We start from the raw sequence: 115,343 nt of genomic DNA on the forward strand, positions 1-115,343 counted from the left end.
TGCCTACCAGTTCGAGTTCGACCGCATGGCAGGTGGCATGCCGGCCACCGACGGCGGCAAGGCGCTGCGCGAGATGGTGCCGGTGGTGCGCAAGCTGTGGGAAGGCGACTACGCCCACGACGGTGAAGTCTACAAGTTCCCGACCTCCACCAGCGTACCGAAGCCGTTCAACGCCACGCCGCCCATGTGGATCGCCGCCCGCGACCCGGACTCGCACAACTTCGCCGTTGCCAATGGTTGCAATGTCATGGTCACCCCGCTGATGAAGGGTGACGAAGAAGTGCTGGACCTGAAGAACAAGTTCCAGGCCGCCCTGGACAACAACCCGGACGTGCCGCGCCCGCAACTGATGGTGCTGCGCCACACCCACGTGCACAGCCCGTCCGACCCGGAAGGCTGGAAGGTCGGTGCCCAGGCGATCTCGCGCTTCTACCGCACCTTCGATGCCTGGTTCGGCAACAAGACGACCCCGGTGAATGGCTTCCTGGAGCCGAGCCCGGAGTCGAAGTTCGCCGAAGTGCCGGCGTTCCAGCTGGAGAACATCCGCAAGAACACCATGATCGGCACGCCGGAAGAGATCATCGCACGCATCAAGTACTACCAGGAACTGGGCGTCGACGAGTTCAGCTTCTGGTGCGACAACAGCTTGCCCCACGCCGAGAAGAAGAAGTCGCTCGAGCTGTTCATCAAGGAAGTGGTGCCGGCGTTCGCCTGAATTCCCATTGCCTGAATCATTGCGGGACGCGCCCGCTCCCGTGGGCCCCTTCGGCCTGCGTGAGCGGGCTTTTTTTTGAAACCTGTGCAGTCCTTGTGGGAGCGGGCAAGCCCGCGAAGAGGCCAGTACAGACAACAGAGAAATCAAGGCATCAGGGCACCTTTCGTCCCCCGGCAAGAGAAATTTCCTGACACCTCTTGCACAACAAATATTATGGTATACCATCAGACAACAAGAGCTGATAACCCTCACCAGGAGCCATCCATGAGTTTCGAAATCCGCAAGATCGTCACCTACTCCGAAGAGACCCGCATCGAAGGCGGCAAGGCCACTGACAAGCCGGTGACCATGGTCGGCCTGGCCGTCGTGATCAAGAACCCATGGGCCGGTCGCGGTTTCGTTGAAGATCTGAAGCCGGAAATTCGCGCCAACTGCTCGGAGCTGGGTGCCCTGATGGTCGAGCGCCTGACTGCTGCCATTGGCGGCGCCGACAAGATCGAGGCCTACGGTAAAGCCGCCGTCGTCGGTGCTGATGGCGAAATCGAGCACGCCTCGGCCGTGATCCATACCCTGCGCTTCGGCAACCACTACCGCGAGGCAGTTCAGGCCAAGAGCTACCTGAGCTTCACCAACAAGCGCGGCGGCCCAGGCACTTCGATCCAGATCCCGATGATGCAGAAGGACGACGAAGGCCTGCGTTCGCACTACATCACCCTGGAAATGCAGATCGAAGACGCCCCGCGTGCCGATGAAATCGTCGTGGTCCTGGGCGCAGCCGATGGCGGCCGCCTGCACCCGCGCATCGGCAACCGTTACATCGACCTGGAAGAACTGGCTGCCGAAAAAGCCAACGCTCAATAACAACAACCAAGACGGGCCGGGGCGTGGCGTGCTTACCCGCCGCGCCCGACCTTCAAGGAGCGCCCTCCATGATTCAGCCTGTCGCTGAACGCACACCTGCCGGCACCAGCTATCTGGATGTCGGCCAAGGCCAACCCGTGGTACTGATCCACGGCGTGGGCCTGAACAAGGAAATGTGGGGCGGTCAGTTCGTTGGCCTGGCCAACGACTACCGCGTCATCGCCTACGACATGCTCGGCCACGGTCAAAGCCGCGTACCGGCTGCCGACACACCGCTGGAAGGCTATGCCGACCAGCTCGCCGAACTGCTTGACCACCTGCAAATTGCACAAGCCACCGTAATCGGCTTCTCCATGGGCGGCCTGGTTGCTCGTGCATTCGCCCTCAATTACCCGCAGTGCCTGGCTGCACTGGTTGTGCTCAACAGCGTGTTCAACCGCACCCCCGAGCAGAGTGCCGGGGTGATCGCGCGTGCCGCCCAGGCGGCGGAGCTGGGCCCCGACGCCAACGTCGATGCTGCCCTGGACCGCTGGTTCAGCCGTGAATACAAGGCTGCCAACCCTGCGCAGGTCGCCGCAATTCGCCAGGTGCTGGCGAGCAACGACCCGCAGGGCTACCACACCACTTATTCGCTGTTCGCCACTCAGGACATGTACCGCGCCGACGACTTGGGCAGTATCCAGGTGCCGACGCTGATCGCCACCGGCGAACTCGACTCGGGCTCCACCCCGGCCATGACCCGCCAGCTCGCCGCCTGCATTCCTGGCGCACGCAGTGTGGTCCTCGCCGAGCAACGGCATATGATGCCGGTGGAAGCACCGCGTGAAGTCAACAAGATGCTGCTGGACTTCCTCACCCAAGCCCGCACCCTCACCGAATCCGCCAAGGGGATTGTTGCATGACCCTCGTTCGTTTCCAGATGTGCATCGACGGCCAATGGCGCGATGCCCAGAGCGGCAAGACCTTCGACAGCCTCAACCCGGCCACCGCCCAGGCCTGGGCGCAACTGCCCGACGCCGATGAAGCCGATGTGGAGCTGGCCGTTCAGGCCGCCCAGCGTGCTTTCGACAGCAAGGCGTGGCGCAGCATCACCGCCACCGCCCGCGGCAAGCTGCTGCGTCGCCTGGGTGACCTGATTGCCGAGAACAAGGAGCACCTGGCCCAGCTGGAAAGCCGTGACAACGGCAAGCTGATCCGCGAAACCCGCGGCCAGGTCGGCTATCTGCCGGAGTTCTTCCACTACACTGCGGGCCTGGCCGACAAGCTCGAAGGCGGTACCCTGCCGCTGGACAAACCCGACCTGTTCGCCTACACCGTGCACGAGCCGATCGGCGTGGTTGCCGGGATCATCCCGTGGAACAGCCCGCTGTACCTCACCGCGATCAAGCTGGCCCCTGCCCTGGCTGCCGGCAACACCATCGTGCTCAAACCGTCCGAGCACGCCTCGGCGACCATCCTCGAGCTGGCCCGACTGGCCCTTGAGGCCGGCTTCCCGGCCGGTGTGGTCAACGTGGTCACCGGCTACGGCCCCAGCACCGGCGCGGCGCTGACCCGCCACCCGCTGGTGCGCAAGATCGCCTTCACCGGCGGTGCCGCCACCGCCCGCCACGTGGTGCGCAGCAGTGCCGAAAACTTCGCCAAGCTGTCGCTGGAACTGGGCGGCAAGTCGCCGAACATCATCTTCGCCGACGCCGACCTGGACAGCGCCATCAATGGCGCCGTGGCCGGCATCTATGCCGCGTCCGGGCAAAGCTGCGTGGCCGGTTCGCGCCTGCTGGTGCAGGATGAAATCTTCGACGTGTTCGTCGAGCGCCTGATTGCCCGCGCCAAGCGCATCCGCATCGGCAACCCGCAGGACGACGCCAGCGAAATGGGCCCGATGGCCACCGCGCAACAGCTGGCAGTCGTCGAAGGCCTGGTGGCTGCGGCCAAGGCCGAAGGCGCCAAACTGCACATGGGCGGAAAGCGTGCCGACGTTGAAGGTGACGGCTGGTTCTACGAGCCGACCCTGTTCGAGTGCGACAGCAACGCGATGACCATCATGCAGGAAGAAGTGTTCGGCCCGGTCGCCGCAGTAATTCGCTTCAAGACCGAAGAAGAAGCCCTGGCCATGGCCAACGACTCGCAATTCGGTCTGGCTGCCGGCATCTGGACGCGCGATCTGGGCCGTGCCCACCGCCTGGCCCGCGACGTGCGTTCGGGGATCATCTGGGTCAACACCTACCGCGCCGTGTCGGCCATGGCACCGATAGGTGGTTTCAAGAACAGCGGCTACGGCCGTGAGAGCGGCATCGATTCGGTGCTGGCCTATACCGAGCTGAAGACCGTGTGGATCAACTTGTCCACCGCGCCGATGCCCGACCCGTTCGTGATGCGCTAGGAGGAACACGAGATGATCGAACCCGGCATCTACAAAGACGTGATGGGCTCCTTCCCGTCAGGCGTCACGGTAGTGACCACCCTGGACGCCGACGGCGGCATCGTCGGCATTACCGCCAGTGCGTTCAGCGCGCTGTCGATCGACCCGGCGCTGGTGCTGTTCTGCCCCAACTATGCCTCCGACACCTACCCGATCCTGCGCGACAGCAAGCAGTTCGCCATCCACCTGCTGTCCGCCGACCAGACCGCCGAAGCCTATGCCTTCGCAGGCAAGGGCAAGGACAAGGCCAAGGGCGTCGAATGGCACCTGAGCGAGCTGGGCAACCCTCTGCTGGCCAAGGCCACGGCGATCATCGAGTGCGAATTGTGGCGCGAGTACGACGGCGGTGACCACGCGATCATTGTCGGCGCGGTGAAGAACCTGGTGTTGCCTGAGCAGCCGATGACCCCGATGGTGTACCACAAGGGCAAGCTCGGCGCCCTGCCGCCGCTTGGCTGATACATCCTGAAGTCGGTGTTGGCCTCTTCGCGGGCTCGCCCGCTCCCACAGCTTGCGGAATCTGTGCGATACCTGTGGGAGCGGGCAAGCCCGCGAAGAAGCCAACACCGATGCCCCTGTTTTCAGGGGTCGCGCTAATCGTCTCACCCTCGGTTGCGGCCCCTTTTTTATGCCGGAGTACTGCACATGAGCAATGAAAAGTACGAAAAGGGCCTGAAAATCCGCACCCAGGTACTGGGCGAGGACTACGTCAACCGCTCGATCCAGAACGCAGATGAATTCACCAAACCGTTGCAGGAGCTGGTCACCGAGTATTGCTGGGGTCACGTCTGGGGCCGCGAAGGCTTGTCGCTGAAAGAGCGCAGCATGATAAACTTGGCCATGATTTCCGCGCTCAACAGGCCCCACGAGCTCAAGTTGCACATTCGCGGTGCCCTGCGCAATGGGCTGAGCCGTGAACAGATTCGCGAAATCCTGCTCCAGGTCGGCATTTATTGCGGCGTACCCGCGGCGGTGGACAGTTTCCGCCTGGCCCGTGAAGCGTTTGCCGAAGCCGATGCGGAGCCAACCCGTTAACAACGGGCTGTTCGAACCACTGCATGGAAAGCCTCGGTTCGGGGCATTCCGCAATGTTGGCGCAACAGCCTCATAAAGAGCGCACCTGATGAAACGCCAGCCACTCGACGACAGCTTCAAGGTCAACCGCAACCCCGTTACTCTGCGCGAAATCGTGCTCGACAAGCTGCGCACCGCAATCATGAACTTTCACCTGTTGCCCGGCGACCGCCTGGTCGAGCGCGACCTGTGCGACCGCCTCGGCGTCAGCCGCACTTCGGTACGTGAAGCGCTGCGTCACCTGGAGTCCGAAGGCCTGGTCGAGTTCGCCGACGCCAAAGGCCCGCGCGTGGCCATCATCACCCTGGAAGATGCACGTGACATCTATGAGCTGCGCTGTGTGCTCGAAGGCCTGATCGTGCAACTGTTCACCCTCAACGCCAAGGCCAAGGACATCCGTGCGCTGGAACGCGCGCTGGAAGTGAACCGCGAAGCACTGGAAGAAGGCGAGTTGCAACAGGTGCTGGACTCGGTACAAGGTTTCTACGATGTGCTGCTGGAAGGCTCTGGCAACCAGGTGGCGGCCCAGCAGTTGCGCCAGTTGCAAGCACGCATCAGCTACCTGCGCGCCACCTCGGTATCGCAGGAAAACCGCCGCGGCGCCAGCAACCGCGAAATGGAAAAGATCGTCGAGGCCATCAAGGGCGGCGACCCGCTGGTGGCCCACCAGGCCTCGGTCGACCACGTCCGCGCCGCAGCCAAGGTGGCCCTGGACTACCTGCGCCAGAAGCAGGATGACAACGCCAAGGTGCGCGACATTGTCGAACCCTTGGCCCTGAAGGAACCCCGCATAGGTCGCTGATCATGCCCAATGCCCCGCGCTACTGCCCGCACTGCACCAAGGAACTGGCCCGGGGCGTTCCCACAGGCGATACCCACGAACGCCTGCATTGCACCGGCTGCGGCTACATCCATTACATCAACCCCAAGATCATCGCCGGCTGCATCATCGAGCGCGATGGAAAGTACCTGCTGTGCCAGCGCGCCATCCCCCCTCGCCCCGGCACCTGGACCTTGCCTGCCGGGTTCATGGAGGCTGGCGAAACCACCGAACAGGCGGCGCTGCGCGAGGTATGGGAAGAAAGCGGCGTACGTGCGGACATCGTCTCGCCGTATTCGATCTTCAGCGTGCCAAAGATCAGCGAGGTGTACATCATCTTCCGTGCCATCGTTACCGAAGAGACCGGGCAGTACGGGCCGGAGACGCTGGCTTACAAGTTCTTCGAACCGGATGAAATCCCCTGGGATGAGATCTACTACCCGGCTATCCGGCAAATTCTCGAGCGCTACATCCTCGAGCGGCAGGCCGGGGTGTATGGCATTTACATGGGCAATGATGACACCGGCAAAGTGCACTTCATGCGCTAGCCTGTCCGGCCTCTTCGCGGGTGAATCTGCACTCCCCCGGATCGCGCAGTGGCAGAGGCTCGTGCAGTGGCACAGCCCCTCACAAAACCCTCGCCAACGGTCTATTCTCGGTGCACCCTAAGGGCCTTGAGAAAGAGGACCGGCAAAGCACATGGCTAGATGGCTAGACGGCGGCGGGCAAATGGCCGAACGCATCCGCAACCACGACTGGGCCAGCACTCCCCTGGGCCCGCTGGAACATTGGCCCGACGCCCTGAAAACCACGATGTCTCTGTGCCTGGCCTCGCGCTTTCCGCAGGCCGTGCTGTGGGGCCCGGACTTGATCACCCTGTACAACGATGCGTTCACGCCGATTCTCGGTCGCAAGCCCCTGGCCTTGGGCATCCCCTTCCGCGACGTGTGGCACGAAGCCTGGGATGAAATCAGCAGCATGGCGGACCGTGCGTTGGCCGGTGAAGCGGTGTACATCGAAGACTTCCCGCTGATGATCGACCGCAACGGAGGTTTGGAGCGGGCCTATTTCACCTTCTGCTACAGCCCGATTCGCGGCCATGATGGCGAGATTCTGGGCATGCTCGACACGGTCACCGAAACCACCGCCAGCGTGGTCACCAACCAACGCCTGAACTTTCTCGATGCCCTCGGGCGAGCCGTGACCGAGGCAACCGACCCGGACCAGATCATGGCCATCACCACCCGCATGCTGGTCGAGCACCTTGGCCTGTCCAGCTGCGCCTATGCGGTGATGGACCCCGACGAGGACGGTTTCACCATTTGCGGCGATGCGGTGACCCCCGGTTCACCACGCCTGGTGGGCCACTATCACCTGCATGACTTCGGCCGCCTGGCTGTCAGCCGCCTGCGCAGCGGCCTGGCCCTGGTGATCAATGACAACCTGCGCGAACTGGCCGCTGACGAGGCGGCGACTTTTCAGGCCATCGGCATTACGGCCACCATCTGCATGCCACTGATCAAGGGTGGCAGGCTGACCGCGCTGATGGCGATTCACGACCGCGTACCCCGGGCATGGACCGACTACGAGCAAACACTGATCAGCGAAGTGACCGAGCGATGCTGGGCACATATACAACGGGCCCAGGCCCATGCCGAAGTGCGCGAAGCGATGGCGGCCCTGGAAGCGCTCAACACCACCTTGGAACATCGCGTCGAAGAACGCACCACTCAGTTGCTGCACACCGAGGCCGTACTGCGCCAAGCCCAGAAGCTGGAAGCCATTGGCCAGCTGACCGGCGGCGTAGCCCACGACTTCAATAACCTGCTGACCATCATCCGCTCGTCGCTGCACTTCCTGCAGCGCCCCAACCTGGCCGAGGAGCGCCGCGAGCGCTACCTCAAGACCATGTCCGACACGGTCGACCGTGGTGCCAAACTGACCGGCCAGCTACTGGCCTTCGCCCGCCGCCAGGCCCTCAGCCCACAGGTGTTCGAGGCCGGGCCTCGGCTGGAGGCCATGGCCGACATGCTCGACACCGTCACTGGCGCGCGCATCCGGGTCGAGCTGCAGTTACCGCAAGCGCCCTGCCACATCCGCGCCGACCTCAGCCAGTTGGAGACCGCGGTGATCAACCTGATGCTCAATGGCCGCGATGCCATGGCAGGCGAAGGTGCCTTGCAGCTGCGCCTGCAGGCCGACCAGTGCCTGCCTGCCTTGCGCGGTCAGCCTTCGCTGCCTGGCCCGTTCGCGGCGATATCGGTGAGCGACAGCGGAGTCGGTATTGCCAGCGAGTTGCTGGAGCGCATCTTCGACCCGTTCTTCACCACCAAGGCCCCGGGTGAAGGTACCGGGCTCGGGTTGTCGCAGGTGTTCGGTTTCGCCAAGCAATCCGGGGGCGATGTACAGGTGAACAGCATCCCCGGCCAGGGCACCACCTTTACCCTGTACCTGCCGCAGGAGGACTCACCTGCGGCCTTGCCCGAAGACGCCTCGGCCGGCAGCCAGCCGCAGGTACAGGGCGAGCGGCGACGAATACTGGTGGTAGAAGACAACCCCGACCTGGGCAGCTTCACGGCTCAGTTCCTCGAGGACCACGGCTACCAAATCAGCTATGCGCGTTCGGCAGAAGAAGCGCTGGCGCAGTTGACTGGCCCGGCAGGTGATTTTGATGCGGTGTTTTCCGATGTGGTCATGCCCGGCATGGGTGGCTTGGCACTGGCCCGCGAACTTCGCCGCCAGCGCCCGCAGTTGCCGGTGATCCTTACTTCGGGCTTTAGCGATGCGATTGCCGAAGGCGGGCACCAAGGGTTCACCTTCCTGGCCAAACCCTACTCGGCAGAACAGGTGTGCCAGATGCTCGGGCAAGTACTCGGCCACTGATACTTGTCGCAATGGACGATCAACGGCGCCCTTCTGCCAGCATGCGCACCGCCAGCCCCGCCAGCACCGTTCCCATCAACCAACGCTGAACCTGTTGCCACAGTGGCCTGCCAGCCAGGAACACGGCGATGGAGCCGGCCATTATCGCAATCAGCGCGTTGAACGTAACGCTGATGGCGATCTGCGTCGAACCCAGCACCAGCGACTGCAACAGCACGCTGCCGTGGCCCGGTTCGATGAATTGCGGCATAAGCGACAGGTACATGACGGCAATCTTGGGGTTGAGCAGGCTGGTGGCAAACCCCATGGTGAATAGCCGCCGCGGGCTGTCGGCGGGCAGTTCACGGAGCTGGAACGGCGATTGGCCACCCGGCCGCAGCGCCTGCCAGGCCAGGTACAACAGGTACAGCGCGCCACCGATGCGCAGCGCGTCGTAGGCAAAGGGTACTGCCATCACCAGCGCCGTAATGCCCATTGCCGCGCAGAACATGTAGATGACGAAGCCCAGAGCCACACCGCCAAGCGAAATCAACCCGGCTTGACGGCCCTGGCAGATCGAGCGGGAAATCAGGTAGATCATGTTCGGCCCTGGGGTCAGGACCATGCCGAGGCAAATCAGGGCGAACGTGAGCAGTTGCGTGGTTTCGGGCATGGGGCACTTCCTGGTTGTGCATGAGGGTGCAGCGAGTGTATCTGAAGTCATTCTGAACCGATAAATTCAGGTCATTTGCCCGGCTATCAAGCCCAGGGCGACGGTAATCATCGCCATCCCCGACACCCGCCCGACCAGCTTTGCCGCCCCCGGCCGGGTGCTCAGCACCGCTTTGGCGCCATAGCCGACCAGCGTGTAGATCACCAGCGAACTGCACAGGTGGACCAGCCCCAGCAACAAGATCTGCAACGGTACGGGCCAGCTCGACTGCGGGTCGGTGAACTGCGGCAGCAGGGCCAGGAACAGCAGGAATACCTTGGGGTTCAGGCCGCTGACGCAAAAACCCTTCAACGCCCAGCGCGAGCCCGACTCCCCCGCGCCGCCCTGCCCGGCCGCCGGCAAGGATGGGCTGAGCAACAGGTTACCGCCCAGCCACAGCAAATAGGTGCACCCCGCCAGGGTCAGCAAGGTCAGCGCCAACGGGTGACCAGCCAGCAGGCTGCCAACCCCGGCCGCCACCACCAGCGTGGCCAGGAAATGCCCCGACAACATTCCCGCCACCGCTGGCATCACCCAGCGACCGCGCATGCCTGCAGAGATGGCATACGCCCAATCTGCACCCGGGGTAATCACGAACAGCATCGACACAGCCCAGAACGCCGTCAGCACACTGATAGCCACTTGAATCTTCCTTATCTACTGCATTGGGATGTCGAAAGATTACGGATTTCGCTCGGGGATATTCTTTCGTATATTTCCCCTTGGCATTCATGAATTGGAAGATTCTTCCCAATGGATAGAACTGATCGAAAGATCCTTGCCGAGCTGCAAAAAGACGGGCGCCTGTCGGTAACCGAGCTGGCCGACCGTGTGGGGCTCAGCCTGTCACCCTGTCATCGGCGCTTAAAGGCACTGGAAGAGTCCGGAGCCATTCTGGGCTATCACGCACGGCTGGCACCGAGCGCCCTTGGGCTGAACTTTGCCGCGCTGGTATTCGTGACGCTACGCGAGGTAACCCGCCAGCCGGTGGCGGACTTTGAAACGGCACTGGCGCAGATCCCGCAGATTGTCGAAGCGCAGCGGCTGTTCGGCGACCCGGATTACCTGCTGCATGTGGTAGCCAAGGACCTGCCGGCGTTTCAGAAGCTGTATGACGAGCACCTGACCAGTATTCCCAATGTGAAACGCTTGAGCTCGACCTTGGTGATGAAGGAAGTGATTCAGGATCGGTTGCTACCCATGTAGCTGTTTCCTCTTGTGCCGGCCCCCTCGCGGGTAAACCCGCTCCTGCAAAGGTGACGTAGCCCGTTGTAGGAGCGGGTTTACCCGCGAAGAGGCCGGCCCAGGCAACCTTTCATCTGCCCTGAAAACGCGCACATCGCACCAACCCAGCCCACCGTGATCCGCTTGCCACCCCCGCCGTCCCTCTACCCCAAGGCCTTCAGCCAGCTGGCACTCTCCTTGCTACCGTCACCCGCTTAAGCTTTTGTCAGCCTTAGTTTTTTTAACGCTTATGGGCACATATTTACTAATTTCTCGTTATCCCCGCGCCCCTCATCATCGCTCCAACAAGAACGCGTCGCCCACCGCCGGCACGCCCCCGGGCAGTTCCCAATGCCCTACCTTGCCTTGGAGTCAGTCATGACCAGTGCAGCCAATTCGGCACCCCTGATAGAAAAACACACGATCGGCTACGTGCCCCCGCAAGACCGCCATGGAAAGGTAAGGGATCTGTTCACACTCTGGTTCGGCGGCAACATCGCGCCGTTGCCCATCGTCACCGGCGCGCTGGGTGTGCAACTGTTCCACCTGAACCTGGTATGGGGCATCGTCGCCATCCTTGTCGGCCACCTGGTCGGCGGGGTGCTGATGGCCCTGCACTCGGCCCAGGGCCCGCAAATGGGCATTCCGCAGATGATCCAGAGCCGCGCCCAGTTCGGCACCCTCGGTGCGCTGTTGGTGGTGGTGATCGCCGGTGTCATGTACATCGGCTTCTTCGCATCCAACATCGTCCTTGCCGGCAAGTCACTGCATGGCGTGGTGGACGCCGTTCCGGTACCGGTGGGCATCGTCATCGGGGCGCTGGGTTCAGGCATCATCGGCATTATCGGCTACCGCTTCATCCACGTGCTCAATCGCATTGGCACCTGGGTACTGGGTATCGGTATCGTGGTCGGCTTCGGCTACATCTTCACCCATGTACAAAGCGACGATTTCCTCACCCGTGGCAGCTTCAACCTGGCCGGCTGGCTGGCCACCGTGTCGCTGGCGGCGTTGTGGCAAATCGCCTTTGCGCCCTATGTGTCGGACTACTCGCGCTACCTGCCGGCAGATGTCAAAGTCAGCTCGACCTTCTGGACCACTTACCTGGGTTCGGCCCTGGGCTCAAGCCTGTCGTTCATCTTCGGCGCCGTGGCCGTGCTGGCGATCCCAGCCGGCATGGACACCATGGACGCGGTCAAGCTGGCCACCGGTACGCTCGGCCCGATCATGCTGGTGCTGTTCCTGCTCAGCGTGATCAGCCATAACGCTCTCAACCTGTATGGCGCGGTGCTGTCGATCATCACCCTGGTGCAAACGTTCGCCTACCGCTGGATCCCCACCGCCAAAAGCCGGGCAGTGCTGTCGCTGATCGTGCTGTCGGCCTGCTGCGTGGTAGCGGTGTTCGCTTCGGCAGACTTCATCGGCCACTTCGTTGACATGGTGCTGGTACTGCTGGTGGTGCTGGTGCCGTGGACGGCGATCAACCTGATCGACTTCTACGCCATTCACAAAGGTGACTACGACATCCAGTCGATCTTCCAGGTCGATGGTGGGATCTATGGGCGCTACAACCCGCAGGCACTGATCGCCTACGCTGTGGGTATCGTGGTGCAGATACCGTTCATGAACACCCCGCTGTACGTCGGGCCGATTTCCGAGCACATCAACGGGGCTGACCTGTCGTGGCTGGTAGGGTTGGCGATCACCTCGCCGCTGTACTGGTGGCTGGCGAGCCGAGACAGTGCCTACCGTCGTCGGCAGACCAGCGCCAAACTGGCAGCAGTGGCTTAATCGGTACTGGCCTTTCGTAGCAAAAGATGAAACGGCTGGGTGCAGGCGTCCGAACGCCTGGTGCAATTCAGGCGGAAAACAGCGAACCCTTCGATTGGGAATAAATGGCGAAAAATGGGCCGGCTTCAGAAGGCCGGCCCGTTTCGCTATTTAGAAGTTGAAGGTGTAGCGCATGATCAGGCGATTTTCATTAGCGCTGTCAGCGTAGGTCGAGCGGTTCGTGGAGTTACGCCACTGGAACGAAACACCCTTCGCCGGACCACTCTGAATAACATAAGAGATATCAGTGACCCGCTCCCATTCTTTGCCATCCTCCCCGTTGAGGCGGAGTGAAGCAGCTTGGCGGCTGGTCAGCAGATCAGGATTGACATCATCACCTTTCATGTACCGAGTGGTGAACAGCAAGCCCGGTACACCCAACGCGGCGAAATCAAAGTCGTACCTTGCGAACCACACTCGCTCCTCAGGGGCAGTGAATGTACTGACCAGCGATTCGCCGAACAGATAGGTATCCGTGCCGTTCACGAACGCAAACGAGGTGTCGCCCCAGGCCTTCTGGTAACCGCCACCGATGGTGTGTCCCTTGATGCTGTAGGCGAAGTAGCTACTCAGCGTTCTGTTGTCCACCTCACCCAGTTTTTTGGAGCCCGTCTCGCTGGCATCGAACACGCGAACATCCGCGATCACATTGCCTTCCCACAGCGGCTTGATGACTTTAATGCCGGCGAAGTAGGATTTATAGAGATCTTCAAGTTCGGCGGCGTGCAAACTGAAGGTCATGTCCTTCGCAGGCTTGAAGTCAAATGCCAGGTAGTTGTAGTGGTCCGCCTCAACCGGGGCATAGCCAGTGGCTGTGAGTGATTCGAAATCGGTGGAATTACGCTGCTTCACTGCGTTGACTCTTGTAGCCGTTACCGTCAATTTATCGATATCGTTGACGGTCAGCGAACCACCGCGAAAGACCTGAGGCAGCAAGCGGCTGTTATTACTCCAGAGTAGAGGCATCAGAGGGTTTACCCCCCCTATCCTCAACTCCGTCTTACCCATCCTCGCTTTGGCGGTGGCCACGAACTTACCGTATTCATCCTCAACCTGCCTGTCGGAATCGTAGGCCAGCAGCCCTGATCCCGTTCTGTCCGGGCTGGAATCAAGCTTCACCCCCAGCAAGCCCATCGCATCAATACCGAAGCCCACTGGCCCTTCTGTAAAACCGGATTGCAGGTTCAAGATAAAACCTTGCGCCCACTCATCGCGCTTGGACTGAGTGGCGCCATCATTGCGAAAATCCCGATTATAGTAAAAGTTCCGGAGCTCAAGGCTGCCTTTGAAGTCTTCCACGAACGCGGCAGAAGCATAAGGCGCGACTAGCAGTGTTGCTGAACAAGCCAACGTTTTTTTAAAAGCAATAGACATCACAGGCACCTTGTTCTTGTTGTGTGCTTGAGCATGGTCCGCCGCTAAGCGCCCCATGCAATGCCAGTTCTACAAATGGGTTAAGGCCCGCTTTAGCGGAATGATCGAAACAGTATCACCCTGCCCGACGCCAAACTTGGACAGGGCGCACGCCAGTTATTTATTCTGAGTGAAAGGTAGTGAATGCACGCACGGGCTCACGGCCAGTAACCAACGTGTTCTCAATGCTGCCATCATCGGCATAACCCAAGCTCATCCCACAGACGAGCATTTGGCTCTTCGGTATTTCCAGCATTTCAGTGATGATGCTGTGATATTTAAGGAATGCTGCCTGTGGGCAGGTGTGCAAGCCTCTTCCCCGTGCGGCAATCATGAGGCTTTGCAGGAACATGCCATAGTCCAGCAGGCTCCCTTCCTGAAGCACGCGGTCAATCGTGAAGAACAGGCCTACAGGCGCCCCGAAGAAGCGATAATTCCGGCCGTGTTGCTCGTGCATCCTTTGTTTATCGCTTCGACTGATGCCCAACAAGCTATAGAGCCCCCACCCTACCTCCCTGCGCCGCTCGATGTAGGGAGACGTCCACTCCCTGGGGTAATACGCGTAGGGATCAGAAAAGCGTTGGTCATCAGCCGGATGGTCATCAACCTCAGCAAGTGCTGCGGACAACCGTGCCTTCATATCACCGGTAACAACATGCACATTCCAGGGCTGCAGGTTGACGCCTGTTGCGCTAAAGCGAGCAACGTTCAGCATCGCTTCGATTTCCTCTAGCGGAACTGGGGTTGGGAGGAACGACCTGATGCTCCGACGTGAGACAATTGCCCAGTCGATCAAACGGGTTGCTTCGTCCGAACCTACCGGTGATTCGCGCAAGCGATCAATAAGCATACTTGGCACCTGTCTCTCAGAATTACGGTCAGGTCAACTCGTGGGCAACCGTGGCCTTCTTCCTCACTACAGCCGAGTCCGAGCGAGATTGGTTGATCATGGTCACTGCAACAGCCCCTACCAGGCCGGCGAGCGCGATTGCCATGAAGTTCTGCTCCAGCGGCAACGCCATCGACACCAAGGCACCAATCAAAACAGGTGCGACAATCGCCCCGACGCGACCAACCCCCGATGCAAAACCGACGCCAGTCGAGCGGATGGTGGAGGGATAGAAATCGCCGGCGTATGCATAGGCCAGAAGCTGGGTGCCAAGGGTCGAGGCCCCCACGATGAACACGACGACAAAGAGCAGTTCGGTGGAGCGGGTATATCCCAGCAACGTGAGTGCGACCGCGCCCACTACATAGAACACCACCAAGACGTGCTTGATGCTGAATTTGTCGCTAAGCCATCCACCCAGAATTGCACCGAAGATCGAACCGAGGTTGAACACGATGACGAAATTCAGGGCTGAACCGAGGCTGAAACCCGCCATGGCCATCAACTTGGTGAGCCACGAATTGAGCGCATACACCATGAACAGCCCGGTCATGAATGCCATCCAGATCATGACCGTGCTGTATCCACGGCCTTCCAGGAAAAGGCTTCGTACCGGCTTGTCTTGAGCAGAGATTATCTGCGGATTGCCAACGAACTGCGTGTCATCCTTGATCACAAGGTCGGGACGAAGGCGACGCGCGATGACTTTCAACTCGTCTTGTCGCCCCTGCTTCAACATAAAGCCAATAGAGTCGGGCATTGTCTTGAGAATGAAAGGAATCAATACCACTGGCAGGACTGCCACGTAAAACACGTATTGCCAACCGTAGCTTTCGATCAGTTGTTTACCCGTCAGCGCTACCAGAATTCCGCCCACCGAATAGCCTGCGAAAACGATGGTCACCAGCCGGGTGCGAACTTTCAAGGGCGAGAACTCACCCATCTGCGCCGTACAGATGGGCAACACACCGCCGATTCCCAAGCCGGCGATAAAGCGCATGATACTGAAGGTCAGCGGGCTGTCAGTGAACCCTGCCGCAGCGGTGAAAACGCTGAACAGCGCGACACACATCGCGATCATTTTCGGCCGGCCAATTCGATCTGCCAATGTGCCTAAAAAAATGGCGCCCAGCATTGTCCCGAACAATGCTGAGCCAGCCATTACCCCGGCGCTGGTTGCGTCAATTTGCATATCGGCCATGATGGCTGGCAGGGCAGCCCCCACCACTGCCAAGTCGTAACCATCAATAATCAGAATCAACACGCACCAGAATAGAATAAGTCCATGAAAGCGGTTGAATTTCGACTCTTCGGTCAACGTGTACATATTCAAAGAACTCATACCGTGTCTCCTTCAATCTTATTGTTGTGTTTTTGAAGTCCACATACGTATAGCGATCTGGCACAACTCGACCACACGCACAGGTACGCATGGTTCCGCGTGTGAGTCGGGAGAGTTGAGAGGCACCAGCTAGACGGCGCCCGAGAAAAATCGTAGGCCTTATGGCAAGCGCCAACCATGCCCAATGGCATCATTCTGCTTGACCGGAACGGGCAGTTTTGGAAAACCAGATGGCTTCAATCAGCGGGTGATCAGCCCAAGCGCAGAGGACTAGTCCCCTCGAGGGCTACGCAACGAGCGTCGGTAAGCACCAGGGGTGATACCCGTCCATTTTTTGAATGCCCTGTGGAACGCACTGGTCTCAATGAAGCCAACCTCTGACGCAACGCCATCCACCGTCATACCTGCCCGGCAGAGCAGACTGATGGAAATATCCCGCCTTAGATTATCTTTGAGCCGTTGGTAGGTGAAACCCTCAGCGTAGAGCCTTCGCTGTAGGGTGGAACTGGACATGCTCAAGTCGCGTGCGAGTTCATCGAGTTCAGGCCATGTGTGTGGAGAGAGCAGTTTTAGTCGCCGCCGGATCGTAATGCTCGTGCTGTCGTCGTTACGGTATTTCACAAGGAAGTTACTTGGCGTTCCCTTCAAAAACAAAGGCAGTGTGCTGAGCGTTTGGCAAACCTTGTACTCCAGAACATTCTTCTCGAAAACAGCGGAGGTTCTCTCGGCCCGCCACTCGATTTCCTCACAAAAACGCATTCGATAGTCGCTGTCGTCCTCTGGCTGAGGAGGACGCATCGATAACTTCAAAACAGGGATGCGCCTGTCGCACAGCCAACAAAGCAGACCGTGCACGAGGACCAGCCAGGCACCATAACAAAACGCCCTTCGCGACTCACCATGATCATGGATGACAATTGCAGCATACTCTCCATCGCACTCCACCGACCCATAGATGTCATCAAGGGCAGTCCTGAGAAACGCCAGAATCCGCTTGAGCGCCTGTCCAATGGTGTCGCAGCCGAGGGCCAACTGCGCCATCAGCTTGAAGCTACCTCTGCGAAGAGGGTGACTGTCTGCCGCAAAAAACTCATCGTCGAGCAAATCCGCTAACGCAATCCACAATCTGGAGAACGTACCAGCAGGTACCCTGGCATAGCGCTGGTCCAGCAGGCGTGGATCAATATGCGCGTGGCTGAGCACAGTAGCAACATCCAGGCCACGCAGTTCTGCTCCTTGAAGTGCGTCCCGCACGAGGCTGATCGACGTAGTGCCTTTGTGGGCAGAAAACTCCATCTGGGGCTCCGTTGCTAACTCGATACCAAAGGCTGCCTTGCAAAGCAGACACACCCGTAGAAGATCTACCGTACCAATATCACTGTGCCAGGTGTCAACGCCCCTTGTTTTTTATTGCAACACGTTTTGGATTACCGCCCAGAGAGGTCACAACACCTGAGGTAAGCGGGCATTGCTTCATTCTCGCCCCTGCATACAGGATAGTCACCCCACCTGTTTAAGGCCCTTTCCATGAGTGCCAGCGAGATGTTCTGGGAGCAGTTTTCTGTCGGCCAGGCGTGGACGCACCATCGAGATGAAGCGTTGGCGCAAGACGAAATCATCGCCTTCGCAAAGCAATACGATCCGCTATACATGCACACTGATCCTGTTCAGGCGCTTTCCAGCCCCCTGGGCGTACATTGTGCAAGCGGCGTGCATACCTTCGCACTGGCTCAGCGAATGCTGTGTGATGCGCTGTTTTCGGTGACGCATGTCGTGGCCGGGCACCGCATTGAAAACTTCATCATGCATCGACCTGTGAAGCCGAGAGATAGGCTCAGCCTGGCGGCAAAGGTGATGAATGTCTCACAGCACGCTCGTCGAGACGATTGCGGCTGGGTCACGCTCGCGATTGCTGTGCAGGTAGCCGGCACCGGTTCGGTGTTGACTTACGACCTGACCGTGCTAATCGCACGAGCAAAATGACCCCGACGCCGATCCATTTGGCCAATCCTCATTGCTCAGAAGCCCCCAAACATCTCTCTCAAGTACCGCCGTCAGAGGGTCGCAATTGCGCGAAGCGGCTGAGCAAGCGCAGCGCGCAGGCTTTCAAATTTTGGCGGGCAGTCCAGGTACAGCACAGTCTTCAACATCTGTGCTGTAACCTGTGGGACCGGGCACGCCCGCGAAGAGGCCAGCACAGTCAACCCACCTCTTGCATGGCAACACACAATTCAAGAAACCGCGAGGCAGCCCGCGAAGGCGTAGCCCCATGCGGCAACAGAATGGAAAAACGCCGCACCAGCGCCTGCGGCGCAACCTGCAGCCGGTGCAGCGCCCCATCTTCATGACGAATGGACATCGCCGACACAAAGCCAACCCCCATCCCGGCCCGGACCGCCTCTTTTACCCCTTCAACGCCAGCGATCTCCAGCGCCACTCGCATTGCCACGCCATCACGGGCAAACGCCCGCTCGACGATCTGCCGCACACCCGAGCCGCTTTCACGCAGTACCAAGGGGTAGGTGCCGAGCGCCGCCAGTGTCTGCTGGTCACTGCTTGCCAGGGGATGCCCACGGGGCACAATCGCCACGATCTCGTCCTCGCGCCACGGCGTCACTTGCGTACCCAACGGCAACTCCTGCCCGGGCGGCCCCTCGATCAGGGCAATATCAACACTGTCCAGGGCGGCGACGATCTCCGCCGTGTTGCCATGCGAGGTGCTGACCAGCACATCCGGATGACGCCCGTGAAAATCGGCGATCAGGTAAGGCAGCAGGTAACTGGCGGGCGTGGTACTGGCGCCGATACGCAAGGTGCCGCGCTCCAGCCCGCGCATGGCCTCGCGCAATGCTTGCGCCTGTCGGAAGGTTTCGCGCAGGCGCTCGGCATGCGCCAGCAACTGCTCACCGGCCGCTGTCAGCCGCACGCCGCGGCCGGCACGTTGGTAAAGGGGTTCGCCAAACGCCTCCTGCAAGAGCTTGAGCTGGCCGGACACCGCCGGCTGCGACAGGTGCAGGGCTTGAGCGGCATGGCTGATGTTGCCGTGTTCGGCAACCGTGGCGAATGTTATCAGCTGTTCTGGGGTCATTTTTGAAAATTATCAGATTTTCGGATATTTGCCATCCTAAATTACGATTTTTTATAAGCTTATAACCAGATTAACGTAGGCCTTGTCGAAACACCTTTTCCGGAGGACTCACATGGCCACGGTTCCGTCCAACCCTGCCTTTGCCCCTACCCTCTCCACCCGAGGGCGGCTCAATGGCATTCTTTTCGTCGCGCTGTTCGCGGTCGCAGTCACTCAACTGGCGGCCCTGCCCGCTATCGCCAACCTGGGCATCAGCCCGCTGATCGTGGGTATCGTCGCAGGTGCCTTGTATGGCAACGCGCTGCGTGACGGCGTACCGGCAAGCTGGGCAGCAGGCATCAATTTTTCCGCTCGCGGCCTGTTACGCATTGCTGTGGCATTTTTTGGCCTGCGGGTAAGCCTGCAGGAAATTGCCGAAGTCGGCTGGTCGGGGCTGGTCGTGTCGGTGCTGGTAGTCACCAGTACCCTGCTGATCGGCCTGTGGTGTGGCATGAAAGTGTTCAAGCTCGACCGCGATACCGCCTTGCTGACCGCCGCCGGCAGCGCCATCTGCGGCGCCGCCGCCGTGCTGGCATTCGAATCGGCGCTGCGCAGCGCTCCCCATAAAAGCGCCATGGCAGTCGGAAGCGTAGTGCTGTTCGGTACCTTGTCGATGTTCCTTTACCCACTGGCGATCAATGCCGGCTGGCTGCATCTGGATACCATGGGCGCCGGGCTGCTGCTGGGCGGCACTGTCCACGAAGTGGCGCAGGTGGTAGGCGCGGCCAGCAATGTCTGCCCCGAAGCCACGCATGTCGCCACCATCGTCAAGATGACCCGGGTCATGCTGCTGGTGCCGGTACTGCTGGTGGTGGGCCTGTGGATCAGCCGTTCGCGCAAGGCCGGCCAGGCGCAGGGCAACGGGCGCATTGCCATGCCCTGGTTCGCTTTCGGCTTCCTGGCCCTGGTCCTGGTTAATTCGCTGCAAATGCTGCCTGGCAGCGTGACCCAGGCAGTGAACAGCCTGGACACCTTTGCCTTGACCATGGCCATGACGGCGTTGGGCATGGAGACCCGCTTCAGCCAGATTCGCCAGGCCGGGCCACGGGCGCTGGCCACCGGGGCGATCCTCAACCTGTGGCTGGTTGGCGGGGGGCTGGCGATTACCCTGGGGGTGCAGAAGCTGTTGGGCTGACTGGAGACCGAGTCGGCTGCTTCGCGGGTAAACCCGCTCCTACAGGTGCTGCCCTGAAGATGGCAAGGCCCCAGTAGGAGCGGGTTCACCCGCGAAGCAGGCAGCTCGGTCTCAAGGTTTTTCACAGCCCCCCTCGTTGCCGTCCACATTTCTCGGTATGGTGGTGTCAAAGAAGGATGTTTTACCCGCACAGGAAAGACTTAGATGCCTCAACGCCATGTCATCAATGCATCCGTCAGCCCCAAAGGCAGCCTGGAGACGCTGTCACAACGTGAAGTGCAGCAACTGAGTGAAGTCGGTACCGGTAGCCTCTACACACTGTTCCGCCAGTGCGCCCTGGCAATCCTCAACACTGGCGCCCATGTCGACAATGCCAAGACTATCCTTGAGGCCTACAAAGACTTCGAGGTGCGTATCCACCAACAGGACCGCGGCGTGCGCCTGGAGCTGCTGAACGCCCCGGCCGACGCCTTCGTCGATGGCGAAATGATCGCCAGCACCCGTGAAATGCTGTTCAGCGCCTTGCGCGACATCGTCTACACCGAAAGCGAGCTGGCCAGCCAGCGCATCGACCTGGAAAGCTCCCAGGGCATCACCGACTACGTTTTCCACCTGCTGCGCAACGCGCGCACCCTGCGCCCAGGCGTGGAGCCGAAGATGGTGGTGTGTTGGGGCGGCCACTCGATCAGCACCGAGGAATACCAGTACACCAAGAAGGTCGGCCATGAACTGGGCCTGCGCAAGCTGGATGTCTGCACCGGCTGCGGCCCGGGCGTGATGAAAGGTCCGATGAAGGGCGCCACCATCGCCCACGCCAAGCAACGCATGCATGGCAGCCGCTACCTGGGCCTGACCGAGCCCGGCATCATCGCCGCCGAGGCGCCCAACCCGATCGTCAACGAACTGGTGATCCTGCCAGACATCGAGAAGCGCCTGGAGGCCTTCGTGCGTGTCGGCCACGGCATCATCATCTTCCCGGGCGGAGCCGGCACGGCGGAGGAGTTCCTGTACCTGCTGGGCATCCTCATGCACCCGGACAACCACGACCTGCCGTTCCCGGTGGTGCTCACCGGCCCGCGCAGCGCCGAGCCTTATCTGCAACAGTTGCACGCTTTCGTCGGCGCCACGCTGGGTGAAGCGGCCCATCGCCTGTACGAAATCATCATTGATGACCCGGCGGAAGTCGCCCGGCACATGGTCGAAGGCCTCAAGGCGGTCAAGCAGTTCCGCCGCGAGCGCAACGATGCCTTCCACTTCAACTGGCTGCTGAAGATCGAGGAGAGCTTCCAGCGACCGTTCGACCCGACCCACCAGGCCATGGCCGACCTGGACTTGCGCCGCGAGCTGCCCCCCCATGAACTGGCGGCCAACCTGCGCCGGGCGTTTTCCGGGATTGTCGCAGGCAACGTCAAGGACAAAGGCATCCGCCTGATCGAGGAACACGGGCCGTATCAGATCCACGGTGACAGCGCCGTACTGGACCCGCTTGGCCGGCTGTTGCAGGCATTCGTCGACCAGCACCGGATGAAGCTGCCCGGCGGCGCGGAGTATGTACCGTGCTATCAGGTAGCGACCTGACCACGCTGTTTTGCTGATGACGGGCATGGATGCCCGTCAAACGCGGGGGCCGGGTGTCGGGAGCGCCTGTTCGGATCCCCAACATGGGTTACATGAAAGCTCACCCACCTAGGTGATTCGCTCATTGCCGGAGTTCAACCACCGCCCGCTCGAAAAACCGAATGCTGTCGCGCCCCCCACGTTTGGACTGGTACAACGCCACATCCCCCTGCTCGATCAACGCCGCCAGGCTCGCCGGCGGCTGATCGAACACGTTGGCACCAATGCTCAAGGTAACCGCCTGGGTCGTAGGCACGGTCTTGTCGGCGTACTGCTGGAACTGCTCACGCAGCCCACTCCCCAGTTCCATGACCCGTTCACTGCTCGCGCCACTGAGCAAGATGACGAACTCATCCCCGCCCAACCGCGCCGCCAGCGAGCGCTCGGGCAGCGCCGTACGAATCATCTCGCTCAAGGCAATCAGCAAACGGTCGCCGGCGATATGCCCGTGCAGGTCGTTGACCAGTTTGAAGTTGTCGATGTCGATCAACAGCAATGCCCCGGGTTGCGCCGGGCTCACGTCCTTGAAGAAATGCCCCGCCCGCACCTCCAGTGCACGCCGGTTGTACAGCGCAGTCAGCGGGTCACGGGCTGCCAGCCGGGCAATCCGCTCTTCACGCCGGTAACGTACAGTGCCGGTCATCGACAAGGCAATCAGCATGATCGCCATCGCGCCTTCCACCAGCGAAACCTGAATGATCAGCCCGCCAAAGGTCGCCAGGTCAATCAGCGTGCCTGGCGTGATCGCGATGGCCGCCTTGGCCACATAGAACAGCCCATGGATCAGCAACACATAGCGCAGTTGCACGGCCCCGACACTCAGCGATTTGCCATGTGGCCGCAGCAGGAAACTGGCCTTGAGCGTCAGCGAGGCCACCAACAACGAGTTGACCATCAGCATCACCTTCGACCACTGCGGGCCCACGGGCAGCAGCAGCAAGGCAAACCAGACCACCACAACCATCATCCAGGCGCGTGACAAGCGCTCCTGGGTGAAGCGCAGCACGCCGATCAGGAAAAAAACGTGGGCCACCACCAGCAAGCCATTGGCGAACCAGATGCCGATGAACAGAAAGCCGACCCCGCGCAACAATGCCAGGGTGCTACCAACCGTAATCGTGGCGAAACCCGCACTCCAGTACAGCAACGAGGTTTCGCGCACACTGCGCCATTCAATCGCCAGGTACAAGGCGGCCGCAGCGGCCAAAGCGACTGAAATAGTCAGCATCGTGGGTGGGTCTAACGCCATATACGCATTGGCCTGTCTGGTTAACGGGAAAAGGCCCGACTGTATGCGATCGTGATCACGTTCAGAGGGGCCTTGCAAGGTTGCCTGCACATTGTAAACCAGCCCCTGACAAAGGGCCGTGGGCAGCAATATCATAATGACATCAATGCGCAGTGCGTACCACTCTGGCCCTTCGCTGGCTTGCCGGCGACAGGGCCATTGCAGGCGACGTCAGAGCACCCGTTTGATCAACGGTTCCAGCCGGCTATAGCGCAGCCGACGCAGAAACTTGCGCACTTGCTTGGGATGTTCGGCCTTCGCCCCCAGCGCCTCTGCCGAGCCGATTCTCGGCGCAAAGCGCCGCAGCTCGCTCAACTCCGCTTCCCGTGGCGCCAGCCATTGACCCTGCGGGTCGTCGATCAGCAGGCCGTTCTCCAGGTCCAGGTTGAACCCGCGCGGGTTGAGGTTGTTGCCGGTCAGCAGCGAATAACGCTGGTCGATCCAAACGCCCTTGGCATGGAAGGTATGCCCGGGATCGTTCCAGATGCGTACTTGCAGCTGGCCAGTGGCAATCGCAGCGTGGCGGCGGCGGGCGAAGGCGCGCAGGTTGTCCTCGTACAGATAGGGCAATGCACCACTGGCACTGAACGGTTCGCCAGGGGCGATGTAGAAGTCGTTGGCGGTGCGGTCACCGACAATCAGCTCCACCCCAACCCCCCGCGCCAGGGCATGGTCAAGTTCGCGCATCACGACCTGCGGCGGGTTGAAATACGGCGTACTGATGATGATCTGCGTGCGCGCCACTGCCAGCAATGCGCACAGCGCCCGGTTCAGCGGATTGCCACGGCCCACACCCAGCAGCGGGATCACCTGCAGGCCCTGCCCCGTCACGCTGGCCGGTACCTCGTAGGCCATGCGCCGCAGCCGTGCGCGCAAACGCCGAATGTCACCGCGCAAGCTGCGGGTAGAAGGTGGCGCCGGCAGGTCGAGGCGCGGTGTGGCGGTATGGTGCAGCAAACGCTGAACCAGGCCGACCATGGCATCAGCCAGTGCCGGTGACTGGAACAGGTGGTAGCGATCCAGGCGATAGCGGTCGAAACGATGCAGGTAGACGTTGTTCAGACTGGCGCCGGTGTAGATCACGCAATCGTCGATGATGCTGCCTTTGAGGTGCAGCACCCCGAACAGTTCGCGGGTCTGCACTGGCACGCCATGGATCGCGATGTCCAGCCCGCGCAACTGGCGCTGGGCCTGATACCAGGCGGCATTGCCCGGCTGACGCCCGGCCCCCAGCAGCCCGCGCCTGGCGCGGAACCAGTCGACCACGATGGTGATCTCCAGGCCTGGCCGCGCGGCCTTGGCCTGGTACAAGGCATCCAGGACTTCCTGGCCGGCCTCGTCCTCCTGCAGGTACAGCGCGACGATAACGATGCGCCGAGTCGCCGTACGGATGCGCTCGAACAGGCAGGCGCGGTAAGCCCTGGCATCGGGCAGCACCTGGATCGCTTCGGGGGCCATGGCATAGCCTGGCAAGCCCGCCAGCATGGTTTCGGGGTTCACTGACGCTCACCTTCTCTGTGCAATCACTGTCGGCCCTGCCAGCCGGCGGGGCCATTCCTGGCCGCTGCATCGGGGGTGTATGATCGACCCGGCAACGACCCATAACAACAAGAACCACGCGAGGCTCTGCTTTCTCACTGCCCCTGACCAACCAGGCCTCAGCTTGCACAGGAACAGCGCAATGGTCCACCCCGCTTCTGCAAACCTATCGCCGTCTAGTGTAAAGAATTGTTCGGCAAAGACCTTTGGCTTCCTGATTTTGCCCAATTTCACCACCATCGGCCTTGCGTCGGCGGTGGAGACCCTGCGCATGGCCAACCTGGCCGCGCGCAAGCCACTGTATCGCAGTGTGCTGATCGCCGCAGACGACGCGCCGGTGGTGGCCAGCAACGGCATGCGCGTACTGCCCGACTACAACATCACCAACGCCCCCACGCTGGATGCCTTGCTGGTGGTCGGCGCCAACCCGATCGACCGAAGCCGTAGCAACCGCCCATTGATCGACTGGTTGCGCCAACTGGCCCGCCAGCGCTTGCCACTGGGCGGTATCTGCACCGGTAGCTACCTGCTGGCCAAGGCCGAATTGCTCAAGGGTTACCGCTGCACCATCCACTGGGAAGACCTGCCGACGTTGCAGGCGCACTTCCCCGGTATCGTGATCTCCAGCCAGCTGTTCGAACTGGACCGCGACCGTTACACCTGCTCAGGCGGCGTGGCGGCCATGGACATGATGCTGCAACTGGTGGCCCGGGACACGGGCGGCCAGGACATCGCGGCCAAGGCCGCCGAGCTGTTGCTGTGCGACCGCGTGCGCGGTGAGCGTGAGCGCCAGCGTGTACCGCTGCGCACCCTGCTCGGCAGCGCTCAGCCCAAACTGAGCCAGGTGGTGGCGATCATGGAGGCCAATCTGGAGGAACCGCTGGGGCTGGAGGAACTGGCCAGCCTCAACGACGTGACCGTGCGCCAATTGGAGCGGCTGTTCCACAAGTACCTGCAGCGCACGCCCAGCCAGTATTACCTGGAGCTGCGGCTGTCGCGGGCGCGGGAGTTACTGCTGCGCAGCGACGTGCAAGTGCGTGAGGTGGCGCTGGCCTGCGGCTTCAGTTCGCCTGCGCATTTCTCCAAGAGTTATAGCCGGTTCTTCGGGCTGTCGCCTTTAGGGGAGCGGCGGCAGGCCTCTCTCCACTGACTTGGGTCAGGTATTGGCATTGCTGGCCTCTTCGCGGGCAAGCCCGCTCCTACACGCGCATCGGTGGTCCGCCACAGGCCGTTGTAGGAGCGGGTTCACCCGCGAAAGGGCCGGGCCTGCTGGCCAATCTCCACCCGCCGCTCACCGTTGCCGCCGCCACCGTATTCGCGGGTAAACCCGCTCCTACACGCACATCGGTGGTCCGCCACAGGCCGTTGTAGGAGCGGGCTTGCCCGCGAAGAGGCCAGTGCAGGTCAACTAATCTTCAAGGGCCGCGTGCGCCGTCTCCCGACACATCAGCATGGCCACCAGCGCCACCAGTGCTGCCGCCAGCAAGTATCCTGCCGGGGCCAGCTTGCTGCCCGTCACCTGAATCAGCCAGGTGGCAATGAACGGCGCAGTCCCGCCAAACAGCGCATTGGCCACATTGAAGCTCAAGGCAAACCCGCTGAAGCGCACCCGGGTCGGAAAGATTTCGGCCAGCAGGCACGGCAAGGTCCCGTCGTTCATCGCCAGCATCGCACCGAAAAGGATCTGGATGGCCAGAATCACCAGCAGAGGCTGGCCGTCCAGCAGGCGAAACAACGGCACGGTCAACCCCAGGAACAACAGCGAGGCCACCACCAGCATGGTCTTGCGACCAAACTGGTCGGACAGCCGCCCCATCAGGAAGATCAAGCCGATATAGGTGGCCAGCGACACCGTCGAGGCGATGAACGAATCCCGCTCGCTCATGCCCATTTCACTGGACAGGTAGGTCGGCATGTAACTGAGCAACAGGTAGAACGCAACCGCATTCAGGCAGGTGACACCCATGCCGATCGCCAGACTGCGCCGGTGCTGGCCCAGCAGTTCGCGCAGCGGCGTCGTGGCCATGCCGGCCTTGGTTTCCAGGCGCTGCTCCATCTCCAGGAACTTGGGCGTGTCCTGCAGGCTCATGCGGATATAGCGCCCTACCAGGCCGAACGGCGCCGCCAGCAGGAACGGCAGGCGCCAGCCCCACTCATGCAGGGCTTCACTGCTGAGCAGCTCATGCAGCACCGCGACGAACGCCGCACCGAACAACAACCCCGCCGCCGTGCTGGCCGGCACGATGCTGGTGTACAAGCCACGCCGCCCAGGCGGCGCGTACTCGGCCAGGAACGCAGCGGCCCCGGCGTACTCACCCGAGGCGGAAAACCCCTGTACCAGGCGGATCAGCAACAGCAAGGCCGGTGCCCACAGCCCGATCTGCGCATAGCCTGGCAACAAGCCGATGCAGAAGGTGGATACCGACATGATCAGGATCGACCACGAGAGCGCGTTTCGCCGACCGTGTCGATCGCCGAAATGGCCCCAGACGATGCCACCCAGCGGGCGCACCAGGAACGACAGGGCGAATACCGCAAAGGTGGCCAGCAAACCGGTGGTCTTGTCAGTTTGCGGGAAGAAGGTGGCGGCGATGATGGTGGCCAGATAGCCGTAGGCGGCGTAGTCGAACCACTCGACGAAGTTGCCCATGAAGCTGGCCCGGGCGGCCTTGCGCAGCGCCTGGCGTTCGGCGTTGTGTGCGGGGCCGGTGATGGCGGATGGGTCTAGGGTGGTGCTGGACATGACGGGTACCCTCTGGTTCTTTTAATTGGAGGCAGGGTCTGGTGGTCATACGGGGATCTTGTTGTTGTCTGGGCCAGCCTTTTCGCGGGAAAACCCGCGCCTACGACAACGGTGAAATCCCCGTAGGAGCGGGCTTGCCCGCGAAGCAGCCGACGCCGATGCTTATTTGCGAATGATGTTGTGCTCCGGCCCATACGGGAACTTGGTGATGTTCTCGGCGCCGCTGTCGTTGACGATCAGGATGTCATGCTCGCGATAACCGCCCGCCCCCGGCCGCCCTTCAGGCAGCATGATCATCGGCTCGATCGACACCACCATGCCCGGTTCCAGTACGGTATCGATGTCCTCGCGCAGCTCCAGCCCCGCCTCGCGGCCGTAGTAATGGCTGAGCGTGCCGAACGAATGGCCATAGCCGAAGGTGCGGTACTGCAGCAGGTCGTGGCGCAGGAAGATCTCGTTCAGTTCGCGGGCGATATCGCTGCAGCGCATGCCTGGGCGCACCAGTTGCAGCCCGGCTTCGTGCACTTCGACGTTGGCCTGCCACAGGCGCAGGTACTCGTCCGGGCAGTGGTCAAGGAACAGGGTGCGCTCCAGCGCGGTGTAATAACCGGCGATCATGGGGAAACAGTTGAGGCTGAGGATCTCGCCCTTGCCCACACGGCGGCTGGTGACCGGGTTGTGTGCGCCATCGGTGTTGAGCCCGGACTGGAACCAGGTCCAGGTGTCCATCAGCTCGGCGTCCGGGAAGCGTTTGGCAATTTCGCGCACCATCGCCTGGGTGGCATGCAGTGCCACCTCGTACTCGGGCACCTGCTCACGCAGGGCCTCGACCACTGCCGCTCCGCCGATGTCGGCCACCTGTGCACCGTGACGGATAAGCGCCTGCTCCTCGGCCGACTTGATCATGCGCATACGCATGCACGGCGCAGCGATGTCCACCAGCTCGGCCTTGGGGTAGCAGGCGGCGAATTTGCCGTGGTTCTGCAGGTTCAGGTGGTCGTACTCCACGCCGATGCGCGAGGCCAGCGGCAACGCCTGCTGGATGGCGACGAAATAGTTGTCGCGCTGCCAGTCGGTGTAGACGATGTTGTCAGTGCCCACCGTGCGCCGCCAGGGTTGCCCGCCGTCGATATTGGCGCTGATCGAGACCACCTTGTCCTGGGTGATCACCAGCGCATAAGGGCGGCCGAACGAGCAGTAGAGGAAATCGCTGTAATAGTTGACGTTGTGATACGAGGTGAAGATTGCCGCCTCGATGTCCTGCTCGGCCATATAGGCCCGCAGCCGGGCGTGGCGAGCAGCGTATTCCTGAGCGGAGAAGGTTGGTTGTACCTTGTCGCCATTGCGGATTTTCAGGGTCTTGGGCATTTGCATGGTCGGGGTTCCTTGTCGTTGTGAGCACGCTGTTCAGGCCGGCCGCCTGAGAAGCATTGCAACAGAACCGACGAGGACACTTTTGTATCTATCCGACCTGGAATTGGCGGGATGACCACTGGCCAAGGGGGCGCTGAGCGCCCCCCCGCCAGGCAACGCTATTTCAGATCAAAGCGGTCCAGCTCCATGACCTTCTGCCAGGCGGCCACAAAGTCCCGGACAAACTTGTCACCGCCATCACTGCTGGCATACACCTCGCTCAACGCCCGCAACTGGGCATGCGAACCGAACACCAGATCGACCCGGCTACCGCTCCACTTCACCTGCCCGGTCTTGCGGTCGCGGCCTTCAAAGGTTTCGTTGTCCGCCGAGGTCGGTTTCCACTCCACGCTCATATCCAGCAAGTTGCGGAAGAAGTCGTTGCTCAGCGTCCCCGGCTTGTCGGTGAACACGCCGAGTTTGCTACCACCATGGTTGGCACCGAGCACCCGCAGGCCACCGATCAGCACGGTCAGCTCTGGCGCGGTCAAGGTCAGCAACTGCGCCTTGTCCAGCAACAGTTTCTCGGCCTTGACGCTGTAGCGTGCCTTGGTGAAGTTGCGGAAGCCATCGGCCAGCGGTTCCAGCACGGCGAACGACTCGACGTCGGTCTGCTCCTGGGACGCATCGACTCGGCCCGGACGGAACCCTACGCTGCCGCTGTAGCCCGCATCCTTGGCAGCTTTTTCGACTGCCGCGGTACCGGCCAGCACGATCAGGTCAGCCAGGGAAACCTTCTTGCCGCTGCTGTTGAACTCGCCCTGGATCTTCTCCAATGCCGCCAGCACCTTGTCCACGCCCTGGTTTGCAGCCCAGTCCTTCTGTGGCGCCAAGCGCAAACGCGCGCCGTTGGCACCACCGCGCTTGTCGGAGCCGCGGAAGGTCGACGCGGATGCCCAGGCGGTGGAGACCAGTTCGCCCACGCTCAAACCCGAGGCCAGGATCCTGGCCTTGAGGGTCGCGATGTCTTGCTCGCTGATCGTGGATGGGTCAGCTTTGGGCAACGGGTCTTGCCACAGCAACTCTTCATTGGGCATTTCCGGGCCCAGATAGCGCGCCAGCGGGCCCATGTCGCGGTGGATCAGCTTGTACCATGCACGGGCGAACGCATCCGCCAACTGGTCAGGGTTGTCTTTGAAACGGCGGGCGATCGGCTCGTAGATGGGGTCGAAGCGCAATGCCAGGTCGGAGGTCAACATCGACGGTGCATGCCTTTTACCGGGATCGTGTGCATCGGGCACCATGCCTGCGCCTTTGCCGTCTTTCGGCCGCCACTGGTGCGCGCCGGCCGGGCTTTTGGTCAACTCCCACTCAAAGTCGAACAGGTTATTCAGGTACTCGTTGCTCCACCGGGTCGGGGTGGAGGTCCAGGTCACTTCCAGGCCACTGGTGATGGTATCCCCGCCTTTGCCGGAGCCAAACGTGTTGTGCCAGCCCAGGCCCTGCATCTCCAGGCCTGCCGCTTCCGGCTCGGGGCCGACGTTGTCGGCGGGGCCGGCACCATGGGTCTTGCCGAACGCGTGGCCACCGGCGATCAAGGCCACGGTTTCTTCATCGTTCATGGCCATGCGGCCAAAGGTTTCACGGATGTCCTTGCCCGAGGCCACGGGGTCGGGGTTACCTTCCGGGCCTTCCGGGTTCACGTAGATCAGGCCCATCTGCACGGCGGCCAGCGGGTTTTCCAGGTTACGCTCGGCCGACAGGTCGCGATTCTGTTCTTCACCATGCTTGGCCGGCTCGGCCACCAGGTCACCCTGCCCCGGCGGCTGCGCCTTGACCTGATCCTTGCCGTAACGGGTATCGCCGCCCAGCCAGACCTTTTCCGACCCCCAGTACACGTCTTCGTCCGGCTCCCACACATCGGCACGCCCGCCGGAGAAGCCGAAGGTCTTGAAGCCCATGGATTCGAGGGCAACATTACCGGTGAGTACGATCAGGTCGGCCCAGGAAATCTTGTTGCCGTACTTCTGCTTGATCGGCCACAGCAGGCGCCGGGCCTTGTCCAGGCTGACGTTGTCCGGCCAGCTGTTGAGCGGGGCGAAGCGTTGCTGGCCAGAGCCCGCACCACCGCGGCCATCACCAATGCGGTAGGTGCCGGCGCTATGCCAGGCCATGCGGATGAACAGCGGGCCGTAGTGGCCGAAGTCGGCCGGCCACCAATCCTGCGAGTCGGTCATCAAGGCGGTGAGGTCTTTCTTCAGGGCCTGAAAGTCGAGGCTCTTGAACGCCTTGGCATAGTCGAAGTCCGGGTCGGGGCTGGACTTGGAGGAATGCTGGTGAAGAATTCTCAGGTTGAGCTGGTCAGGCCACCAGTCACGGTTGGTGGTGCCGCCACCTGCGGTTTGATGGAACGGGCATTTCGATTCGTTCGACATCTGCGGGTACCTTTGGGTCGGTTATCCAGATTTCCGGTCTATGCCAGTGTTCTTTCAGCCGAGCGGGTGGGCTCGTACTACCCCTCATCAGGTGTACACGGGGCTTGCGAAGCTGTCACGGCGGGGGGGCACGGTCTTGCACGCAGGTGCTGACGCGCTGCCCTGTCGCGGAATTCGCGGGGCCACGAGAAAGACTAGCCGAGCTTGGGCAGAGGTCTAATAGAGTGGCTGTTGGAGCCTGATAGGCTGGCTCTGTCAAGCGCAGGCCTGTATCGGCCTCATCGCGGTCAAGCCCGCGATGAGGCCGGCACATCCATACAAGGCACAAGGCCCCGCGCCATGCTTCAATACACAGCCATACCCTTTGCCCAGGACGCCGAGCCCTCATGAACCGCAACGACCTGCGCCGCGTCGACATGAACCTGCTGGTGCTGTTCGAAGCCCTGATGATCGAACGCAACCTGACCCGCGTGGGTGAAAAGCTGTTTATCACCCAATCCACCGTCAGCGCCGCCCTCGCCCGCCTGCGCGAGCTGTTCGACGACCCGCTGCTGATCCGCAGCGGCCGGGCCATGGAACCCACCCCACGGGCCATGCAGATCTTTGCTGAACTGGGCCCGGCCATGGACGTGATTTCCGCTGCCATCAGCCGCGCCCGCGAGTTCGACCCGGCCAACAGCTGCAACGTGTTCCGCCTGGGCCTTTCTGACGATGCCGAGTTCGGCCTGTTTCCGGCCCTGCTGCAGGCCCTGCGTGAAGAAGCCCCCGCCATTAGCGTGGTAGTGCGGCGGGCCAATTTCCTGCTGATGCCGGGCCTTCTGGCCAGCGGCGAGATCTCGGTAGGTGTGAGCTATACCACCGACCTGCCGGCCACCGCCAAACGCCGCAAACTGCGCGACATCGGTGTACGGGTGCTGCGCGCCGACGACCGCCCGGGGCCGCTGACCCTCGACGAATACTGCGCCCGCCCGCATGTGATGGTGTCGTTCTCCGGTGACATGAGCGGCAACATCGACCTCGACCTGGCACGCATCGGGCGTTGCCGCAAGGTGGTGCTGGCGGTGCCGCAGTTCGGTAGCCTGCGCGCCCTGCTGCGCAACACCGAGCTGATCGCCACGGTGCCGGACTATGCCGCTTGTGCCCTCGCCGACGACGGCAGCCTGCGCGCCGACCCGGCGCCGTTCGACATCACCGAGGCCGAGCTGTCGATGGTCTGGAGCGGCGCCCAGGACAACGACCCCGCCGAGCGCTGGCTGCGCGACCGCATCCTGCAGTTCATGGCCAGGCAGTGATGCCCTCTTCGCAGCACAACGCTGCGCCTATCGGTCGTACAGCCTGAAGCACGCGGCTGCTATTTGCCGCGCTGCATCCAGGCTGCGCCAAGCCCACTGAGGCAGATCACCAAAATCCCCACCAGGCTCAGGGTATCCGGCACCTGGCTGTACACCACGAAGCCAAGCAACCCGGCAAACACAATCTGGCAATAGCTGAACGGCGCCAGCAACGCCGGCGCTGCATGGCGGAAGGCCTGGGTCAACAGCAGGTGCGCAGTCATGCCAAAGCCGCCCAGTGCCAGCATCAACAGGGCGTGGTCCCAGCGCGGCACCTCCCAGAAGAACGGCACCAGCGCACTCATTGCCAAGGTGTTGCACAACCCCGCATAGAAGTTGCTGGTGGTCGGGCTGTCATGCGCCGCCAGAATGCGCGTCAGCAACTGATAGAAGCAGAAGCCCAATGCCGAACCGAACGGATACAGAATGGCCGGGGTAAACATCGCCCCGCCAGGGTGCACCACCACCAGCACGCCGATAAAGCCCATCACCACCGCCACCCACTGCCCCACTGTCACTCGCTCTTTGAGCAGCGGCGCCGACAGCGCGGTGACCAGCACCGGGGCAAGGAAGTTGACGGCCGTGGCCTCGGCCAGTGGCAGGTATTGCAAGCCGGTCGTGAACAGCAGGCTGGTGCTCAGCAGGCTCAGGGCCCGCAAGGTCTGCAATACCGGCCGGCGGGTGCGCAATACGTTGAGCCCAGACTTGGGCAGGAAGATGCCGGCCATCAGCAACGTGTGCACCACATAACGCGCCCACACCACCATGACTATCGGGTACAGGCCACCCAGGAATTTGGACAAGGCATCGTGGCTGGCGAACAGGAACGTCGCCACCACCACCAACGCGATGCCGCGCAGGGGTTGGTTGACGCCGGACAGCGGTGTGCTGGAACTCATGGCTCTCTCGATGACGGCGGGGCAACATGCCTCGCCCAAGGAAGGCCGCGCAGGCATTGCCTGGCGGATGTAACAGCTGGGATTCTAGAAGAGATGGCGCAGAATAAGGAAGTTCATTTGCCGCTTGCCCCGGCCAAGTGCAATTTCTGTTCGCTGATCGACCACTTTCCACCTTCTCTGCATGGCCCGTACACGGTTGATCGCCGACCATCGACCGACCATGCACACCCTACAAGGAATTTACATGCAAAGGCTCAGCACCCGCACCGGCCTGGACCTGCCCGCCATCGGCCTGGGCACCTGGCCAATGACCGGCAGTGAATGCACCCAGGCCGTGCGCCAGGCACTGGACGTGGGTTACCGGCACATCGATACCGCCACCGCCTACGAAAACGAAGCGGCCGTTGGCCAGGCGCTGCGCGACAGCGACGTGCCACGCGAGCAGATCCACCTGACCACCAAGGTCTGGTGGGACCGCCTGGAGCCCAACGCCATGCGTCAGTCGCTTGAAGACAGCCTGCGCGCGCTGGGTACCGAACAGGTCGACCTGTTCCACATCCACTGGCCAGGCAAAGACTGGGACCTGGCCCGCAGCATCGACACCTTGGTAGCCCTGCGTGACGAAGGCAAGGCGCGCCACATTGGCGTGGCCAACTTCCCGTTGGGGTTACTGCGCCAGGTGGTGGAAACCCTGGGCGCGCCGTTGTCGGCAATTCAGGTGGAATACCATGTTCTGCTCAGCCAGCAACCGCTACTCGACTTCGCCCGCAGCCATGATTTGTTGCTCACCGCCTATACCCCGCTGGCACGCGGCCAGGCAGCGGCGCAGCCGGTGATCCAGGCGATCGCCCGCAAGCATGGCGTGCTGCCCAGCCAGGTGGCGCTGAAATGGCTGCTGGACCAGGACGGCGTGGCGGCGATCCCCAAAGCCAGCAGCCGCGAAAACCAGCTGGCCAACCTGGCCGCGTTGACCGTGCAGCTGGATGACGAAGACCGCGCAGCCATTTCCGGGCTGCCGAAAGACCAGCGCGTGGTTAGCCCGCCGTTTGCCCCGGACTGGAACAGCTGAGGCCGCCGCGCAAGTCATTGTTCTTGGGTGATGACCTGCTTCAACCGCTCGCTCGCCGGTGCCGGCCGCCCGTAAAAGTAGCCCTGGAAGTGCGAACAGCCTTCCGCCGCGAGCCGGCGCATCTGCTCCTCCGACTCCACGCCTTCGGCCGTGGTCTTGATCATCAGGCTGTTGGACAGCTCGGTAATGGCGCGAATGATCGACATGGCCTCGCGGCTGTCGCACATGTCATGCACGAACGACTTGTCGATCTTGATCCGGTCGAACGGGAACGAACGCAGGTAGCCCAACGATGAGTAGCCAGTACCAAAGTCATCCAGTGAAATGGACACGCCCAGGTCTTTCAGTGCGCGCAAGGTGCGCACGTTTTCCTCGCTGTTGCCCAGCAGTACCGACTCGGTAATTTCCAGCTCCAGCCGCTGCGCCGGCAGGCCCGAGTCGGCCAGCGCGAGGGCGACGGTATGCACCAGATCGCCGTTCTTGAACTGCACCGCCGACAGGTTGACCGACACCGTCTGCTCACTGTCCCAACTGGCCGCCTCCTGGCAGGCCAGGTTCAGCGCACGGTTGCCCAGCTCGTGGATCAACCCGGTTTCTTCGGCAATGGGGATGAAGTCCATCGGCATGACCATGCCACGGGTCGGGTGTTCCCAGCGCAGCAGCGCCTCATAACCGGTAACGCTGCTGGTCTGATGATCGACTACCGGCTGGTAGTGCAACTGCAACTGCCCCAGGTGCAGCGCTGTGCGCAGGTCGGTTTCCACCAGGCGGCGCTGGCGGGCGGCAACGTCCAGTTCGACATCGAAGCATTCATAACGATTACGGCCGTTACGCTTGGCCTGGTACAGCGCCATGTCGGCGTAGCCCAGCAGTTGCTCTGCCTGGTCATGGTCATCAGGCGCGATGGCGATGCCGATGCTCACCCCCACCGCGAACTGATGCCCTTCGATCCGGAACGGCGGGCTGATGGCCTTGATCAGGCGCTGCGCGGTATTGCACGCGGCATCCCGCCCCTCCAGGCCCGTCAGCACCACGGCGAACTCGTCGCCACCCAGGCGGGCCAAGGTGTCGTGCTCACGCAGTTCGCGGCGCAGACGCTTGCCCAACTCGCGTAGCAGCTTGTCACCAAAGGCATGGCCAAGGGAGTCGTTGATGTTCTTGAAGTTGTCCAGGTCCAGGCACAGGGCAGCGGTCAGCTTGGTGTTTTCGCTGCCGCGCAACAGGGCCTGGCGCAGCCGTTCGTGGAACAGCGTACGGTTGGGCAACCCGGTGAGCGCGTCATGGTGCGCCATGTGGTGGATCTGCGCATGGGCGGCCAGCTCTTCGGTGGCGTCTTCAGCCACGAACAACACGTAATCGGCCTGCCCTTCGCGGTTTTGACTGAGCAGGGTTCGGCTACGCAGTGTGCGTGGGCCGCGGGCGGTATCGACGCGGGTTTCGGCGGCGTGCCCCTTGGTACTGCGGGCACCCCGCACGAATTGCTGCTCCAGATAGTCACCGGCAGCCGGTGCCAGGCATTCCCTGGGCAACTGGCCGATCATGCTGTGCTGAGGCCCGCCAAACAGGCGTTCGGCCTGCTGATTGGCCAACAGGATGCGCTGGCTTTCCAGGTCCTGGACGATGACGCTCGCGGGAATGTTGGCAATGACCGAATCGAGAAACTGCGACAGCTTGGCCATTTCCTGGCTGTACTGCTCGGCCAGCTCTTTGGCCTGCAGCAATTCGAGCTCCTGACGGTGGCGTTCGGAAATGTCGCGGGTGACCTTGGCGAAACCCACCAGTTGCCCGGCATCGTCGTACACCGCTTCGATGACCACATGGGCGTGGAAGGCCGTGCCGTCCTTGCGCAGGCGTGCACCCGTTTCTTCAAAGCGTCCGGTGCTGCGCGCCTGCTCCAGGTTGAATGCCGGCAACCCGGCTGCGCGCTCGGCATCGGTGTAGAACAGCGAGTAGTGCTGGCCGACGATTTCCTCGGCACGGTACCCCTTGGCGCGCTGGGCGCCGGGGTTCCAGTTGGCGACGATACCTTCAGGGGTGAGCAGGTAGATGGCATAGTCCACCACGCTCTGGATCAACAGCCGGTACATGATGTCGGGGTTTGCTGCGAGCGACATGAACTTTACCTGAACCTTCGAAGCGCATGAAAAGGGACCCCGGCAAGCGGCGGCCGGGTCTTGGAAATCGATGGTGGCATTATGCCGCTCGCGAGCATTTTGTGAAGCACATCACAAAAATGGCGCTATCCCTTATCTGGACGAACGAAAGCACCCCGCCCTCAATGGCGGGTGCCGGTCACCAGGAAGTTGAGCAAGTCCGGCTCATCCCCCAGGGCGATAGCCTGCGCCGGCCGCGGCAGGCTCGCCAGCACGGCATTGCAGAAAGCCACGGCGGGCAGATCCTGTGCGTAGCAACGCAGCAGCCAGTCACCCTCGCCCCCCAGCAACTGCAACGCCACCGCTTGGCCGATGCCCTGGCGACGGTACTTCTTCAAGATGAACAGGTCGGCAAGTTCCTGCGCATCAATGCCAGGCAGTTCGCTGCGCTCGACCAGGACGAAGCCGGCGATGAAGCCGTCCACCAGCACCAGATACGCGCCCCAGCCATCGTCCTGCCAGTAGCGTTGCAGGTGCTCCTCGTGGATGTAGAAACGGCCGTCCGCCTCGACGTCTTCCTGTTCCCAGTCGGAGGACTCGTAGCAATAGAACTGGTAGAGATTGCGGATCAGCGACACCTGGTCGATGGTGGTTGGCAGCAGCGCGATGGGGAGCATGGTGTGGGGGCCTGAACAAAAAGACGATTCTAGATCACCCGCCCCTGGCGACAAAAAGCCCGAGGCCTCCCCGCACGGAAAGCCCCAGGCAAAATCACAGTAACATAACCTCGAACTCAGCCCTCCTGCAACGCCCGCGGCCGATGGCTTCGCGCCTCGGCGTCAGGCGACTTGGCACCCTGCAAGCGGAAGTCGAATGACAGCTCGGCAAAGCGCTCGCCTTGCACGCCGCGGTCGCGCGCCGCCGCCGCATCCTCGACAAAACGCAGTTCGCCGATCAGCCCGTCGCGGGTGGCATAGGCAAAGTCGTCCCACAGGTACTTGTCGCCCGCAAAGTTGATCTGCGTGGTCAGGTGGCGGTGCCCCGGTGCCGAGATGAAGAAGTGCACGTGCGCCGGGCGCTGGCCGTGGCGGCCGAGCAGGTCCAGGCATTCCTGGGTTGGGCCCTGCGGGTCGCAGCCATACCCGGACGGCACGATCGAGCGCGCGCGGTAGCGGCCCTCGGCATCGGTGATGATACGCCGACGCAGGTTGAACTCGGACTGGGTCGAATCGAAGTACGAATAGGTGCCCTGGGTATTGGCGTGCCACAGGTCGACGGTGGCACCGGCCAACGGCTTGCCGTCGGCATCGAACACCTGGCCCTGAAGGAACATCACCACGCCTGGGTCAGTGCCGTCGTCCATGCGCGCTTCGCCCTGGGCCAGCGGCGCCCCGGCAACGTACAACGGGCCTTCGATGGTGCGCGGGGTGCCGCCGCCAAGGCCGGCTTCGGCATCCTTGGCATCCTGCAGCAGGTCGAGGAAGTGCTCGATACCCAGGCCAGCAGCCAGCAGGCCTGCCTCGTTACGGCCGCCCAGGCGGTTGAGGTAGTCGACGGCGTGCCAGAACTCGTCCTCGGTAATCTCCAGGTCTTCGACCAGGCGAGCGGTGTCTTGCAGCACACGCAGAATGATCTGCTTGAAGCGCGGGTTTCCTTCGGCATGGTCCAGGCCAGCCACCCGGTTGAAGAAGGCTTGAATATCGGCAGTGTGGGAAATTTTCACGGTCATCGTGCTTACCTCGTATTGTTCTTGTCAGGCATACAGGTGCGAATCAGCGATCGTCGCTGTGAATAGACGAGGGATGCCGACACAGGCCGTCGACCTCAATATCCATGTACGGGAACAGCGGCAGCTGCATCAGCGTGTCATGCAATGCCTCGACGCTGGGCACATCGAACACGCTGTAGTTGGCGTAATGCCCGGCAATGCGCCACAGGTGACGCCAGATGCCTTCGCGCTGCAGGCGCTGGGCCAGTTCCTTTTCGTCGGCCTTGAGCTGGGCGGCCTTGGCCGGGTCCATGTCGACCGGCAACTTCACGGTCATCTTCACGTGGAACAACATGATTATCTCCTTGCTTGCTGATCAGCGACGGGCGAAACGCGCCAGGCGCTGTTCGTCCAACGTCAGGCCCAGGCCTGGGGTGTGGGGGATGTGCAGCTGGAAGTCGCGGTATTGCGGCGGCTCGTTGACGATCTCCTCGGTCAGCAGCAGCGGCCCGAACAGCTCGGTACCCCAGGTGAGCTGGCGCAGGGTGAGGAATGCATGGGCCGAAGCCAGGGTGCCGATCGAACCTTCGAGCATGGTGCCGCCGTACAAGGCGATGCCAGCGGCCTCGGCGATCTGTGCAGTGCGCAGCACCGCGCGCGGGCCACCATTCTTGGCGATTTTCAGGGCGAAGATGCTGGCGGCGCCGTCGGCGGCCAGGCTGAAGGCGTCCTCGACGCTTTCGATCGACTCATCGGCCATGATTGGTGCCGGGCTGCGCTGGTTCAGGCGCACCTGGCCAGCGCGGTTGATGCGCGAAATCGGCTGCTCGATCAGGTCGATGCCGTTGTCGCCCAATACCTGGCAGGCGCGGAGGGCCTGGGACTCGTCCCAGTACTGGTTGACGTCGACCCGCACGCTGGCGCTGTCACCCAACTCGCGCTTGATCGCGACCACGTGCTTGAGGTCCTGCGCCACCGGGTTGGCGCCGATTTTCAGCTTGAACACGCGGTGCCGGCGAATGTCCAGCATGTGCTGGGCTTCTGCGATGTCGCGGGCGGTGTCGCCGCTGGCCAGGGTCCAGGCCACTTCCAGGCTGTCACGCACGCGGCCACCCAGCAGTTCGCTGACCGGCAGGCCCAGGCGTTTGCCCTGGGCGTCGAGCAAGGCGCTTTCGATGCCGGACTTGGCGAAGGTGTTGCCCTTGGCCAGCTTGTCCAGCTTGAGCATGGCGGCATTGATGTTGTCTGCCGGCAGGCCAATCAACGCCGGGGCGAGGTACGCGTCGATGTTGGCCTTGATCCCTTCGGGGCTTTCGTAGCCATACGCCAGGCCACCGATGGTGGTGGCTTCACCGATGCCTTCCACGCCATCGCTGCAGCGCAGTCGCAATACCACCAGGGTCTGCTGCTGCATGGTGTGCATCGCCAGCTTGTGCGGGCGAATGGTCGGGAGATCGACGATAATTGCATCTATGTGTTCAATCAGCACGCTTGTCATTGTTGCCAGGTCCCGTCAGGTCGGGCTTTCAGTTGCAGGCCCGAGTGATGCGTTTACTTGATTGCTGAAGGATTGCGCGAGACCCTGACGACCGTCCAATATCAAATGAATCTCCCACCATACCCTGGAGGTCTGATGGAGCTGCGCCACCTGCGTTACTTCAAAGTCTTGGCCGAGACCCTGAACTTCACCCGCGCCGCCGAGCTGCTGCACATCGCCCAGCCACCCCTGAGCCGGCAGATCAGCCAGCTGGAGGACCAGCTCGGCACCCTGCTGGTGGTGCGCGAACGTCCGCTGCGGCTGACCGAAGCCGGCCGCTTCTTCTACGAGCAGACCTGCACCGTGCTGCAGCAGTTGCAGAACATCAGCGACAACACCCGCCGCATCGGCGAGGGCCAGCGCCAGTGGCTGGGCATCGGCTTTGCGCCCTCTACCCTGTACACCGTGCTGCCGGAGCTGATCCGCGAACTGCGCCAGGACAGCGAGCTGGAACTGGGCCTGAACGAAATGACCACCTTGCAACAGGTGGAGGCGCTGAAAAGCGGGCGTATCGACATTGGCTTCGGGCGCATTCGCATCGACGACCCGGTGATTCACCAGCAGGTGCTGTGCGAGGACCCGCTGGTGGCCGTGCTGCCCAAGGGCCACCCCCTGGCGGGCAGCCCGCTCAGTCTGGCCCAGCTGGCTGGCGAAGCGTTCATCCTCTACCCGGCCAATCCCCGGCCCAGCTATGCCGACCACGTGCTGGCGCTGTTCGCCCACCACGGCATGAGCATTCGTGTCAGCCAGTGGGCCAACGAACTGCAGACCGCCATCGGCCTGGTAGCGGTTGGCGTCGGTGTGACCCTGGTACCGGCATCGGTACAGCAGCAGCACCGTCCCGACATCGAGTATGTCGGCCTGCTTGATAGCGGCGCCGTCAGCCCCATCATCCTCAGCCGGCGCAAGGGTGATGTAAGCCCGATCGTGAAGCGGTGCCTGGCGTTGATCGAGCAACAGGCAATATGAACACACCATGCACCTTGTGGGGAGCGGGCGCGCCGGCGAATACGGGCAAAGCCCGTGCTATGCACCGGTTCTCCTGCTTCGCGGGCAGGCCCCACAGGGACTCTATAGCCCTGCCCCATTGCCTATGCGTGCCCCGTATACCCATCGGTATATGGATGTTCCCGATGATCTGTTTCATGCTCCGGCACGCGAATCGCGAAACGCCCGGGCTCAAGACAGTCAATCAAAAATCATCGGGAGTCGAACATGGCTGGACGTCTTAACGGCAAGGTGGCGCTGATCACTGGCGGTGCGGGTGGCTGCGGGCTAGCCGCATCGGAGCTGTTCGCGGCAGAAGGGGCAAGGGTAGGCATTGTCGACCTGCCCGGCAGCAAGGGCGCCGAAGTTGCAAGGCGATTGCGTGATGCAGGTTACCAGGCCATCTTCGCCGCCGCCGATGTCTCGGACGCACAACAAGTGAAGGCCGCGGTGGCGGCCGTAGAAGAGGCCTTCGGCCACATCACCGTGCTGATGAACCACGCGGGCATCCTGTCGGCCATGCCCTTCCTGGAAACCAGTGAAGAAGAATGGGACCGGATCATGGCCGTGAACGTGAAGAGCATGTTCCTGGTCACCGGCGCGGTGTTGCCGGGCATGCTCGCGGCCGGCGGCGGCAGTATCGTCTGCACTTCATCCATCTCGGCAGTGGTGGGCACGCCGATGGAGGTGCTGTATTGCACCAGCAAGGGTGCCACCCATATGTTCGCCCGGGCTATCGCTGTGGAGTTTCGCGACCGAGGCATTCGCGCCAATGCCATCTGCCCGGGCTTCATCGCCACCGCCCACGGCCTGCGCGAGATCGATATGTTGCGCAAACATGGCGTGGACGTCAGCGAACAGGCCATCGCTGCCGCCCAGGGGCGCTTGTGCCAACCCTCGGAAGTCGCCAGCGCAGCCTTGTTCCTGGCCAGTGACGACGCCAGTTTCGTAAACGGTGCGCACCTGTTTGCCGACAATGGCTACACCGCCCTCTGATTACAAGAACAACCGGCAGGAGAACGATGTGAGCACCTCTTCCAACAACATGCATATCAACGAATTCGGCCTTGAACACGCGCACTGGCGCAACTGGGCCGGTAACCAGTCCTGCATCCGTACAGCACGCGGGGCACCGGCCAGCGAGGACGAACTGTGCTCAATGGTCAGCCAGGCCAGCAGCAATGGCATGAACGTGCGCGTGGCCGGCTCGGGGCATTCCTTCACCCCAGTGGCACTGACCAATGGCCTGCACCTGACCCTGGCCAACATGAGCGGCGTACGCCATATCGACCACGAGAGGAAGCGCGTCACCGCTGCCGCAGGCACCACCATCAATGCCTTGGGCAAGACATTGCGTGCCGCCGGGTTATCAATGGTCAACCAGGGCGACATCGACAGCCAGTCGATTGCAGGCGCATTGACTACCGGTACCCACGGCACCGGTCTGACCCTCGGCAACCTGGCCTCGTCGATTGTCGGCATGAAGCTGGTGCAACCCAATGGCGAAATACTCGTGGTCGACGAAAGCACCCCTGACCTGCTACAAGCGGGTCGGGTGTCGCTGGGCGTACTGGGCATTGTTTCCGAACTGACCTTGCAGGTGACCGACAGCTTCAACCTGCACGAGCGCATCTGGCGCGAAGACTTCGAAAGCGTGATGGAAAAGCACGACGAACTGGCACGCAAACACCGCCACTTCAGCTTCTTCTGGTGCCCCTACGAGCAAAGCCGGCATTGCTATTGCCTACCCGATACCGCCGCCACCTCTACAAGCGGGCGCACCACCGATGTCTGCGAAGTGAAGGTCATGGACATCACCGGCCACCCGATCTGGGAAAGCGAGTTCGAGAAAGTGGCCTACAGCTCGGATGTGTACCCGATCGAGTACCTGCCCAACTTTCACGAGCTGGAATACGCTGTGCCGTTGCGCCACAGCAAGGAAGCGTTGCGGGCCGTGCGCAAGCTGATGCTGGAGGACTTCCCCAAGGCCATCTACCCCATCGAGTACCGCTTTACTGCCGGTGACGGGGCGTGGATGAGCCCATTCTTCGAGCAGGACAGCGTGACCATTTCGGTGTCCGGCCAGCCGGGTACCGACTACTGGGACTATCTGCGGGCGGTGGATCAGATCCTACGTTCCTATGGCGCCAGACCGCACTGGGGCAAGCTGCATTTCCTGACGGGTGAAGATGTGAGTGCAATATACCCGCGTGCCGAGGACTTCCGTAAGCTGCGCCGCCAGCTCGATCCGCAAGGGATCTACCTCAGCGAGCACCTGAGTCCGCTGTTCAGGTGACCTGTACCTGATACACCAAGGGGCTGCTTTGCAGCCCCTTGCTGTATCAGCCCTTGGCCAGATAATCGATAAACAGGCGAAACAGTTCGGCGTTGGATGAAATTTCCAGGCGCTGATAGATGTTGTGCTTGTGCACCTTTACCGTCCCATCGGAAATATTCAGCTGCCGCGCAATCGACGCATTGCTGTGCCCCTGTAACAACAACTTGGCGATAAGGCGCTGGGTTTCAGTCAGTTGCCCTTGCAAGATCTCTACGAAGGCGTCCTCCAGCACCACCCCCTCTGGTGCTGCGCGCAGGATATCAGCGTAACGCAATCGACAGTGCTGACCAAAAACCGAAGCCAGCAGCGGCGACATTGCAGCCAACAGGTCCATTTCTCCTGCACCGAAATCCCCGCTGCCGTGGTTGCGCATCAGCGAATAGACGATCGCCAACCGGGGCCGAAGGGGAATGATGAAGCCCACCTCATCCACCGCCGTCCCATAGTCGGACGACACGCAGGGGTGGATGTCCTTGGAAATGGCAAACCCTGAAGAGAAGAAGCAGTCAGGTGCCAGTTCGCTCATGCGCCATAGCCCGGCTGGGTGCTCGTTGACGCAAGCAACGTAGAACGGGTCAAGCAGGTAGCCGCCGCGCACGTAGGCGTTCAACGTACGCTCCGTGACCGTACGGTTGTACCCGTTATGCACCAGCAGTGCTGGTTGATTGAACTGGAACAGGTAGGCGCAACTCATGTCGAACGTCAGCTTGCTGCGCAGCCACGCATCCAGCGCCGGTCCCAGCTGTTCGCTGCCGATCGCCTCGATCACCGCTGCCAACTCGTTTGCCTCATCTTTTGTCATTGTTCACCACACGCTCATGCACCGAAGGCCTGCATGACCTTACCGCCTTGATCGGTTAAAAACACAAAATCCGGAGCGCCCAGGACGCTCCGGATCATGCGCATGACGCTTTTGCTCAGGACGGCTCGGCCACCCCCTTGCAGACACCTGCGGCAGCGTCCTGACGCCCCAACTCCTGCGCCTTGGGCACCGCCAGCCAACTGGCCAGCAGCATGGCGATCAGGCCGCCACTGAGTTTGCCTATCATCAACGGCAGTATCAGCGAGGGCTGGAAGTTGGCGGAGAAGGCCATGTGGTCGCCAAAGGTGAACGCGGCGCACACAGAGAAAGCGATCACCAATACCTTGTCCTTGGGCGGCATTTCGCTGACCAAGCGAAACATGGCCAGGATATTCGCCGAGGCCGCCAATACCCCGGCCGCACCGACACCAGACATGCCAAAGCGCGAGGCCACCCGTTCGATTGGCCGCGCCAGGAAGCGCTTGAGCAAGTGCACCATGGGGAACGCCCCGCACAGCATCAGGCCGATGTAGCCAGCAATTTCCAAGGCGCGAAACTGATCATCGGCATCGGCGATGATCGGCGCAAAACCCCAGCTGCCGAACAGGTGGCTGAACAGGCCGGTGAAGTACTGCACGATGGACGCTACCAGCACCAGAACCACGGCGATGTACATGAACTGGCCGAGCTTGAGGAACAGGTACACCATCAGTGTGGGGAAGTAGCGCAATGCTGCTGCCAGGGCAATGCAAAACAGGATCAACGGCATCAGGTTGCGCAGCAGCATTGCCCAGGTGAAGTGCAGTGCCTGGGTAGCGCCGCCAGTGGTAGCGATGTCCGGACGCACGCTCAGGCCAAGCGCCTGCATGGTCATGGCAATGATCATGATGCTCAGCGGAATGGTCAGCAGCCCGGCCATGATCCCCAGTGCCATGTACTTGTGGTCGGCCTTGCGCAGCATGGCCAACCCGACCGGAATGACGAAGATGATGGTGGCGCCGCACTGAAAGCCGGTGATCAGGCCGAGGATCCAGCCTTCCTGGCTTTGCGCCAGCGCTTTGGCTAACTGGTAGCCGCCCATGTCCGAGGCGATGAAGATGGGACCGGCGATGCCAGGGTCGGCCCCGATGGCCTGGAACAGTGGCGCGATCACATGACTGATACCAGCTGAAATGTACGGGATCGCCGCCATGATGCCGGCTACCGGGATAAAGATGGGGCCGATGCTGTGCAGGCCGGCGATGAACTCCTGGCCCAGTTCGCCTTCGGGGTTGTAGATGGATGCCACGGCACCCAGTACCGCGCACACCATGATGACGTAGATGACATAGGTGCCGATGCTTTCCATTTGCCGCCTCATTTTTAGAGTTTTGGGTTGGCAGGACTGAAATGTAACGGGGCATCGTTGTTGTTATGGCTTGAGCATAGCGCGCCCCGTCGAGGGTTAAGCTATGCGGCGAGGTGCAGGGCTGTCCATATACCGGGAGGTATAGAAAATTGATCACCGCGTTACGCTATGGATTTCCAGCTGATCACCGCGTAACCAGTCGATAAACCGTGCAAACAACTCCGATTGCGAGTTGATCCCGAGCTTCATGTACAGGTTCTTGCGGTGCATGCGCACGGTCTCCGGCGAGATACCCAGCTCCTGCGCAGTAGATTTCACCGAGTGCCCGCGCAAGATCATGTGGGCCACTTCGCGCTCGCGGTCGGTCAGCACCTGGCAGCCAAAGCTGTCGAACGCTGCCTGCAGGCTGCCGCGTTCGGTTGATGCAGCGCCCGGTTCCAGGTTGTGCCGGGCATAGCGCCCAAGCAGTTCGCGCACCATCGGCTCCAGCGCACGCAACAGGTCGACCTGCCCGGCATTCAGGCGCGTGCCGCTGCAGCCCTGGAACAGGCTCAGCGACAGCTTGCGGCCTGCGCTGAGGTCGACGATGTAGTAGCTGTCTTCACTGCAACCTGTACCCAGGTAATAAGCCTTGTAGTAGTCGCTGTCGAAGAAGTTGTCGGGGGCGATTTCCTGCAGGTGGTAGAAGCCTTCGGCCAGGCCGCTTTGCACGGCAAGGCAGAAAGGGTCCAGCAGGTAGCCGGCGCTGAAATAGCGCTCCAGCACGGCAGCCCGGTGCAGTTCAGGAATGCCTTGCTGGTACAGCAACTGCGGTGCCCGCCCCTGGCACTCAAGGCTGATCATCATCGACTCCACCTGCACCAACTGGCCGATGGCAGCGGCCACATACTCCAGCGCCTCGGGGGTTTCGCCATGGGCCAGGGCGCGCTGCAACGCCACGTGCCACTGCTGCAGCGCGCCCATTGTGAGGGTAAGCGGGGTATCGGGGGAGGCCTGGGTCATGCCCGGCAGTCTAGCCTGCCAGGCACGCCCGCGCACAGCCCTTTGCGCCAGGTTCATCGGCCTTGGTACAAGCCAAGCGCCGTGAGTTCACGCGCGGTTTCGAGGATGCACTGGCGCAGGGTCTCGACGATCTCGTCCACCTGCGCATGGGTGATGATCAACGGTGGCGACATCACGTTCAGGTGCATGATTGGGCGCACCAGCAACCCTTTTTCCTGCGCCTTGCTGTGGATGCGTTCGCCGATGTTCACCTCATCGGCGAACAGTGCCTTGCTGGCCTTGTTGGCGACGAACTCGACACAGGCCATCAGCTTCATGCAGCGCACATCCCCCACCAGCGGCAGATCGTGCAGGCTCTGCAAGCGTTGCTCAAGGTAGCCACCCACGTCGTTGACATGATCGAGCAGTTGCTCGCGCTCGATGATCTCGATGTTCTTCAGCGCCGCCGTGCAACACACCGGGTGGCCGCTGTAGGTAAACCCGTGGGTAAAGCAACGACCCTTGCCTGGCTCGGCAATCACTTGCCAGATGCGCTCGGAAAAAATACACGCACCCAGCGGCAGGTACGCCGAGGTCAGGCCTTTGGCGGTGGTGATGATGTCAGGGATGACGCCAAACAGTTCCTCGCTGGCGAAGAAGGTGCCCAGGCGCCCGAACGAGGTCACCACTTCGTCGGCGACAAACAGGATGTCGTAGGTCTGGCACAGCTGCCACATGCGCTGGAAGTACCCCTCGGGCGGAATGATCACCCCGCCCGAGCCCATGATCGGCTCGGCGAAGAACGCCGCCACGTTGTCGGCACCCAGCGAAAGGATCTTGTCCTCGAACTCGGCCACCAGGTAGTCGAGGAATTCGGCCTCGTCCATGTCGTGCGGGGCACGGTACGGGTTGGGGTTGGAGACGTGGTGGATCAGGTCGTGGTGATAGTCGAACTCCGGCACCCGGTCGGCGGCCTTGTTGCCGATCGACATGGTCAGGGTGGTGGAGCCGTGGTAGGCGTTGTAGCGGGCGATGATGTGCTTCTTGTGTGGCTTGTCGCGGCAGTTCTGGTAGTACTGGATCAGCCGGTAGGCGGTGTCGACAGCGGTCGAGCCGCCGGTGGTGAGGAACACATGGTTCAAGTCGCCCGGCGCCAGCTGCGCAAGCTTCTGGCTCAGTTCGATGGCCACATCGTTGGCCATGTCGGAGAACGGGTTGGAATACGCCAGCTGGCGCACCTGGTCTGCGATGGCCAGGGCCATTTCCTCGCGGCCCAGGCCGATGTTGGTGCACCACATGCCGCCGACGGCATCGAGGAAGCGGTTGCCGTGGGTGTCGCGAATGTAAGCGCCTTCACCGGCGACGATGTTCAACGCACCTTGCTCGCGGTGCTCGTCGAACACATGGTAGCCGTGCATGTAGTGGGCCTTGTCGGCTTCCACCAGTGGGTCGTGGGCAATGGCGAATGCTTTGCTTGGGGTGGCCATGGGCAGCTCCTTGGCGAGAATTTTTGGGCAGTGTTCAGAAACCGGTCTTGACCGTGCTCCAGACCCGGGTGATGGCGCGCATGTCCTTGGGGCTCTGGGTTTTCTGCGCGAACAGGCGCTCACGGGTTTGTGCGTCGGGGTAGATGGCCGGGTCCTGGCGGATGTCGTCACGCACCAGCGCGGTGGCGGCGGCGTTGCTGTTGGCGTAGTGGATGTAGTCGGTGACCTTGGCCATGGTCTGCGGCTGCAGCAGAAACTCGATGAAGCGGTGGGCGTTGGCCGCGTGCGGCGCATCCTTGGGGATGTACAGGTTGTCGAACCAGATCAGCGAACCTTCCTGGGGGATGAAGAACGACAGTTTGATATCCTTCTTCGCTTCCACCGCGCGGGCCTGGGCGGTGGCGTAGTCACCGGACCAGGTCAGCGCCAGGCAGACATCGCCGTTGGGCAGGCTGGTGAGGTAGTTGACCGAGTCGAACTTGCGAATGTAGGGGCGGATGCCCAGCAGCAGTTGCTCGGCCGCCTTGAGGTCGGTAGGCGACGCGCTGCGCGGGTCCTTGCCCAGGTACTGCAGGGCCAGCGGAATGACCTCGGTGGGCGCGTCCATCAGGGTGACGCCGCAGTCGGCGAAGCGCGAGACGATCTTGGGGTCGAACAGCATGGCCAGCGAACCGATCGGCGCGTCGGGCATGCGCGCGGTGATCTTGTCGACGTTGTAGGTTACCCCCGAGCTGCCCCAGGTATAGGGCGCCGAGTACTTCAGGCCAGGGTCGTAGCCCTGCAGGTTGTTGACCACCTGCTGATCGAGGTTTTGCCAGCTAGGCAGTTGCTGCTTGTCCAGTGCCTGGAACACGCCGGCGCTGATCAGCGGGGGGACCAGCGAGGCGTTGAGCATGACCAGATCGTAGCCGGAACGGCCGGTGAGCAGTTTGGTCTGCACGGTTTCGTAGCCATCAAAGGTGTCGTAGATGACCTTGATGCCGGTGGCCTTCTCGAAGTCGGCCAGGGTGGTTTCACCGATGTAGTCGGTCCAGTTGTACAACCGTAACGTGTTACCACTGTCCACCTCTGCCGCTTGGGCCAGGCTGGCGCCAGACGCCAGCAGCAGACCGCCAATCACCTTCAGTACCTTGCGCATGGCAACTCCATCGTGTGAGTGCTCCGGATCGAGCCGATGGGTTCACTATCGGTGGATTCGTCCAGGGGTGACATACCCCGAATGTGTGGGTGGTCGTTTTTTGGCAGGTGGCGCTGGAAGGTTTGCAGAACATCGTATGCCGACAAAATGTTGGGGCTGCTTTGCAGCCCTTTCGCGACACAAGGCCGCTCCCACAAGGACGGCGCAGCCTTCGAAGCTGGTGGTAATCCTGTGGGAGGACGGCGCAGCCTTCGAAGCTGGTGGTAATCCTGTGGGAGGACGGCGCAGCTTTCGAAGCTGGTGGTAATCCTGTGGGAGGACGGCGCAGCTTTCGAAGCTAACGGTAATCCTGTGGGAGCGGCCTTGTGTCGCGAAAGGGCCGCAACGCGGCCCCAGTGTTCAGTACAGGAGAAAGGTCACATCAGCGGGTACAACGCTTCATCGAACTGCGCCAGGCGCGGGAACACCAGTGGCTGGTCGTCCGAGAGCTGCTCCAGACGCTGCCGGTATTGCTGCAGAAAGTCCTGCCGCGCATCAGCACTGATGTACGGCACATGCCACGCCACGAACGGCGGCAGCACCTCGAACCCGACATAGGCCAGCGTGCCACGCAGGATCGGCCGCAGCATGTCTTCCAGCGGCCCGTGAATCGCGCCGTCGCCAAACATGTGCTCGCGCCCGCCCAGGGTCACGGTCACCAGCGCCCTCTTGCCGGCCAAGCCGCCCTGGTCGTAGAAGCGCTTGCCGCCATAGCACACCCCCGACACCAGCACACGGTCGATCCAGCCCTTGAGCATGGCCGGGGCCGAGAACCAGAAGATCGGGAAGTTCAACACCAGCAGATCGGCCCACAACAGCTTGTCCAGCTCCTGCTGGATATCTGCGGCAATGGCACCGCGCTTGACGCCCTGACGCTGCTCCAGCGCATACACGAGGTACTCGGGGTTCTCGCGCTGGGTAAAGTCATCGGCACTGGCCACCGGGTTCCAGCCCATGGCGTACAAGTCACTGACCTGCACCTGATGGCCTTGGGCACGGAAGGTTTCCACAGCCTGGTCACGCAGGGCTGCCGTGAACGATTGCGGTTCGGGGTGAGCGTGGACGATCAGTACATTCACAAGCATTCTCCTCACACAAAACAGGTTATCTTGCCGCAGTGGTTCAGCACTGCACCGCTTTGACCTCGACGAACTCCGCCAGGCCCTCCTCGCCCCACTCACGGCCGTTGCCCGACTGCTTGTAGCCCCCGAACGGCGCCCGGTAGTTGAACCCGCCCCCGTTGATGAAGCACTGCCCGGCCCGTATCTGCCGCGCCAGCGCCAGGCCGTGCTCGCGGCTGCCCGCCCACACCGCGCTGGACAGGCCGAACGGCGAGTCATTGGCCCGCGCCAGCGCCTGGGCCTCGTCGGCGTAGGGGATCAGGCACAGCACCGGACCGAAGATTTCTTCCTGGGCAATGCGCATGCGGTTGTCGACGTCGGCGAACAACGTGGGCGCCACGTAGAACCCGCGCTCGAAGCCGCCGTGATCACCACCGCACAACAAGCGCGCGCCCTCCTCCTGTCCCTGGCGAATGTAGTCGAGCACCGTGCGCCGCTGTCCTGCCGAACACATCGGCCCTAGGAAATTGGCGGGGTCACGCGGGTCGCCCATGACCAGTGCGCGGGTTTCGGCCTCGGCGATTTCCAGCGCCTCGGCATAGCGGCTGGCCGGCAGCAGCATGCGGGTCAGTGCCGTGCAGGTCTGCCCCGAGTTGATCATCACGTCCTGCACGCCATAACGCACCGCAGCGTGCAGGTCGGCATCGGCGGTAATCAGCAACGGTGACTTGCCACCCAGTTCCAGGCATACCCGCTTCACCGTCGGCGCAGCCGCTTGTGCCACCCGCACCCCGGCACCGGTTGAGCCGGTGAACGACACCATGTCCACCTGCGGGTGCCGGGCCAGGGCTTCACCGACCTTGGCACCTGGGCCGCTGACCAGGTTGAACACCCCTGCCGGCAGGCCGATGGCGTCGATCATTTCGGCCAGCACAAATGCGTGTAGCGGCGTTTCCTGGCTGGGTTTGACCACCACCGTGCACCCGGCAGCCAGGGCCGGCGCCAGCTTGCCGATCATCTGGTGCAGCGGGTAGTTCCACGGGTTGATGAATGCGCACACGCCAACGGCCTCACGGTACACCAACGAGTTGCCGACTTCGCGCACCTCGTCCATCAGCCCGGCCAGTTCGGCGTATTGCTCCAACCCGGCAATCGGGCCTTCGACCTGCACCGCCTGGCACCACTGCACCGGCATGCCCAACTCGTCGGTGATGACCTCGGCCATTTGCGCCGCGCGGTTTTTCAGCTGTTCGACCAATGCCCGGATGTACCCGGCGCGCACGCTGGACGGTGTGCGCGACCAGCCATCGAAGGCCCGCCGCGCCGCCATCACCGCCCGCTCGACATCAGCCTCGGCGCCCAAGGGTACCCGGCCAATGGCCTGCTCGGTGGCCGGGTCGATCACCTCAGCCATGCCCTGCCCGCTCGGCACCTGCCAGGCGCCATCGATGTACAGCCGCGCATACTCACGCATGGCCGTACTCCCGTTTCAGTTCGTCGGCACAGCGGGCGATGCGCTGGCAGGCATCGACCAGCGCCGCATTGCCCAGCACCAGGCCCAGGCGGATATGCCCGGCAGCACTGGGGCCGAACGCTTCGCCGGCAAGCACCGACACGCCCTGGCTGTCCAGCAGGTAGTCGGCAAAGGCCTGGGCACTTACGCCGGTCTCACGAATATCGACCATCACGAACATGCCACCATCGGGCTTCAATGCCTTGAGGCCCGGGCAGCCGGCCAGCTGCTCGCACACTAGATCGCGCCGCTCGCGGTAGGCTTCGCGCATGGCGTCCAGCTCTGGCAACGGCTGCTCCAGCGCCACCACGGCGGCATCCTGGACGAAGTCCGGCAAGCCGTAGAGCATGCACAGGGCGAGGTTTTCCAGATGCGTGGCCAGTGCTGTCGAGCTGACCACCCACCCCATGCGCCAGCCGGTCATGGCATGCGACTTGGACAGGCTGTTCAACGTTGCAGTGCGCTCGGCCATGCCCGGCAGGCTGCCGGGGCTGACATGCTCGCCTTCATACAGCAGCTCGCTGTAGACCTCGTCAGAGATCAGCCACAGATCATGGGCAATGCACAGTTCGGCCAGCGCCTCCCAGGTGGCGCGCGGCAGGCTCGCCCCTGAAGGGTTGTGCGGGCTGTTCAGCGCCAAGGCGCGGGTGCGCGGGGTAATGCGCTCGGCGACGTCACGCGGGCACACGCGAAAGCCATTCTCGGGCTTGACCGGTACCGGCACCACCTTGGCGCCACAGGCGCCGAACACGGCCTCGTAGGTGACATACATGGGTTCGGCAACGATCACCTCATCGCCTGGGTCGAGTATGCACTGGGCCACGCAGAACAACGCGCACTGGGCCCCCGCCAGCACCGTCACCTGGTCGGCGCTCACCGCCTGGCCGCTGCGTTGCCGGTGACGGTTGGCGATGGCCTGGCGCAGCGCCAGCTTGCCGCGTACATCGGCGTAATGGGTATGGCCAGCGCGCAGGCTGTCGATGGCCGCCTCGACAATAGGCGCGGGAGTGTCGAAGTCCGGGTCACCCACCGACAGCAGCAGGATGTCCTTGCCCTCAGCCTGCAGCGCCAGGGCGCGGTAGTGGATGTCCCAGGCCGCAGCGCCGTCGCCGGCGATGCGTTGGGTGAGCTTGGCGTAGCGCATGGCAATCTCCTATCAATGGCAATTTCAGTCGACGAGTATCTTCGGGTTGGAATTGCCCCATACGGTGTACAAATCGGCGAGCAACGCGCCGTTGATTTCTTCCATCTCGGCCTGGGTGATTTCGCCCCCGGCCTGCTTGCCGAACAGCACCACTTCGTTACCCCCCTTCACATCAGGGAAGTCGGTGACATCGACCATCAGCGTGTTCATCGACACCTTGCCCACGACCGGCACACGGTGGCCGTTGATCAGCACATGGCCCTTGTTGGTGAATACCCGGCGGTAGCCATCGGAGTACCCGACCGTAATGTTGGCCAGCCGCGAATCACGGGCCAGGGTGAAGGTGCGGTCATAGCCCACGGTGTTGCCGGCCGGATAGCTGTGCACCGCCGCCACGTGCGATTTGAACTGCATCGCACGTTTGTACTCGGTGCGCCCCGGCACGGTGTCGCCGAACAGCGCGCCACCCGTTCGTACCATGTCCAGGCGCGCTTCCGGCACCTCCAGCGTAGCGAACGAGTTGGCGGCGTGCAGGGTGAGCTTGCTGCGGTCCAGCCTGGCGTGCTTGATCAACCAGTCGGTCTGCTCGTTGAATGCCGCCAGGCCCTTGCGTACATCGTCCTTGTCTTCCACGGCGAAGTGGGTCATCAGCGCGACCAGCTTGAGGTGCTTCTGGTCGGTGATCTGCAGCGCTTCGCCACGGCCGGACCAGGTGGCCATCTCCACCCCGTTGCGGCTCATGCCGCTGGAGTTGAGCGCCATGTGAATGCGCAGGGTCTTGCCATGGCGCGCGGCGATGGCATCGGCCTGGCGGGCAAATTCCGCGCTGCCCACCAGCTCTTCCATGTCGTACTGCAAGCCATCTTCCAGCTCGCTGAGGCTGGCCAGGCGTACCCGCACCAGTTGCCCGGTGAAGCCACTGGCGCGGACCACGCGGGCCTCCTCGTTGCTGGCCACCGCCACGCAGGGCACGCCTTGGGCGATGATCGACGGCATCACCAGACCGATACCATGGCCATAGGCATCGGCCTTGAGCACGGCGCACAGCCTGGACTTGCCGGCCAGCTCGGCCTGCAGGGTGCGGATATTGTGTTGCAGGGCGCTGGCACTGACCTCGACCCAGGCGTTGCTGTTCTGCACGGTCAGGGTGTTGGTGCCGTTGTCCGTCGACAACGGGGGTGCCGCATACAGGGGGGCCTGTCCGGTGATCAGAAGTGCCAGGGATGCAGCCAGAAGGGTACGGCGAAAGGGCATGGTGATTACTCGTGTTCTTGTCGTAGTGCGCGCCTTAACAGACGCAGGTGTGTTTGAGTTCGATGAACGTCACGCCGGGGGTGGCGAAGCCGCTGGCCAGGTCGGCCTGCAGCGCGTCCAGGTCGCGTGGCTGGTGCACGGCGCAACCGAAGGCCCGGGCCAGGCCGATGAAATCCGGGTTGCGCGGCAGCACGCCGACCGGCTCGATATCCAGGCCGAGCATATCGTCGCGGATCTGGCCGAGGGCGTCATTGTTCCAAAGCAACACCACCAGCGGCCGGTGCAGCTCCTCGACGGCAGTGGCCAGTTCCTGGGCGGTGTACAGGAAGCCGCCATCACCCACCAGTACCAGGCCGGGGCGGTGGTCGCTGGCGAACATGCCACCGATGCCGGCCGGCAGGCCGTAGCCGAGGGTGCCGTAACCGGTGGGGTGCAGCCAGCTACGTGGCGCCCGGCTGGCGAAGGCGTAGTTGCCGGTATAGGCCAGCTGGGTCATGTCGCTGCTGATGAAGGCATCGTCAGGCAGTACGGCGGCGATACGGTCCAGAATGGCCTGGTGCGTGGCCTGCAACGGGGCATGCCCATTGCGGATGGCCTGGCGCAGGGTGGCCACCGCCGCGCTGGCCTGGGCCGGGTCACGCTGAAGTGCGGGCAGGTGTTCGAGCAAACCGTCCAAGGTTTGCCGGGCATCGCCCTGCAGGGCAATGGCACAGGGGTAGAAATCGTTGAACTTGCGCGGGTCGATGTCGACGCGCAGCAGCTCGCCGCGGATCGGCAGGCGCTCACGCCAGAAGTCGGTGTCGGCCATTTCGGTGCCTACGGCAAGCACCACATCAGCCTGGCTGATCAGTTGCCAGCCGGGTTCGACGCACAGACTGGCGCCGGCATTGAGTGGCGCGTCTGGTGGCAGCAAGCCCTTGCCGGCCACGCTGGTGAACAGAGGCGCTGCCAGCCGTGTACTGAGTTGCTGCAACTGCTCAGCCGCGTGCAACGCGCCACCCCCGGCAATGAGCATCGGCCGCTGGGCGGCGGCAAGCTTCAGGGCAGCCTGCTCAAGGGTTTCGCGGCACGGCTGGCCACGCCCCGGCCGGCGTACCACCTCATCGCTCCAGTCCCGGCTGACCGATGCCGCCAGCACGTCCAGGGGCACCGAAATATGCACCGGGCGCGGTCGTTCGCTGTCGAACACTGCCCAGGCGCGAGCGATCAGCTCGGGCAAGTCGTCGCCCTGCAGGGCCACCGCAGAAAACGCCGTGATGGGCGCAGTCATGGCGCGCTGGTCCTGGGTTTCATGCAGGCAGCCCCAGCCCTTGCCCAGGCTGGCGGTGTGGTTGACGCTGGAAATCACCAGCATCGGCACCGAGTCGGCATAGGCTTGGCCGATGGGGGTGGCGACGTTGGTCACGCCTGGGCCGGTAATGACGAAACACACCCCAGGCTTGCCACTGACCCGCGCATAGCCGTCGGCCATGAAGCCGGCGCCCTGCTCGTGGCGGGTCAGTACATGGCGAATGCCACTGCCCGGCAGGCCACGGTACAGCTCCAGGGTGTGCACCCCAGGGATGCCGAACACGGTCTCCACACCGTAGTTGGCCAACAACCGCACCAGCGCCTGGCCGGCTGTCAGGGTAAGGTCATTCATGTCGTTCTCCTTGCGCCTGGCCGAGGCGGATCAGCGCGTCGACCGCGGTGGTGCCATGGGCACCGACCATCAATGGGTTCACATCCAGCTCCAACAGCTGCCCGGCGTTTTCGCAGGCGTAGTCGGCCACCGCACGGATAGCTGCGACCAAGGCGTCGAGGTCGGCAGCCGGGCGGCCACGGAAGCCTTGCAGCAGGCTGGCACTGCGCAGCTTCAGCAGTGCGGCGCGGATGGCGCTGTCGGTGGTGGGCAACAACAGGCTGACACTGTCCTTGAGCAGTTCGACCAGCACGCCGCCGGCACCGATCACCAAGGCCAGGGCAAAGTCGTGTTCACGTTTGATGCCCACTATCAGCTCGGCCAGCGGCGGCTCGGCCATGGGTTCGAGCAGTACCTGGTCGAACGCGACGTGCGGGGCGTAGGCAGCGATGCGCTGGCGCATCTGCAACAGTGCAGCTTCCAGGGCGGCGGCATCACGCAGGTTCAACGCCACAGCACCAGCTTCGGTCTTGTGCGGCAGCTGCGCGCTGACCGCCTTCAGTACCAAGGGGTAACCCACGCGGGCGGCGTCTGCCACGGCGCGTTCGGGCGTACTCAGCACGCCCGCAGGCACCGGCAGACCGAAGGCGCGCAGGGCTTGTTTGGATTGCCATTCATTCAGCAGTCGGCTTTCGCCCGTGAGGGCCTGCGGGCACAGCGGTACCCGCGCAGCCTCGCCCTGGTCCAGCAACCGCTGGCGGTTCCTTTGGTAAGCGACGATGCGCCCCCAGGCCGCCAGGCCATCTTCCACGCCCTGCAGGGCAGCGATACCCCGCGCATGCAGGCGCTCACGCGCACTGGCAGGCAACAGTTCCGGGAAAGCCGAAGTGACGAAGCCGATCTTGCCGTGGCGTTCAACGGCATCGCAGTACAGCCCCAGCAGCAGGTCGCATTCCTTGCGCTCGCCGGTGAAGGCCGCCGGGTAGTCCAGCACCAGCATCGCCGCGCCCGCGGCGCCGCTCAGGGTGTTGTCGAGCATGCGTTGCAGGGCGGCCTCGTCGCCCCAGATGGCAGTGGTGAAGTCCAGTGGGTTGACCAGGTTGGCATAGCCCGGCAACACCTCGGCCAGTGCCGCCACCTGCTCTTGCGCGAGCTTCGGCAGTTGCAACTGGTTGCGTTCGGCATAGTCGGCAATCAGCCCGGCATCGCCGCCTGAGCAGGCCAGCGCAATCAGCTCGCCATCTGCCGGCAAGCGTCCGCAGGCTGCGGCCTTGAGCGTTTCGACAAAGCTCACCGGGCCGCTGACGCGGATCACCCCCAGGCGCTGGAACAGGCTGTCGTACAACGCATCGGAGCCGGACAACGAGCTGGTGTGGCTGAGCGCCAGTTCAGCGCCGATCTGCGAAACGCCCGTCTTCAATGCAATGATCGGCGTGCCCTGCTGCAGCGCCTTGCAAGCGGCGCGGGCGAAGCCCGGCACGTTCTTCAGGCCTTCCAAATGCAGGCCGATGGCGGTTACCCGTTGGTCGTCGAGCAGCACATCCATCAGCTCGGCCACACCCAGTTGCGCCTGGTTGCCGACCGAGGCCATGTAGGCCACCGGCAGGGAGCGATCGCTCATGGACAGGTTGTAGGCGAAGTTGCCACTTTGCGTGAGGATCGCCACCCCCTTCTCCACTTGCTGGCCACCATGCGCCACCGGCCACAGGGCGGCACCGTGCAGGTAGTCGAGCAAGCCATAGCAGTTGGGGCCGAGCAAGGCCATGTTGCCGGCGACGTCGAGCAGGCGTTGCTGCAACTGGCAGCCCTCCTCGCCGCTTTCGGCAAAGCCCGAGGCGTAGCAGATGGCGCCACCGGCGCCACGTGCAGCCAGCTCGGCAACGCACTGCAAGGTCAGCTCACGGTTGGTGGCGATGAACACCGCGTCCGGGGCGTAGGGCAAGTCGGCCACCCGGGCCACGCAGGGGATTCCTTCGAGGCTTTCATGCTGCGGGTTGACCAGCCACAGCTCACCGGCAAAGCCACCTTCGGCGCAGCGCTTGAGCACCCGCGCCATACTGCGCCCGCCGACGAAGGCCAGGTGTCGGGGCGCCAGCAGGCGCTTGAGGTTGTCACGAATCGATTGCGACATGGGTGTTCTCCTGGCGCTCAGCGCAGCAGCGGGCGCAGCAGTTCGCGGGCGATGATATGCCGCTGGATTTCCGAAGTGCCCTCCCAGATGCGCTCGATACGCGCGTTGCGCCAGATGCGCTCAACCGGCCCTTCATCCATCAGGCCCATGCCACCGAAGATCTGCACGGCTTCGTCGGCGACCTTGCCCAGCACCTCGCTGGCAAACAGCTTGGCCATGCCGGCCTCACCGTCGGTCATGTTGCCCTGGTCCATCTTCCAGGCGGTGTGCAGGGTGAGCATCTCGGCCGCGCGGATCTGCGTGGCCATGTCGGCCAGCTTGAACGACACCCCCTGATAGCTGCCGATGGCCTGGCCGAACTGCTTGCGGTCGGCGGCCCATTGCAGCGACAGGTCGAGGGCGCGCTGGGCCTGGCCCACGCAGTTGGCGGCGACCATCACCCGGCCGGCGGTAAGCCAGGCGTTGGCCACTTCCCAGCCCTTGCCCACTTCGCCCAGCACCTTGCTGGCCGGCACTCGGCAGTCGTCGAAGAACAGCTCGTAGGTGTGATAACCACGGTTGCTCACGCACTTGGGACCACGGCGGATGGTCATGCCCGGCGTACCCCGGTCGACCAGCAAGGCGGTGACCGCATTGCGCTTGCGCCCGTTGTGCTCATAGGTGTCGGTGACCGCGAAGACAATGGCGAAATCGGCGTGACCGGCGTGGCTGATGAAGTGCTTGCTACCGTTGATGACAAAGTCATCGCCCTGGCGCAAGGCGCGGGTCTTGATGGCGTTGGCATCAGAGCCGGCGCCCGGTTCGGTGAGGGCGAAGCAGTCGACCTTCTCGCCCTGCACGCACGGCAGCAGGTAGTCGTTGATCTGTTCGTCCTTGCAGGCCATGAGGATTTTCGACGGCCGTGCAACGAAGACATGCAGCGCCCAGGACACCTTGGACAGCTCACGTTCGATCAGCGCCTGGGACAGGTAGTCCAGGCCGCCCCCTCCCACTTCCTCGGGCATGTTGAAGGCATAGAACCCGGCAGCGATGGCCTTGCCACGGATCTGCGCGGCCAGTTCGGGTGACACAGCGTCGGCGCGGTCCACCGCTTCCTCATGGGGCAGCAGCTCCTTGGCAACAAAGCTGCGTACCGCTTCCACCAACATTTCTTGTTCTTGGGTCAGTTGGAAATTCATCTGCGAAGGTCCTGATGAGGGTCGGGTATCGGATTACTGGCCGGTAAAACGGGGGGCGCGACGTTCCACCGAAGCTTGCAGGGCCTCGGCGCCATCCTGGCTGCGGCCACACAACAGGCCGGCGTGGCGCTCGGCTTCCAGCTGTTCAGCCAGCGTGCGCCGGGCACCGTCGCGTATCAGCCGCTTGGTCTGCGCATAGGCGAAGGTCGGGCCATTGGCCAGGCGCCCGGCCAGTTCGGCGGCAACGGCAGGCAACTGCTCGTCGGCGCAGACTTCGCTGACCAACCCGGCGGCCAGAGCGCGATCGGCGCCCCACAGCTCGTCGAGGAACAGCAGGCGCTTGGCCTGCTCGCTGCCGATCAGCCGTGGCAGGTGCCAGCTGGCGCCGGCATCGGGGCTGTAGCCCATGCTGGTGTAGCCGGCCTTGAAGCGCGCCGAGGCGGCGGCGATGCGCAGGTCGCAACACAGGCTGAGGTCCATGCCACCGCCCACGGCGGTGCCGTTGATGGCGGCGATGGTGGGTTTGTCGAGGCTGTGCAGGCGCAACATCAGGGCATGGGCAGTTTCGGTCCAGCCGTAGCTTTCCAGGGTGCCCGCCGCTTCGGCAGCAGCCCATTCGGCCAGGTCGGCGCCAGCGCAGAAGCTGCGGCCGCTGCCGGTCAGCACCACCACGCGTACGGCGGGGTCGTCGGCATGGCTGTCGAGCAAGGCGTGCAGTTGCTTGAGGGTAGGAATGTCCAGCGCGTTGCGCTGCTCGGGGCGGTTGAGGGTGATCCAGGCAACGCCAGCTTCGACCTTGCTCAACAGTGACGACGACGGGGTAGTCATGGGGGCCTCGGTGTTGTTGTGATGGTTTTGGAGGGCTTGACGAGGAAGATACTAAACGAGTGTTCAACAAGACGGGATGGGCTGTTACAACTTCGCACAACTCGGTGCTTGGCGTTACACAAGGGCGTTCGTCGTGACGGCTTTATGGCCTGTGAGATCGCGCGCCGCGCGGGCGGTGCTCGATCTCACAGGTGCTGAACATGCAGCGATTGACACCCGCCGGCGACGAGCTGCGGTGTCAAACCCCTGGTGCGCTGGGTGCGAAGGCCCCCTGCCGGCGGCGGTTGACGAAGAAGTACGCCGCGTAGCACAGGGCAATGAAGCCAAAGCCCCAGTACAGCGACGGTCGTTGGGTTTCATCCAGCGCCAGGAACACGAACAGCGAGCTGCACAGGGCGATGCACAGCAGCGGCACCAGCGGGTACAGCGGCGCCTTGTACTTCAGGTCCTGCAGTTGCCCGCCGTCGCGCAGCCAGGCCTTGCGGAAGCGGTACTGCGCCAGGGCGATGACGATCCAGGTCACGGTGCCGGACATACCGCTTACCGCCATCAGCACCATGAACAGCGTGTCAGCCGCAACGAAGCTGGTCATCAGCGAAATCAGCGCAAAGCACAGGGTGATGCTCAGCGCCCGCAGCGGCACGCCACGCTTGCTCAGCGGCGACAGGCTTTTCGGTGCCATGCCAGTCTTGGACATGGCCCAGAGGATGCGCGTGGAGGCATACAACCCAGAGTTACCCACCGAGAGGATGGCCGTGAGGATGACGAAGTTCATCAAGTCGGCGGCGTAAGGGATGCCGACCATGTCGAACACCTGCACGAACGGGCTTTCCATCAGCCCGGCCTGCTCGTGCGGCACAATGGCCGACAGCACGGCAATCGCCAGCACATAGAAGATCAGCACGCGGAACACCACATTGCGCACCGCCCGCGGGATGCTTTTTTCCGGGTGCTCGGTCTCACCAGCCGCCACCCCCATGATTTCGCAACCCTGGAAGGCATAGACCACGGTCATCATCACCGCGAACACTGCCGACAGGCCGTGGGGGAACAGCGACTCGCCCACCAGGTTGTTCAGCATCGGTGCGGGTGCCCCGCTGCTCAGGGGGATGGCACCGAAGATCACCAGCAGGCCAATGACGATGAAGCCGAGGATGGTTGCCACCTTGATGCCCGAGAACCAGTACTCGGCCTCGCCAAAGGCACGCGTGGCCAGGGCGTTGAGGCCGAACAGCACCACCACGAACAGCGCCGACCAGTACCAGATCGGCACCTCCGGGAACCAGCGGGTCATCAACATGCCGGCAGCGGTGAACTCCAGGCCTACGGTGGTGGCCCAGCTCATCCAGTACACCCAGCCGATCATGAAGCCGGTGGCCGGGCCAATGTACTTAGTGGCGTGGGCCTGGAACGAACCGGACACCGGCATCTGCACCGACAGCTCACCCAGGCAGACCATCACCAGGTACATCAGCAAGCCCGCCACCAGGTAAGCCAGGATCGCGCCCACCGGCCCACCCTGATTGATGGTTACGCCCGAGCCCATGAACAGGCCGGTTCCAATAACCCCACCCAGCGACAACATGAAGATGTGCCGGCTTTTCAGGGCGCGGGTGAGCTGGATCTTTTCAACGTTGTCAGTCATGGCACACCTCGCCTTTGCGGCCGGTGCGTGGGAGGGTTCGAATGAGGGGCTGAGCGCTACGGCATGTCATTATTCTTGTCTCCAATAAGCCTCATGGACCGTGTGCAACACGGTTGCCATGGATTATTGGAAACGGATGTAAGACGCCGTTGTACGAACGGATCGAAGATGTAAAAAGTCGTAAGTTTTTTGTACGTCAGCTCTGGATCAACTGTTCCAGGGTCGCACGGGCCTGGCCGAGCTGGCTTGCCAGTGGCTCGGCCAGTGCGTTCAGCGCCTGCCCATCATGCTGGCGGGCGGCGTCTTCCAGGCGTCGCAACAGCGCAGCCAGGCCAGAAAAACCCAGGGAGTCGCAACTGCCGGCCAGGCGATGGGCCAGGTGCAGCACCTCGGTAAAGTCCTGGGCCGGCAGCGCCTCGGCCAACGCCGTGGCGTGCTGCTCCAGTGACTGGCGCAACACATTCAGCAGGCCCTGCAGCTTCTGCTCGCCCAGCAGCGAGCGGTGGGTGGCCAGCAGCGACCAGTCCATGTTTGCGTCAATACCGGCCTCTTCAGTCGGCGTTGCGTCGGCCAGCGCCTGGCGCAGGTTGGCCAGCCGCAGGGGCTTGGCCAGCACACCTTGCATGCCGGCTTCCAGATAATCCGACAGTTGCCCCGGTTGCACGCCAGCGGTCAGCGCCACTATCCGGCTGTGGTGGTTAGGCCCGGGGGTGGCGCGAAGCTGCCGGCACAGTTCCACCCCGCTCATGCCGGGCAGGTGAACGTCCAGCAGGATCAGGTCGAAGCGCCGCTGTGCGCACAACTGCAGGGCCTGCCCGGCATCCTCGGCAAAGCTCACCCGGTGGCCATCGCGCACCAGCAGGCCGCTCGCCACCTCACGGTTCAGCGCGACGTCCTCGACCACCAGGATATCCAGGCTGGCGCTGACCGACTGGGCCGGGGTATTGGCCGCAACCGGCTGCCCAAGGGCGATGTCGAGTTCGAACCAGAAGCAGCTGCCCTGCCCTTGTACACTGTCCAGGCCAATGCAGCCCCCCAGCTTTTCCACCAGGTGCTTGCAGATCGCCAGTCCCAGACCGGTGCCGCCGTAGCGGCGTGCCACGGCCTCGCTGGCCTGGACGAAGCGGTCGAAGATTTTTGCCTGTACGGCCGGCTCGATGCCGATGCCATTGTCACTGACCGACACCCGCAGGCGCTGCGTGGTCGCCTCGCTGACCAGCACCTGCACCTTGAGCCGCACCTGGCCGTGCTCGGTGAATTTGATGGCATTGGCCAGCAGGTTGCTGAGCACCTGACGCAGGTACTGCTCGGCGCCGTGCTGGTAACCGGCTAATTGCTCATCAATCTCCAGATGCAGTGTGTCGCCGTTGTCCGCGGCCATGGGTTCGAGCAGCGCCAGCACTTCCTGGCACAACTGGCGCAGCGAAAAGCCGACCAGCTCGGCGCGGCTCTCACCTTCTTCGAGCCGGGCGAAATACAGCACTTCGTTGAGAATCGCCAACAGCCCCTCGCCGGCCTTGTACAAGGCTTCCAGGCGCTGACGGTCGGCCGCTTCCAGCCCGCCACCGCGTAGCAGCTCGGCCATGCCCAGGATACCGTTGAGCGGGGTGCGCAGTTCGTGGCTCATGGTCGCCAGGAAGCGTGACTTGGCCAGGTTGGCGGCCTCGGCGTCATCCTTGGCCCGGGCCAGGCTGGCGGTACGTCGTTCGACCATGGCCTGCAGTTCGTCGCGCTTGTCTTGCAACGCCAGGCGGTCGCGCTCGCGGCGTTCAATGTCGCTGAGGATGGCGCGGCGCATATCGTCCAGGGCATTGGCCACCGTGTCGATCTCGTCAGGGCGCGATGAACGGCGGCGCCCCAGGCGCAACGGTTCCTGCCATTGGCCGGCGCCAATACGCCGGGCGAACTCGGCCATCACTTGCAGATGGCGGGTGACCAGGCGATAGAACAGCCCCGACAGCGCCACTGCCAGGCCACACAAGAACACGCCCATCCACAGCAGGCTGGCAAGGCCGGTGGCATACAACCGATGGTGCACCGCACCCAAGTCGATACTCACTTCAAGCTCACCCAGGTGCCTGGCGGGGCCCGAGGGGGGCTGATAATCCAGAGGGAAGCGCTCGATGCGCAGCGGCCCCTTGGGTTCGGCCTCCCCTCGCAGCAGTTGAAAATCATCGCTAACCAAGCGCACCCGGGCCACGTCGGAAAAATCCACCAGGCCGCGCAATTGCGTATCCAGCTGCGCCTCGTCCAAGTCCCACAGGCTGCGCTCCAGGCTGGCGAGGTAGCCTGCGCGGATCAACGCCATGCGCGCCTCGATGTCGCGCATCTCGCGGCGGTATTCGAAATACAGCTGCACGCTACTGGCCAGTACGGTAAAGCACAGGCTGAACAACAGGATGAACCGCAGCAGGCGGCGCAGCAGGCCATCGGTGTGCAGGCGAATCATCGGGCATCTGCCGGCAGGTTGATCATGTCGCGGTAGGTGACCTCGCTCTGCTCCAGCCAGCGCGCGATCTCGCCAGCCTGGTTCATGCGCCGCAACTGCGCGTCGATTTCGTCCATGTGCTGGCTCAGGGGTGATTGCCGCGATACGGCTACCCGCAGGTAGTCCACGCTCAGCGCGCTGGGCAATACGCGGATGTCCTGCGCGCCGGGCAGGTGCTCGATGAACAGTTGGCCGGTGCGCCGCTCCTGGATTACGTAGTCGATGCGCCCGCGGATCAGCTTGCCGAAATTCTGCTGACTGGACGATACCCGCTCGATGTTCTGGTGGCGGGCGACGAAGCGGTCGAATTCGGCGCCGTAGCTTTCGCCGTACAACAGGCCGCCACGGTAACCCGCCAGGTCCTCCAGCTGCTGGAACTGCACCGGTCGCTTGCGGTTGTAGAACACGGCCACTTCCTCGCGCACCACCGGCTCCGTGGAAAAACGCATGCGCTGGTCACGTTGGTCGCTGTTGTAGGCCAGGACCACGTCCACCCGCCCGGCGGCGGCATCCATCAGGCAGCGCTTCCAGTTGCCCAGCACCACGGTTTGCACCTCGTAGCCCATGCGCGCGAACAGTTCGCGCACCACGGTGGGGGCCAGGCCGCGCACCTGGTGGCCGTCGCTCCAGGAAATGGGCGGGTACACCGGGTAGTCACAGTAACGCACGGGCTCACTGGCACTGGCGTGCAGGGTGGGCAACGTCAAGGCCAGCGCCAACTGCCAGGCGCGAGGAATCATGCTGCCACGCTGGCGGTGAACAGGTAGCCGGTGCCGTGAATGGTGATGATCAACTGCGGTTCGGCCGGGTCGTCATGCAGCTTGCGCCGCAGGCGGCCGACCAGCACGTCGATGGAGCGGTCGTTGGGCACCCACTCGCGGTTGCGAATCTGGTCCATCAACTGGTCGCGGCTGAGGGTGTGGCCGCTGTTGCGCAGGAACACGCTGAGCAACTGGAACTCGCCGTGGGTCAGCAGGGTTTGCCCGCCACGGGCGTCGATCAGGCGCCGGCGGTCGGTATCCAGTGCCCAGTCGGCGAACTGCTTCAGCGATTGCGCGCAGGCCGGGGCGGGGTGCGCCTCGCGGGCATGGCGTACGCGGCGGATCAGGTTTTTCGCCCGGGACACCAGCTCGCGGGGGTTGAGTGGTTTGATCACGTAGTCATCTGCACCGCATTCCAGGCCAACGATGCGGTCTATGTCGTCATTGCGCCCGGTGACGAGGATGATGCCAACCTCCGAGCGCACCCGCAGTTCGCGGGTCAGGGTGAGGCCGTCCTTGCCGGGCAGGCGGATGTCCAGCAGCACCAGGTCGACATCCTGGCTGGCAAGCAGGGCTTCGGCCCTTTCCGCGGTGTCGGCGCAGTGTACGTCGTAGCCCTCCTGGGACAGGTAGGCCTGCAGCAAGTCACGAATAAGCGGATCGTCATCGACGATCAATACCCGAGGCGTCATTGCGTGTTGTCTCTTTTTTATTGGTGTTGTTCTACACACTCGCGACAGCAGCGTACTCGTTACTGAACAGGTGATCAACAGCCCGCGGACAGGCTGAAGCGCCTCCGGCCACCGGCCTGCAGGCCATCGACCCAGGCCTCGCAGATGATCACGCCCTGCTCGGGGGTGAAGGTGCCGGGGTTCAGGCCCGACTCCAGCCACAGGCCGTCGAGCAAGGCGCTCAGGCTGATGGCCGCCAGGTCGGCATCGAAGCCTTGCCAGCCCTCCTCCTCGGCCAGTCTGGCCAGCAGCTGGCCAAGTTCGTTGCGGTACTCGCCGTAGGAGTGGTCGTGCACCTGGTTGATCGCGTCGGCGGTCTTCACCGCGCCCCAGAAGGCCAGCCAGGCATCGAGCAATTGCGGGTCGAGCAGCTCGGCGCAGAACGAGGCACGGAAAAACGCCGACAACCGCTCGCGGGCATTGGGCGCAGCTTGGGCCATGGCCTCGCGCAACAGGCCCATCACCCGACCGGTGACGGCCATGTAAGCCTCTGCCACCAGTTCGTCCTTGCCGGCGTAATGGTGGCTGATCAGCCCGACCGAGACCCCGGCCTCAGCCGAGATCTTGCGGATCGAAGCCCCCTGGAAACCATGGCGCTTGAGGCACACCAGGGTCGCCTCGACCAGGTTGGCTTTGCGCAATTCCGGCAGCATGCGGTGGTAGCGGGCTTCCTGAGTCATCGGTGGGTCTCTGGTTAGGGGCTGGACTGAACGACTGTACAACAAGCCGGACTGCGTGATAAACCCTAAGCGCCACTGCCCGTCAGGGCCCCCTCACAACAATAAAAGCGGCTGCCATGAACGACCTGATCACACGCGAGCTGGACCAAGGCCTGCTGACCCTGGCCTTCAACCGCCCCGACAAGCTCAATGCCCTGAACACTGCCATGTACCAGCTGCTGGGCGACCTGTTGCTGGCGGCAGGTGAAGACCCCGCTGTCGATGCCATCATCATCACCGGTGGGCCGCACTGCTTCAGCGCTGGCAACGACCTTCGCGACTTCCTCGACAACCCGCCCAGCGACCTGGACAGCCCGGTATTCCGCCTGATGCGGGTGGTCATGGGCCTGGACAAGCCGCTGATCGCAGCGGTCAGTGGTGCGGCGATCGGCATCGGGGCCACCCTGTTGCTGCACTGCGACCAGGTGCTGGTCAGCCGCTCGACCAAGCTGCGCATGCCTTTCGCGCCGCTGGGTGTGTGCCCGGAGTTTGGTTCCAGCCTGCTGCTGCCGCGTGTGCTTGGCCAGGCCCGGGCGGCACGCTTGCTGCTGACCAATGCATTGCTGGATGGCGAACAGATGCTGGCCTGGGGGCTGGCCAATGAGCTGCATGAAAACGGCGAACAGTGCCTGGACGCTGCCCGCACGCTGGCGCGGCAGCTGCAAGGCTACCCGCAGGCGGCACTGCGGATCAGCAAGCGGCTGCTCAAGGACAGCCAGCGGGCGGAGCTGGAGGCCACGGTGGCGCGGGAAAGCCGACTGTTCATCGAATGCTTGCGTACTGAAGAAGCGCGGGCAGTGCTGCGAGGGATGATCAAGGATTGAAAGGGTGACTCGACCCTTTCGCGGCACAAGACCGCGCTGAAAGGGAGCGGCGGCATCGACGGGATATTGGGGTTAGATGCTATCGCTACGCGGCTCAACGCGAATGTCATCGCTCTCCCCCCCGCACGCACTGCTCTGCGGCAATAGCCGGATGTCCACACGACGATTCTCCGCCCGCCCATCGAATGTGTGGTTGCTGCTGACCGGCTGGCTGGCCGCGACACCTTGAACAGCAAAACAACTGTCCGGGATATCCCCCATCCGTTGCATCCAGTCGCGCACGGCTGAAGCACGGGCACGGGACAGGTCGAGATTCTTGGCCGCGTCACCCCGTGCATCCGCATGCCCGGAGATAACAATCAGCCAACCCGGTTGAGCCTTGATGCCAACCAGTGCGTTTATCAGCAGTTTGGTTGAACCGGGCTTCAGTTCGGCACTGCCCGGATCAAACAGATTCAGACTGTCGAGTTGGATCGGCTCAGGCGTGGGCGGCTCTTTGACTTGCCTGGATGCCCATTCTTGCCAGCCCAGCCACCCCACAAAGACACTGGTGACCGTCAGTGTCAGCAACCACGGCAACACCGCGCGTTTCTGCGCCGCTGGTTCAACTACAAAGGTGTAAGTCGGTGGTGCTGAGACAACCGCAGCGATCGGAGGGCTAAGCGCTGGCTCGGCTGGTGATGCCCATGGTTGCAACGGAAGCGGCATCGGCACGTCCCTGCTTCCCGACATCCGCTGCATCACGCTACTGATCTGCTGTCGAAACACCTTCAGCGAAGCCAAGGAAGCATGGCCAAGCCGCTCCAAACGGTGCTCAAGCCGCCCCAGCTCAACGATCAGTTCCCTCAGCGTCGCCAGACTCGATCCGCCCCATTCCAGCATTCGAACCAGGGGATGTAGCTGAGCAAACAACCAGGCGATGAGCTCGATCCGAGCTGAAGCCTGCACCGGCCACAAGCGCGGCCACTCGTCCGTGAGAGTGGCGAGCAATGCCACCCCCTCGGTCAAACCAGCGAGCCCCGTACGGTAGCTACGCGCCAGGATAAAGGACACTGCGGTCTGCAGCTCCACCCCGTTCCGTTCGAAGAGCCTCAAGCACAACGCTTCAACTTTTGCCCAGTCAACGTCAGGACACGCAGGATGATCAAGCTTGGCCAACTCGCCGCGCAACACGTTGAACTCATCAAAACTGCCTGGGTCGCCGCCCAAGCGAATCCGCATTTCAAAAAGCGCCGTCATCTGGCCTCCTTGTCCGTAGGTCTATAGCTTGGCGAGATAGCCTTCCTGTTTCAGGTGACGTACAACCACCCTCCCGTCAGGTGCAAGCGTGGTCCCAAAGGTGGCGCGGCCACCGCCCTTGATGCGTACATCGAGTGCGTATTCCAAATGGCCGGGCCGTCGCTGCGGCACCAGCTCGATGCGTACTTCTGCGAGCCGCGGCTCATACCTGCGCAACGTGCTCACGATGTCATTCATCAAACCATGGGCCGAGGCCGGCAACCCTTGAAGAACCGTGCCCATATCCGGCAAGCCATAGTCCGGCAGATGCGCGAGTGTGCCGGCCCGGCTGTTTAGAATGCGCTGAAGGTTGTCCAGAACCGAAAGCGTCAGTTGATCATCATCACTGACCCGATCCAGCTCCAACTCGCCGCTGAAATTCTGCAGCAGCGTTTCGTAAAGCGAAGGGCTTGGTTCGATCATGTGCTCAGTCCTCGCTGCGCGGCCGCAACTTCAAGCGGTTATCACCCAACTCGACAACCCTGGGCTGGTCCGGATCGAGGTCATCACGCTGCAAGGTCAAACGCCACGCGTCTTGCTCCATGTCCGGATTTCGGAACAACGCAATCACGGCAATGTACTGAGCCTCCCTATGCAAAGGCGTGCTGAGCTGAGCCGCCTCACCAGGTTTGACCACTACGGCTTTTTCGCTCAACAGGTCGCCCCCCAGCACGCGCTCGCCGTGGCTGACCAGATCGTCGTAAGTTGCCTTGTCCAGAGCCTTGTGATCCCGCAACTGGTAGACACGCACCAGCACCGAAACGGACAACCCACTCATCTCCATGCTGTCGGTATTCATCGCTGACCGGCCGGTGAAATCCAGATGCAATGTTTTGACTTGCTTGTAGAAAACCGCACGGGCCGTGGAAGCCGTACCCTCCACAACCTTCTGGGTGAGGCCGCAGCCGCCCAGCAGTGTCACCAGCGCCACGACCGTGAAGCGTTTAGAAGCGGTACGCCACATGCGATACCTCCCTGTCGCAAGGATTCAGTTGTAGGCCTTGATAGCGGCCCAGGTTGACTGTGATGGTGTCGGTGTTGGCTGTAGCCTCTTCACCGGTCGGCAACCCCAGTACTGCCGTCATTCCCAACCTGACTTGCGCACGGCCCAGTACCGGCACGGGCAGCAGACGCAGCGGAATCGACAGCTGTAGCTTGGCCGTACAGCGCCACCCCAGGTACACCTCCAGCAGCACCCGCAAGTCGAGCAGCAACTGCCCCCCAGGAAGCCACTCGCGCGCCTCTTCCGGATCATTGGTGTGCAGCAACAGGCGCAACTGGCTGTTCGCATCCGTTCCGACAGCGCCTAGCGGCATGCCTTGGGAAAGACTTACCGGGCTTTTCGTTTCCAGGCTGGCTGGTCGCTCAAGCACGACACGTTGCGGCCAATGCCCGGTGACATGTGCCTCCGTGCTCGGCGCCAGCAGCTTGACCAACGCGCCAATGCCCTCAGCGTTGCGGGTCGGCAAGCGCATCACGCTGAGCAATGCCAAAAAGCGAGACATGGGCGTGGCGATACGCTCGGCAGTACCGGGTACTCCAAGGCCGATCAAGCCCAACAGGCACTGTGAAGTCGCATCGCTACCGCCCGCCTCAAAGGTGGCGGGATACGAGTATTTGCGCCAGATCCGATAGAACTGGGTGAATACCCGGTGGTTGAAGATATCGAGAAACGCCTCTACAGCTTCGTGGCCCTCACGGCGCTGGGCGATGTCGTCCAGGTAGGCCGTTGGCAGCGGCGAATCGACACCATACAAACCAAGTAGCCGAGTTCGTATCGTAATAGGGCGTTCGGGACAGGCGTCGTCGAACTCTATGGCCTTCAGCTCACTGGCGGGAAAGCCCATGCCTGGGTCGGGCCGAAAGCGGACCCCGTCATCAACCGGGTGTGCGGTACTGCCCAGCGGTGGGTGATCGACCAGTACCTGCTCGAGCAACTGGCAGACGCGATACACGTTGGCCGAGGCAACCTGCCCCTCCAGCACCTGCAAAAGCCCTTCTGCCTTCAGCCTGGAATACGCTGACTGTGATGTTCGCTCCATCGCAGGCACCTCCCCGTCGGTTGCAGGATCAACGTCAGTTGCGTGCACAAGTGAATGTCGGCATACAGCGCGAAGAACCGGCTGAGCATTTCACCGAACAGGCAGATGTCCCCCTCCCCCGAAAAACCATTGCTGTCGAGCGTCACCTCGATATCCACGCCGCGCAGCAAGAACCCTTTTTCGAACCGCTGGATAAGGTGATGCTTGACCTCAACGATGGCCTCCAAGCGACGGCGATTGGTTTCGCTACCCGTCCACTCGTACAACGCCAGCGTGCCACGCAGCACTTCAGCACTATTGAGCATGGGCAAGAAGTTCGAGCCCAGGTGGCTCAGTACCCGCCAGTGGAACCGGTCACGATTCGGCGGATAACATGGCAGCGTGGGTGAGGTCAGGTTGCGCACCTGCAGCCCCGCCTGGGTGGATTGCGCGGCCGCGTCGAGCAATGTACTGCGCAGGGCCTTGCGCGGCAGTTGGCCATTGGTCCCGGTAAGGCGCAGTGACAGGCTTTTGCGCTTGAGCAGCACATCCTTGTCAAAGCCTTCCCCGCCCAGGATCAGCCAGGTGTCATGAAGACCATTGGCGCCCTGCCTGAGGCGGGTATGAAAATACCGCTCGGGGGCTTCATCGCGGAGCATGCCACCCTTGTGGCGAAAGCTGCTGAAAGGCACGTAGTCCTGACGGACACTCTTCTTGGAACCGGACACCCTGTCCACGGAATAGATTTCCGTGTGCCCGTCCTGCAGCCGCATCGGGCGAAGCAGGTACTCGTTCTGCAGCGGGTCCAGGTTGAGCGGGTCCGCATCCAGCGGGAACAAATTGATCACGGGGACCGCGTGTAAACGGATGTGCTCCTCGTTGGGCGTGAAGGCATGCGACCATGCTTCACACAGCACGACATCAAGCTCGAACCAAGTAGCGCCCAGTGGCAATGACAACGACTCCAAACCGCACAGCGTCACGAACATGAATTTCTCGCGGAAGGTGAAGTACTCAAGCAGCAGCTGGTAGCCGCTGAACGCACTATCACCTTTGGGCCAAAGACGGTCATCATCGGCGAAGCCCTTGGGCTTGAAATGGCCTTCAAGTGTTTGGCGTTCTGCCTCGCCCGGCATACGCACATATAACGCCTGTACCTTCAAAGTCAGTGCTTGATGCAGTGCACTGGCCAATGCGGCATCGGCGTTCAGGTACAGCGGTATCTGAGCAAGATCCAGCCGGCTCCAATCTGCCATTTCCCCGCACAAGAAACGCAAACGCAGCACCGCGCGCCCATCAGGCTCGTGATCAAGACGCACGGTGTCGAGCGTGAGCGGCTGAAGCGGCAGGTCCTGTGTCGTGGAGTAGCGGCAGCGGGTACGTTGCGGACCCACTGGCTGAGACAACACCTGAAACCCCCTGGCAATGGATTCGGTGCCTTTCATCTGGCTGACATCAGGCATGAGCTCAACGATTGCCAGCGAGGGGATAGTGCGCAGGTAGTGTGGCCAGAGCAGGCTGACCAGCCCTTCGGTCAGTTCGGGCAAATCGTCGTCCAGTTTTTCGCGCAGGCGCCCCATCAAGAACGCGAAGCCTTCGAACAGGCGCTCCACATAGGGGTCCTGCGCCCCAGGTTTATTCAGGTTCAGCTGCGCCGCGCGGTCCGGAAACGCCTGGGCAAATTCTTTACCGGCTTCACGCAGGTAGCGCATCTCGGCATCAAAGTACCGTAGGGTTGGGTTGTCCTTGCTCAAAACAGGATCCTGATCAATGTGAGTTAGCTGCACAGCACCGCAGCGCGTACCGGGTCAATGGCTACCAGCGCCGCCAGCTGTTGCTCCATCTGCCGCGCCAGGGCTGGCCGATCGGCATCGTTGCGCTGGGCTTTCAAACGCAGCAGCTTGAGCAACCGCGCCTTGACCTCAAAGATCAACTCTGGCTCCCAGTCGGTCAGTGCGTGGTGGTGCGCGGTGGTATCCAGTTCAGTGAACAAATGAATGGCCAGTTCGGCCTTGCCGTACTGCTCGGCCACCCGGGCCATCAGCAGCCGCAGCAACCAGCGTTGCCGCCCGGCCTGCGTATCGGGCCGGTTTGCAAGCCACGCCAGCGCTTGCTCGACACCCTCAGCATCGGCTTGCGCCAGTGCCTCGGGTTCCAGCGCGAGGATTTCGCAGGTTGCCGTGGTGGTTGCCGAGGCTGCAGCAGGTAGCCATTGCGCGGAGCGGCTGTCGCTGACGTGCTGGTTGATCCACTCGCGTGTGGCTTCATCCGCGAAGGCCGAGCCATCGTTCCAATACAGCATGTCCAGCCCTGGCAACCGCTGCAGCAGCATGTTCAGGTCATGTTTGACGATGGCTGCCCAGCTACTGTGCGGATGGGGTGATTTGCTCAAGGCCTGATGCAGATGCCATTGCAGGTCCAACCAGAAATGGTTGACGCCCTCGGCATACATCCGCTCGGCCTGGTCGATCAACTCACTCCAGCGTTGCTGCACGTGCAGGCGTTTTAACTGGGCACGGTATTCACCGCGCGGGGGCGCCAGCCGGGTAATGCCCTGTGCGTCCTGCGGTGGTACCTGGTGCACGGTGTCCCAGCGCAGGCTCTTCATCAGCCGATGGGCGGCCAGCCAACCCTCAGGTTGGTCACGCAGGTAGTTCGCCAACTGACGGCCACTGTCCAGCAGCTCTCGCCCGGACTTGATCGGCGACGACTTCGGGCTGCTGGCAGCGTCGTTCGGCGCTGATTCGTTACTGGTCTGCGGAACAATCGCGTCTACGCCGCCCGCCACTGCCAGGCGGGCAGACAGCGCGGTGTAAAGGCCATCCAAGCGTGGCCGGTGGTCTTCTGGCCAGGTGCCAAAGCCCTGCTCTAGCCACACCAGTGCAGCCACGGTGCGCTGGGCCTCGGCCTTGACCACCTGGGGATACAGCGACAGGCTGGCCAGCACCCGGTTACCGGACAGCCACTCCAGGGCCATTTTCCGGCTGTTGGGACGCGTTGGCAGGATGTCCGCAGCATAACGCTCCAGCAACGCGGCCAGCAGGTTCAAGCCGTCTGCCAGCCCTGGCTCCCCATCCGTGTGCAGGCGGGCCCAGAGGTAGTACGTAGCGACGCGCAGGTCTTTGCAAGCATGTTGCAGCAGCCTCTGCCCAAGCTCTGCCACCAGCTCTACATCAGCCCCGGAGAGCCGGTTAACCTCTTCGCGCATGCGCTGAAAATCGTCGTCATAGCCAGGGTCCTCACCGACAGGCGCGTCAGCACTGATGGGGGACAACCAGGCTTCCCAGCGTTGGCCGTACTCTCGGGCCAAGGCGATGGCATCACGCTCCGGCAGGCAGCTTGCGACCAGGCTTTTCAGAGTCATTGGGGGCCCCCGTTCTGCGCGTAACGCGCATCGTCCACAAGGAAGATGTCCCTGGGCAGGCGGAAGCTGCGCAACTTGAGCAATGCCAGCGGGCCTTCAGCCAGCTCGGTACGCAGGTGCCACGTCAGGCCGAGGCCGTCCGGCGCACTTAGCACCACCCGAAAACGGCTGTCGCCGTCATCCAGAGGGGTGACATTGGCCTCCTCCAGCAGGCGTATCAAACCCCAAGTACCCTGGTAGTCCGCATACAACCGTTCTCCGCCATGCACGCTGGTCCAGGTCAGGCTGATGCCCGGGTGGTCACCCTGCCCTGGCCAGCGAAAGCGCTGCCAGCGCTCACGCTGGTTGAAGTAATGATGATTCTCGCCGTTGAGCACGAAGCTGGTCTGCACCACGTCCTGCACGGGTTTGCCCCGCAGTTCGAAGCTCATGCCCATGCCGCCGTCGGTGTACAGCACATCCGCCAATTGGCTGAGTTGATTGATTGCCTCCAGAAAGGCCGGGTTGAAGCGCAAGCCCTGGCTCTGGCGGGGATCGATCACCCAGCGACTCCCCTCTTTGCGCACCAGCCCGTTGAGCTGCTGGTGCAGAAACTGCTCGATGCGCCCGGAGTCGGCGCGAATCATCTGCCCGAGCATGGGCAGGGATGCATCACTGCTAGAGGCAACAAAGGGGTAACGGTTGTCGAATGCGCCGTGCCACTCATCGACGATGGCGCGCTGCCAATCCCGGTTGAGGCCTGCCGATGAAGGCTGCAGGATCTGCTGCCAGGCCTGCGCCAGTGGTTGCACGAACAACGCATGGGCCACAGGGCCCCACTCGGCGCCCAGGCTCGCGGCAATCAGGTTGCCGTAGGACTGCGCGTCAGTAAGATCGACGCCCTTGCCTTGAAACACGGACTGCGCGAGCGCTTGTGTCATGGCCTGCGGGTCTGGGGCATTGGTGATCTGCTGCAGCTTCAGCCGCACGCTGGTGACGCGCGTGAGAAAGGCTTGCAGGCTTAAATGGTCGCTGCCGGATCGGCCTTCGGGATCTTTGCCGAGCAAGGCCATCAGCGGGCCGAACGTGCTGTCGAGTGGGCCGCCAGGCACTTGAGCCAGCTGATCAACCATCGGTGCTGCTTTTTGCCCCACCAGCTTCTGCGCCGATTCGATCAGTGAGTCAGCCAAAGCCTGGCCACGGACACCCGCCTGCCCTTGGTAACTCAGGGTGTTCATCAGGGCGATCAAAGGCGACTGGCGTGCATCGCTCATCACCGTCAGCTGGGTGATCACATCATGCAGAGTGGTACTCTGCTGCCAGCGCAGGCTATTGAGAAAGGCCAGCCAAGCGCTGCTGTAATCCCGAAAATAGCGCGCGGTCAGCCGCGCTTTCAGTTGCTCAGGGCTCAGCTCGCCCCCCACATCACCCACATTGTCGCTCAATACCCAGTCGATCTCTTCACGACGCGCCTTAGCGGCGTCATCAATGGCCGAACGTACCTGACCCTCCCAAGCTTCGCGGGTGAACACTCCGGGGACTTGCTCGCGACTGGTGAACAGGGAGGTCGCATCAGTGTCACCGACCATCTGCTGCAAGCCCATGGGCGGATAGTGGTTCGCCGCAGTGTCGAGGACGTGCTGGTACAGCGCGGCTTCCGCGTTGCGCTGCCCCAACTCGCCGAGCAGCACCTGGCGAACCTGACCAATCAGTCTGGGATTGGCCTTGATCGCCCATTCCGGATGATCAGGCAAATGCTCAGCGTAGAACCGCCACATGGCAGGCTGGTTTGCACCCACACTATCGACCAGGAAATCTGCATCGGCCTTTTCCGGGCGGGCCAGCATCAGGTAGGCCTTGAGCTGATCATAGGCCTGCTGCGCTCTCTCGGCGCGGGCCGGGCTACCCGGTGCGAGCTTGACCAGCGCGGTGAGTTGTCTCTCCAAGTCGGATGCGGCCGGGCCCCGAAGAAGGCGGTCATTGGCCTCGACATACAGCGGCCACACCGCCTCACGCAGGTCATTGGAGCGGTTCAGGCCAAAGCGTTGATACCAGGGTGCTCCGTGCTCGCCACGGTAGTCCAGACGGGACAATTCACGAACCAACTCGGCCAGGGCGTGCGCTGGATCACTAGCGGCCTCGGGCTGTTGTAGCGCTCGGTACGCAGCTTCCACTCGGCCGACTTCGACACGGTTGCTGGTGAATGAAACCAACAAGCCAATGCCCCAGACAGCTGCAAGCCCGAGCGCGGAGGTGTAGACGATTCTCAGCGGATTCCAACCAAATCTGCGAGGTCGAGCCGAACGGTCGTTGAGAATTCCAGACCAAGCGGGGTCGTCAGGCCAGTAGTGTTCGATTGCCGTCGCCGATTCTGACCTATGAACTGGCAAACTAAACCACAAACCACGAAGCTGGACGCCTCGTATGGCCCTTCCTGAGAGGGACTTGAGCACGCGATACCATCGATCAGCACCGTCAACCTGCAAATCACGAGCAAGCCGCAGAAGAAAGTCGTGAGCTGTCTGACCTTGAATCTGCGCTAGACCCTGCTCGCGCAGCTGCTGTTGCAAGTTACCTAGACACTCAGCCAGTTGGACTGCGGTGAACCGGGATGATAACTGGCAGCCCACCCCCCGCACGTCACGGGCTGGCTGTGCCCAGTCGCTGTCGCAGACCTGCCACACATGCAGAGATAGACTCCAGCCTAATAGCCGGGCCAGCTCCTGTAACCTGTTGACAATGCCGCCAAAAGAGGCGCTATCGCTGTACTGAGCTTGGTTCACCACCCAGATGGTGCCATGCAGCCCTCCTCTGTGGCCTAGCGTGCACCATTGTTCTATCAAGGCTTTATCGATAGTGGTCTGTACACTTCCCCCCCAGAGCAGAACATCATCCTTTCCCATCAGCCACAGCTGGCGCGTCAGGCCGGGGGCGACCGCTTCGACTTCGGTTGGCTCACCAACAACGACATACAACCGGACTCGTCGCCGCCAGAACTGACCATGGTGCTGCCGTAAATGCGTCTGGATTTGGGCATTCACATCCGGGAATCCAGCCTCGACCTCCAGATCAGTCGGGTGCACCCTAGGATGATGCACAAGCCCCCGGATCCCGTGCAGCACTCCCCGCCATACGAGCACCGATGTTACGAAAAGCAGTCCCCAAGAAATCAGCCCCTTGAAGAGCAGGTCCACGAGTGAAGTCCGACTGCTCGGCTGCCCTGCCCATAACCACCAGGCCGCCCCACAGGCGGTGACAAATACAGCCATCATTACAGCGAGTAAAAATACCGTTCGCCAAGCAGATACTTGTTGTGATTCAGCTACCTGATTCATGGGGCCGCACAATTCCAAGGGTCAAGATGAAATGAGGGTCTGAAGCCAGCCATGCGCAGGGCACGCCATGCTGCTTGACGTACCAAGCGGCGAGGGTCTGCACGACCATTGCTTCAAGTTGGTTCAACGCGCCAAAATTGGCGTCCTGAACGTTGGTCTTAGCATTCCAGCCGATTGTGGCCAGCCCAGGTACGTCAGGCTGAGAGAACGACAAGCAGATCTGCGCCGGAGCCTCCAGCAGGCTTTGCTTAACGGCCCGTTGGGCAACGGTCGCCAGGTCATCGTCTGCCTGCGAGAACCACTCGCCACGAGAAAAGGCCACGTCTCCTTCAGCGCCAAGTAGCCATAGCACTGCGGCCTCGCCTGCCGGCAAAGAACTTGCACGATCAGGTGAGGAACTCTGACAACCGGCACAGAGCACACGCGCACCATCAGGAACCCTTTGCAACTGATCGATGATCGCGTCAAGGCTAAGAATCCCATCCCATGTCTGAGGATATTCAGGCAGGTGCACATCAGGACAGCACTGCGCCATCTGCTCGACGAATGCACGCCAGGCTGCCTGCGAGCCATGCCAGTAACAGCTTGATGGGGTCAAGCGCTGATCGGTGCCACGCTGTACTCCCCACTTCAGTGCGAGCAGCGTTGCCAGTTCTTGCTCCCGCTGCTTCGCGTCGCGTCCAAACACCTGGAGCAAACGAAGCGCGAAGCCTTCACCCGTCTCCCGTGCCACGGGTGGCTGCTTCGAAGGGTCTAGCAAGCCGTCCAGATCCTCCGGGCTACTGCACGAAGCACTCAGCAGAACCGACTCGACCAGCGCAGCTTTCTGGCGATGCTGTGCCCACCAGGCCCGCTGTTCCCGCTCCACCGCTTCGCCATAGCACTGGGCGTTGTGGCGGTTGAATCGGAAATAAAGCACATGAAACAAGAATGCCAGTATGCCTGCGAGCAACATGCCTCCCACCGTGAAGGCGAAAAGGTGCGGTGCAACTAGGGAGGGCGGCAGGGCCCTTCCGATGCCGAGCAATGCCAACAACCCTACTGCCCCTGCAAACCAGCGCCAATAGCGAGGCTCAGGCACCAGTGGATAGGGTGCAAACTCCGTAGTCCTCTTCATGAAGCAGCCAGTACATCGGGCATGGAACTGACTAGGCTACAGCCGCAAGCACAGCGGTCAGCGTGCAGTGCCACCGGGCAACCGTCGATTTCGACGAGGTCACTGCCTTCGGCAATCACCGTCAGCCCATGCAGGTTGCAGCGCACAGCGTCTCCCTGGCAGGCAATCGGCTGGCCGTCGCACAGATAGTGCCCTTCGAGGACCTCGCCGCCCGCCTCCCGCAAGCTGTCACCCTTTCTAATGAAGGCGTTCATCACTATTGCTCCTTCTGGTCAGTGCTTTTGGCAGGACATGACTGCGGCTCCGGCAGTTCCAGCGCGGTTTTAATCGGGTACTCGGGGCTACCGTAGCCGTAACAGGAAGTGGTGACCTGAAGCTCATCACAGGGAAGGAAATGCACAGTGATGCCACAGACTTTCTGGCCGGAGTAGTCAGGTACAGGGACAAATTTCTGGTGACTGCGCTTTTGTGCCTCGATTTGTTCTAACCAAGCGTCATACTTCGCCTCATCCGCAAATCCAGGAAATCCTTTTGTGCCCCTACTCCGGTTTCCCAATCGACCCGTACCGTCATCCCTGGCCGCCACTGCGGCGGAACGGTGTAGCAGCACCCTCCACCGCCGCCTTGATACGGCCCAATAATGTCAACGGCTGAACGGCCATCGACGCTGAACCGGTTGATTGCCCAATGGGTGTGGTTGACCCCATAAATGCTGCTCGCACTGGCTACCGTAACGCTCACGAACATCGCCACAGTGCCGAGGGCAAGGTCCAATACACGGCGCTGCATGAACTTGCCTGCACGTTTTGCTTTGACTGGCTGCACGCCTCTGTGCCCTTCGAGCACCTCGCCGCCTGCCTCCCGTAAGCTGTCACCCTTTCTAATGAACGCGTGCATTACTGCTCCTCCTGCCGGTCACTGCTTTTGGCAGGGCATGACTGCGGCTCTGGCAATTGCAGCGGGGTTTTGATCGGATACTCGGGGCTGCCGTAGGCGTAACAGGAGGTAGTGACCTGAATCTCATCGCAAGGCAGAAAATGCACTGTGATGCCGCAGACTTTCTGATTGGTGTAGTCGGGGATGGGAACGAGTTTGCTGTGTTGGCGTTTTTCAGCCTCGACTTTGCTAACCCAATCCAAATATTTAGACCAATCAGCGAACCCTGGATATTCGTCAGCTAAAGCGCTCATGCCGCTAGCGCCAGTTTCCCAATCAACCCTCACGGTAGACCCAGGCTTCCATTGCTCAGGTACGGTGTAGCAACATCCACCACCGCCACCCTGATGCGCACCAATAATGTCGATCCCGGATCGCCCATCCACACTGAAACGATTGATCGCCCAGTGGGTATGGTTGATGGCTTCGATGGTGCTAGCGGATGCAACAGGCATAAGCCCATTCGTGACCGCACTCGTGACAGCGAGCATGCAGAGCAAAATCCGACAAGTCGTATCAGCCATTGATGCCCTTCCCCCCCGTCACATTGACGTAGTGCGACCTCCACTGCTCGTCAATTTCTTTCTGTGCCTTGGCCAGGCGTTGGGTGTCCTGCCCTACCGGCTCGCTAAAGTCATCATTCCCCAGCGCAAGGGCCGCGTTGTTATCGGCCTGAATGCCTGGCGCGGGTATCAGGACCAAGTCTCGACGGTTGGCCTCACCGAAGAACACCATGCGTTCACTGAAGTAGCTGCCCCACGGTTCCCGTCCGACCGCAACCGGTATGCCCTTGTAGGTAGCATTGAACACGGCATGGAGAAACCAGGCGCGTGAGTCATGCACTTGGTCGTCGAACAGAGCGCGTAGCAGGCCCTCGGGCTGCGCGCTGTTGCGCAGTTCGTCCACTTCGCCCCGGTGGTCTTCGCGGGTATGGTTTTGTTGGCCTAGCGGAGGGGGAAACAGCTGGCTGACCTTGGCACGCCCACCAGCCTTCATACGCTTGCGTTCAGCGATCGTGTCGGCGCTCTTCAGGTAGGTAATCAGCGCGGGGATGTTCACCCAGCGTGCACGTCGGAAAAAAGTCAGGTAGGGGTCGCTGTCGAGGTCGCGGTAAATCCTGCCGAACTCTTCGGCGGCCTCGCGCAGTTGAGTCTTCGACTTATCGGGGTCGAAGTCCTTGATGCCCGGTTCCAGCGGCATTTTGGGGGCGCCGCGACGCTGTTGGAGCTCTCGTCGCTTGATAACCTCGGCCTGCTTTTGGTTCCGCTCGACTTCGGCATTTCGTCGGGCTTCATCAGTGTTGTATGCATCTGTGGCGGCACGGAAAAAGTCCGTGGCCTCCAAGCTGCGGAAGGCATAGCGATCGATACGCCAAGCGGTCAGCCACTCCATCTGGTTACGCAGAGCGTCTTCTAGGGAGACGGTGGCGGGAAGGGGTTGATACTGCTCGATTAGACCTCGCTCCGGTTGATCGGATGCAGAACATAATTCAATGGTTACTTGCCTCCATGCGTTGAACCGACGAATTAGCTCTGGGGCAATGGCGAACTCTCTTTCACTTTGCAGATCCAGAACTCTCCAATAGTCCCTCAACTCCATAGGCAATACCGTTTTCGGAACTTTAAAAGGAGCTCCGTAAGCAAACGCATGGCTATAGAGATCGTTTAATGCGATTTGAGAAAGCAGCAAACCATCCCCAACCCGACTATCCGAGCTAATAGCCTTCCCCTGATCCCCCGGCGGATACCCTCCACCCTGATCCGAATGCACTCCGGGATAGATCACCTCCACGCTGTTTGCCGGGTAGCTGCCATCCTCCCGGCGGATAGAATCCAACGGAAAGCTCAACCGTTGCTCATGGCTGGCGACGATATGCAGGCAACGTTTGAGCAGAGCCCCCGAAGGCAACGCCTGACTACTATCGCCCCAGCCCATATGCCCAGTAGGCCCCGGCGCGATATCGGCCAGCCCCACCGACACCACCGTGTCCAACAGCCCCAAGTATTCCACACTGACTGGCAGCTTCCGCTTCCCCACGATGAGCCCCGGAGTCGATTCAGCTGGCGCCAACAACTCATTCAGCCAGTTAACGAACGCCCGCGCCGAGGCCGCGCCCCGCGAAAATCCATAAACGTACAACCGCACTCCCAACAGCTTGGGCTGAGCCGCCGAAGTACCCTCTAGAGCGATCTCCAAGGTCCGCTCTATTGCACTTAGTTGTTCTTGAAACTTCCCGCGTCGATTCAACCGGCCTTTGATCCACTCGGTGCCGGGCAACGTCCCCATAGCTTTAACGGTGGTCTTGAGCGCCGCGTTGTCCAAACGCGGCAGCCCGAGCGCCCGACGCAGCGCATCGATGATCATCAGCAGGCCCCAGTTGATCCGCTCTTCGCCACGTAGAGCGAACGCGAGGCCTTCGGTGGTGTAGTCCAGGTCGCCTACCTCCGGAAACGGCGTGCCCACTCCAGGCATGTAGTACTTGTAGTAATCACCGTTGGCAGTGCCCGCCGCGTCGGTCAGGCCGTTCGCTCGACCGCTGCGGTGGGCCGTGCCGCCGACATGGCCCGCGCCGATCGTGGCGCGGAACAAGCGGGCAATGTTGGTCGGGTGCGGCACGGCGGATTCGAACAAGTCGTTGTTCAGGTTGTTACCGGTTCCGTCGAAGAACAGGCTGATATGCAAGGTCCTGCTGCACGGCGGCGGCAATCGGTAGCCGGCAACTAGACACAGACTATCCTGGTGGTCACGCTCCGGCTTATGCCGTAGCCACAGGTTGCGCTGCACCTGCTCGACACGCTGGGGCAGGCGACCTTGCACCGGGAACTGGGGCGGCAGCCAAACGGAGGTTTTGCTTTTTTTGGACATGACTTAGGCTCCTGGCCATGCAATGGGCCTCGATAGAACGTGCGGGAACATCCGCTTGGGCGAGCGGGAGACTGACTAGAACCACTACCCTTCAGCCCATCAGCGGACGCCTTGCCTTCAATGTTTTTCCCCAATTGCAGGTTCGCTTACCCAGCTCTTGCGCACCTGCTCCAGGGTAAGTGCCTCGCGCTGACTGCTTGTCAGCAGACCCGCCGAACTGGCGGCCAACATCCCGCTATAGCAACCGCAGAAACGCTGTTCCGCTCCCCATTCGCAGGGAAGTTCCGCAGCGAGACTAGCCATTGCTGCGGTAGCATCACTGGCACAACAGAGCACGTCGATCTGACTGTCACTAAGTTCAAGTGGCGTGAGCGAGTCGTCGATGACTGGACTTTGCGCTGTTCCAAACAGGTGCTGGGGCGTGCCATCGCGGTCAAGCCAACTCCAGAACAGAGCGGGCTGTAACAATGCTTGCTGCTGCTCGGGCGTCAGTACGTGACTGAACAGCAAGGGAAACAGCCGCGGATCGTAGTAACGCAGTAACCCCAGGCACCCTCCGTTGAGTGCCTCAATGCAGCGACCAAGGTGCTCTGCGAGTATTGGAAAGGGCCAATCAGACGCCAAGATCAATAACACTGGCAGACCTTGGGTGGCGTTCAGCAAACCGAGAAACCATTGCTTCTGCAATGGCTTTCTCAAATCAACCCGCACCAGCAGGGGGGCCAGATCCTCGGCACCTTCCTCAGGCAGCCCAGTGAACAGGGAGTAACAATCCAGCAGCCGGTCCACGCTAAGCACACTGGGGCGCATCGGTGACTCGCAACCAGCCTGGTCGATGATCACATGCAGATAGGTGGTCTGTGCCTGCTCGCACGCGCACAGCAGAAGGTTGAACCACGTGGTGCACGCTTGTGTGCTCATACTTGGGCCTCCCTGAGTACGAAGCCCTGTGCAGCGGCCTGCGCCCTCTTCAAGCATTCCTTGCACACTGTTCCCGGCAACTCAGGCAGCTCGAAGGATTCACCAGCAGGGGGATTGAATCTGTGCTTGCCCTTGAGACTGATCAGCCCCGGGCTATGAATCTGAATTTCGCCTTGCTCAGTAATACGGATGTAACCACCACCACAGCCAAGCGTAATGCCCTTTTTGGCCGTCAATTGGATATGGCCCTCCACAGACTGGAGGGTGATGTCTTGCTGAGCAATCAGATTAAGCAAGTCGCCATGCGACTCGATTTCCAGCGGACCTTTGCCAGAGACCAGACGCATGCCCTGCAGCTGCGCCAAGAGAGAAATTCCTTGGCCGGAGTGGGCAAAGAGCCGTGTGCCTGCAGCCAAGTTGAGCTCTTCATCAGTTTGAGCATAGAGAGCTTCACCACTTTTCAGGAGCAGACTTGCCGGCGTCACGGTCCCAACACCATCAGGTGCGCTAATCAAGATTGCGGAACCTTTGAGGTTTTCTGCCTGAGCCTCGAACCGCCTCAAACCCTCGACATCAGGCTGGTGGCTACGATGGTTCTGTGCAATTTTGTGCCACTGGGTCAATTGTCGCTCCGCACTTTCTAACTGAGCGGTGGCGCGTTCCATGTTGAGGGCTTCGCCAGCAGCATCTGCTTGCACATCAGCGCTGATGAACAATCCCTTGCCACCACGGATCGCCCCCCAACCGTCGGTGCGCAACTCAAAACCCTCACCACGTTTTTGATTGTTAGCATCCACGAAATGCCCCAAATTGAGCTGGCTCTTACCACTGTGTTCAGTACTGAGCTTGACGTGCTCCTGCCCCCGCGTATCGTCCATGCGCAACTTGTTGTTCGCGGGTGTGCGCAACACGTTGCGTTTGTAGTTGCGCAGCGTGACATGGTCGGGGTGCTGGCTATCGTGCAGGGCATGCGCGATGTAGGGCCGGTCCGGGTCGCCTTGCTCGAACGCCACCGCCACTTCGGTGCCGCAGATCAGCGGCAGGTGCAGGCCATGGGTGTCGCCCGCGTAAGGTCGCGCCAGCCGTAGCCAGACACTCTCCTCGCCCGCTTTCCAACTGTCCCGATCGAACAGGAAGTTCACACGGTACCGACCTTCCAGGTCGATGTGGCCATAAGGATCGTTCTGCTGGGTACTGGTGACCCGCGCTGGTACCGTCCCGGCGATCTGCGGCTTGTTCGGCAATGGAGGTCGAAAGCATATCGACTCTGAGTAGGGAATCGCCTCGAAGGTGACTTCCAGACTACGGTCCCGTGCAGCCTCGACGGTCAGATGCGTCATGACGACCCCAGGCTCAAAGACCTGCGGTGCCCCTTCAGTTACTGTAACCACTTGCCCTGGGGCGAGTGTCACGCTGCTGCTGATGCCACTGCAGCGGGTTTGGCCGTTGAGGAAGCGTTCATGGTTCAGGCGCGCGTAGAAGTAGCCACTTTCGCTTTCCAGGTCCTCATCCTGGGCAATTGCGTCACCCAGCGCGGTATAGGGTTCGCCGTAGTGGTAGCCCTCCCCGTACGTGGTCGTCGCACCCCGGCTATGATCCACGTCCCCCTCCAGGAAAGCCGCCGCATCGCGGTGGTGATAGGCGCGAACGTTGATGTGCTGCTCCACCACCTCATGGCTGACCTGCAGCGCCCAGACGCCATCCTGGCCGTTGCTGGTCAGGCCAGACAGGGGGCGGAGCGGCAGACTGACGTCGAACTGATAATGTTGCTGGTGATCGTGAAACTCGACAACGTCGATAAACAGCTTGTCGTTGTGCGTGAAGCGGTACCAAATGCCCACCTCTGCCAACAGGCGACTGATGAAGGCAAGGTCACTTTCACCGTACTGCATGACCTGTTCACGCTTGGGGTATTCGCGTAGCAGGTCGAACAGAAAGTGCTGCCCCTCAAACTGGTGGCGGCTGCGCAAGATGCTTTCGACGATCTCCGGAACCGACTGATGTTGGTAAATCCGGTACTGTTTGCCACGGCTGAGCAGCGCCAAGCGAGCCTGCAGGGTCACCTCATAACGGGCTTCATCTTTGGAGCTGGAGAGGCGCTTGAAACCCGTAATCACGCCATGCAACGTGCGTGACGCCGCCCCAGAGATCGCATTGGCCGGTGTCTGCTCTGACGACCCCATCTGAAAACTGGCGTCCTTCCCGAGGACTTTGGCGACATCAATATCCTGCGCGGGAGAGGTAAACGCCACCGTGTACATGAACGGTTGACTGAGCCATTCCTCACCTTTGAACGACAGTACATCGAGTTCGACGTCATCCAGTTCATCGATTTCAAGCGTGTAATGGTTGTGGGTGGGACCTAGTAAAGGCTTAGCCATGATCAAGCCCTCTCGGCAGCCAACAACGCCGCGTCGTGTTCATCCGAAAAGCTCAAACTGATGCCGGTGTCTTCGCAGAACCCAAGCGTTACCGTTTGAGCTGGCTGGCCATGGGCTTGGCGCTGCAGTAGCTGTTGGCTAAGTACCGGCAAAATCTGCTGGTTCAGCAGGCTGTCGATGTTGCGGGCGCCGGTATCGGGTAGCAGGCAGGCGACGACCAAGGCTTCGTAAAGTGAGTCGTCCACTTCGCACTGCAACCCGTAATGGCGCTGCAAACGCCTGGCAACCTGGTCGAGCTTGATCGCGACAATGCGCCTGAGCGCACCGGAGTCCAGCGGGCGGAAAATCAATGTCTGGAAACGTGCCAGCAGTGCAGGCTGGAAGTGCGCGCGCAGCACGGGCCGCAACAGTTCGTGCAACGCGGCGTCCTCGATATCTGGCTGTCGCTCCACACAACCTTGAAGCAGATCACTGCCGAGGTTGGAGGTCATCAGGATGACCGTGTTGCGGAAATCGATCTCTCGGCCTTCACCATCGCGCATGAAGCCACGATCGAAAACCTGGTAGAACAGGTTGAGTACATCTCGGTGGGCTTTCTCGACCTCGTCCAGCAACACGACGCTGTAGGGGCGCTGGCGAACGGCCTCGGTAAGCACACCACCCTGGCCGTAGCCAACATAACCAGGCGGTGACCCTTTCAGCTGGCTGACGGTGTGCGCCTCTTGGTACTCGGACATGTTGAGCGTGATGAGCGACTTCTCACCGCCGAACAGGCTACTGGCCAGGGCATGTGCTGTTTCCGTCTTGCCGATGCCACTGGTGCCGACCAGCAGGAAAACGCCCATCGGCGCGTTGTCGTTCGTCAACCCTGTTCGCGCGGCACGTAGCCGTTGAGCGAGTGCAAGCAGGGCCGAGTCCTGCCCAACAATGCGTTCGGCCAACTGATCTTCCAGGTTCAACAAGCTGGCATGTTCGTCCTTGAGCAAGCTACCAAGGGGCACCCCCGTCCAGTCGGCGATCACTTCAGCCACACTGCGGGCACACACGTCCAGCGATAGGAGCGGCCGACTCCCCTGTACGTAGCTCAGTTCCTGTTGCAGCTTCGCGCAGGCCGCTGTATCGACCTGCTCGGCCTGACGAACATTGAGCAACTGACGGGTAAGCTCAAGCTCTTGTTGATACTGCAGCTCCAGCGCAGCCTGCTGGCTCTCGAGATGAACCAGCTGGGCGTTGATCTTCGCCAAACGAGGCTCCATCAGCCTGCCAGTAAGCTGTGCATCCTCTTCCAACGCAGTTCGCTCTGCAGTCAGGGCCGTCTTTTGCGACTTCAGCTGGACCAGCGCCTGCGGCTCGCAATCGAGGCTCATACGAACGCGTGCGCACGCGGTGTCTATCAGGTCAACCGCTTTGTCCGGCAGGCGGCGCCCCGTCAGAAAACGCCGGGACAAACTAACCGCCGCCTGCACTGCAGCGTCTTGAACGTGCACGCCGTGATAGGTGGCGTAACGCGCTTTGAGCCCGCGCAGCATCAAGCAAGCATTGGCATCATCCGGCTCATCCACCTTGATCATCTGAAAGCGCCGCTCCAGCGCAGCATCGCGCTCGAAGTACTGCTTATATTCGCTCCAGGTCGTGGCAGCGATGGTTCGCAACTCGCCACGCGCCAAGGCAGGTTTCAGCAGGTTTGCGGCATCAGCGCCCCCCGGCTGGTTGCCAGCACCGATCAGGGTGTGCGCTTCATCGATAAATAACAGGATGGGTGTTTCCGATTGCTGGACGGCATCGATCACGTTCTTGAGCCGCTGCTCGAACTCACCTTTGACCCCGGCTCCAGCCTGAAGCAGCCCCAAGTCCAGCGTACGGATACTCACCGGTTTCAGGCTATCCGGGACTTCGCCGCTGGCAATGCGCAAAGCAAGTCCTTCGACCAGGGCGGTTTTCCCGACACCGGGATCTCCTACCAGGATGGGGTTGTTCTTGCGGCGACGGCTCAGTACGTCAATCACCTGACGAATTTCATCGTCACGTCCGAAGACTGGATCGATCTGCCCCGCTGCGGCCTTGGCGGTTACATCATGGCTGAACTGATCGAGGATCGCTGGCTGCGCCACATCGCTATCCGCAGCGCTTGTAGGCTTGGCCGTCCGTCCCGTCGCGGGGTTGAACGACACAGTCTGCACCAACTGCCTTTCTTCCGAATCCGATTCAAGCAGGGCTACCACCTGTTGCAGTTGTGTTGAACCTATACCCAATAGAGGCCAAGCGGCTGAGCACTTGAGTAAGTCCGGTGTCTCAATCAGGGCCGCCAACACATGCACGGAGCGCAATTGCTCACAGTCGCGATCCATCGATGCCAGTAGCCAGGCGCTGCTGATCAGTTGCTGCACTTCGAGGCTTAGTTGGGGCTTGCTGAGCACGCTGCGCGGCAAGGTATTGAAGTACTCAAGCAGTCCTTGCCAAAGGGCATCCACATCCAACCCATAACGGCGGGCGATGACCACAAGATCACCTTCTCCTTGCTCAAACAACTTCAACAACCAGTGTTCAATGCTGATATGACTGTGCCCACGTGCCTGACACAAAGACGCTGCCGCCGTCAGTGCCTGGGTGCAATAAGCGTTGAGACGGCGGAGCAAGCGGGTAGGATCATGTGCCATACAGGGCATCCTTGTCGTCAATGGTCAACGTAACGTCATCAGTGGACGTATCTGAAACCTTGGTGTACTTGGCTGAGCGCCCGCACGCGGACGCTCAACCCAATACACTGGGGACCGTCAGCAATTACAGACCGACGGCCAAGTTCCATCAGGCGGTAGTACGTTCATTCCAGGAATCCGAATGGATGATGTTTCCATCCTTGAATGTCCAGGTGATTTTTTCGTAACGCAATTCGACCGATTCCAAATGGTTGTGCTTTTCTTTCTCAGGATCTTTGATGTCGTGCATTTTTGGTGCAACCTGAACGACCTTCACGTTCTCCAGCTTGGTATTGAAATACTCAACTTCCTGGCCGGCATCATTAATCTTGTACCACTTGAACTCCGCCGACTTGAGCGTTTGACCGGTTGTGACGGCCTTATAGAGATACGGGGAAGACGCATCAATCTCTTTGGTGAAAAGGAATGGGGTATGGATGCGCGTACCGGTCAATCTGCCAGTGTTGTTATCAGTCGGAATGTACAAGTTATGATCCTGAGCGACGACCTCGATACTCCCACCTCGATCTTGAACATCCACCGAGCCTTTGATATCGGCACCGCCATCGTCTTTCAGCCACAGGTAAACAGGAATAGCCATTTAGAAAATCCTCTTTCAAGTGTTGGAGGTCGCGGAATGCGACTGGGGTTGCAGGCCAGAAGCCGCAGTCGAGGACAGGCAAGCCCCCGCCTCCGGCACCAGGCGAATCTCAACTCGGCGATTGGCCGACCGTCCTTGTTCCGTGTCGTTGCTTGCAACTGGCTGGCTGGCTCCCAGGCCTTGCACCGCGAAGCAGTTGCTGGGGATGTCGCCCATGTGTTGAATCCAGTCGTGTACCGCGGCCGCACGTGCTCGCGACAAACGCAGGTTTTGTTCGTCGCTGCCGGTAGCGTCCGTGTGCCCCGTGATCACAATCAGCCAACCTGGCTGGGCCTTGATGCCCGCCAATGCAGTGACCAGGACCTTGGTTGAATCCGCCTTCAGCTGCGCACTGCCACTGCTGAAAAGCGAGAGGCTGTCCAAGCGAACCATTTGAGGGCTGGCAGGCGAAGACTGAGGCATCCTCGGGATACGGTGGCCGTTGATGGCCGCCAGCAATGACGGGCGCAGTTTTTCGCCCTGGTACAAGCCGAGGCCCAGCGACCACGGCTCACCCTGGCGGTAATAGTGGTCCAAGCGCTCGGCATCCTGACGAAGCACTGCCAGCGCGCCCTCCCGTTGGAGACCCTTGTCAGGCTCAGCACTCACCGAAGCAGTGGCATAGCGCCGTAAGTCTTCGGTGACCTGGCGTACCAGCAATGTGTTCTGCCATGCAGAGCTTACCAACGCGATGGAGGTTGCCAACACAAACAGCCAGCCCCCCACCAGCACCGCTCTGTGTTGCCTATTACGTTGAGCACTGCGAGGCAGCAAATGGAGCAGAGCGTCAGGGAACGGCAATGAAGCATAGGCATCATCAGACGTACCTTGGTCAAAGCTCAGCCCAGTCCGCTCCTGCAGCCAGCGGTGCCATAGGTTGTTGTCAGGGCGCTCGCTGGAATTGGGTGTCCATGCAAGGGCAAAGGCGGTGGCCGCGATCTCCTGGCGAGAAGTCCGCACGCGCATTTCCGACATACAGAGAGCTTTCAACCAGCCAGCAGCAGCGCTCAATTGCACAGTGTCTCGCAGTCGAGCAGCCCGGAGATCAGGATCCGCGCTCCAACCCTGCCATTCGGCCAGGCTCATGCACATACCTGATTCATGCACTTGCACGCTCGATTTGGCGCTTGCCCAGGTAAACCAGGCCGAGGTCTGCGAAGTGCTCTGGAAAAACCCCACCACCAGCAGCGACAGTGGGCTACCACGTTCGCGCAACCTCACAATCTGACGGTGCACATTGCGCAGTTCATTCGCCAACACTGCAACATCTGTATGGACGGAGGGATCCACGACCCACATGACACTCAGCTGTTCATTCCATTCGGGCCTTTGCAGCAACAGGCTGGCAATCGTCGTGGGCAGCTTCTGCGCGTCGGGCACCCGGACATAGCAACCCTCCCCCGTTACCCGCAATGCCCATTGCTCAGCGGGTAACGGACCAAACAGCTCAGCCAGACAATCGCCTACCACCAAGACAACCGGATGGCGGTAGGATCCTGCAGGTAGGCTAGTGCCCTTGCTCCACTGCAGTTCATGTCCCTCGCCGCCGGCAATCCGCCTGCTTCGGCGCCATGCTGCCCACACTCCGCCCGTGACGACCACGGCGATCGTGAGCTGCCACTCAACAGCAAGCGGAAGCGTGGCAATGAGCAGCAAGGACAACGTTCCGGCCCATAGCCAGAGCCCCTGCTCCTGTCTCAGCTGCATCTCGCTCACCCCTGCACCGGCAGGAGCGAGGCCACTGCCTCACCCAGCGTATGGTCAAGCCCCCACCAGAGGCCTATCAGCAGGCCAGATGCGGCCACCACGTGGACCAGAGGAGACTGCAGCCAACCCCACATCGGGAGGTGTGAAGTAGGCCCTATCTGGGTGACCAGGGACTGACTTGTGTCAAGGGGCGGTACATGCGCATCGATTGCAGCGAACAATTGCTGCCGCTCTGGATGATTCACTTCGCGGTAGCGCCCCCGAAAACCGAGCATCAGCGCCCGCTGAAAGACCGTGAAGACATAAGGGTGTGCAGAGGCCTCCCGAAGCACGGTGCGCATGTCTTCATAAAGCGATTCCCCCGCCTGATGACTGCTGAAAAACTTGGCCTGCAAGGTCTCCATTGCCCAGTCCTCATGGGCCTTACCTTCGGCGCAAGCGAGCACTGTCTCATCCAGCAAGGCACATTGCGCATGGCTGATAAGCTCGATGCTATGGCGATCCAGGCCCTCCTCCTGAAGAGAGGCCCGAACATGCTCGACATCCGCCACGCAACGCGGCCAAAGTTCCGGGCTACTGTGCACACCTGTGCCATGTCGCAACTCGACCACCAGCAAGTAGGTATCCTGTAACAAGGCGTCGATATCCACCTTGGCTGTGCCGGGTTTCTGCTGAGCGAGACTCATGAGCGCAGCACCGCGAACAGCTCAAGTGTGGCGTCCTGGAACACGCTCGGCACATAGAGCGCGCATACGCCGTCCTCCAACATGGCACGCCCTTTCTCATGCCCGAGATCCAGTGCGAAGTACTGGTTTTCCAAACGCAGCGGTATCGCCGCAGGCACATGGCTGAGGGGTTTCAAGGGCACGCCATCGAGTGCTGCATTGACGAGATAGTCCACATCATCAGGCGAGCCGATCTTGCACAGCCGTGGGAACTGGCTTTGCACTTGCACGGCTGGCAGCCGGCAGCGCACCGACAGGTAAAAGTCAGCCCCGTCTGGCTCAAGCAAACGAGGATCGTTCAGGGCCACCTGCCATCGGTTGGCACTGCGCGCTTCGAGTACCAAAGCCAGCACACGTGACGGCAGGCTCGCTTCCAGCAATGTGGAGAGCGTACGCATCAACGGCGGGAAAACAGACTCAAGGTGCGTATGCTGATAGGCAGGAATGTCCTCGACACTCTGGTCCAACGAAAACGTCAACAGCGCCCCCGCGCATTTCACCAACTGCTGGTACACCAACTCCGGATGCCGAGCAGGGTGTGCTTTAAGGTCTGCCAGCACCGGCTGATAGGTATTCAACGCGTTGAGCAACCAGAACAATGTCACATCAGCGACAGCAAAATCTGCCATGCGCTGGTTGCTCTCGCGACGCATCCCCATCAGCCGCTCACGTTTGGAGGACAGCTGGGTCAGCAAGTTATCCAGCTGAAGTAACAATCCAGCGTGCGCATCAAACCTCAGCAACGGGGGGATGTAATCCTGATCAATTTCCCAACGCCCCCGCCCATCCCGGACAAGGCGTGCCACTGGGCAGGTGAGGTAGTCTGCGTTGTCATCTTCATTCAGGCGCAAGCTCAGTGCATGTTCGAGTACGCTGATTGACTGCACCTCATCGGTATAGTGATCCTGTACATCCCGCCACACTTGGCGGTATCTGACCGGGCGCTCAACTCGGGCACCCTCGAACAGACAGTTGTTGCCATTGGCCTGTTCCAGCGGCAAAGCGAGCACCACCGTTGCCGCTTGACTGTCGTCAGGCAGCGCCCGGGACAGTTCCAGGGCACTGGGAAGCCGATCCAATCGATCCGTGTCAATCAGCGTTCCATCGGGCATGCACACCTGCAGCCGAGTGGCCAGGAGTTTGCCTAGCTGCAGTGCGTCCGCATCAAATGCGACTGCGCGAATACCCCACGGATGAACCCATGCCAAGGAAGCAACTGCCTGGTTGGTCCACGATTCAAAGCGGACCTGCTGCTGAAACTGCTGCGCAGACAACACCACACCGGACGCCCACATAGGCCGATCGATCTTCACGATTAGTAACTCCCGGGTTCGCCGTCAGGATTTAGCTTTGGGCATCTGCGAAACCAACGACAGGTTGATGTCCATACCCTCAACCTGGAAATGCGGCACCGCAAACAGCTTGACTCTGAAGAAGCCTGGGTTGTCATCAATATCTTCGACAACCACCTTTGCCTCCCTCAGCGGATGAGACGCCTGCAAGTCATCGCCGGGGTCCGTCATTTCGGTAACCAAGCCGCTGATCCACCTATTCAATTCCAGTTCCAACAGGCGGCGATCCTTGGTTGTGCCGATGTTCTCCCGCTGGATGAGTTTCAGATAGTGAGCGATGCGCGAAAGCAGGAAGACATAAGGCAGCCGAGCGTTGATACGACTGTTGGCCGTGGCCTCAGGTGTGTCATAGATCGCCGGCTTATGCGCTGAGTTCGCGGAGAAAAAGCACGCATAATCGCGATTCTTGTAGTACGACAACGGAATCAACCCAAGATTGGCAAACTCAAACTCGCGGGTTTCCGGAATCATCACTTCCGAAGGAATCTTGACCTGACTGCCCGTACCCATGTCATAGAGATGGATCGGCAGATTCGTTACAGCACCCCCTGATTGCGGCCCTCGAATTTGTACGCACCAACCATTGGCTATAAAGCTTTTGACCATATTGGCTGCAAACGCGAACGTCGAGCTTACCCAGAGGTACTTGCTGTGATCCGGCCCCTTGACTCGCTCTTCATAGTTAAACAGCCGAACCGGACTCGTATCAGGCCCGTAAGGCAGTCGCCCCAACGTACAGGGCAATGTGGCGCCGACATAGCGGGCATCATCGCTTTCAGCGAAAGCGTGCCATTTGATGTACTCAGCACGGTCCATGTAGTTGCCGATATCCTTGATCGCGGCGACCTCCTCCATTGTTTGCTTGCCAAAGAACGCAGGGCCCATCGAGCACAAGAATGGCATATGAGCGGAGGCCGCAACTTTCGAGATATTCCGCAACAGTGCAATGTCTTGCGCCCCACGGCCAAACTCGTAGTTTGAGACCGCCGCCGCAATAGGCTCACCACCCGGCGTATCGTATTCCTGAGTATACGTATGCAGGTACATGCCGCTTTGAGCGATTTCGGGCGCATCTTCGAAGTCCTGGGCCAGATGCTCTTTACTGATATCCAACAACTCGATGCGGACGTTCTGGCGGAAGTCCGTCTGATCGATCAACGACTTCGCCCCACGCCAGATCGACTCTACACGCTGAAAGTCAGGATGATGCATCACTTCGTCCAGCTGACTGCTGATCTGGGCATCAATCGAGGCAATGTGTTCGTCCAGCAGGGCCCTGTCCAGACGCTCCACTTTCGGGGAGACTTGCTTGAGCCGCTCAAGAAAAACACTTACAGACGCAGTAACACGCTGATTGGGTGTTGCCTCAGACAGAACATCCACACTCTGGTAGGCGTCGATACCGCCCATCTGCTCAAGGGGTTCGAGATTTATTTTTTCAAACAATGTGTGATAGACATTCTGGCTGTCTTCCACCCGCACAGTGGCGCCACGCGATTGCGCAGAGGATTGCTCTTCGGACATTTGTTAGCTTCCCGTCTGTAGAGATGATGGTTTTCTAGCATCCGCCTTGAGGGGCAAGGGCAGCCAGTTCCTTACGCAGTTCATTACTCAGCGCTTCATCTTTCAGTATGCGTTCCAACTCGGCACGGAACGTGGCGTTATCCAAGAGATTGGCTTTCAACTCACGCAGCAGGTTGCGCATCGCCAGCAGCGCACGTAATTGGGGTATCTGTCGAGCGACCTGTTCGGGCTCGAAGTCCTTCATCCGCTGAAAACTCAGTTCAACAGGCGTTTCTCCACCTTCGCTGGCCAGCGTATCTTCAACGACCAGTTTGAGGCTCGGTGAAAACTCCAAGAGCACACTGTCAAAATTATTTTTATTGACATTAACCTTGCTCCGTTCGGACAGCGGACGCTGCTCTTTTCCGTTACTGTAATCCCCCATCAGCATGAGCTTAAGCGGCAGCTCAACCTTACGCTGGGCCCCACCCGTATGAAGATCAAGTTTAATATTGACGCGCGCCCTCGGCACCTCACTTTGAAAACTGCCTGAAGCCATAACTCCTCCTGAAGCCACTGGAAACGGCCTCGACGAAAGTGACATCACTGACAACGATCCATTTCAGGCCCATTGGCAACTGCAATGGAATTCAATTCATTGCCAGCAACTACCGCTCCCCCAAGGCAACACTTGAAATGTTTCCAGATCAAACATGCACCAATTCTTCACATTTCGCCACCCCCCGCACAAAACTAGGAAACTTCCTACAAGCGACAGGAAAACCTTCGACCAGGATTCTGCTTGCCCCCCCAATCGAGTAGCGCCAAACAGATGCACTCAATGCACCAGCAATGCATTGATCCATATCAACGAATTTAACCAACAGACCGCGCGGACCACCGCCGTACAAATATCAATTAATCTAAACCCACCAAAGGCAAGTCCAGAAAATAATACCCCCCCAATTAAAACAGCCAATTCTTCCTGAGCTTCATTGATGAGCAGGTACCCGTCAGTGAATACCCTGTTTGTCGACAGTGCCTATGCCGGAAAGTGGGCTCAGCGCATCGTGTGATATGGGTATGGCTGGCTGAGGCTTGCATGCTAACTCGCCGGCTAACCAGCTCTTCGTCTCAAGACTTTACACACAGCGCCTAGTAACCGGTCATCTCCAGATACCCGCGCCCGCCCGCACTCCCGTTCAAGCGTACCGGCCCTTCCCAATACGGGAACCGTGTCTGCATCCACGCCTGCGGCTCAACGGCATCGACCTGCACATCCACCCCATGCTCCGGCACTTGCACCCGCCAGCGCGTCGGCACCTGCTTGCCGTTTTTCTGCGCGGACCAGGCCAGCGCCTGCAGCTTGATCTGTGCGGCGTCCAGTGCCACCACGTCCCCTTGTGGCCCTACCCAGGTTCCGGCGCGATACGGTTCCCCGTGGGCCTCCCGCACCTGGAACAGCATCAGCTTGGCGCCACTGTCCAGGTGCAGGGAAAACCAGTCCCAGCCGGTCTGCCCGGGTGCCAGCGGCTGGCTGCTCCATTCCCGGTCCAGCCAGGCCTGCCCGGTAACCGCGATGCACAAGCTGCCACGCTGGACCTGCCCCTGGACCTGATAGAACGGCTGGCTGTAATAGTACGAAGCCTGGCCCTTGCCTGATTTTTCGCTGTAGCCCTGTTCACCATGCAGCACCAAGGGAAGATCGCTGTGCAATTGCAGGTCATAGCGAAAACCATCGCCACTTGCGACCATCTGTAGCTGTTCAATACCGCCCTGGCCCTGCAACACCCAGTCATTGATCCATGCGCGAAACGGCTGGGCCTGCACGCCGGCCTGGCCGATCCCCCCCCGCGCCAGGGTTTCAGCAGCCTGATGGCCACCCGGCCCGGTCAGTGCTGCATGCCCCATCCACAGGTTCGGGCTGTTCCAGCCACTGGTCTCCGGACCGGGGCGCAAGGCCGAGCGGAACAGTGTCCACTGGGCGCCCCAGTCACGGCCCTGGGCGTCCTCGAGGTTGGCGGTGACATACCACCACTCGATACGAAAGCCGTCGTGGGGGCCGTGGTCATGCGGGAAGACCAGACGATGATCGCGGGCCACCTGGCTGAACTCGCCAGCCTGCTGCCCGAGCCCGGCATAGCTCTGCGGTGCAGGCTGATCACAGCCGCACAACAAACCACTCAGCAACAGCCACGCATTAAGCTTCATCGGACAACGGCCTCAACAGTTCGCGCGGCTGGCGGCGCGCCAGCTGCCACAGCGGCCAGGCGCAGGCCAACAGGCTGGTGAGCATGCCCAGCACGGTCAACTGCAGCAGTTGCATGGGGAACACATAGAGCGGTAACCGCCAGCCGAAGGCCTGCACGTTCACCACCGCGACCAGGCACCAGGCCAGCAGCAGCCCAAGCGGAATTGCCAGCAGCACGGTGAAGCTGCTGAGCATGAGTGTCTGTCCCAGGCTCAGCCAGACCAGTTGCATGCGCCGCACCCCCAGCGCCCACAGCGGTGCCAACTGGCCCAGCCGGGCCTGGCCCAGGGTCAGCAGGTTGATGAACAACGCCACACCGGCCACGCCAAGGGTAAGGCTGTTGAGGGCTGCGGTGGCGGCAAAGGTGCGGTTGAACACGTCGGTCGACCAGCGTTTCAGGCGCGCCTGCTCGACCACCCGGCTGTCATCCAGGGCAAAGTGCCGTTGCAGCGCGTCCTTGAGCGATGCCCCCCCTTCAGCGCTCAGGTCGACACTCAAGCCGGCCAGGGTTGCCTGTGGCCAGTGGGCGCGCAACCAGTCGGCATTGACCAGTACATGCCCCTTGGGGTTGCCGTAATCGGCATAGATCCCCACCACGGGCATGGCTGGCGTGTCTGCGGGCAGCTTCAGGCTGTCTCCCAGTTGCAGGTTCAATCGCCTGGCCAACTGCTCACTGAGCATCACGCCTTGTCCGCTGGCCAGTTGCTGCCAGGCGCGCGAATGCTGTTCCAGCAATGGCCAACGCGTTCGATAGGCGGGGTGATCGACAATGCCCTGCACTTGCACCGGCCAACCTTGCAGCTGCATGTCTGCACGCCAGCCGGGCAGGACCACGCTGGCCACAGGTTGCTGCTTGAGCCACCCGACTATCTGCAAGCCTTGGGCCGTGTCCCGCGGGGTGACATACAGGTCGGCGGAGAGGCGCAGGTCAAGCCAACCGACAAACGTCTTGCGAAACCCCTCGGTCATGCTGCCCACGCCAACACTGGCAGCCAGGGCCAGCAAAAGGGCGACCAACGCCAGGCTCAGCGCTGGCAACTGCTGGCGGCTGTCAGCCACGAACCATTGCGCCAATGGCCGGTGGCAACGACGCGCCAGCCAGGCCAGTACCCGATCGAGCAACGCCGGCAACAGCAGCGCCGCCGCCAGCAGCAACCCTGCCAGCATGGCGAACGCGCCAAGCAGGCCAGCCCCGAAGACACCACAGCCCAAGGCCAGCAACAGCAGCAGGCCCGCTAGCAAAGCCTGCCGTTGCAACCATGGCCCCTGCGCCAGTCGCCAGGCCTGGGGTTGCGCCAGCGCCAGCAGAGGCAACCGGGCAGCGCGCATTACACTCTGCAGGCCGGCCAGCAATGCCCCGAGGACACTCACCAGCACACCCAGCAGCCACCAGCCCGCCGGCAGGCTCAACGTGCCGGCGACCTGGGCGCCATACAGGCCACGCAGGCTGGCGGCCACGTCGGGCAGCAGCCACGCGGCCAATGCGTAACCACTGGCCACCCCGGCCAGCCCACCCAGTGCCGCGAACAGGCCCAGCTCCAGCACCAGGGCACCCAGCAGGGTCTTCAGGCTGACGCCGCACGCGCGCAGGTTGCGGATCAGCCCACGGCGCTGCTCCAGCGCCAGACCGATTGCGGCGTGGGCAATGAACAAGCCGACGACGAACGCCAGCAGGCCGAGCGCGGTCAGGTTGAGGTGGAAACTGTCGGTCAGGCGCTGCAAGCCACCATCATCCTGCCGCGGCTGCAGTTCAAGGTAGCGGGCGATATCTGCAGGCAACGGCCCGGGCGTATCGGCCAGCAGCAGACGAGACAACTGCCCCGGTGCGTTCAGCAACGTCTGCGCGTGGCCGATGTCCACCACGATGACCCCGGGTGCCAGCGCAGGCTGCAAAACCATAGGCGGCAGCAACTGCCCTTCACTGTCGCGGGTCGGCTGCCCGGGGCTTGTGTTCAGTTGACGCAAGGTGTCTGGCCCAACCCAGGCTTGCCCGGGCGAGCCGATGAACGCTTGCAGGTCGAATGCCTGCACCTGCACCCCGGCAATGCTGCTGGCAGGCGGCAGGCTCAACGGCTCGATGCCGATCAGTCGCACACTGCGTGCGGGCTCGCCCGGCAAGCGCAAGCGCCCTTCCAGCACCGGCGAAACAGCCCAGCCCTGCCTGCGCAGTTGCACGTACAACGCCTGATCGAAGCGCTCGCCATTGCGCGCGATCAGTTGCGCCTGCAACGGCCCGGTCAATACCGCGCTGGCCCGGGCATAGTCGCTGCGTGCCTGGCTGTTCAATGCCTGCACACCGGTCCACAGCGCCGTGGCCAGCCACAGGCCAGTGAAGATGCTGAAGCACTGCACACGATGGCGCCGCCAGTGGCTGAGCAGCGCCAACAGGGCCAGCGACAAAAGCTTCATCAGCCCTGCTCGGGCCGCACACGGCCGGCCTGCAGGTAGCAACGGTGCTGCAAACGCGCCGCCAGCCGCGGGCTGTGGGTCACCATCAGTACCCCGCTGCCGGCTTCGGCGACCAACTGCAGCAACAAACTCAGCACCTCGTCACTGCTGGCTTCATCGAGGCTGCCGGTCGGTTCGTCAGCCAACAGCCAGGCCGGGCGCCCGGCAAGCGCACGGCCGATCGCGACCCGCTGCTGCTGGCCGCCAGACAGTTGTTCCGGGTAACGCCCGAGCAGGTCCGCCAGGCCCAGGCGCTGCGCCAGGTAAGCCGCCCAATGCGGGTCATGCCGCCCGGCGAGACGGGCCTGGAAGGTAAGGTTCAGGCCCACGTCCAGGCTGCTGATCAGGTTGTACTGCTGAAACACCAGGCCGATCCCCTCCCGCCGCCACTGCGCCAGCGACGCTTCCGAACGGCCATCGAGCGGAACGTCGTCGATCAGAATACGGCCACTGTCCGCTCGGTCCAGGCCAGCCACCAGGTGCAGCAAAGTACTCTTGCCGCTGCCCGACTCGCCCATCAGCGCCAGGCTGCTGCCCCGCGCCAGGCGCATGTCCACCCCCTGCAAAATGGGGAGCGGGCCTTGGGGGGTGGGGAATGATTTGTAGAGTTGTTCGATGGCTAGCATCGAGTGGCCTTGATGGGTTGGGTGTCCCTTTAGGCATAGCAGGTTCGGCCAGGCCTGCTCCCGCACCGGCCACATTGATCGATCTCGCCGGTGCCTTCCTGTTCAGACGACGTGCCGCTGCGGCCGCCCCCTCGAATCGCAGAGGGCGTACCATCAATGGATCCACTAAAAACCGATAATCGCACAGAATCCGCACTTACCAAGCAAAATGCATTGACCTACCACGCCGACCGCAGCCTTAATGGATCCATTAAATAAAAACAAAACCCGGAGAGCCTCCCATGTACCCCAAAAACACCTGGTACGTCGCCTGCACCCCCGATGAGATCGCCACCAAACCCCTGGGCCGCCAGATCTGCGGGGAAAAAATCGTGTTCTACCGCGCCCGCGAGAACCAAGTAGCCGCCGTCGAGGACTTCTGCCCGCACCGCGGCGCACCGTTGTCGTTGGGCTATGTCGAGGACGGCAACCTGGTGTGCGGCTACCACGGCCTGGTGATGGGTTGCGACGGCAAGACCGTGTCGATGCCGGGCCAACGGGTGCGTGGCTTCCCCTGCAACAAGACCTTTGCGGCCGTCGAGCGCTATGGCTTCATCTGGGTCTGGCCCGGTGACCAGGCGCAGGCCGACCCGGCGCTGATTCCGCATCTGGAATGGGCGGTGAGTGATGAGTGGGCCTACGGCGGCGGGCTGTTCCACATCGGTTGCGACTACCGCCTGATGATCGACAACCTCATGGACCTCACCCATGAAACCTATGTGCACGCCTCCAGCATCGGCCAGAAGGAGATCGACGAGGCACCGCCGGTCACCACCGTCACCGGAGACGAAGTGGTCACCGCCCGGCACATGGAAAACATCATGGCGCCGCCGTTCTGGCGCATGGCCTTGCGTGGCAATGGCCTGGCCGACGATGTACCAGTGGACCGCTGGCAGATCTGCCGTTTCACCCCACCTAGCCATGTGCTGATCGAAGTGGGTGTAGCGCATGCCGGCAAGGGCGGCTACCACGCCGAGGCCCAGCACAAGGCGTCGAGCATCGTGGTCGACTTCATCACCCCGGAAAGCGATACCTCTATCTGGTACTTCTGGGGCATGGCGCGCAACTTCGCTGCGCACGACCAGACCCTGACCGACAACATTCGTGAGGGCCAGGGCAAGATTTTCAGCGAAGACCTGGAAATGCTCGAACGTCAGCAGCAAAACCTGCTGGCCTACCCCGAGCGCAACTTGCTGAAGCTGAACATCGATGCCGGCGGCGTGCAGTCACGCAAAGTGCTGGAGCGGATCATCGCCAAAGAGCGGGCGCCGCAGCCACAACTGATCGCCACCAGCGCCACCCCTGCCTGAGGAACAGCCGACATGATCGATGCCGTAGTGGTATCCCGTAACGATGAAGCGCAGGGTATCTGCAGCTTCGAGCTGGCAGCGGCAGATGGCAGCCTGCTGCCGGCGTTCAGCGCCGGCGCCCATATCGACGTGCACCTGCCCGACGGGATGGTGCGCCAGTATTCGCTGTGCAACCACCCCGAAGAACGCCATCGCTATCTGATTGGCGTACTCAACGACCCGGCTTCGCGGGGCGGCTCACGTAGCCTGCACGAGCAGGTGCGGGCCGGTGCCCGGCTGCGTATCAGTGCGCCGCGCAACCTGTTCCCGCTGGCCGAGGGTGCGCAGCGCAGTTTGCTGTTTGCTGGCGGCATCGGCATTACCCCAATCCTTTGCATGGCCGAGCAGCTGTCCCACAGCGGCCAGGCCTTCGAGCTGCACTACTGTGCCCGCTCCAGCGAACGTGCGGCGTTTGTCGAGCGGATCCGCAGCGCGCCGTTCGCTGATCGGCTGTTCGTGCATTTTGACGAGCAGCCGGAAACGGCGCTGGACATCGCCCAGGTGCTGGGCAACCCGCAAGATGATGTGCACCTGTATGTATGCGGGCCGGGCGGGTTCATGCAGCATGTGCTGGACAGCGCGAAGGGCTTGGGCTGGCAGGAGGCCAACCTGCACCGCGAGTACTTCGCCGCAGCACCGGTGGATGCCAGCAACGATGGCAGTTTCTCGGTGCAGGTGGGCAGCACGGGCCAGGTGTTCGAGGTGCCAGCCGACCGGACCGTGGTGCAGGTGCTGGAAGAGAACGGTATCGAGATCGCCATGTCGTGCGAGCAGGGTATTTGCGGCACCTGCCTGACACGCGTGCTGCAGGGCACACCGGACCATCGCGATCTGTTTCTCACCGAAGAGGAACAGGCCCTGAACGATCAGTTCACGCCTTGCTGCTCGCGCTCGAAGACGCCGCTGCTGGTGCTGGATATCTGATCCGGCTTACGACGAGGGCAGGATGACTTTCATGCCCGCGTCCGCCGCTGCCCCACCAAAGGTTTCGGCATAGCGCAAGGTGGCATTGGCGTGCTCGCGCATGATCGCTTCGGCGCGGGCACCCTGGCGGTTGACCAGGGCGTCGAACACGGCGTGGTGCTGCATGTGGGCGAAGTTGAAGCGCCGGTATTCGCGAGCCAGATCATGGCGGTCCACCGCCAGTGCGGTGACCGAGGCGAATGGCAGGTGGTCGTTGCGCGCCAGGGCAACGGCAATGGCCGGGTTGTGGCTGGCGTCGATGATCACCTGATGAAAGCGCATGTTCAGGTCGTGATAGACCTGCAAGTCGTCTTCGCTCACAAAGCCCTTGTCGAACAGCTGATCGCCGTCGACCAGGCACTGTTGCAGCGCAGCGCGTGCTTGCACCGACAAGCCACGCTCAGCGGCCTGACGAGCAGCCAACCCCTCCAGCACACCGCGCACCTCGACCGCACCTGCGATGTCATCGGCGCTAACCGAGCGCACCTGAAACCCCCGGCCGCCAAAGCGCACCAGCAGGCCTTCCTGTTCCAGGGTACGAAATGCCATGCGCACCGGCATGCGTGAAACGCCGAACAGTTCAGCGGTTGGGACTTCCATCAAGCGTTCGCCGGCCGCCAGCTCGCCCGAAGCGATCATCTTGCGCAGCGCAACCAGCACCATCTGACCGGGTTTGCTCATCCAGGCGACTTCCAAAGACATGAACGGGCATCTTAGCGCAAGCCGAGGGGTTGCTGCAGGCCTGTTGTAGGAGCGGGTTTACCCGCGAAGCAGGCGACGCGGAACATGGCACCGGCTGCGCCGGTGTTCGCGGGTGAACCCGCTCCTACGGGGGGCGCGCACCAAGAAACCAACCTGGCGCAAGACATACGCCGTAAATGTAGGAGCGGGTTTACCCGCGAAGCAGGCAACGCGGTGCATGGCACCGGCTGCGCCGGTGTTCGCGGGTGAACCCGCTCCTACGGGGGCGCGCGCGCGCCAAGAAACCCACCTGGCGCAAGACATGCGCCGTAAATGTAGGAGCGGGTTTACCCGCGAAGCAGGCAACGCGGAACATGGCACCGGCTGCGCCGGTGTTCGCGGGTGAACCCGCTCCTACGGGGAGAGCGCGCGCCAAGAAACCAACCTGTCTCAAGACATGCGCCGTAAATGTAGGAGCGGGTTTACCCGCGAAGCAGGCAACGCGGAACATGGCACCGGCTGCGCCGGTGTTCGCGGGTGAACCCGCCCCTACAAGGTCAACGGGTAGCTGACGATCAGGCGCGTCTGGTCGAAGTCGCTGTTAAAGCTGCGCCGGTTGGTCGCGTTGTTCAGCCGGATGTTGAGGTTCTTCAAAGCCCCGCTCTGGAAGGTGTAGTTCACCTCGGCATCGCGCTCCCACTCCTTGCCATTGCTGCCCGCCGCCGTGGTGGCGTTCTCGCCATGCCCGTACCGCACCATGGCCAGCAGCCCTGGCACACCGAGCGCGGCGAAGTTGTAGTCATAACGCACTTGCCACGAACGCTCGTCAGCATTGCTGAAGTTGCCGTTGAACATGTCGTTGCCCAGGGTTCGCCCACTGCTGCCGTAAACCGACATCCACTGACTGTCGCCACTGACCTTCTGCAACCCCAGGTACAGCGTGTGGCCACTGTGCGAAGCTGACAGCAAGGCGTAACCGGTGCGGCTCTGGATGTCGCCGATGCGCGCCTGTCCGTCATCCCGGTCGATGAAGTAGCCAAGGTTGGCTCCCAACGTCCACTCCCCTACCCGCTGACTGTGCAGCAGGTTGAAGTAGCTTTGCTGGTAGATGTCCTCCAACTGCGAGTGCCAGGCGCCGATCAGTGTTCGCTGCTGGTTGAAGCGGTACTCGGCGCCGGCGTAGTTGAAGCCGTCCGAGGTGACCCCGGGCGCGGCCCAGGCAGATAGATCCTGCATGTCCGAAGAGTGGCGCAGGCTCACCTCGCGGTACTGGCCGGCCTGCAGGCTCAGGCCTTCGATTTCCCGCGAGTCGAGCATGGCACCACGGAAGGTCTGCGGCAGCAGACGGCCATCGTCGTAACGCAGCAGTGGAATATCCGGCAACAACTCCCCCACCTTCAGCTCGGTCGCGGACATACGCAGCTTCGCCGCCAGCCCGGCCCGACCATAGTCGTCGGCCGCTCGCCCGTCATCGTGCACCGGCAACAGTTCTGAGCCGCTGGTACCGCCGCCGCTGTCCAGCTTCACGCCGAACAGGGCGATACCGTCCAGGCCAAAACCGATCAGCCCCGGGGTGTAGCCAGAGCTGAACTTGAAGATGAAACCCTGGGCCCATTCTTGAACCTTGCCCTTGGCGGCCCCCGGGTCGCGGAAATCGCGGTTGAAGTAGTAGTTGCGCAATGTCAGCCCACCCTTGGCATCTTCAAAGAAGCCCCCCTCTTGCGCCCAGGCCGGCAAACCAAGGCCAAACGCCAGCGAAACAGCCAGGACCGAACGGGCCAGCGTGCAGGTTGTGTCCATCATTATTATTGTTCTCCACGTTCAATAGGCGCAGCAGACCGCCCCAGGCCAGCATGACCCGGAGCAGTAAGTTGCATTCAGATACCCGGCCAGGCCGGGTTGCACTCAGTGGCTCAGTGCATCAGCAGGCAAGGCAGACGCAGGCTTGGCCGTTGGGCGCAACAGCAGCAGGCAACCTGCGGCAAGCACGAACACGCTGGCGAACACGCCATAAAGATGCAGGGGTTGCCAGCCACCATCGAGCAGCACGCCAGCCACGGTCGGCGACAGGATCGCGCCCATGCGGCCGATGCCGATCCCCCAACCCACACCGGTGGCGCGTACCGATGCGTCATAGACCACCGGCGACAAGGCATACAGCCCAGCCACGCAGCCGTTGGAAAACAGCCCGATCAGCAGGCCCAACGCCAGCGCCGCAGTGACCGAGGCACCATTGGCCACGAACAGCACCAGCAGCGCGGCGGTGATGAGCATGAACAACGCCAGCACGCGAGTCAGTGGCCAGCGCGAAGCCAGGCCGCCGATCAGCGCCGCGCCAACGATGCCGCCCACGCTCAACAGCACGCCGCCGGTGATGCCTTGCTGGGCCGACAAGCCGGCGGCCACCAACAGTTTCGGCGTCCAGCTCATCACGAAGTAGAAGCCGAACATGACCAGGAAGAACAGCAACCAGATCACCAGCGTGGTGCGACGCATGGCCGGCGCCAGCAGCTGCCTGAACCCGGTTTTGGCACCCTCTGCCCTTGCGGCAACAGCCGGCAGTTGCGCCAATGCCGGCTGGCCGAGGCGCACGGCCAGGCGGTTGACCCGGGCCAGAGCATTGGCCGGCCGGCGTGCCAGCAGAAAGTCCAGCGACTCTGGCAACCACAGCAGTACCAGCGGGATCACCAGTACGGTGACGATGCCGCCAAACAGAAATACCGAGCGCCAGCCCCAATGCCCCAGCAGCCATACCGCCAGCAAACCGCCCAGGGTCGCACCCAGCGCATAGCCAGTGGACTGCAGGCTCACCGCCAAGCCGCGCCAGCGTTTGCTGGCATATTCACTGGCAATCACATTGCTGCTGGCCAGGATGCCACCGATGCCCAGCCCGGTCAGGCCACGCAGCAGCGCCAGTTGCAACGGGCTCTGGCTCAGTGCCGAGAGCAGCATGCCGATACCGGACAGCGCCAGGCACAGCAGGATCAGCGGGCGTCGGCCAAAACGGTCAGCCCACGGCGCGATAAACAGTGACCCGGCCGCCATACCGAACAAGCCGGCACTGAGCAGAAGCCCTACCTGCGCCCCGTTCAGGTTCCACTCGGCAGACACCGAGGCAGCGGTGAAGGCCATGACCAGCACGTCGAAGCCATCGATCATGTTGAGGATGATGCAAATACCAATGGCCAGGCACTGAAAGCGACCCATCGGGTCGTTGTCCAGACGTTGCTTGAGATCGGTATTCATGGGGTCACCTGCCGGCCAGGCTTGGCCAAAGGCGAGAGGAACGATGCGCACGCGCAGGCGCAACGGGAGGAACCCTGACGGTTCAGTGCCGCTGGATAGCCATTCATGACTGGACCCTTTTTGTAATTGTTATCGCATACGGCAGGAGGGCTCCGGCCGTTGTCAGACGCTAATCAACCAGATAATGGATCCACAGACAACGTGACGAAACCACTGCCTATCAATCAGGCGCGAGCAATTTCAGTTCATCGCTAGCAAAAAGCATATTTTTTATAAATAAATTCAATAGCTTATAAATTTACAACCAACGAAACTTGATGTTCGGTTACCGAACAGAATCGATTTGTGGATCCACAAATCATCAAAAACCACCCCTGACTCGCCATTATGACTCCGCAATGAACAAATCTTCATATTCCCCCTCAGCGCCCTGATCATGGGGCACACAGCCGATGCCAGCCAGCGGGCAGCCGGGGCTCGTCTTGAGGGGGCAGTACGGGTTGCGTAGCATCCGCGGCCCGATCGCGCGCGTATTGCCACCCCTCAGGATCGATTCACAGATGCCGCAACCCATCCCACTAAAGGACCACGAAAAGGAAAAGCACCTGGTCAACCGTCGGCTTCTGGCCTGCGCTGCCATGGTGTTCGGCCTGTGTGCTGTCCTGGTAGGCCGGCTCTATGTGCTGCAAGTGCTGCAGCACGACCAACAAACGGCCGTGTCGGAAAACAACCGCGTGCACGTGCTGCCCATCGCCCCCGAACGCGGGCTGATCTACGACCGCAACGGCGTGGTACTGGCCGACAACAAGCCCAGCTTCGACCTGACCATGACCCGGGAGCGGGCCGGCGGCGACTCGGCCAAGGTGCTCGACACCCTGACGCAGGTGCTGGGCCTGACCGAAGACGACCGTAAGCAGTTCGACAAGGACCTGCGCCGTGGCCGCAAACCGTTCGAGCCCGTGACCCTTATGGTGGGCCTGAGCGAGGAGCAGATCGCCCTGGTAGCGGTGAACCAGTTCCGCCTGCCGGGCCTGGAGGTGGAGCCGCAGTTCATCCGCGAGTACCCACTGGCCGGGCATTTCGCGCATTCAGTGGGCTATGTGGGGCGCATCAACGAGAAAGAAGCCAAGACGCTCGACAGCACTGAGTACCGCGGCACCCAATCGATTGGCAAAACCGGCATCGAGCGCTTCTACGAAAGCCAGCTGCATGGCCACGTGGGCTACGAAGAGGTCGAGACCAACGCTCAGGGGCGGGTGATGCGCGTGCTCAACCACAAGGACCCGACCCCTGGGCAGGATATAGTCCTCACCCTGGACGCCCATTTGCAGATAGCCGCAGAAAAAGCGCTGGGTGACCGCCGTGGCTCGGTGGTGGTATTGGACCCGGCCAATGGTGACGTACTGGCGATGGTCAGCAACCCCAGCTTCGACCCCAACCTGTTCGTCAAGGGCATCAGCTTCAAGCAGTATGCCGCGCTGCGCGACTCCATCGACCGCCCACTGTTCAACCGCGTCCTGCGCGGCCTGTATGCGCCCGGCTCGACCGTGAAGCCTGAAGTGGCCATCGCTGGCCTCGACAGCGGGGTGATCACCCCTGGCAGCCGGGTGTTCGACCCGGGCTACTACGAACTGCCCAACTATGACCACAAGTACCGCAACTGGAACCGCAGCGGCGACGGCTGGGTGGACATGTACACCGCCATCATGCGCTCCAACGACACCTACTTCTACGACCTGGCGCACAAGCTGGGCATCGACCGCCTGCACGACTACATGGCCGAGTTCGGCCTGGGCCAGAAGGTGTCGCTGGACATGTTCGAGGAAGCCTCCGGGCTGATGCCCTCGGCCGAGTGGAAGCGCGCCACACGACGCCAGGCCTGGTTCCCGGGCGAGACGCTGATCCTTGGCATTGGCCAGGGTTACATGCAGGTCACCCCCCTGCAGCTGGCCCAGGCCACCAGCCTGCTGGCAAGCAAGGGCGTGTGGCACCGCCCGCACCTGGCCATGACCGTGGGTGGCGATACGCCGATCGACCCAAACCCCATGCCCGACATCGTGCTGCACGACAAGCATGCCTGGGACCAGGTCAGCCAGGGCATGCAGATGGTCATGCACGACCCGCGCGGCATTGCCCGCGCCGCAGCAGCAGGCGCGCAGTATCGGATCGCCGGCAAGAGTGGTACCGCGCAGGTGGTGGCGATCAAACAGGGTGAGCGTTACAACCGCAACAAGACCCTGGAGCGCCACCGCGACAACGCCCTGTTTGTCGGCTTTGCTCCGGCTGAGCACCCCAGTGTGGTGGTGGCGGTCATGATCGAGAACGGTGAGGCTGGAGGCCGGGTCGCAGGGCCGGTGGTGCGGGAAGTGATGGATGCTTATCTGCTGGACGAGCAAGGGCACCTGAAGCCGGAGTATGCGGGCGGCGCACCCACTCGGGGTGTGCCACACACATGATTTCGCCGGGCCGCCGTGGTGGCGGTTTTAGCCGCGAATGGGTCAGGATGCCGTGCGCGGCATCAGCTCATACGGGTGTTTCCACCCCGGCAGCGCCTGGATACGGGCTTTCCAGGCCTCGATGTGCGTGAACGCTGCCAACGGGATACCGGTGTCTTCCGGCATGAACACATACCCGGCCAACGACAGGTCGGCGATGGTCAACCGGCCACCGACCATGAATGGCGTCTTCGCCAGGTGCGCGTCGACAATACGGTAAGCCGCCGTGGCACGCTCGCGCAGGAACCGCGTCACATCGGTTTCGCCGGTGTTCTTCAGGCAGAACAGAAAGCGCAGCGCAGCGTAATAGCTGGTGAACTTATGGTTGTCGAACAGCATCCAGCGCCAGATCTCACGCTTTTCATCTTCATCGCGAGGCCCGAACTGGCCGGTCTGTTCGGCAAGGTATTCGAGGATCAGCGCAGACTGGGTGATGCGCTTGCCAGCGTGTTCCATCACCGGCACCTCGCCCTGCTCGTTCACCTCATCGCGCCAGGTTTGCTCACGCGTCTGGCCATGGAAGAAGTCGACGAACACCGGCTGCCAGTTCTGGCCGGTGAGTTCAAGCATGAGCGCAGCCTTGTAGGCGTTACCGGATTCGGCGAAGCAGTGCAGCTTGTAGTCGGACATGGGCGAACCTTCAGTTTCCTTTGAATGATCGGCAGGGCCCTCTGCGGATTTGCCCGCGAAGCACCATCCACCCAAGCAAATCACGCGCGTCCCGACGCGGTCAATCCATGACACGCTCCGTCGCCAGCTTGAAAACCGCCAGTTCAGCCACATCGTCAGCGGCAGGTGCACCTTATCCCCGACACCCTCCAGCCAGGATAAGGGAACTACCCCAACGCCTCCGCCGTCTTAGACACTGAGTGGTTTATTTCCCTGTGCTTCACGTTACTGGAGAACACGACATGCGCCACCTACTCCTCGCCCCTGCGCTGCTGCTCCTGATGCCTGCCGGTGCTGCCCTGGCCCGCGTCGATGCGGGCGACGTCGCCACCTCGGCCGGTATCTCCGCTTCGCTGTATTCGACCTTCAAGGACGACAAACGGATCATCCCGGCCCGTGACGAACTTTCAGCGTTCGTCGCCAGCGGCGGTGCCATCCGCGGCGCCTATGTGGAGTCGGCGCTTGAACAGGCCCGCAAGGACCATCCAGGGCTGCAGGCCAATGATGAAGAGCTGGCCCGGGCCATCCTGTCGCAAGATGACCCTGTGGCTGACCATTGAGTAGACCTTTACCGGCCCTCTCGCGGCGCCCAGACGCGAGAGGGCCGCTACAGGGCCGCTTCACCCCCAGCCATCCATACGCATGGTCGCCCTGACCAGGCGCTGCTCTTCCTGCTCGATCTCCCGCAAACTGTCGCGTATGCCATTGATATGCTCACGCGCTGCCCGCTGCGCCTGCTCGGGCAGTTGCTCCATGACCGCGCGATACAAGCGCGCATGCTGCCGATCAATCTGGCGTTTCTGCGCTGGCCGGCAATACAGGTTGTTGACCGAAGCAAACACAGTGCTCAACGTCAGGTCACTGAGCGATTGCAGGGTATGCACCAGCACCGGGTTATGCGACGCCTCACTGATCGCCCGGTGAAAGGCATGGTCACGGCGGGCATGCTCACGGGCATCGAGCGCCTGCGCAGCCTCGTGCGCAGCCAGCATTTCTTCGTAGCGCCGGCGGATCAGCAGGCGGTCGACGTCGGTAGCCCGCAACGCCGCCAGCCGCGCCGACTCAGCCTCCAGCAACGCCCGGACCTCCAGCAGGTCGAACAGCGTGCGCGGTTGCGAACTGAACAGGTGCATCAAAGGCGTAGCACCCGCCTGCCCGGTGAGATCGGCGACGAACGAACCCCGCCCCTGTTCGGTGTCGATGATGCCGCGCCCACGCAGAACGCGCAGGCCCTCGCGCAAGGCCGAACGTGAACAGCCAAGCTTTTCCACCAGCCGCCGCTCCGACGGCAGTGCCTGGCCCACCTTGAGCACGCCTTCGACGATAAGCCGCTCGACCCGTTCGGCCACCTGGTCGGCGACCTTGGCCTTGCCTTCAGTACCCACTGCGCACACTCCTGCTGGTAGGACCACTTTGACTTATAGCGCCAATCTAGCCAGACAGAACCGTGAATAGACAGTACTGCCCGAAGAAACTGGTAGGACCAGTCAACATCTCACTCGACCCCGAACGCTAGCACGCGCACGCTGCATCGGTGACCGCTTCGCCAACAACAACAAAAACCGTTGCGAGTGAGCCAATGAATATCCTGTATGACGAACGCGTCGATGGCGCGCTGCCCAACGTGGACCTGGCCGCCCTGTTGCAGGCGCTGCGCGATGCACTGCCGGACCTTGAAATCCTGCACCGCGACGAAGACCTCAAACCGTACGAATGCGACGGCCTGTCGGCCTACCGCACCGTGCCACTGCTGGTGGTACTGCCCGAGCGCCTGGAACAGGTGCAGACGCTGCTGAAGCTTTGCCACCAGCGCGGCGTACCGGTGGTTGCGCGTGGCGCCGGTACCGGCCTGTCCGGTGGTGCCCTGCCGCTGGCCAAGGGCATCCTGCTGGTGATGGCGCGCTTCAACCGTATCCTCGAGGTCAACCCGCAGGGGCGCTACGCCCGCGTGCAGCCGGGCGTACGCAACCTGGCCATTTCCCAGGCCGCCGCACCCCATGGCATGTACTACGCACCAGACCCTTCCTCGCAAATTGCCTGCTCAATCGGTGGCAATGTCGCCGAAAACGCCGGTGGCGTGCACTGCCTCAAGTACGGCCTGACCGTACACAATGTGCTCAAGGTGGACATCCTTACGGTCGAGGGCGAACGCCTGAGCCTGGGCAGCGATGCGTTGGACAGCCCCGGCTTCGACCTGCTGGCATTGTTCACCGGCTCCGAAGGCATGCTCGGTATCGTCACCGAAGTCACCGTCAAACTGCTGCCCAAGCCCCAGGTGGCGCGGGTGATACTGGCCAGTTTCGACAGCGTCGAGGACGCCGGCCGGGCAGTCGCCGACATCATCGCTGCCGGCATCATTCCCGGCGGCCTGGAGATGATGGACAACCTGGCGATCCGCGCCGCTGAAGACTTCATCCATGCCGGCTACCCGGTGGACGCGGCGGCGATCCTGCTGTGCGAACTGGATGGCGTGGAAGCCGATGTTCACGACGACTGCGAGCGCGTCGCCGCCGTGCTGACGCAAGCCGGGGCCCGCGAGGTGCGCCTGGCCTGTGACGAAGCCGAGCGCGTTCGCTTCTGGGCCGGGCGCAAGAACGCCTTCCCGGCCGTGGGGCGCATCTCCCCGGACTACTACTGCATGGACGGCACTATTCCGCGCCGCGAGTTACCACGGGTGCTCAAGGGCATCAGCGACCTGTCCGCAGAGTATGGACTGCGGGTGGCCAACGTGTTCCATGCCGGCGACGGCAACATGCACCCGTTGATCCTGTTCGATGCCAACCTGCCCGGCGAGCTGGCGCGTGCCGAAGCGATCGGCGGCAAGATTCTGGAGCTGTGTGTGAAGGTGGGCGGCAGCATCACCGGTGAACACGGCGTGGGGCGCGAGAAGATCAACCAGATGTGCGCGCAGTTCAACAGCGACGAAATTACCCTGTTCCACGCGGTGAAGGCCGCCTTCGACCCCCAGGGCCTGCTCAACCCCGGCAAGAACATTCCCACCCTGCACCGCTGCGCCGAATTCGGCGCCCTGCACGTGCACCAGGGGCAACTGCCCTTCCCCGAGCTGGAGCGCTTCTGATGAGCATGGACCGCGACATGAGCCAGACGCTGTTGGAGCAGGTCAACCAGGCGCTGAACGAAGGTACGCCGCTGCGTATCCAGGGCAGCAACAGCAAAGCGATGCTCGGCAACCCGGTGGCCGGCGAAGTACTCGACACCCGCAACCACCGCGGCATTGTCAGCTACGACCCCACCGAGCTGGTACTCACGGCCCGCGCCGGTACCCCCCTGCGCGAGATCGAGGCAGCCCTGCACGAGGCCGGCCAGATGCTGCCCTGCGAACCTCCCCACCTGGGCCCCGAGGCCACCTTGGGCGGCATGGTTGCGGCCGGGTTGTCTGGCCCGCGACGGCCGTGGGCCGGGTCGGTGCGCGACTTTGTACTGGGTACACGGGTAATCACCGGCCACGGCAAGCTGCTGCGCTTTGGTGGCGAGGTGATGAAGAACGTCGCCGGCTACGATGTGTCACGCCTGATGGCGGGCAGCTTCGGATGCTTGGGGCTGCTGACCGAGGTTTCGCTGAAAGTGCTGCCACGGCCTCGCCTATGCCTGAGCCTGCGCCTGGCGATGGGCCGCAATGAAGCGCTGGCCGAGCTGGCCGAATGGGGCCAGCAACCGCTGCCGATCAGCGCCGCCTGCCATGAAGGCGAAACGCTGTACCTGCGCCTGGAAGGCGGCGAAGGGTCGGTGCAGTCGGCACGCCAGCGGCTGGGGGGCGACACGCTCGATAACCGCTTCTGGAGCGACCTGCGCGAACAGCGCCTGGCGTTCTTTGCCGACGCCGCCCCCCTGTGGCGCCTGTCCGTACCCACCGTCACCGGCGAGCTGGACCTGCCCGGCCAGCAACTGATCGACTGGGGGGGTGCCCAGCGCTGGCTCAAGACCTGCGCACCGGCGCAGGCCATTCGCGACCAGGTCGCCAAGGTGGGCGGCCACGCCACCTGCTACGCCCCCGGTGCAGCCAGCAGCCCGCCGCTGCCGGTTGCACTGATGCGCTATCACCGCGCCCTCAAGCAGCAGCTCGATCCCCAGGGGGTGTTCAACCCTGGTCGCCTGTACCCGGACCTGTGAGGCCAGCCCATGCAAGCCAACCTTAGCGAAACATCGCGCCGCCTGGCCCGCGCCGACGAAGCCGAGCGCATCCTGCGCACTTGTGTACATTGCGGTTTCTGCACCGCCACCTGCCCCACTTACCAGTTGCTGGGCGACGAACTGGACGGCCCGCGCGGGCGCATCTACCTGATCAAGCAGATGCTCGAAGGCGAGCCGGTCACCGCCAGCACCCAATTGCACCTGGACCGCTGCCTGACCTGCCGCAACTGCGAAACCACCTGCCCATCGGGGGTGAAGTACCACGATCTGCTGGACATCGGCCGCGCAGTGGTCGAGCAGCAGGTGCCACGCCCACTCGGCCAGCGCCTGTTGCGCCTGGGCCTGCGTGCGGTGGTGCCGCGCCCGGCACTGTTCAAGGCCCTGACCCGCAGCGGCCAGGCGCTGCGCCCGCTGCTACCGGCCTCGGTCAAACGCAAGTTGCCGGCGCAGGTCACCACACCCGGCCAGCGTCCGGCAGTGCGCCATGCGCGCCGGGTACTGATGCTGGAAGGCTGCGTGCAGCCGGCCCTGTCACCCAATACCAATGCCGCGGCTGCGCGGCTGCTCGACCGCCTGGGCATCAGTGTGCAACCAATCCTGCAGGCCGGATGCTGTGGCGCGGTGGACTATCACCTGAATGCCCAGGAGCAAGGCCTGCAGCGGGCGCGGCGCAATATCGACGCCTGGTGGCCCGCCATCGAAGCGGGTGCCGAGGCTATCGTGCAGACCGCCAGCGGCTGCGGTGCGTTTGTCCGCGACTATGGCCACCTGCTGGAAAAAGACCCCCATTACGCTGCCAAGGCCGCCCGGGTCAGCGCCCTGTCCCGCGATCTGGTGGAAATCCTGCGCGATGAGCCGATCGAACAATTGGCCTTGTGCGCCAAACAGCGCCTGGCCTTCCACTGCCCATGCACCCTGCAGCACGCCCTGAAACTGGGCGGCGCGGTGGAAGCGTTGCTGACGCGGCTTGGCTTTACCCTGACCTCGGTGCCCGATGGCCACCTGTGCTGCGGCTCGGCGGGGACCTATTCGCTGACCCAGCCAGAACTGTCACTGCAACTTCGCGACAATCGTCTGAATGCGCTGGAAAGCGGTAAACCGCACCTCATTGCCACAGCCAACATAGGCTGCCAGGCCCACCTCGACGGAGCTGGACGCACGCCCGTGCGCCACTGGGTCGAAATCGTCGAAGCAGCCTTGAACCCGGAGCCCGCCCATGCTTAGCAAGTTCGTTATCGGCCAGACCGAAATCGCCCGCGTACTGACCGCCGCCCGCCAGGAAGCCCAGGCCCGACAATGGAGCGTGACCATCGCCGTGGTCGACGACGGCGGCCACCCGCTGGCCCTGGAACGCGTGGACGGCTGTGCGCCGGCCAGTGCCTACATCGCGCTGGAAAAGGCCCGCACCGCCGCACTGGGGCGCAAAGAGACGCGGGATTATGAAGAGATGGTCAATGGCGGCCGTACGGCATTCGTGACCGCCCCCCTGCTGACCAGCCTTGAAGGTGGCGTGCCGCTGCGGGTGGAAGGCCAGGTGGTGGGCGCCATTGGTGTATCCGGCGTCAAATCCGAACAGGATGCCCAGGTGGCCAAGGCGGGGGCTGCTGCCTTGTAGACCCTGAGGTTCGACCACCTCCCAGCATCTTAAGACGTTTCCTACGCCGCCCTCAGAAGCGCCCTACTTGCTGCCTCTGCCCACAGAAAACATGATCGGCACTGGAGGACACAAGGTCGCGATCCAGAGGAGGCTCCGCATGCACCCGTACGCCCGCCCCATCGCCGAACTGCGCAGCAGCCTGCGCGAAATGCTGGCCCATGACATGACCAACCCCGACAACGACCCGCACTTGTCGGGGGTCATGTTCTTCTGCGCCACCGATGAACATTCCCGGCAATTGATCGAACGCATCGAGTTGCTGGCCAGCGAGGTGTTCTTCGACGCGAACGGGCGGGCCATTTCAGAGCATATGAAAGCTTCGACGGTTGAAGGCGTGCGCATCAAGCGCAACCGCAACGCGCCGGAAGATGAAACCGTGATACGCATTGCCCTGGCAGAAAAAGGCTATATCACCGTCAGCACCGCTCGGCTCTGAGCGGTTGGCTCGGCCTCTTCGTAGCCTGTGACAAGCACCTGAGTCGCAGCCAATCCGCTATCCTGAGCAATCCTCCGCTCCGGACCCGCCCATGGAACTGCACATTCGCCTGGAGGGCCGCAAAGGCCTGGCCGATCAGCTTTACCAGCAACTGCGCGACGGTATCGATAGCGGCCACCTGGCCGCCGGCTCCCAACTGCCGCCTACCCGTCTGCTGGCTGAACAACTGGGCGTATCGCGCAAGACTGTGGCCGAGGCCTATTCGCGGCTGACCTACGATAACCTGCTCAGCGGCGTGGTCGGCCGTGGCACATTCGTCACCCCACGCCATCCGCTGCGCAGTAACGAATCAGCCACCATACCCCTGGCCGGCGCCGCCTCACTCGAGCGCTGGCAGCAGCGCGCCACCGTGCTCAGCCAACGCCAGTTGCAGGCGCCATCGCGCTATGACTTCGTCG

General features: G+C 62.0%; 95 protein-coding genes and 1 pseudogene (2 of these 96 only partly in view). 31 read left to right on the forward strand and 65 right to left on the reverse strand.

Features of this window, described 5'->3' with window-relative positions; genetic code table 11:
• From C4Q27_RS28685 to C4Q27_RS28725, 9 genes are all read left to right on the forward strand, one after another.
• Nucleotides 1–715 carry the 3' portion of an LLM class flavin-dependent oxidoreductase gene (locus C4Q27_RS28685; protein ID WP_010954486.1) on the forward strand. The gene continues 326 nt to the left of window position 1, outside the view, so the window shows 715 of its 1,041 coding nt (coding positions 327–1,041); its start codon lies beyond the left edge, outside the window; it ends in the stop codon at nt 713–715.
• Between the two features lie 264 nt (nt 716–979).
• Nucleotides 980–1,576, forward strand: a complete 597-nt coding sequence (locus C4Q27_RS28690; RefSeq protein ID WP_003256068.1) for an amino acid synthesis family protein — start codon at nt 980–982, stop codon at nt 1,574–1,576.
• A gap of 68 nt (nt 1,577–1,644) precedes the next feature.
• Nucleotides 1,645–2,478: an alpha/beta fold hydrolase gene (locus C4Q27_RS28695; protein ID WP_064493005.1), complete on the forward strand. Its 834-nt coding sequence runs from the start codon at nt 1,645–1,647 to the stop codon at nt 2,476–2,478.
• A complete protein-coding gene (locus C4Q27_RS28700; protein WP_064493006.1) occupies nt 2,475–3,956 on the forward strand; it encodes an aldehyde dehydrogenase in 1,482 nt (493 codons plus the stop codon). Before C4Q27_RS28695 ends, C4Q27_RS28700 begins: the two co-directional genes overlap by 4 nt.
• A gap of 12 nt (nt 3,957–3,968) precedes the next feature.
• Entirely contained in the window at nt 3,969–4,454 is a 486-nt protein-coding gene (locus C4Q27_RS28705) for a flavin reductase family protein (protein ID WP_014590641.1), read from the forward strand.
• Nucleotides 4,455–4,640: 186 nt separating this feature from the next.
• The gene (locus C4Q27_RS28710; protein ID WP_003256073.1) at nt 4,641–5,030 is read left to right on the forward strand and encodes a carboxymuconolactone decarboxylase family protein; all 390 of its coding nucleotides are present in this window, start codon (nt 4,641–4,643) and stop codon (nt 5,028–5,030) included.
• A gap of 88 nt (nt 5,031–5,118) precedes the next feature.
• The gene (locus C4Q27_RS28715; protein WP_010954490.1) at nt 5,119–5,871 is read left to right on the forward strand and encodes a GntR family transcriptional regulator; all 753 of its coding nucleotides are present in this window, start codon (nt 5,119–5,121) and stop codon (nt 5,869–5,871) included.
• Nucleotides 5,872–5,873: 2 nt separating this feature from the next.
• Nucleotides 5,874–6,437 carry an NUDIX hydrolase gene (locus tag C4Q27_RS28720; protein WP_010954491.1) on the forward strand — a complete coding sequence of 188 codons (564 nt, stop codon included), beginning with the start codon at nt 5,874–5,876 and terminating at the stop codon, nt 6,435–6,437.
• 151 nt (nt 6,438–6,588) lie between these two features.
• A complete protein-coding gene (locus C4Q27_RS28725; protein WP_064493007.1) occupies nt 6,589–8,772 on the forward strand; it encodes an ATP-binding protein in 2,184 nt (727 codons plus the stop codon).
• A gap of 19 nt (nt 8,773–8,791) precedes the next feature.
• Here C4Q27_RS28725 and C4Q27_RS28730 read toward each other — a convergent pair whose 3' ends face one another.
• The gene (locus C4Q27_RS28730; protein ID WP_014756268.1) at nt 8,792–9,424 is read right to left on the reverse strand and encodes a LysE family translocator; all 633 of its coding nucleotides are present in this window, start codon (nt 9,422–9,424) and stop codon (nt 8,792–8,794) included.
• 66 nt (nt 9,425–9,490) lie between these two features.
• Complete coding sequence (locus C4Q27_RS28735; protein ID WP_064493008.1) at nt 9,491–10,105, reverse strand: LysE family translocator; 615 nt, start codon at nt 10,103–10,105, stop codon at nt 9,491–9,493.
• Nucleotides 10,106–10,216: 111 nt separating this feature from the next.
• Between C4Q27_RS28735 and C4Q27_RS28740 the strand changes: the two genes are divergently transcribed.
• The gene (locus tag C4Q27_RS28740) at nt 10,217–10,669 is read left to right on the forward strand and encodes an Lrp/AsnC family transcriptional regulator (RefSeq protein WP_003256079.1); all 453 of its coding nucleotides are present in this window, start codon (nt 10,217–10,219) and stop codon (nt 10,667–10,669) included.
• A gap of 396 nt (nt 10,670–11,065) precedes the next feature.
• Nucleotides 11,066–12,478: a cytosine permease gene (locus C4Q27_RS28745; RefSeq protein ID WP_014590635.1), complete on the forward strand. Its 1,413-nt coding sequence runs from the start codon at nt 11,066–11,068 to the stop codon at nt 12,476–12,478.
• Nucleotides 12,479–12,628: 150 nt separating this feature from the next.
• Here the strand turns inward: C4Q27_RS28745 and C4Q27_RS28750 are convergent, their stop codons facing one another.
• From C4Q27_RS28750 to C4Q27_RS28765, 4 genes are all read right to left on the reverse strand, one after another.
• Entirely contained in the window at nt 12,629–13,948 is a 1,320-nt protein-coding gene (locus C4Q27_RS28750) for an OprD family porin (RefSeq protein WP_104887782.1), read from the reverse strand.
• Between the two features lie 103 nt (nt 13,949–14,051).
• On the reverse strand, nt 14,052–14,780 hold the full coding sequence (locus C4Q27_RS28755) for a nitroreductase (protein WP_104887783.1): 729 nt from the start codon (nt 14,778–14,780) through the stop codon (nt 14,052–14,054).
• A 28-nt stretch (nt 14,781–14,808) separates the two neighbouring features.
• Nucleotides 14,809–16,161 (reverse strand): aromatic acid/H+ symport family MFS transporter, encoded by a 1,353-nt coding sequence (locus C4Q27_RS28760; protein WP_020192107.1) that lies wholly within the window; start codon nt 16,159–16,161, stop codon nt 14,809–14,811.
• Nucleotides 16,162–16,431: 270 nt separating this feature from the next.
• Nucleotides 16,432–17,457 carry an AraC family transcriptional regulator gene (locus C4Q27_RS28765; protein ID WP_004577492.1) on the reverse strand — a complete coding sequence of 342 codons (1,026 nt, stop codon included), beginning with the start codon at nt 17,455–17,457 and terminating at the stop codon, nt 16,432–16,434.
• 231 nt (nt 17,458–17,688) lie between these two features.
• On the opposite strand from C4Q27_RS28765, the gene C4Q27_RS28770 reads away from it, so the two are divergent.
• The gene (locus tag C4Q27_RS28770; RefSeq protein WP_104887784.1) at nt 17,689–18,144 is read left to right on the forward strand and encodes a MaoC/PaaZ C-terminal domain-containing protein; all 456 of its coding nucleotides are present in this window, start codon (nt 17,689–17,691) and stop codon (nt 18,142–18,144) included.
• Between the two features lie 217 nt (nt 18,145–18,361).
• Here the strand turns inward: C4Q27_RS28770 and C4Q27_RS28775 are convergent, their stop codons facing one another.
• Complete coding sequence (locus C4Q27_RS28775) at nt 18,362–19,249, reverse strand: LysR family transcriptional regulator (RefSeq protein ID WP_003256092.1); 888 nt, start codon at nt 19,247–19,249, stop codon at nt 18,362–18,364.
• Between the two features lie 112 nt (nt 19,250–19,361).
• On the opposite strand from C4Q27_RS28775, the gene C4Q27_RS28780 reads away from it, so the two are divergent.
• Together C4Q27_RS28780 and ppnN are read left to right on the forward strand one after the other, a co-directional pair.
• Nucleotides 19,362–20,423, forward strand: a complete 1,062-nt coding sequence (locus C4Q27_RS28780; protein ID WP_104887785.1) for a YeiH family protein — start codon at nt 19,362–19,364, stop codon at nt 20,421–20,423.
• A 204-nt stretch (nt 20,424–20,627) separates the two neighbouring features.
• Complete coding sequence (gene ppnN / locus C4Q27_RS28785; protein ID WP_014590577.1) at nt 20,628–22,001, forward strand: nucleotide 5'-monophosphate nucleosidase PpnN; 1,374 nt, start codon at nt 20,628–20,630, stop codon at nt 21,999–22,001.
• 121 nt (nt 22,002–22,122) lie between these two features.
• On the opposite strand, the gene C4Q27_RS28790 is transcribed toward ppnN, so the two are convergent.
• Together C4Q27_RS28790 and pssA are read right to left on the reverse strand one after the other, a co-directional pair.
• Nucleotides 22,123–23,268, reverse strand: a complete 1,146-nt coding sequence (locus C4Q27_RS28790; protein ID WP_104887786.1) for a GGDEF domain-containing protein — start codon at nt 23,266–23,268, stop codon at nt 22,123–22,125.
• Nucleotides 23,269–23,499: 231 nt separating this feature from the next.
• On the reverse strand, nt 23,500–24,828 hold the full coding sequence (gene pssA, locus C4Q27_RS28795) for a CDP-diacylglycerol--serine O-phosphatidyltransferase (protein ID WP_104887787.1): 1,329 nt from the start codon (nt 24,826–24,828) through the stop codon (nt 23,500–23,502).
• Between the two features lie 181 nt (nt 24,829–25,009).
• On the opposite strand from pssA, the gene C4Q27_RS28800 reads away from it, so the two are divergent.
• Nucleotides 25,010–26,017: a GlxA family transcriptional regulator gene (locus C4Q27_RS28800; RefSeq protein ID WP_104887788.1), complete on the forward strand. Its 1,008-nt coding sequence runs from the start codon at nt 25,010–25,012 to the stop codon at nt 26,015–26,017.
• 258 nt (nt 26,018–26,275) lie between these two features.
• Here C4Q27_RS28800 and C4Q27_RS28805 read toward each other — a convergent pair whose 3' ends face one another.
• From C4Q27_RS28805 to katG, 3 genes are all read right to left on the reverse strand, one after another.
• Nucleotides 26,276–27,610 carry an MFS transporter gene (locus C4Q27_RS28805; protein WP_064493070.1) on the reverse strand — a complete coding sequence of 445 codons (1,335 nt, stop codon included), beginning with the start codon at nt 27,608–27,610 and terminating at the stop codon, nt 26,276–26,278.
• A gap of 162 nt (nt 27,611–27,772) precedes the next feature.
• Nucleotides 27,773–28,984: a M24 family metallopeptidase gene (locus tag C4Q27_RS28810; RefSeq protein ID WP_020191657.1), complete on the reverse strand. Its 1,212-nt coding sequence runs from the start codon at nt 28,982–28,984 to the stop codon at nt 27,773–27,775.
• Between the two features lie 158 nt (nt 28,985–29,142).
• Nucleotides 29,143–31,398 (reverse strand): catalase/peroxidase HPI, encoded by a 2,256-nt coding sequence (gene katG / locus C4Q27_RS28815; protein WP_104887789.1) that lies wholly within the window; start codon nt 31,396–31,398, stop codon nt 29,143–29,145.
• Between the two features lie 386 nt (nt 31,399–31,784).
• On the opposite strand from katG, the gene C4Q27_RS28820 reads away from it, so the two are divergent.
• Entirely contained in the window at nt 31,785–32,690 is a 906-nt protein-coding gene (locus C4Q27_RS28820; RefSeq protein ID WP_010954508.1) for a LysR family transcriptional regulator, read from the forward strand.
• 59 nt (nt 32,691–32,749) lie between these two features.
• Here C4Q27_RS28820 and C4Q27_RS28825 read toward each other — a convergent pair whose 3' ends face one another.
• Complete coding sequence (locus C4Q27_RS28825) at nt 32,750–33,628, reverse strand: DMT family transporter (protein ID WP_010954509.1); 879 nt, start codon at nt 33,626–33,628, stop codon at nt 32,750–32,752.
• 244 nt (nt 33,629–33,872) lie between these two features.
• On the opposite strand from C4Q27_RS28825, the gene C4Q27_RS28830 reads away from it, so the two are divergent.
• Nucleotides 33,873–34,697: an aldo/keto reductase gene (locus C4Q27_RS28830; RefSeq protein WP_064493068.1), complete on the forward strand. Its 825-nt coding sequence runs from the start codon at nt 33,873–33,875 to the stop codon at nt 34,695–34,697.
• Between the two features lie 14 nt (nt 34,698–34,711).
• On the opposite strand, the gene C4Q27_RS28835 is transcribed toward C4Q27_RS28830, so the two are convergent.
• The 5 genes from C4Q27_RS28835 to C4Q27_RS28855 all read right to left on the reverse strand — a co-directional run bounded on the left by C4Q27_RS28835 (nt 34,712) and on the right by C4Q27_RS28855 (nt 39,996).
• Nucleotides 34,712–36,811 (reverse strand): bifunctional diguanylate cyclase/phosphodiesterase, encoded by a 2,100-nt coding sequence (locus tag C4Q27_RS28835; protein WP_064493067.1) that lies wholly within the window; start codon nt 36,809–36,811, stop codon nt 34,712–34,714.
• A 161-nt stretch (nt 36,812–36,972) separates the two neighbouring features.
• Complete coding sequence (locus C4Q27_RS28840) at nt 36,973–37,467, reverse strand: GNAT family N-acetyltransferase (RefSeq protein ID WP_064493066.1); 495 nt, start codon at nt 37,465–37,467, stop codon at nt 36,973–36,975.
• 116 nt (nt 37,468–37,583) lie between these two features.
• Nucleotides 37,584–38,519 (reverse strand): catechol 1,2-dioxygenase, encoded by a 936-nt coding sequence (catA, locus tag C4Q27_RS28845; protein WP_104887790.1) that lies wholly within the window; start codon nt 38,517–38,519, stop codon nt 37,584–37,586.
• Nucleotides 38,520–38,562: 43 nt separating this feature from the next.
• Entirely contained in the window at nt 38,563–38,853 is a 291-nt protein-coding gene (gene catC / locus C4Q27_RS28850; protein WP_010954550.1) for a muconolactone Delta-isomerase, read from the reverse strand.
• A 21-nt stretch (nt 38,854–38,874) separates the two neighbouring features.
• Nucleotides 38,875–39,996 (reverse strand): muconate cycloisomerase family protein, encoded by a 1,122-nt coding sequence (locus tag C4Q27_RS28855; RefSeq protein ID WP_104887791.1) that lies wholly within the window; start codon nt 39,994–39,996, stop codon nt 38,875–38,877.
• A gap of 135 nt (nt 39,997–40,131) precedes the next feature.
• On the opposite strand from C4Q27_RS28855, the gene catR reads away from it, so the two are divergent.
• The 3 genes from catR (at nt 40,132) to C4Q27_RS28875 (ending at nt 43,318) form a co-directional block, all read left to right on the forward strand.
• A complete protein-coding gene (catR, locus tag C4Q27_RS28860; protein WP_064493065.1) occupies nt 40,132–41,004 on the forward strand; it encodes an HTH-type transcriptional regulator CatR in 873 nt (290 codons plus the stop codon).
• Between the two features lie 246 nt (nt 41,005–41,250).
• Nucleotides 41,251–42,018, forward strand: coding sequence for an SDR family NAD(P)-dependent oxidoreductase (locus C4Q27_RS28870; protein ID WP_012051983.1), 768 nt, complete (start codon nt 41,251–41,253; stop codon nt 42,016–42,018).
• Nucleotides 42,019–42,046: 28 nt separating this feature from the next.
• Nucleotides 42,047–43,318, forward strand: a complete 1,272-nt coding sequence (locus C4Q27_RS28875) for a D-arabinono-1,4-lactone oxidase (RefSeq protein WP_017148266.1) — start codon at nt 42,047–42,049, stop codon at nt 43,316–43,318.
• Nucleotides 43,319–43,364: 46 nt separating this feature from the next.
• On the opposite strand, the gene C4Q27_RS28880 is transcribed toward C4Q27_RS28875, so the two are convergent.
• The 18 genes from C4Q27_RS28880 to C4Q27_RS28965 all read right to left on the reverse strand — a co-directional run bounded on the left by C4Q27_RS28880 (nt 43,365) and on the right by C4Q27_RS28965 (nt 66,190).
• On the reverse strand, nt 43,365–44,162 hold the full coding sequence (locus tag C4Q27_RS28880; RefSeq protein WP_064493064.1) for a helix-turn-helix transcriptional regulator: 798 nt from the start codon (nt 44,160–44,162) through the stop codon (nt 43,365–43,367).
• A 115-nt stretch (nt 44,163–44,277) separates the two neighbouring features.
• Nucleotides 44,278–45,510 carry an ethanolamine utilization protein EutH gene (gene eutH, locus C4Q27_RS28885; protein ID WP_104887792.1) on the reverse strand — a complete coding sequence of 411 codons (1,233 nt, stop codon included), beginning with the start codon at nt 45,508–45,510 and terminating at the stop codon, nt 44,278–44,280.
• A 153-nt stretch (nt 45,511–45,663) separates the two neighbouring features.
• Nucleotides 45,664–46,512, reverse strand: coding sequence for a helix-turn-helix transcriptional regulator (locus tag C4Q27_RS28890; RefSeq protein WP_080580376.1), 849 nt, complete (start codon nt 46,510–46,512; stop codon nt 45,664–45,666).
• Nucleotides 46,513–46,565: 53 nt separating this feature from the next.
• A complete protein-coding gene (locus C4Q27_RS28895; RefSeq protein WP_104887793.1) occupies nt 46,566–47,978 on the reverse strand; it encodes an aminotransferase in 1,413 nt (470 codons plus the stop codon).
• Nucleotides 47,979–48,012: 34 nt separating this feature from the next.
• Nucleotides 48,013–49,116, reverse strand: a complete 1,104-nt coding sequence (locus C4Q27_RS28900) for a polyamine ABC transporter substrate-binding protein (RefSeq protein WP_104887794.1) — start codon at nt 49,114–49,116, stop codon at nt 48,013–48,015.
• A gap of 416 nt (nt 49,117–49,532) precedes the next feature.
• The gene (locus C4Q27_RS28905) at nt 49,533–50,234 is read right to left on the reverse strand and encodes an NAD(P)H-dependent oxidoreductase (RefSeq protein WP_064493060.1); all 702 of its coding nucleotides are present in this window, start codon (nt 50,232–50,234) and stop codon (nt 49,533–49,535) included.
• A 43-nt stretch (nt 50,235–50,277) separates the two neighbouring features.
• Entirely contained in the window at nt 50,278–51,690 is a 1,413-nt protein-coding gene (locus tag C4Q27_RS28910; protein WP_104887795.1) for an aldehyde dehydrogenase family protein, read from the reverse strand.
• Nucleotides 51,683–52,873, reverse strand: a complete 1,191-nt coding sequence (locus C4Q27_RS28915) for a pyridoxal phosphate-dependent aminotransferase (RefSeq protein ID WP_104887796.1) — start codon at nt 52,871–52,873, stop codon at nt 51,683–51,685. The genes C4Q27_RS28910 and C4Q27_RS28915 overlap by 8 nt, the downstream gene beginning before the upstream one ends.
• A 24-nt stretch (nt 52,874–52,897) precedes the next feature.
• Nucleotides 52,898–54,127: an alanine racemase gene (alr, locus tag C4Q27_RS28920; protein ID WP_104887797.1), complete on the reverse strand. Its 1,230-nt coding sequence runs from the start codon at nt 54,125–54,127 to the stop codon at nt 52,898–52,900.
• Between the two features lie 34 nt (nt 54,128–54,161).
• Entirely contained in the window at nt 54,162–55,769 is a 1,608-nt protein-coding gene (locus tag C4Q27_RS28925; RefSeq protein WP_104887798.1) for a 5-guanidino-2-oxopentanoate decarboxylase, read from the reverse strand.
• Nucleotides 55,762–57,879, reverse strand: a complete 2,118-nt coding sequence (locus C4Q27_RS28930) for an acetate--CoA ligase family protein (protein ID WP_104887799.1) — start codon at nt 57,877–57,879, stop codon at nt 55,762–55,764. Before C4Q27_RS28930 ends, C4Q27_RS28925 begins: the two co-directional genes overlap by 8 nt.
• A gap of 17 nt (nt 57,880–57,896) precedes the next feature.
• Nucleotides 57,897–59,057 (reverse strand): acyl-CoA dehydrogenase family protein, encoded by a 1,161-nt coding sequence (locus C4Q27_RS28935; protein ID WP_104887800.1) that lies wholly within the window; start codon nt 59,055–59,057, stop codon nt 57,897–57,899.
• 33 nt (nt 59,058–59,090) lie between these two features.
• A complete protein-coding gene (locus C4Q27_RS28940; protein ID WP_019438340.1) occupies nt 59,091–59,885 on the reverse strand; it encodes an enoyl-CoA hydratase/isomerase family protein in 795 nt (264 codons plus the stop codon).
• A 238-nt stretch (nt 59,886–60,123) separates the two neighbouring features.
• Entirely contained in the window at nt 60,124–61,530 is a 1,407-nt protein-coding gene (locus C4Q27_RS28945) for an amino acid permease (RefSeq protein ID WP_104887801.1), read from the reverse strand.
• A 196-nt stretch (nt 61,531–61,726) separates the two neighbouring features.
• Nucleotides 61,727–63,979 carry an ATP-binding protein gene (locus C4Q27_RS28950; protein ID WP_104887802.1) on the reverse strand — a complete coding sequence of 751 codons (2,253 nt, stop codon included), beginning with the start codon at nt 63,977–63,979 and terminating at the stop codon, nt 61,727–61,729.
• Nucleotides 63,976–64,758, reverse strand: coding sequence for an ABC transporter substrate-binding protein (locus C4Q27_RS28955; protein WP_003256136.1), 783 nt, complete (start codon nt 64,756–64,758; stop codon nt 63,976–63,978). Before C4Q27_RS28955 ends, C4Q27_RS28950 begins: the two co-directional genes overlap by 4 nt.
• Nucleotides 64,755–65,471 carry a response regulator gene (locus C4Q27_RS28960; protein ID WP_003256139.1) on the reverse strand — a complete coding sequence of 239 codons (717 nt, stop codon included), beginning with the start codon at nt 65,469–65,471 and terminating at the stop codon, nt 64,755–64,757. The genes C4Q27_RS28955 and C4Q27_RS28960 overlap by 4 nt, the downstream gene beginning before the upstream one ends.
• A 74-nt stretch (nt 65,472–65,545) precedes the next feature.
• The gene (locus C4Q27_RS28965; protein WP_064493056.1) at nt 65,546–66,190 is read right to left on the reverse strand and encodes a TetR family transcriptional regulator C-terminal domain-containing protein; all 645 of its coding nucleotides are present in this window, start codon (nt 66,188–66,190) and stop codon (nt 65,546–65,548) included.
• A gap of 116 nt (nt 66,191–66,306) precedes the next feature.
• Here C4Q27_RS28965 and C4Q27_RS28970 point away from each other — a divergent pair, with 116 nt between their 5' ends.
• Nucleotides 66,307–67,053, forward strand: coding sequence for an enoyl-CoA hydratase-related protein (locus tag C4Q27_RS28970; protein WP_064493055.1), 747 nt, complete (start codon nt 66,307–66,309; stop codon nt 67,051–67,053).
• 72 nt (nt 67,054–67,125) lie between these two features.
• On the opposite strand, the gene C4Q27_RS28975 is transcribed toward C4Q27_RS28970, so the two are convergent.
• The 24 genes and pseudogenes from C4Q27_RS28975 to C4Q27_RS29100 form a co-directional block, all read right to left on the reverse strand.
• Nucleotides 67,126–68,292, reverse strand: a complete 1,167-nt coding sequence (locus C4Q27_RS28975) for an OmpA family protein (protein ID WP_004576433.1) — start codon at nt 68,290–68,292, stop codon at nt 67,126–67,128.
• A gap of 21 nt (nt 68,293–68,313) precedes the next feature.
• Nucleotides 68,314–68,754 (reverse strand): type VI secretion system baseplate subunit TssE, encoded by a 441-nt coding sequence (gene tssE / locus C4Q27_RS28980; protein WP_004576432.1) that lies wholly within the window; start codon nt 68,752–68,754, stop codon nt 68,314–68,316.
• 4 nt (nt 68,755–68,758) lie between these two features.
• A complete protein-coding gene (gene tssJ / locus C4Q27_RS28985) occupies nt 68,759–69,295 on the reverse strand; it encodes a type VI secretion system lipoprotein TssJ (protein ID WP_004576431.1) in 537 nt (178 codons plus the stop codon).
• Nucleotides 69,276–70,373 carry a type VI secretion system baseplate subunit TssG gene (gene tssG / locus C4Q27_RS28990; protein ID WP_033726714.1) on the reverse strand — a complete coding sequence of 366 codons (1,098 nt, stop codon included), beginning with the start codon at nt 70,371–70,373 and terminating at the stop codon, nt 69,276–69,278. Before tssG ends, tssJ begins: the two co-directional genes overlap by 20 nt.
• Entirely contained in the window at nt 70,337–72,106 is a 1,770-nt protein-coding gene (gene tssF / locus C4Q27_RS28995; RefSeq protein WP_104887803.1) for a type VI secretion system baseplate subunit TssF, read from the reverse strand. Before tssF ends, tssG begins: the two co-directional genes overlap by 37 nt.
• Before the next feature lie 23 nt (nt 72,107–72,129).
• Nucleotides 72,130–73,716 (reverse strand): type VI secretion system protein TssA, encoded by a 1,587-nt coding sequence (tssA, locus tag C4Q27_RS29000; protein ID WP_104887804.1) that lies wholly within the window; start codon nt 73,714–73,716, stop codon nt 72,130–72,132.
• The gene (locus tag C4Q27_RS29005) at nt 73,713–76,967 is read right to left on the reverse strand and encodes an ImcF-related family protein (protein WP_177410048.1); all 3,255 of its coding nucleotides are present in this window, start codon (nt 76,965–76,967) and stop codon (nt 73,713–73,715) included. Before C4Q27_RS29005 ends, tssA begins: the two co-directional genes overlap by 4 nt.
• Before the next feature lie 46 nt (nt 76,968–77,013).
• On the reverse strand, nt 77,014–77,985 hold the full coding sequence (locus C4Q27_RS29020) for a hypothetical protein (protein ID WP_256599906.1): 972 nt from the start codon (nt 77,983–77,985) through the stop codon (nt 77,014–77,016).
• Between the two features lie 158 nt (nt 77,986–78,143).
• Nucleotides 78,144–78,401: a PAAR domain-containing protein gene (locus C4Q27_RS29025; RefSeq protein ID WP_104887809.1), complete on the reverse strand. Its 258-nt coding sequence runs from the start codon at nt 78,399–78,401 to the stop codon at nt 78,144–78,146.
• A gap of 2 nt (nt 78,402–78,403) precedes the next feature.
• Nucleotides 78,404–78,894: pseudogene (locus tag C4Q27_RS29030) on the reverse strand (DUF3304 domain-containing protein).
• A 149-nt stretch (nt 78,895–79,043) separates the two neighbouring features.
• Nucleotides 79,044–79,538, reverse strand: coding sequence for a DUF3304 domain-containing protein (locus C4Q27_RS29035; RefSeq protein ID WP_104887890.1), 495 nt, complete (start codon nt 79,536–79,538; stop codon nt 79,044–79,046).
• Between the two features lie 61 nt (nt 79,539–79,599).
• Nucleotides 79,600–81,948 (reverse strand): DUF2235 domain-containing protein, encoded by a 2,349-nt coding sequence (locus C4Q27_RS29040; RefSeq protein ID WP_104887810.1) that lies wholly within the window; start codon nt 81,946–81,948, stop codon nt 79,600–79,602.
• Between the two features lie 117 nt (nt 81,949–82,065).
• Nucleotides 82,066–82,869 carry a DUF4123 domain-containing protein gene (locus tag C4Q27_RS29045; protein WP_104887811.1) on the reverse strand — a complete coding sequence of 268 codons (804 nt, stop codon included), beginning with the start codon at nt 82,867–82,869 and terminating at the stop codon, nt 82,066–82,068.
• Nucleotides 82,866–85,250 (reverse strand): type VI secretion system Vgr family protein, encoded by a 2,385-nt coding sequence (locus tag C4Q27_RS29050; RefSeq protein WP_104887812.1) that lies wholly within the window; start codon nt 85,248–85,250, stop codon nt 82,866–82,868. Before C4Q27_RS29050 ends, C4Q27_RS29045 begins: the two co-directional genes overlap by 4 nt.
• Before the next feature lie 2 nt (nt 85,251–85,252).
• On the reverse strand, nt 85,253–87,907 hold the full coding sequence (gene tssH, locus C4Q27_RS29055) for a type VI secretion system ATPase TssH (protein WP_104887813.1): 2,655 nt from the start codon (nt 87,905–87,907) through the stop codon (nt 85,253–85,255).
• A gap of 148 nt (nt 87,908–88,055) precedes the next feature.
• The gene (locus C4Q27_RS29060) at nt 88,056–88,547 is read right to left on the reverse strand and encodes an Hcp family type VI secretion system effector (protein WP_104887814.1); all 492 of its coding nucleotides are present in this window, start codon (nt 88,545–88,547) and stop codon (nt 88,056–88,058) included.
• Nucleotides 88,548–88,562: 15 nt separating this feature from the next.
• Nucleotides 88,563–90,293 (reverse strand): OmpA family protein, encoded by a 1,731-nt coding sequence (locus tag C4Q27_RS29065; RefSeq protein ID WP_104887815.1) that lies wholly within the window; start codon nt 90,291–90,293, stop codon nt 88,563–88,565.
• Between the two features lie 5 nt (nt 90,294–90,298).
• Nucleotides 90,299–90,979: a type VI secretion system protein TssL, short form gene (gene tssL, locus C4Q27_RS29070; protein WP_104887816.1), complete on the reverse strand. Its 681-nt coding sequence runs from the start codon at nt 90,977–90,979 to the stop codon at nt 90,299–90,301.
• Complete coding sequence (gene tssK / locus C4Q27_RS29075) at nt 90,976–92,331, reverse strand: type VI secretion system baseplate subunit TssK (protein ID WP_104887817.1); 1,356 nt, start codon at nt 92,329–92,331, stop codon at nt 90,976–90,978. Before tssK ends, tssL begins: the two co-directional genes overlap by 4 nt.
• A 24-nt stretch (nt 92,332–92,355) precedes the next feature.
• Nucleotides 92,356–93,894 carry a type VI secretion system contractile sheath large subunit gene (gene tssC / locus C4Q27_RS29080; RefSeq protein WP_004576423.1) on the reverse strand — a complete coding sequence of 513 codons (1,539 nt, stop codon included), beginning with the start codon at nt 93,892–93,894 and terminating at the stop codon, nt 92,356–92,358.
• Nucleotides 93,895–93,928: 34 nt separating this feature from the next.
• Complete coding sequence (gene tssB / locus C4Q27_RS29085; protein ID WP_004576422.1) at nt 93,929–94,432, reverse strand: type VI secretion system contractile sheath small subunit; 504 nt, start codon at nt 94,430–94,432, stop codon at nt 93,929–93,931.
• Between the two features lie 596 nt (nt 94,433–95,028).
• Complete coding sequence (locus C4Q27_RS29090) at nt 95,029–96,084, reverse strand: lipocalin-like domain-containing protein (RefSeq protein ID WP_104887818.1); 1,056 nt, start codon at nt 96,082–96,084, stop codon at nt 95,029–95,031.
• A complete protein-coding gene (locus C4Q27_RS29095) occupies nt 96,074–98,533 on the reverse strand; it encodes an ABC transporter permease (protein WP_104887819.1) in 2,460 nt (819 codons plus the stop codon). Before C4Q27_RS29095 ends, C4Q27_RS29090 begins: the two co-directional genes overlap by 11 nt.
• Nucleotides 98,533–99,198, reverse strand: a complete 666-nt coding sequence (locus C4Q27_RS29100; protein ID WP_010954570.1) for an ABC transporter ATP-binding protein — start codon at nt 99,196–99,198, stop codon at nt 98,533–98,535. The genes C4Q27_RS29095 and C4Q27_RS29100 overlap by 1 nt, the downstream gene beginning before the upstream one ends.
• Nucleotides 99,199–99,479: 281 nt before the next feature.
• On the opposite strand from C4Q27_RS29100, the gene C4Q27_RS29105 reads away from it, so the two are divergent.
• A complete protein-coding gene (locus C4Q27_RS29105) occupies nt 99,480–100,547 on the forward strand; it encodes an aromatic ring-hydroxylating dioxygenase subunit alpha (RefSeq protein WP_104887820.1) in 1,068 nt (355 codons plus the stop codon).
• Between the two features lie 12 nt (nt 100,548–100,559).
• The gene (locus tag C4Q27_RS29110) at nt 100,560–101,510 is read left to right on the forward strand and encodes a PDR/VanB family oxidoreductase (protein ID WP_104887821.1); all 951 of its coding nucleotides are present in this window, start codon (nt 100,560–100,562) and stop codon (nt 101,508–101,510) included.
• 6 nt (nt 101,511–101,516) lie between these two features.
• Here C4Q27_RS29110 and C4Q27_RS29115 read toward each other — a convergent pair whose 3' ends face one another.
• The 3 genes from C4Q27_RS29115 to C4Q27_RS29135 form a co-directional block, all read right to left on the reverse strand.
• On the reverse strand, nt 101,517–102,230 hold the full coding sequence (locus C4Q27_RS29115) for a GntR family transcriptional regulator (protein ID WP_003256147.1): 714 nt from the start codon (nt 102,228–102,230) through the stop codon (nt 101,517–101,519).
• A 549-nt stretch (nt 102,231–102,779) separates the two neighbouring features.
• Entirely contained in the window at nt 102,780–104,033 is a 1,254-nt protein-coding gene (locus C4Q27_RS29130; RefSeq protein WP_104887823.1) for an OprD family porin, read from the reverse strand.
• A gap of 102 nt (nt 104,034–104,135) precedes the next feature.
• On the reverse strand, nt 104,136–105,476 hold the full coding sequence (locus C4Q27_RS29135) for an MFS transporter (protein ID WP_104887824.1): 1,341 nt from the start codon (nt 105,474–105,476) through the stop codon (nt 104,136–104,138).
• Between the two features lie 560 nt (nt 105,477–106,036).
• Between C4Q27_RS29135 and mrdA the strand changes: the two genes are divergently transcribed.
• Nucleotides 106,037–107,932 (forward strand): penicillin-binding protein 2, encoded by a 1,896-nt coding sequence (gene mrdA / locus C4Q27_RS29140; protein ID WP_104887825.1) that lies wholly within the window; start codon nt 106,037–106,039, stop codon nt 107,930–107,932.
• Between the two features lie 42 nt (nt 107,933–107,974).
• Here mrdA and C4Q27_RS29145 read toward each other — a convergent pair whose 3' ends face one another.
• Complete coding sequence (locus tag C4Q27_RS29145; protein ID WP_064493045.1) at nt 107,975–108,601, reverse strand: glutathione S-transferase family protein; 627 nt, start codon at nt 108,599–108,601, stop codon at nt 107,975–107,977.
• Between the two features lie 281 nt (nt 108,602–108,882).
• On the opposite strand from C4Q27_RS29145, the gene C4Q27_RS29150 reads away from it, so the two are divergent.
• A complete protein-coding gene (locus tag C4Q27_RS29150) occupies nt 108,883–109,200 on the forward strand; it encodes a DUF2388 domain-containing protein (RefSeq protein WP_003256154.1) in 318 nt (105 codons plus the stop codon).
• Nucleotides 109,201–109,260: 60 nt separating this feature from the next.
• Here the strand turns inward: C4Q27_RS29150 and glcC are convergent, their stop codons facing one another.
• Nucleotides 109,261–110,025, reverse strand: a complete 765-nt coding sequence (gene glcC / locus C4Q27_RS29155; RefSeq protein WP_049586553.1) for a transcriptional regulator GlcC — start codon at nt 110,023–110,025, stop codon at nt 109,261–109,263.
• 194 nt (nt 110,026–110,219) lie between these two features.
• On the opposite strand from glcC, the gene glcD reads away from it, so the two are divergent.
• The 6 genes from glcD to C4Q27_RS29185 all read left to right on the forward strand — a co-directional run.
• Nucleotides 110,220–111,719, forward strand: a complete 1,500-nt coding sequence (gene glcD, locus C4Q27_RS29160) for a glycolate oxidase subunit GlcD (protein WP_064493043.1) — start codon at nt 110,220–110,222, stop codon at nt 111,717–111,719.
• Nucleotides 111,719–112,771: a glycolate oxidase subunit GlcE gene (glcE, locus tag C4Q27_RS29165; RefSeq protein WP_104886199.1), complete on the forward strand. Its 1,053-nt coding sequence runs from the start codon at nt 111,719–111,721 to the stop codon at nt 112,769–112,771. The genes glcD and glcE overlap by 1 nt, the downstream gene beginning before the upstream one ends.
• A gap of 9 nt (nt 112,772–112,780) precedes the next feature.
• On the forward strand, nt 112,781–114,016 hold the full coding sequence (gene glcF / locus C4Q27_RS29170) for a glycolate oxidase subunit GlcF (protein WP_104886200.1): 1,236 nt from the start codon (nt 112,781–112,783) through the stop codon (nt 114,014–114,016).
• Nucleotides 114,009–114,407, forward strand: a complete 399-nt coding sequence (locus tag C4Q27_RS29175) for a heme-binding protein (protein WP_064493040.1) — start codon at nt 114,009–114,011, stop codon at nt 114,405–114,407. The genes glcF and C4Q27_RS29175 overlap by 8 nt, the downstream gene beginning before the upstream one ends.
• Before the next feature lie 139 nt (nt 114,408–114,546).
• Nucleotides 114,547–114,885, forward strand: coding sequence for a hypothetical protein (locus tag C4Q27_RS29180; RefSeq protein WP_012051955.1), 339 nt, complete (start codon nt 114,547–114,549; stop codon nt 114,883–114,885).
• Nucleotides 114,886–114,976: 91 nt separating this feature from the next.
• On the forward strand, nt 114,977–115,343 hold the start of the coding sequence (locus C4Q27_RS29185) for a PLP-dependent aminotransferase family protein (protein ID WP_104886201.1). It continues 1,067 nt past the right edge of the window; the window shows 367 of its 1,434 coding nt (coding positions 1–367); its start codon is at nt 114,977–114,979; its stop codon lies beyond the right edge, outside the window.

Origin of the sequence: Pseudomonas sp. SWI36 (genome assembly GCF_002948105.1) — a bacterium.
GTDB lineage: Bacteria > Pseudomonadota > Gammaproteobacteria > Pseudomonadales > Pseudomonadaceae > Aquipseudomonas > Aquipseudomonas alloputida.

Excerpts from the sequence above, each read along its gene's own strand:
- ppnN (WP_014590577.1), top strand. The coding sequence starts at position 20,628 with ATGCCTCAACGCCATGTCATCAATGCATCCGTCAGCCCCAAAGGCAGC.
- C4Q27_RS28835 (WP_064493067.1), bottom strand. The coding sequence starts at position 36,811 with ATGTCGCTCGCAGCAAACCCCGACATCATGTACCGGCTGTTGATCCAG.
- C4Q27_RS28690 (WP_003256068.1), top strand. The coding sequence starts at position 980 with ATGAGTTTCGAAATCCGCAAGATCGTCACCTACTCCGAAGAGACCCGC.
- C4Q27_RS29045 (WP_104887811.1), bottom strand. The coding sequence starts at position 82,869 with ATGAGCACACAAGCGTGCACCACGTGGTTCAACCTTCTGCTGTGCGCG.
- C4Q27_RS29050 (WP_104887812.1), bottom strand. The coding sequence starts at position 85,250 with ATGGCTAAGCCTTTACTAGGTCCCACCCACAACCATTACACGCTTGAA.
- C4Q27_RS28940 (WP_019438340.1), bottom strand. The coding sequence starts at position 59,885 with ATGACTACCCCGTCGTCGTCACTGTTGAGCAAGGTCGAAGCTGGCGTT.
- C4Q27_RS28720 (WP_010954491.1), top strand. The coding sequence starts at position 5,874 with ATGCCCAATGCCCCGCGCTACTGCCCGCACTGCACCAAGGAACTGGCC.
- tssG (WP_033726714.1), bottom strand. The coding sequence starts at position 70,373 with ATGGAGCGAACATCACAGTCAGCGTATTCCAGGCTGAAGGCAGAAGGG.
- C4Q27_RS28925 (WP_104887798.1), bottom strand. The coding sequence starts at position 55,769 with ATGAATGACCTTACCCTGACAGCCGGCCAGGCGCTGGTGCGGTTGTTG.
- C4Q27_RS28975 (WP_004576433.1), bottom strand. The coding sequence starts at position 68,292 with ATGACGGCGCTTTTTGAAATGCGGATTCGCTTGGGCGGCGACCCAGGC.
- C4Q27_RS28760 (WP_020192107.1), bottom strand. The coding sequence starts at position 16,161 with ATGAGTTCTTTGAATATGTACACGTTGACCGAAGAGTCGAAATTCAAC.
- C4Q27_RS28935 (WP_104887800.1), bottom strand. The coding sequence starts at position 59,057 with ATGAATTTCCAACTGACCCAAGAACAAGAAATGTTGGTGGAAGCGGTA.
- glcD (WP_064493043.1), top strand. The coding sequence starts at position 110,220 with ATGAATATCCTGTATGACGAACGCGTCGATGGCGCGCTGCCCAACGTG.
- alr (WP_104887797.1), bottom strand. The coding sequence starts at position 54,127 with ATGCCCTTTCGCCGTACCCTTCTGGCTGCATCCCTGGCACTTCTGATC.
- C4Q27_RS28970 (WP_064493055.1), top strand. The coding sequence starts at position 66,307 with ATGAACGACCTGATCACACGCGAGCTGGACCAAGGCCTGCTGACCCTG.
- C4Q27_RS28775 (WP_003256092.1), bottom strand. The coding sequence starts at position 19,249 with ATGACCCCAGAACAGCTGATAACATTCGCCACGGTTGCCGAACACGGC.
- C4Q27_RS28930 (WP_104887799.1), bottom strand. The coding sequence starts at position 57,879 with ATGTCGCAATCGATTCGTGACAACCTCAAGCGCCTGCTGGCGCCCCGA.
- C4Q27_RS29130 (WP_104887823.1), bottom strand. The coding sequence starts at position 104,033 with ATGATGGACACAACCTGCACGCTGGCCCGTTCGGTCCTGGCTGTTTCG.
- C4Q27_RS28730 (WP_014756268.1), bottom strand. The coding sequence starts at position 9,424 with ATGCCCGAAACCACGCAACTGCTCACGTTCGCCCTGATTTGCCTCGGC.
- C4Q27_RS28945 (WP_104887801.1), bottom strand. The coding sequence starts at position 61,530 with ATGACTGACAACGTTGAAAAGATCCAGCTCACCCGCGCCCTGAAAAGC.
- C4Q27_RS28715 (WP_010954490.1), top strand. The coding sequence starts at position 5,119 with ATGAAACGCCAGCCACTCGACGACAGCTTCAAGGTCAACCGCAACCCC.
- C4Q27_RS28910 (WP_104887795.1), bottom strand. The coding sequence starts at position 51,690 with ATGCGTGAGTATGCGCGGCTGTACATCGATGGCGCCTGGCAGGTGCCG.
- C4Q27_RS29040 (WP_104887810.1), bottom strand. The coding sequence starts at position 81,948 with ATGTCCAAAAAAAGCAAAACCTCCGTTTGGCTGCCGCCCCAGTTCCCG.
- C4Q27_RS29145 (WP_064493045.1), bottom strand. The coding sequence starts at position 108,601 with ATGTCCGACTACAAGCTGCACTGCTTCGCCGAATCCGGTAACGCCTAC.
- C4Q27_RS29100 (WP_010954570.1), bottom strand. The coding sequence starts at position 99,198 with ATGCTAGCCATCGAACAACTCTACAAATCATTCCCCACCCCCCAAGGC.
- C4Q27_RS28855 (WP_104887791.1), bottom strand. The coding sequence starts at position 39,996 with ATGACAAGCGTGCTGATTGAACACATAGATGCAATTATCGTCGATCTC.
- C4Q27_RS28895 (WP_104887793.1), bottom strand. The coding sequence starts at position 47,978 with ATGGCCACCCCAAGCAAAGCATTCGCCATTGCCCACGACCCACTGGTG.
- C4Q27_RS28870 (WP_012051983.1), top strand. The coding sequence starts at position 41,251 with ATGGCTGGACGTCTTAACGGCAAGGTGGCGCTGATCACTGGCGGTGCG.
- tssA (WP_104887804.1), bottom strand. The coding sequence starts at position 73,716 with ATGACTCTGAAAAGCCTGGTCGCAAGCTGCCTGCCGGAGCGTGATGCC.
- C4Q27_RS29095 (WP_104887819.1), bottom strand. The coding sequence starts at position 98,533 with ATGAAGCTTTTGTCGCTGGCCCTGTTGGCGCTGCTCAGCCACTGGCGG.
- glcE (WP_104886199.1), top strand. The coding sequence starts at position 111,719 with ATGAGCATGGACCGCGACATGAGCCAGACGCTGTTGGAGCAGGTCAAC.
- C4Q27_RS28750 (WP_104887782.1), bottom strand. The coding sequence starts at position 13,948 with ATGGGGCGCTTAGCGGCGGACCATGCTCAAGCACACAACAAGAACAAG.
- C4Q27_RS28810 (WP_020191657.1), bottom strand. The coding sequence starts at position 28,984 with ATGCAAATGCCCAAGACCCTGAAAATCCGCAATGGCGACAAGGTACAA.
- C4Q27_RS28705 (WP_014590641.1), top strand. The coding sequence starts at position 3,969 with ATGATCGAACCCGGCATCTACAAAGACGTGATGGGCTCCTTCCCGTCA.
- C4Q27_RS28880 (WP_064493064.1), bottom strand. The coding sequence starts at position 44,162 with ATGACAAAAGATGAGGCAAACGAGTTGGCAGCGGTGATCGAGGCGATC.
- C4Q27_RS28745 (WP_014590635.1), top strand. The coding sequence starts at position 11,066 with ATGACCAGTGCAGCCAATTCGGCACCCCTGATAGAAAAACACACGATC.
- C4Q27_RS29150 (WP_003256154.1), top strand. The coding sequence starts at position 108,883 with ATGCGCCACCTACTCCTCGCCCCTGCGCTGCTGCTCCTGATGCCTGCC.
- mrdA (WP_104887825.1), top strand. The coding sequence starts at position 106,037 with ATGCCGCAACCCATCCCACTAAAGGACCACGAAAAGGAAAAGCACCTG.
- C4Q27_RS28900 (WP_104887794.1), bottom strand. The coding sequence starts at position 49,116 with ATGCGCAAGGTACTGAAGGTGATTGGCGGTCTGCTGCTGGCGTCTGGC.
- glcF (WP_104886200.1), top strand. The coding sequence starts at position 112,781 with ATGCAAGCCAACCTTAGCGAAACATCGCGCCGCCTGGCCCGCGCCGAC.
- C4Q27_RS28725 (WP_064493007.1), top strand. The coding sequence starts at position 6,589 with ATGGCTAGATGGCTAGACGGCGGCGGGCAAATGGCCGAACGCATCCGC.
- C4Q27_RS28825 (WP_010954509.1), bottom strand. The coding sequence starts at position 33,628 with ATGAGTTCCAGCACACCGCTGTCCGGCGTCAACCAACCCCTGCGCGGC.
- C4Q27_RS28770 (WP_104887784.1), top strand. The coding sequence starts at position 17,689 with ATGAGTGCCAGCGAGATGTTCTGGGAGCAGTTTTCTGTCGGCCAGGCG.
- C4Q27_RS28890 (WP_080580376.1), bottom strand. The coding sequence starts at position 46,512 with ATGACCCAGGCCTCCCCCGATACCCCGCTTACCCTCACAATGGGCGCG.
- C4Q27_RS29115 (WP_003256147.1), bottom strand. The coding sequence starts at position 102,230 with ATGAGCAAACCCGGTCAGATGGTGCTGGTTGCGCTGCGCAAGATGATC.
- C4Q27_RS29065 (WP_104887815.1), bottom strand. The coding sequence starts at position 90,293 with ATGCAGCTGAGACAGGAGCAGGGGCTCTGGCTATGGGCCGGAACGTTG.
- tssH (WP_104887813.1), bottom strand. The coding sequence starts at position 87,907 with ATGGCACATGATCCTACCCGCTTGCTCCGCCGTCTCAACGCTTATTGC.
- C4Q27_RS28710 (WP_003256073.1), top strand. The coding sequence starts at position 4,641 with ATGAGCAATGAAAAGTACGAAAAGGGCCTGAAAATCCGCACCCAGGTA.
- C4Q27_RS29180 (WP_012051955.1), top strand. The coding sequence starts at position 114,547 with ATGCACCCGTACGCCCGCCCCATCGCCGAACTGCGCAGCAGCCTGCGC.
- C4Q27_RS28950 (WP_104887802.1), bottom strand. The coding sequence starts at position 63,979 with ATGATTCGCCTGCACACCGATGGCCTGCTGCGCCGCCTGCTGCGGTTC.
- C4Q27_RS28820 (WP_010954508.1), top strand. The coding sequence starts at position 31,785 with ATGAACCGCAACGACCTGCGCCGCGTCGACATGAACCTGCTGGTGCTG.
- C4Q27_RS28790 (WP_104887786.1), bottom strand. The coding sequence starts at position 23,268 with ATGCTGACTATTTCAGTCGCTTTGGCCGCTGCGGCCGCCTTGTACCTG.
- C4Q27_RS28695 (WP_064493005.1), top strand. The coding sequence starts at position 1,645 with ATGATTCAGCCTGTCGCTGAACGCACACCTGCCGGCACCAGCTATCTG.
- tssJ (WP_004576431.1), bottom strand. The coding sequence starts at position 69,295 with ATGTGGCGTACCGCTTCTAAACGCTTCACGGTCGTGGCGCTGGTGACA.
- eutH (WP_104887792.1), bottom strand. The coding sequence starts at position 45,510 with ATGGAAAGCATCGGCACCTATGTCATCTACGTCATCATGGTGTGCGCG.
- C4Q27_RS28700 (WP_064493006.1), top strand. The coding sequence starts at position 2,475 with ATGACCCTCGTTCGTTTCCAGATGTGCATCGACGGCCAATGGCGCGAT.
- C4Q27_RS28740 (WP_003256079.1), top strand. The coding sequence starts at position 10,217 with ATGGATAGAACTGATCGAAAGATCCTTGCCGAGCTGCAAAAAGACGGG.
- C4Q27_RS28965 (WP_064493056.1), bottom strand. The coding sequence starts at position 66,190 with ATGACTCAGGAAGCCCGCTACCACCGCATGCTGCCGGAATTGCGCAAA.
- C4Q27_RS29025 (WP_104887809.1), bottom strand. The coding sequence starts at position 78,401 with ATGAACGCCTTCATTAGAAAGGGTGACAGCTTGCGGGAGGCGGGCGGC.
- C4Q27_RS29135 (WP_104887824.1), bottom strand. The coding sequence starts at position 105,476 with ATGAATACCGATCTCAAGCAACGTCTGGACAACGACCCGATGGGTCGC.
- catA (WP_104887790.1), bottom strand. The coding sequence starts at position 38,519 with ATGACCGTGAAAATTTCCCACACTGCCGATATTCAAGCCTTCTTCAAC.
- tssE (WP_004576432.1), bottom strand. The coding sequence starts at position 68,754 with ATGATCGAACCAAGCCCTTCGCTTTACGAAACGCTGCTGCAGAATTTC.
- C4Q27_RS29090 (WP_104887818.1), bottom strand. The coding sequence starts at position 96,084 with ATGAAGCTTAATGCGTGGCTGTTGCTGAGTGGTTTGTTGTGCGGCTGT.
- C4Q27_RS29175 (WP_064493040.1), top strand. The coding sequence starts at position 114,009 with ATGCTTAGCAAGTTCGTTATCGGCCAGACCGAAATCGCCCGCGTACTG.
- C4Q27_RS28765 (WP_004577492.1), bottom strand. The coding sequence starts at position 17,457 with ATGGAGTTTTCTGCCCACAAAGGCACTACGTCGATCAGCCTCGTGCGG.
- C4Q27_RS28755 (WP_104887783.1), bottom strand. The coding sequence starts at position 14,780 with ATGCTTATTGATCGCTTGCGCGAATCACCGGTAGGTTCGGACGAAGCA.
- tssC (WP_004576423.1), bottom strand. The coding sequence starts at position 93,894 with ATGTCCGAAGAGCAATCCTCTGCGCAATCGCGTGGCGCCACTGTGCGG.
- C4Q27_RS29005 (WP_177410048.1), bottom strand. The coding sequence starts at position 76,967 with ATGATGGCTGTATTTGTCACCGCCTGTGGGGCGGCCTGGTGGTTATGG.
- tssB (WP_004576422.1), bottom strand. The coding sequence starts at position 94,432 with ATGGCTTCAGGCAGTTTTCAAAGTGAGGTGCCGAGGGCGCGCGTCAAT.
- C4Q27_RS28805 (WP_064493070.1), bottom strand. The coding sequence starts at position 27,610 with ATGTCCAGCACCACCCTAGACCCATCCGCCATCACCGGCCCCGCACAC.
- C4Q27_RS28915 (WP_104887796.1), bottom strand. The coding sequence starts at position 52,873 with ATGCGCTACGCCAAGCTCACCCAACGCATCGCCGGCGACGGCGCTGCG.
- catR (WP_064493065.1), top strand. The coding sequence starts at position 40,132 with ATGGAGCTGCGCCACCTGCGTTACTTCAAAGTCTTGGCCGAGACCCTG.
- C4Q27_RS29105 (WP_104887820.1), top strand. The coding sequence starts at position 99,480 with ATGTACCCCAAAAACACCTGGTACGTCGCCTGCACCCCCGATGAGATC.
- C4Q27_RS29060 (WP_104887814.1), bottom strand. The coding sequence starts at position 88,547 with ATGGCTATTCCTGTTTACCTGTGGCTGAAAGACGATGGCGGTGCCGAT.
- C4Q27_RS28840 (WP_064493066.1), bottom strand. The coding sequence starts at position 37,467 with ATGCTCCCCATCGCGCTGCTGCCAACCACCATCGACCAGGTGTCGCTG.
- katG (WP_104887789.1), bottom strand. The coding sequence starts at position 31,398 with ATGTCGAACGAATCGAAATGCCCGTTCCATCAAACCGCAGGTGGCGGC.
- C4Q27_RS28780 (WP_104887785.1), top strand. The coding sequence starts at position 19,362 with ATGGCCACGGTTCCGTCCAACCCTGCCTTTGCCCCTACCCTCTCCACC.
- C4Q27_RS28955 (WP_003256136.1), bottom strand. The coding sequence starts at position 64,758 with ATGATTCCTCGCGCCTGGCAGTTGGCGCTGGCCTTGACGTTGCCCACC.
- C4Q27_RS28830 (WP_064493068.1), top strand. The coding sequence starts at position 33,873 with ATGCAAAGGCTCAGCACCCGCACCGGCCTGGACCTGCCCGCCATCGGC.
- catC (WP_010954550.1), bottom strand. The coding sequence starts at position 38,853 with ATGTTGTTCCACGTGAAGATGACCGTGAAGTTGCCGGTCGACATGGAC.
- C4Q27_RS29020 (WP_256599906.1), bottom strand. The coding sequence starts at position 77,985 with ATGTTGCTCGCAGGCATACTGGCATTCTTGTTTCATGTGCTTTATTTC.
- tssL (WP_104887816.1), bottom strand. The coding sequence starts at position 90,979 with ATGAGTCTCGCTCAGCAGAAACCCGGCACAGCCAAGGTGGATATCGAC.
- C4Q27_RS29110 (WP_104887821.1), top strand. The coding sequence starts at position 100,560 with ATGATCGATGCCGTAGTGGTATCCCGTAACGATGAAGCGCAGGGTATC.
- C4Q27_RS29035 (WP_104887890.1), bottom strand. The coding sequence starts at position 79,538 with ATGCCTGTTGCATCCGCTAGCACCATCGAAGCCATCAACCATACCCAC.
- C4Q27_RS28800 (WP_104887788.1), top strand. The coding sequence starts at position 25,010 with ATGGTCCACCCCGCTTCTGCAAACCTATCGCCGTCTAGTGTAAAGAAT.
- C4Q27_RS28960 (WP_003256139.1), bottom strand. The coding sequence starts at position 65,471 with ATGACGCCTCGGGTATTGATCGTCGATGACGATCCGCTTATTCGTGAC.